Annotated in this window: 129 protein-coding genes, 1 tRNA gene, 1 rRNA gene, 3 pseudogenes and 1 riboswitch (1 of these 135 cut by a window edge); of the genes and pseudogenes, 38 read left to right on the forward strand and 96 right to left on the reverse strand. The window is 41.0% G+C overall.

Translation table 11 applies throughout. The annotated features are described in order from the left end of the window. Nucleotides 1-225: ribosomal RNA gene (locus N521_RS00170) — 16S ribosomal RNA — on the reverse strand; the annotation flags it as partial. A 438-nt stretch (nt 226-663) separates the two neighbouring features. After that, nucleotides 664-766, forward strand: a riboswitch (TPP riboswitch). Nucleotides 767-863: 97 nt separating this feature from the next. Here N521_RS00170 and thiT point away from each other — a divergent pair. Next, nucleotides 864-1,439, forward strand: coding sequence for an energy-coupled thiamine transporter ThiT (thiT, locus tag N521_RS00175; protein WP_035389183.1), 576 nt, complete (start codon nt 864-866; stop codon nt 1,437-1,439). Nucleotides 1,440-1,680: 241 nt separating this feature from the next. Here the strand turns inward: thiT and N521_RS00180 are convergent, their stop codons facing one another. Next, nucleotides 1,681-2,235 (reverse strand): GNAT family N-acetyltransferase, encoded by a 555-nt coding sequence (locus N521_RS00180; RefSeq protein ID WP_035389185.1) that lies wholly within the window; start codon nt 2,233-2,235, stop codon nt 1,681-1,683. 149 nt (nt 2,236-2,384) lie between these two features. Between N521_RS00180 and N521_RS00185 the strand changes: the two genes are divergently transcribed. Genes N521_RS00185 through ftsW form a run of 3 tightly spaced genes read left to right on the forward strand, consistent with a single transcriptional unit; the run spans nt 2,385 to nt 5,352 of the window. Next, entirely contained in the window at nt 2,385-3,044 is a 660-nt protein-coding gene (locus tag N521_RS00185; RefSeq protein WP_051632354.1) for a DUF1232 domain-containing protein, read from the forward strand. A 14-nt stretch (nt 3,045-3,058) separates the two neighbouring features. After that, the gene (gene rodA / locus N521_RS00190) at nt 3,059-4,213 is read left to right on the forward strand and encodes a rod shape-determining protein RodA (protein ID WP_017359008.1); all 1,155 of its coding nucleotides are present in this window, start codon (nt 3,059-3,061) and stop codon (nt 4,211-4,213) included. A gap of 5 nt (nt 4,214-4,218) precedes the next feature. Further along, on the forward strand, nt 4,219-5,352 hold the full coding sequence (gene ftsW, locus N521_RS00195; RefSeq protein ID WP_080688200.1) for a putative lipid II flippase FtsW: 1,134 nt from the start codon (nt 4,219-4,221) through the stop codon (nt 5,350-5,352). Between the two features lie 31 nt (nt 5,353-5,383). On the opposite strand, the gene N521_RS00200 is transcribed toward ftsW, so the two are convergent. Together N521_RS00200 and N521_RS00205 are read right to left on the reverse strand one after the other, a co-directional pair. Continuing rightward, nucleotides 5,384-6,931: a flotillin family protein gene (locus tag N521_RS00200; RefSeq protein ID WP_007500611.1), complete on the reverse strand. Its 1,548-nt coding sequence runs from the start codon at nt 6,929-6,931 to the stop codon at nt 5,384-5,386. A gap of 11 nt (nt 6,932-6,942) precedes the next feature. Further along, nucleotides 6,943-7,473 (reverse strand): NfeD family membrane protein, encoded by a 531-nt coding sequence (locus N521_RS00205; protein ID WP_017359006.1) that lies wholly within the window; start codon nt 7,471-7,473, stop codon nt 6,943-6,945. Between the two features lie 205 nt (nt 7,474-7,678). On the opposite strand from N521_RS00205, the gene N521_RS00210 reads away from it, so the two are divergent. Further along, complete coding sequence (locus N521_RS00210) at nt 7,679-8,158, forward strand: DinB family protein (protein WP_035389190.1); 480 nt, start codon at nt 7,679-7,681, stop codon at nt 8,156-8,158. 40 nt (nt 8,159-8,198) lie between these two features. Here N521_RS00210 and N521_RS00215 read toward each other — a convergent pair whose 3' ends face one another. Together N521_RS00215 and betB are read right to left on the reverse strand one after the other, a co-directional pair. Then, the gene (locus tag N521_RS00215; RefSeq protein ID WP_008344050.1) at nt 8,199-9,407 is read right to left on the reverse strand and encodes an iron-containing alcohol dehydrogenase; all 1,209 of its coding nucleotides are present in this window, start codon (nt 9,405-9,407) and stop codon (nt 8,199-8,201) included. Nucleotides 9,408-9,434: 27 nt separating this feature from the next. Beyond that, entirely contained in the window at nt 9,435-10,904 is a 1,470-nt protein-coding gene (gene betB / locus N521_RS00220) for a betaine-aldehyde dehydrogenase (RefSeq protein ID WP_008344052.1), read from the reverse strand. 206 nt (nt 10,905-11,110) lie between these two features. Between betB and cudC the strand changes: the two genes are divergently transcribed. Together cudC and N521_RS00230 are read left to right on the forward strand one after the other, a co-directional pair. Continuing rightward, nucleotides 11,111-11,668, forward strand: a complete 558-nt coding sequence (gene cudC / locus N521_RS00225) for a choline uptake/conversion transcriptional regulator CudC (protein ID WP_035389194.1) — start codon at nt 11,111-11,113, stop codon at nt 11,666-11,668. A 72-nt stretch (nt 11,669-11,740) separates the two neighbouring features. Further along, nucleotides 11,741-11,813 (forward strand) — tRNA-Ala (locus N521_RS00230). Nucleotides 11,814-11,872: 59 nt separating this feature from the next. Here N521_RS00230 and N521_RS00235 read toward each other — a convergent pair. The 21 genes from N521_RS00235 to N521_RS00325 form a co-directional block, all read right to left on the reverse strand. Beyond that, nucleotides 11,873-12,319 carry a hypothetical protein gene (locus N521_RS00235; protein WP_017359003.1) on the reverse strand — a complete coding sequence of 149 codons (447 nt, stop codon included), beginning with the start codon at nt 12,317-12,319 and terminating at the stop codon, nt 11,873-11,875. A 102-nt stretch (nt 12,320-12,421) separates the two neighbouring features. Then, complete coding sequence (locus tag N521_RS00240) at nt 12,422-13,240, reverse strand: peptidoglycan recognition protein family protein (RefSeq protein WP_035389196.1); 819 nt, start codon at nt 13,238-13,240, stop codon at nt 12,422-12,424. Between the two features lie 19 nt (nt 13,241-13,259). Beyond that, nucleotides 13,260-13,523, reverse strand: coding sequence for a phage holin (locus tag N521_RS00245; protein ID WP_019743388.1), 264 nt, complete (start codon nt 13,521-13,523; stop codon nt 13,260-13,262). A 12-nt stretch (nt 13,524-13,535) separates the two neighbouring features. After that, nucleotides 13,536-13,748 carry a BhlA/UviB family holin-like peptide gene (locus N521_RS00250; RefSeq protein ID WP_008344062.1) on the reverse strand — a complete coding sequence of 71 codons (213 nt, stop codon included), beginning with the start codon at nt 13,746-13,748 and terminating at the stop codon, nt 13,536-13,538. Between the two features lie 56 nt (nt 13,749-13,804). Further along, on the reverse strand, nt 13,805-13,951 hold the full coding sequence (locus N521_RS18960) for an XkdX family protein (RefSeq protein ID WP_008344064.1): 147 nt from the start codon (nt 13,949-13,951) through the stop codon (nt 13,805-13,807). Further along, a complete protein-coding gene (locus N521_RS00255) occupies nt 13,952-14,299 on the reverse strand; it encodes a hypothetical protein (RefSeq protein ID WP_008344067.1) in 348 nt (115 codons plus the stop codon). 2 nt (nt 14,300-14,301) lie between these two features. Next, entirely contained in the window at nt 14,302-15,720 is a 1,419-nt protein-coding gene (locus N521_RS00260) for a hypothetical protein (RefSeq protein WP_008344069.1), read from the reverse strand. A 33-nt stretch (nt 15,721-15,753) separates the two neighbouring features. Continuing rightward, entirely contained in the window at nt 15,754-16,884 is a 1,131-nt protein-coding gene (locus tag N521_RS00265; RefSeq protein WP_008344072.1) for a pyocin knob domain-containing protein, read from the reverse strand. 7 nt (nt 16,885-16,891) lie between these two features. Continuing rightward, complete coding sequence (locus N521_RS00270; protein WP_017359001.1) at nt 16,892-17,065, reverse strand: phage portal protein; 174 nt, start codon at nt 17,063-17,065, stop codon at nt 16,892-16,894. Further along, complete coding sequence (locus N521_RS00275) at nt 17,062-17,391, reverse strand: XkdW family protein (protein ID WP_008344076.1); 330 nt, start codon at nt 17,389-17,391, stop codon at nt 17,062-17,064. Before N521_RS00275 ends, N521_RS00270 begins: the two co-directional genes overlap by 4 nt. Before the next feature lie 10 nt (nt 17,392-17,401). Then, nucleotides 17,402-18,280, reverse strand: a complete 879-nt coding sequence (locus N521_RS00280; protein ID WP_008344078.1) for a hypothetical protein — start codon at nt 18,278-18,280, stop codon at nt 17,402-17,404. Between the two features lie 15 nt (nt 18,281-18,295). Then, nucleotides 18,296-18,679, reverse strand: coding sequence for a phage tail-collar fiber domain-containing protein (locus N521_RS00285; protein WP_008344081.1), 384 nt, complete (start codon nt 18,677-18,679; stop codon nt 18,296-18,298). Between the two features lie 11 nt (nt 18,680-18,690). Further along, a complete protein-coding gene (locus N521_RS00290) occupies nt 18,691-19,614 on the reverse strand; it encodes a YmfQ family protein (protein ID WP_035389201.1) in 924 nt (307 codons plus the stop codon). Next, nucleotides 19,601-20,647, reverse strand: coding sequence for a baseplate J/gp47 family protein (locus tag N521_RS00295; protein WP_008344084.1), 1,047 nt, complete (start codon nt 20,645-20,647; stop codon nt 19,601-19,603). The genes N521_RS00290 and N521_RS00295 overlap by 14 nt, the downstream gene beginning before the upstream one ends. Beyond that, entirely contained in the window at nt 20,640-21,062 is a 423-nt protein-coding gene (locus tag N521_RS00300; RefSeq protein ID WP_008344087.1) for a DUF2634 domain-containing protein, read from the reverse strand. The genes N521_RS00295 and N521_RS00300 overlap by 8 nt, the downstream gene beginning before the upstream one ends. A gap of 14 nt (nt 21,063-21,076) precedes the next feature. Then, nucleotides 21,077-21,343, reverse strand: a complete 267-nt coding sequence (locus tag N521_RS00305) for a DUF2577 family protein (RefSeq protein ID WP_017358996.1) — start codon at nt 21,341-21,343, stop codon at nt 21,077-21,079. Further along, nucleotides 21,340-22,350 (reverse strand): XkdQ/YqbQ family protein, encoded by a 1,011-nt coding sequence (locus N521_RS00310; RefSeq protein WP_008344092.1) that lies wholly within the window; start codon nt 22,348-22,350, stop codon nt 21,340-21,342. Before N521_RS00310 ends, N521_RS00305 begins: the two co-directional genes overlap by 4 nt. An 11-nt stretch (nt 22,351-22,361) precedes the next feature. Continuing rightward, nucleotides 22,362-23,030 carry a LysM peptidoglycan-binding domain-containing protein gene (locus tag N521_RS00315; protein ID WP_008344093.1) on the reverse strand — a complete coding sequence of 223 codons (669 nt, stop codon included), beginning with the start codon at nt 23,028-23,030 and terminating at the stop codon, nt 22,362-22,364. Continuing rightward, nucleotides 23,023-27,057 (reverse strand): transglycosylase SLT domain-containing protein, encoded by a 4,035-nt coding sequence (locus N521_RS00320; protein WP_442852759.1) that lies wholly within the window; start codon nt 27,055-27,057, stop codon nt 23,023-23,025. Before N521_RS00320 ends, N521_RS00315 begins: the two co-directional genes overlap by 8 nt. Before the next feature lies 1 nt (nt 27,058). Further along, a complete protein-coding gene (locus tag N521_RS19515) occupies nt 27,059-27,196 on the reverse strand; it encodes a hypothetical protein (protein ID WP_008344097.1) in 138 nt (45 codons plus the stop codon). 41 nt (nt 27,197-27,237) lie between these two features. Next, complete coding sequence (locus tag N521_RS00325) at nt 27,238-27,678, reverse strand: phage tail assembly chaperone (RefSeq protein WP_008344099.1); 441 nt, start codon at nt 27,676-27,678, stop codon at nt 27,238-27,240. Between the two features lie 183 nt (nt 27,679-27,861). On the opposite strand from N521_RS00325, the gene N521_RS19750 reads away from it, so the two are divergent. Then, entirely contained in the window at nt 27,862-27,918 is a 57-nt protein-coding gene (locus N521_RS19750) for a putative holin-like toxin (RefSeq protein WP_229200408.1), read from the forward strand. Nucleotides 27,919-28,194: 276 nt separating this feature from the next. On the opposite strand, the gene N521_RS00335 is transcribed toward N521_RS19750, so the two are convergent. The 18 genes from N521_RS00335 to N521_RS00415 all read right to left on the reverse strand — a co-directional run bounded on the left by N521_RS00335 (nt 28,195) and on the right by N521_RS00415 (nt 39,465). Next, nucleotides 28,195-28,638 carry a phage tail tube protein gene (locus N521_RS00335; protein WP_003213309.1) on the reverse strand — a complete coding sequence of 148 codons (444 nt, stop codon included), beginning with the start codon at nt 28,636-28,638 and terminating at the stop codon, nt 28,195-28,197. Between the two features lies 1 nt (nt 28,639). Further along, entirely contained in the window at nt 28,640-29,986 is a 1,347-nt protein-coding gene (locus tag N521_RS00340; RefSeq protein WP_017367936.1) for a phage tail sheath family protein, read from the reverse strand. Nucleotides 29,987-29,989: 3 nt separating this feature from the next. After that, nucleotides 29,990-30,202, reverse strand: coding sequence for a YqzN/YkzM domain-containing protein (locus N521_RS00345; RefSeq protein WP_008344108.1), 213 nt, complete (start codon nt 30,200-30,202; stop codon nt 29,990-29,992). Continuing rightward, nucleotides 30,189-30,644 (reverse strand): phage tail terminator family protein, encoded by a 456-nt coding sequence (locus N521_RS00350; RefSeq protein WP_017358989.1) that lies wholly within the window; start codon nt 30,642-30,644, stop codon nt 30,189-30,191. Before N521_RS00350 ends, N521_RS00345 begins: the two co-directional genes overlap by 14 nt. Before the next feature lie 4 nt (nt 30,645-30,648). Then, the gene (locus N521_RS00355; protein ID WP_017358988.1) at nt 30,649-31,146 is read right to left on the reverse strand and encodes an HK97 gp10 family phage protein; all 498 of its coding nucleotides are present in this window, start codon (nt 31,144-31,146) and stop codon (nt 30,649-30,651) included. Next, nucleotides 31,143-31,499 carry a YqbH/XkdH family protein gene (locus tag N521_RS00360; protein WP_017358987.1) on the reverse strand — a complete coding sequence of 119 codons (357 nt, stop codon included), beginning with the start codon at nt 31,497-31,499 and terminating at the stop codon, nt 31,143-31,145. The genes N521_RS00355 and N521_RS00360 overlap by 4 nt, the downstream gene beginning before the upstream one ends. Beyond that, nucleotides 31,496-31,879: a protein YqbG gene (gene yqbG, locus N521_RS00365; protein WP_007500574.1), complete on the reverse strand. Its 384-nt coding sequence runs from the start codon at nt 31,877-31,879 to the stop codon at nt 31,496-31,498. The genes N521_RS00360 and yqbG overlap by 4 nt, the downstream gene beginning before the upstream one ends. Nucleotides 31,880-31,892: 13 nt before the next feature. Further along, nucleotides 31,893-32,816, reverse strand: coding sequence for a phage major capsid protein (locus tag N521_RS00370; RefSeq protein ID WP_035389210.1), 924 nt, complete (start codon nt 32,814-32,816; stop codon nt 31,893-31,895). 22 nt (nt 32,817-32,838) lie between these two features. Continuing rightward, a complete protein-coding gene (locus N521_RS00375) occupies nt 32,839-33,930 on the reverse strand; it encodes an XkdF-like putative serine protease domain-containing protein (RefSeq protein WP_035389213.1) in 1,092 nt (363 codons plus the stop codon). 35 nt (nt 33,931-33,965) lie between these two features. Continuing rightward, nucleotides 33,966-35,423: a phage portal protein gene (locus N521_RS00380; protein WP_035389215.1), complete on the reverse strand. Its 1,458-nt coding sequence runs from the start codon at nt 35,421-35,423 to the stop codon at nt 33,966-33,968. Continuing rightward, entirely contained in the window at nt 35,420-36,721 is a 1,302-nt protein-coding gene (locus N521_RS00385; RefSeq protein WP_160758062.1) for a PBSX family phage terminase large subunit, read from the reverse strand. Before N521_RS00385 ends, N521_RS00380 begins: the two co-directional genes overlap by 4 nt. A gap of 8 nt (nt 36,722-36,729) precedes the next feature. After that, nucleotides 36,730-37,377 carry a phage terminase small subunit gene (gene terS / locus N521_RS00390; RefSeq protein WP_008344125.1) on the reverse strand — a complete coding sequence of 216 codons (648 nt, stop codon included), beginning with the start codon at nt 37,375-37,377 and terminating at the stop codon, nt 36,730-36,732. A 152-nt stretch (nt 37,378-37,529) separates the two neighbouring features. Continuing rightward, the gene (locus N521_RS00395; protein ID WP_024719695.1) at nt 37,530-38,048 is read right to left on the reverse strand and encodes a sigma-70 family RNA polymerase sigma factor; all 519 of its coding nucleotides are present in this window, start codon (nt 38,046-38,048) and stop codon (nt 37,530-37,532) included. 124 nt (nt 38,049-38,172) lie between these two features. Next, the gene (locus N521_RS00400) at nt 38,173-38,358 is read right to left on the reverse strand and encodes an XtrA/YqaO family protein (protein ID WP_370648332.1); all 186 of its coding nucleotides are present in this window, start codon (nt 38,356-38,358) and stop codon (nt 38,173-38,175) included. Nucleotides 38,359-38,375: 17 nt separating this feature from the next. After that, a complete protein-coding gene (locus N521_RS00405; protein ID WP_017358980.1) occupies nt 38,376-38,780 on the reverse strand; it encodes a RusA family crossover junction endodeoxyribonuclease in 405 nt (134 codons plus the stop codon). Between the two features lie 102 nt (nt 38,781-38,882). Then, on the reverse strand, nt 38,883-39,077 hold the full coding sequence (locus N521_RS00410) for a hypothetical protein (protein ID WP_223255589.1): 195 nt from the start codon (nt 39,075-39,077) through the stop codon (nt 38,883-38,885). Continuing rightward, nucleotides 39,055-39,207: a hypothetical protein gene (locus N521_RS19590; protein WP_008344135.1), complete on the reverse strand. Its 153-nt coding sequence runs from the start codon at nt 39,205-39,207 to the stop codon at nt 39,055-39,057. The genes N521_RS00410 and N521_RS19590 overlap by 23 nt, the downstream gene beginning before the upstream one ends. 18 nt (nt 39,208-39,225) lie before the next feature. Next, on the reverse strand, nt 39,226-39,465 hold the full coding sequence (locus tag N521_RS00415; RefSeq protein ID WP_035389219.1) for a helix-turn-helix transcriptional regulator: 240 nt from the start codon (nt 39,463-39,465) through the stop codon (nt 39,226-39,228). A 160-nt stretch (nt 39,466-39,625) separates the two neighbouring features. Between N521_RS00415 and N521_RS00420 the strand changes: the two genes are divergently transcribed. From N521_RS00420 to bioB, 3 genes are all read left to right on the forward strand, one after another. Next, nucleotides 39,626-40,003, forward strand: coding sequence for a helix-turn-helix domain-containing protein (locus N521_RS00420; protein WP_007500560.1), 378 nt, complete (start codon nt 39,626-39,628; stop codon nt 40,001-40,003). Between the two features lie 243 nt (nt 40,004-40,246). Further along, complete coding sequence (locus N521_RS00425; protein ID WP_003213146.1) at nt 40,247-40,597, forward strand: hypothetical protein; 351 nt, start codon at nt 40,247-40,249, stop codon at nt 40,595-40,597. 148 nt (nt 40,598-40,745) lie between these two features. Beyond that, a complete protein-coding gene (gene bioB / locus N521_RS00430) occupies nt 40,746-41,741 on the forward strand; it encodes a biotin synthase BioB (RefSeq protein WP_035389221.1) in 996 nt (331 codons plus the stop codon). Between the two features lie 41 nt (nt 41,742-41,782). Here the strand turns inward: bioB and N521_RS00435 are convergent, their stop codons facing one another. The 4 genes from N521_RS00435 to N521_RS00450 form a co-directional block, all read right to left on the reverse strand. Then, a complete protein-coding gene (locus N521_RS00435; RefSeq protein ID WP_007500557.1) occupies nt 41,783-42,256 on the reverse strand; it encodes a hypothetical protein in 474 nt (157 codons plus the stop codon). 171 nt (nt 42,257-42,427) lie between these two features. Beyond that, a complete protein-coding gene (locus N521_RS00440) occupies nt 42,428-43,261 on the reverse strand; it encodes an undecaprenyl-diphosphate phosphatase (protein ID WP_035390159.1) in 834 nt (277 codons plus the stop codon). A 127-nt stretch (nt 43,262-43,388) separates the two neighbouring features. Then, the gene (locus tag N521_RS00445) at nt 43,389-44,531 is read right to left on the reverse strand and encodes an AI-2E family transporter (RefSeq protein ID WP_007500555.1); all 1,143 of its coding nucleotides are present in this window, start codon (nt 44,529-44,531) and stop codon (nt 43,389-43,391) included. Between the two features lie 65 nt (nt 44,532-44,596). Beyond that, on the reverse strand, nt 44,597-44,989 hold the full coding sequence (locus N521_RS00450; RefSeq protein WP_035389224.1) for a DoxX family protein: 393 nt from the start codon (nt 44,987-44,989) through the stop codon (nt 44,597-44,599). A 200-nt stretch (nt 44,990-45,189) separates the two neighbouring features. Between N521_RS00450 and N521_RS00455 the strand changes: the two genes are divergently transcribed. Next, the gene (locus tag N521_RS00455; protein WP_035389226.1) at nt 45,190-46,179 is read left to right on the forward strand and encodes a Gfo/Idh/MocA family protein; all 990 of its coding nucleotides are present in this window, start codon (nt 45,190-45,192) and stop codon (nt 46,177-46,179) included. Between the two features lie 55 nt (nt 46,180-46,234). On the opposite strand, the gene N521_RS00460 is transcribed toward N521_RS00455, so the two are convergent. The 8 genes and pseudogenes from N521_RS00460 to N521_RS19980 form a co-directional block, all read right to left on the reverse strand. Further along, nucleotides 46,235-46,759 (reverse strand): type 1 glutamine amidotransferase domain-containing protein, encoded by a 525-nt coding sequence (locus N521_RS00460; RefSeq protein ID WP_035389228.1) that lies wholly within the window; start codon nt 46,757-46,759, stop codon nt 46,235-46,237. 90 nt (nt 46,760-46,849) lie between these two features. After that, on the reverse strand, nt 46,850-48,838 hold the full coding sequence (gene tlpB, locus N521_RS00465; RefSeq protein ID WP_007500550.1) for a methyl-accepting chemotaxis protein: 1,989 nt from the start codon (nt 48,836-48,838) through the stop codon (nt 46,850-46,852). A gap of 165 nt (nt 48,839-49,003) precedes the next feature. Continuing rightward, nucleotides 49,004-49,951, reverse strand: a complete 948-nt coding sequence (locus N521_RS19955) for a methyl-accepting chemotaxis protein (protein WP_370539194.1) — start codon at nt 49,949-49,951, stop codon at nt 49,004-49,006. After that, nucleotides 49,943-50,980 (reverse strand): annotated as a pseudogene (locus tag N521_RS19960) (HAMP domain-containing protein); the annotation flags it as partial. The gene N521_RS19955 and the pseudogene N521_RS19960, both read right to left, overlap by 9 nt. A 176-nt stretch (nt 50,981-51,156) precedes the next feature. Next, complete coding sequence (locus N521_RS19965) at nt 51,157-52,107, reverse strand: methyl-accepting chemotaxis protein (protein ID WP_370529239.1); 951 nt, start codon at nt 52,105-52,107, stop codon at nt 51,157-51,159. Continuing rightward, nucleotides 52,102-53,145, reverse strand: a pseudogene (locus N521_RS19970) (HAMP domain-containing protein); the annotation flags it as partial. The gene N521_RS19965 and the pseudogene N521_RS19970, both read right to left, overlap by 6 nt. A gap of 126 nt (nt 53,146-53,271) precedes the next feature. Then, nucleotides 53,272-54,222 carry a methyl-accepting chemotaxis protein gene (locus tag N521_RS19975; RefSeq protein WP_370529240.1) on the reverse strand — a complete coding sequence of 317 codons (951 nt, stop codon included), beginning with the start codon at nt 54,220-54,222 and terminating at the stop codon, nt 53,272-53,274. Next, nucleotides 54,214-55,263 (reverse strand): annotated as a pseudogene (locus tag N521_RS19980) (cache domain-containing protein); the annotation flags it as partial. The gene N521_RS19975 and the pseudogene N521_RS19980, both read right to left, overlap by 9 nt. 156 nt (nt 55,264-55,419) lie before the next feature. Here N521_RS19980 and N521_RS00485 point away from each other — a divergent pair. Beyond that, on the forward strand, nt 55,420-56,160 hold the full coding sequence (locus N521_RS00485; protein ID WP_008345763.1) for a protein-glutamine gamma-glutamyltransferase: 741 nt from the start codon (nt 55,420-55,422) through the stop codon (nt 56,158-56,160). A gap of 21 nt (nt 56,161-56,181) precedes the next feature. Here the strand turns inward: N521_RS00485 and N521_RS00490 are convergent, their stop codons facing one another. The 6 genes from N521_RS00490 to N521_RS00515 form a co-directional block, all read right to left on the reverse strand. Then, entirely contained in the window at nt 56,182-56,430 is a 249-nt protein-coding gene (locus tag N521_RS00490; protein ID WP_035389233.1) for a hypothetical protein, read from the reverse strand. A 24-nt stretch (nt 56,431-56,454) separates the two neighbouring features. Further along, a complete protein-coding gene (locus N521_RS00495) occupies nt 56,455-57,486 on the reverse strand; it encodes a nitronate monooxygenase (protein WP_035389235.1) in 1,032 nt (343 codons plus the stop codon). Between the two features lie 14 nt (nt 57,487-57,500). Then, nucleotides 57,501-57,902: a secondary thiamine-phosphate synthase enzyme YjbQ gene (locus N521_RS00500; RefSeq protein WP_025207889.1), complete on the reverse strand. Its 402-nt coding sequence runs from the start codon at nt 57,900-57,902 to the stop codon at nt 57,501-57,503. Nucleotides 57,903-58,038: 136 nt separating this feature from the next. After that, the gene (locus N521_RS00505; protein ID WP_007500537.1) at nt 58,039-59,331 is read right to left on the reverse strand and encodes a hemolysin family protein; all 1,293 of its coding nucleotides are present in this window, start codon (nt 59,329-59,331) and stop codon (nt 58,039-58,041) included. A 48-nt stretch (nt 59,332-59,379) separates the two neighbouring features. Further along, the gene (locus N521_RS00510) at nt 59,380-60,054 is read right to left on the reverse strand and encodes a zinc metallopeptidase (protein WP_024719711.1); all 675 of its coding nucleotides are present in this window, start codon (nt 60,052-60,054) and stop codon (nt 59,380-59,382) included. Nucleotides 60,055-60,135: 81 nt separating this feature from the next. Then, nucleotides 60,136-60,360, reverse strand: a complete 225-nt coding sequence (locus N521_RS00515) for a YuzI family membrane protein (protein ID WP_008345775.1) — start codon at nt 60,358-60,360, stop codon at nt 60,136-60,138. Between the two features lie 126 nt (nt 60,361-60,486). Between N521_RS00515 and N521_RS00520 the strand changes: the two genes are divergently transcribed. Continuing rightward, nucleotides 60,487-61,473: a potassium channel family protein gene (locus N521_RS00520; protein WP_035389236.1), complete on the forward strand. Its 987-nt coding sequence runs from the start codon at nt 60,487-60,489 to the stop codon at nt 61,471-61,473. Here N521_RS00520 and N521_RS00525 read toward each other — a convergent pair. The 5 genes from N521_RS00525 to N521_RS00545 all read right to left on the reverse strand — a co-directional run bounded on the left by N521_RS00525 (nt 61,470) and on the right by N521_RS00545 (nt 66,374). Continuing rightward, nucleotides 61,470-61,871, reverse strand: coding sequence for a YugN-like family protein (locus tag N521_RS00525; RefSeq protein ID WP_008345780.1), 402 nt, complete (start codon nt 61,869-61,871; stop codon nt 61,470-61,472). The genes N521_RS00520 and N521_RS00525 overlap by 4 nt on opposite strands. A 29-nt stretch (nt 61,872-61,900) precedes the next feature. Next, nucleotides 61,901-62,119 carry a spore germination protein gene (locus tag N521_RS00530; RefSeq protein ID WP_008345782.1) on the reverse strand — a complete coding sequence of 73 codons (219 nt, stop codon included), beginning with the start codon at nt 62,117-62,119 and terminating at the stop codon, nt 61,901-61,903. A 317-nt stretch (nt 62,120-62,436) separates the two neighbouring features. Further along, nucleotides 62,437-63,792 (reverse strand): glucose-6-phosphate isomerase, encoded by a 1,356-nt coding sequence (locus N521_RS00535; RefSeq protein WP_024719715.1) that lies wholly within the window; start codon nt 63,790-63,792, stop codon nt 62,437-62,439. Between the two features lie 126 nt (nt 63,793-63,918). After that, on the reverse strand, nt 63,919-65,091 hold the full coding sequence (locus tag N521_RS00540; RefSeq protein WP_035389237.1) for an iron-containing alcohol dehydrogenase: 1,173 nt from the start codon (nt 65,089-65,091) through the stop codon (nt 63,919-63,921). 119 nt (nt 65,092-65,210) lie between these two features. Continuing rightward, on the reverse strand, nt 65,211-66,374 hold the full coding sequence (locus N521_RS00545) for an iron-containing alcohol dehydrogenase (protein WP_017358962.1): 1,164 nt from the start codon (nt 66,372-66,374) through the stop codon (nt 65,211-65,213). Nucleotides 66,375-66,518: 144 nt separating this feature from the next. Between N521_RS00545 and N521_RS00550 the strand changes: the two genes are divergently transcribed. Then, nucleotides 66,519-66,755 carry a DUF378 domain-containing protein gene (locus N521_RS00550; RefSeq protein WP_008345792.1) on the forward strand — a complete coding sequence of 79 codons (237 nt, stop codon included), beginning with the start codon at nt 66,519-66,521 and terminating at the stop codon, nt 66,753-66,755. A gap of 67 nt (nt 66,756-66,822) precedes the next feature. Here the strand turns inward: N521_RS00550 and yugI are convergent, their stop codons facing one another. The 3 genes from yugI to N521_RS00565 form a co-directional block, all read right to left on the reverse strand. Beyond that, nucleotides 66,823-67,215 (reverse strand): S1 domain-containing post-transcriptional regulator GSP13, encoded by a 393-nt coding sequence (gene yugI, locus N521_RS00555; RefSeq protein ID WP_008345795.1) that lies wholly within the window; start codon nt 67,213-67,215, stop codon nt 66,823-66,825. Between the two features lie 199 nt (nt 67,216-67,414). After that, nucleotides 67,415-68,608, reverse strand: a complete 1,194-nt coding sequence (locus N521_RS00560; protein ID WP_035389238.1) for an aminotransferase — start codon at nt 68,606-68,608, stop codon at nt 67,415-67,417. Further along, nucleotides 68,609-69,109 (reverse strand): Lrp/AsnC family transcriptional regulator, encoded by a 501-nt coding sequence (locus N521_RS00565; protein ID WP_007500517.1) that lies wholly within the window; start codon nt 69,107-69,109, stop codon nt 68,609-68,611. It abuts the gene before it with no gap. Between the two features lie 178 nt (nt 69,110-69,287). Here N521_RS00565 and N521_RS00570 point away from each other — a divergent pair, with 178 nt between their 5' ends. Beyond that, nucleotides 69,288-70,112, forward strand: coding sequence for an alpha/beta fold hydrolase (locus N521_RS00570; protein ID WP_017358960.1), 825 nt, complete (start codon nt 69,288-69,290; stop codon nt 70,110-70,112). Here the strand turns inward: N521_RS00570 and N521_RS00575 are convergent. Beyond that, a complete protein-coding gene (locus N521_RS00575) occupies nt 70,109-70,369 on the reverse strand; it encodes a DUF1871 family protein (protein ID WP_025207895.1) in 261 nt (86 codons plus the stop codon). The genes N521_RS00570 and N521_RS00575 overlap by 4 nt on opposite strands. An 83-nt stretch (nt 70,370-70,452) precedes the next feature. Here N521_RS00575 and N521_RS00580 point away from each other — a divergent pair, with 83 nt between their 5' ends. Continuing rightward, nucleotides 70,453-71,628, forward strand: a complete 1,176-nt coding sequence (locus tag N521_RS00580; protein ID WP_035389241.1) for a MalY/PatB family protein — start codon at nt 70,453-70,455, stop codon at nt 71,626-71,628. A 133-nt stretch (nt 71,629-71,761) separates the two neighbouring features. Beyond that, a complete protein-coding gene (locus tag N521_RS00585) occupies nt 71,762-73,054 on the forward strand; it encodes a sensor histidine kinase (protein ID WP_035389243.1) in 1,293 nt (430 codons plus the stop codon). On the opposite strand, the gene N521_RS19595 is transcribed toward N521_RS00585, so the two are convergent. Continuing rightward, complete coding sequence (locus N521_RS19595) at nt 73,055-73,231, reverse strand: hypothetical protein (RefSeq protein ID WP_008345810.1); 177 nt, start codon at nt 73,229-73,231, stop codon at nt 73,055-73,057. It abuts the gene before it with no gap. A 93-nt stretch (nt 73,232-73,324) separates the two neighbouring features. Here N521_RS19595 and N521_RS00590 point away from each other — a divergent pair, with 93 nt between their 5' ends. Further along, entirely contained in the window at nt 73,325-73,717 is a 393-nt protein-coding gene (locus N521_RS00590) for a kinase-associated lipoprotein KapB (protein ID WP_025207897.1), read from the forward strand. Here the strand turns inward: N521_RS00590 and kapD are convergent. Further along, nucleotides 73,714-74,331: a 3'-5' exonuclease KapD gene (gene kapD / locus N521_RS00595; protein ID WP_025207898.1), complete on the reverse strand. Its 618-nt coding sequence runs from the start codon at nt 74,329-74,331 to the stop codon at nt 73,714-73,716. The genes N521_RS00590 and kapD overlap by 4 nt on opposite strands. 218 nt (nt 74,332-74,549) lie before the next feature. Here kapD and N521_RS00600 point away from each other — a divergent pair, with 218 nt between their 5' ends. The 3 genes from N521_RS00600 (at nt 74,550) to N521_RS00610 (ending at nt 78,167) form a co-directional block, all read left to right on the forward strand. Beyond that, on the forward strand, nt 74,550-75,728 hold the full coding sequence (locus N521_RS00600) for an MFS transporter (protein ID WP_220482436.1): 1,179 nt from the start codon (nt 74,550-74,552) through the stop codon (nt 75,726-75,728). Between the two features lie 108 nt (nt 75,729-75,836). Further along, nucleotides 75,837-77,738 (forward strand): transglycosylase domain-containing protein, encoded by a 1,902-nt coding sequence (locus N521_RS00605; protein ID WP_035389245.1) that lies wholly within the window; start codon nt 75,837-75,839, stop codon nt 77,736-77,738. Nucleotides 77,739-77,756: 18 nt separating this feature from the next. Then, nucleotides 77,757-78,167: a thiol-disulfide oxidoreductase DCC family protein gene (locus N521_RS00610; RefSeq protein ID WP_035389247.1), complete on the forward strand. Its 411-nt coding sequence runs from the start codon at nt 77,757-77,759 to the stop codon at nt 78,165-78,167. A gap of 43 nt (nt 78,168-78,210) precedes the next feature. Here the strand turns inward: N521_RS00610 and N521_RS00615 are convergent, their stop codons facing one another. Next, nucleotides 78,211-78,768, reverse strand: a complete 558-nt coding sequence (locus N521_RS00615) for a YufK family protein (RefSeq protein WP_017367952.1) — start codon at nt 78,766-78,768, stop codon at nt 78,211-78,213. Between the two features lie 185 nt (nt 78,769-78,953). On the opposite strand from N521_RS00615, the gene malK reads away from it, so the two are divergent. From malK to N521_RS00650, 7 genes are all read left to right on the forward strand, one after another. Beyond that, nucleotides 78,954-80,555 carry a malate sensor histidine kinase MalK gene (malK, locus tag N521_RS00620; RefSeq protein ID WP_008345824.1) on the forward strand — a complete coding sequence of 534 codons (1,602 nt, stop codon included), beginning with the start codon at nt 78,954-78,956 and terminating at the stop codon, nt 80,553-80,555. Then, nucleotides 80,548-81,255, forward strand: a complete 708-nt coding sequence (locus N521_RS00625; protein WP_035389249.1) for a response regulator — start codon at nt 80,548-80,550, stop codon at nt 81,253-81,255. Before malK ends, N521_RS00625 begins: the two co-directional genes overlap by 8 nt. 395 nt (nt 81,256-81,650) lie before the next feature. Next, nucleotides 81,651-82,733, forward strand: a complete 1,083-nt coding sequence (locus N521_RS00630; RefSeq protein WP_035389251.1) for a BMP family lipoprotein — start codon at nt 81,651-81,653, stop codon at nt 82,731-82,733. Between the two features lie 159 nt (nt 82,734-82,892). Continuing rightward, nucleotides 82,893-84,428, forward strand: coding sequence for an ABC transporter ATP-binding protein (locus tag N521_RS00635; protein WP_024719725.1), 1,536 nt, complete (start codon nt 82,893-82,895; stop codon nt 84,426-84,428). After that, nucleotides 84,421-85,467 carry an ABC transporter permease gene (locus tag N521_RS00640; protein ID WP_024719726.1) on the forward strand — a complete coding sequence of 349 codons (1,047 nt, stop codon included), beginning with the start codon at nt 84,421-84,423 and terminating at the stop codon, nt 85,465-85,467. Before N521_RS00635 ends, N521_RS00640 begins: the two co-directional genes overlap by 8 nt. Next, nucleotides 85,468-86,427, forward strand: a complete 960-nt coding sequence (locus N521_RS00645) for an ABC transporter permease (RefSeq protein ID WP_008345835.1) — start codon at nt 85,468-85,470, stop codon at nt 86,425-86,427. A gap of 179 nt (nt 86,428-86,606) precedes the next feature. Continuing rightward, nucleotides 86,607-87,944 (forward strand): 2-hydroxycarboxylate transporter family protein, encoded by a 1,338-nt coding sequence (locus N521_RS00650; RefSeq protein ID WP_008345838.1) that lies wholly within the window; start codon nt 86,607-86,609, stop codon nt 87,942-87,944. Between the two features lie 71 nt (nt 87,945-88,015). Here N521_RS00650 and N521_RS00655 read toward each other — a convergent pair whose 3' ends face one another. After that, a complete protein-coding gene (locus N521_RS00655) occupies nt 88,016-88,225 on the reverse strand; it encodes a hypothetical protein (RefSeq protein WP_035389253.1) in 210 nt (69 codons plus the stop codon). A 219-nt stretch (nt 88,226-88,444) separates the two neighbouring features. On the opposite strand from N521_RS00655, the gene N521_RS00660 reads away from it, so the two are divergent. The 7 genes from N521_RS00660 to mnhG are packed head-to-tail and all read left to right on the forward strand — an operon-like array spanning nt 88,445 to nt 94,221. Further along, a complete protein-coding gene (locus N521_RS00660; RefSeq protein WP_035389255.1) occupies nt 88,445-90,856 on the forward strand; it encodes a Na+/H+ antiporter subunit A in 2,412 nt (803 codons plus the stop codon). Further along, nucleotides 90,853-91,284 carry a Na(+)/H(+) antiporter subunit B gene (locus N521_RS00665; RefSeq protein WP_008345843.1) on the forward strand — a complete coding sequence of 144 codons (432 nt, stop codon included), beginning with the start codon at nt 90,853-90,855 and terminating at the stop codon, nt 91,282-91,284. The genes N521_RS00660 and N521_RS00665 overlap by 4 nt, the downstream gene beginning before the upstream one ends. Further along, nucleotides 91,284-91,625 (forward strand): Na(+)/H(+) antiporter subunit C, encoded by a 342-nt coding sequence (locus tag N521_RS00670; protein WP_003213576.1) that lies wholly within the window; start codon nt 91,284-91,286, stop codon nt 91,623-91,625. Before N521_RS00665 ends, N521_RS00670 begins: the two co-directional genes overlap by 1 nt. After that, nucleotides 91,618-93,096 carry a Na+/H+ antiporter subunit D gene (locus tag N521_RS00675; protein ID WP_019744043.1) on the forward strand — a complete coding sequence of 493 codons (1,479 nt, stop codon included), beginning with the start codon at nt 91,618-91,620 and terminating at the stop codon, nt 93,094-93,096. Before N521_RS00670 ends, N521_RS00675 begins: the two co-directional genes overlap by 8 nt. Before the next feature lie 6 nt (nt 93,097-93,102). Continuing rightward, nucleotides 93,103-93,582, forward strand: coding sequence for a Na+/H+ antiporter subunit E (locus tag N521_RS00680; RefSeq protein WP_008345848.1), 480 nt, complete (start codon nt 93,103-93,105; stop codon nt 93,580-93,582). Next, nucleotides 93,582-93,863, forward strand: a complete 282-nt coding sequence (locus N521_RS00685; RefSeq protein WP_035389259.1) for a Na(+)/H(+) antiporter subunit F1 — start codon at nt 93,582-93,584, stop codon at nt 93,861-93,863. The genes N521_RS00680 and N521_RS00685 overlap by 1 nt, the downstream gene beginning before the upstream one ends. After that, a complete protein-coding gene (gene mnhG / locus N521_RS00690) occupies nt 93,847-94,221 on the forward strand; it encodes a monovalent cation/H(+) antiporter subunit G (RefSeq protein WP_003213369.1) in 375 nt (124 codons plus the stop codon). Before N521_RS00685 ends, mnhG begins: the two co-directional genes overlap by 17 nt. Nucleotides 94,222-94,311: 90 nt before the next feature. Here mnhG and N521_RS00695 read toward each other — a convergent pair whose 3' ends face one another. From N521_RS00695 to degQ, 6 genes are all read right to left on the reverse strand, one after another. After that, the gene (locus tag N521_RS00695) at nt 94,312-94,701 is read right to left on the reverse strand and encodes a hotdog fold thioesterase (RefSeq protein ID WP_008345855.1); all 390 of its coding nucleotides are present in this window, start codon (nt 94,699-94,701) and stop codon (nt 94,312-94,314) included. A gap of 23 nt (nt 94,702-94,724) precedes the next feature. Then, nucleotides 94,725-95,366, reverse strand: a complete 642-nt coding sequence (locus N521_RS00700; protein ID WP_007500477.1) for a two-component system response regulator ComA — start codon at nt 95,364-95,366, stop codon at nt 94,725-94,727. Nucleotides 95,367-95,446: 80 nt separating this feature from the next. Further along, a complete protein-coding gene (locus N521_RS00705) occupies nt 95,447-97,753 on the reverse strand; it encodes a sensor histidine kinase (RefSeq protein ID WP_035389261.1) in 2,307 nt (768 codons plus the stop codon). Between the two features lie 13 nt (nt 97,754-97,766). Beyond that, nucleotides 97,767-97,937, reverse strand: coding sequence for a competence pheromone ComX (gene comX, locus N521_RS00710; RefSeq protein ID WP_017358941.1), 171 nt, complete (start codon nt 97,935-97,937; stop codon nt 97,767-97,769). Then, nucleotides 97,915-98,838 carry a polyprenyl synthetase family protein gene (locus N521_RS00715; protein ID WP_035389264.1) on the reverse strand — a complete coding sequence of 308 codons (924 nt, stop codon included), beginning with the start codon at nt 98,836-98,838 and terminating at the stop codon, nt 97,915-97,917. Before N521_RS00715 ends, comX begins: the two co-directional genes overlap by 23 nt. A gap of 151 nt (nt 98,839-98,989) precedes the next feature. After that, a complete protein-coding gene (gene degQ / locus N521_RS00720; protein ID WP_003213123.1) occupies nt 98,990-99,130 on the reverse strand; it encodes a degradation enzyme regulation protein DegQ in 141 nt (46 codons plus the stop codon). Between the two features lie 505 nt (nt 99,131-99,635). On the opposite strand from degQ, the gene N521_RS00725 reads away from it, so the two are divergent. Further along, complete coding sequence (locus tag N521_RS00725; RefSeq protein WP_019744042.1) at nt 99,636-99,989, forward strand: YuzC family spore coat inner layer protein; 354 nt, start codon at nt 99,636-99,638, stop codon at nt 99,987-99,989. Between the two features lie 36 nt (nt 99,990-100,025). On the opposite strand, the gene N521_RS00730 is transcribed toward N521_RS00725, so the two are convergent. From N521_RS00730 to N521_RS00770, 9 genes are all read right to left on the reverse strand, one after another. Further along, complete coding sequence (locus tag N521_RS00730; RefSeq protein ID WP_035389266.1) at nt 100,026-101,252, reverse strand: EAL and HDOD domain-containing protein; 1,227 nt, start codon at nt 101,250-101,252, stop codon at nt 100,026-100,028. 140 nt (nt 101,253-101,392) lie between these two features. Continuing rightward, the gene (locus tag N521_RS00735) at nt 101,393-102,862 is read right to left on the reverse strand and encodes a nicotinate phosphoribosyltransferase (protein ID WP_025207908.1); all 1,470 of its coding nucleotides are present in this window, start codon (nt 102,860-102,862) and stop codon (nt 101,393-101,395) included. A 17-nt stretch (nt 102,863-102,879) separates the two neighbouring features. Continuing rightward, the gene (locus N521_RS00740; RefSeq protein WP_035389268.1) at nt 102,880-103,431 is read right to left on the reverse strand and encodes a cysteine hydrolase family protein; all 552 of its coding nucleotides are present in this window, start codon (nt 103,429-103,431) and stop codon (nt 102,880-102,882) included. Between the two features lie 60 nt (nt 103,432-103,491). Continuing rightward, the gene (locus N521_RS00745) at nt 103,492-103,899 is read right to left on the reverse strand and encodes a YueI family protein (RefSeq protein WP_035389270.1); all 408 of its coding nucleotides are present in this window, start codon (nt 103,897-103,899) and stop codon (nt 103,492-103,494) included. Between the two features lie 27 nt (nt 103,900-103,926). Further along, nucleotides 103,927-104,175: a YueH family protein gene (locus tag N521_RS00750; RefSeq protein WP_008345876.1), complete on the reverse strand. Its 249-nt coding sequence runs from the start codon at nt 104,173-104,175 to the stop codon at nt 103,927-103,929. A gap of 94 nt (nt 104,176-104,269) precedes the next feature. After that, on the reverse strand, nt 104,270-104,491 hold the full coding sequence (locus N521_RS00755; RefSeq protein ID WP_008345878.1) for a spore germination protein: 222 nt from the start codon (nt 104,489-104,491) through the stop codon (nt 104,270-104,272). Between the two features lie 101 nt (nt 104,492-104,592). Beyond that, on the reverse strand, nt 104,593-104,814 hold the full coding sequence (locus N521_RS00760) for a spore germination protein (protein ID WP_008345880.1): 222 nt from the start codon (nt 104,812-104,814) through the stop codon (nt 104,593-104,595). 68 nt (nt 104,815-104,882) lie between these two features. Continuing rightward, complete coding sequence (locus N521_RS00765; RefSeq protein ID WP_008345881.1) at nt 104,883-105,986, reverse strand: AI-2E family transporter; 1,104 nt, start codon at nt 105,984-105,986, stop codon at nt 104,883-104,885. 184 nt (nt 105,987-106,170) lie between these two features. Beyond that, complete coding sequence (locus N521_RS00770; RefSeq protein ID WP_003213721.1) at nt 106,171-106,407, reverse strand: YuzF family protein; 237 nt, start codon at nt 106,405-106,407, stop codon at nt 106,171-106,173. Nucleotides 106,408-106,587: 180 nt separating this feature from the next. Here N521_RS00770 and N521_RS00775 point away from each other — a divergent pair, with 180 nt between their 5' ends. Further along, on the forward strand, nt 106,588-108,072 hold the full coding sequence (locus tag N521_RS00775) for an esterase/lipase family protein (RefSeq protein ID WP_035389272.1): 1,485 nt from the start codon (nt 106,588-106,590) through the stop codon (nt 108,070-108,072). Here N521_RS00775 and N521_RS00780 read toward each other — a convergent pair. From N521_RS00780 to essC, 5 genes are all read right to left on the reverse strand, one after another. Continuing rightward, nucleotides 108,069-108,602, reverse strand: coding sequence for an HD domain-containing protein (locus N521_RS00780; protein ID WP_017358935.1), 534 nt, complete (start codon nt 108,600-108,602; stop codon nt 108,069-108,071). The two genes, N521_RS00775 and N521_RS00780, sit on opposite strands and share 4 nt — an antisense overlap. A 144-nt stretch (nt 108,603-108,746) precedes the next feature. Then, nucleotides 108,747-109,490: a (S)-benzoin forming benzil reductase gene (locus N521_RS00785; RefSeq protein ID WP_035390161.1), complete on the reverse strand. Its 744-nt coding sequence runs from the start codon at nt 109,488-109,490 to the stop codon at nt 108,747-108,749. Between the two features lie 97 nt (nt 109,491-109,587). Next, nucleotides 109,588-110,085: a type VII secretion protein EssA gene (gene essA, locus N521_RS00790; protein WP_035389274.1), complete on the reverse strand. Its 498-nt coding sequence runs from the start codon at nt 110,083-110,085 to the stop codon at nt 109,588-109,590. Continuing rightward, a complete protein-coding gene (gene esaA / locus N521_RS00795) occupies nt 110,066-112,963 on the reverse strand; it encodes a type VII secretion protein EsaA (RefSeq protein ID WP_035389276.1) in 2,898 nt (965 codons plus the stop codon). The genes essA and esaA overlap by 20 nt, the downstream gene beginning before the upstream one ends. Then, nucleotides 112,960-115,096, reverse strand: partial view of a type VII secretion protein EssC gene (essC, locus tag N521_RS00800; protein ID WP_035389278.1) — the final stretch only. It continues 2,339 nt past the right edge of the window; only the last 2,137 of its 4,476 coding nucleotides appear in the window; its start codon lies beyond the right edge, outside the window; the stop codon is at nt 112,960-112,962. Before essC ends, esaA begins: the two co-directional genes overlap by 4 nt.

Below are 115,096 nucleotides of genomic sequence, written 5' to 3' on the forward strand. Positions count from 1 at the left end.
GACAGCCGAAACCGTCTTTCATCCTTGAACCATGCGGTTCAAGGAACTATCCGGTATTAGCTCCGGTTTCCCGGAGTTATCCCAGTCTTACAGGCAGGTTACCCACGTGTTACTCACCCGTCCGCCGCTAACATCCGGGAGCAAGCTCCCTTCTGTCCGCTCGACTTGCATGTATTAGGCACGCCGCCAGCGTTCGTCCTGAGCCAGGATCAAACTCTCCGAGGTATGCAGGATGCATATCACACATGCGTTGCTACACGATGTAGCGAACTTAGCATGTGATCATTTCCTGCCTCGTCAGCGTTTGACTGACTACCTATGAAGTATCATAGGATTTTTTTATAAAAACTCGAATTAACAGGTACGTTTTGTCTTGTTTAGTTTTCAAAGATCATCTTCATTTTCGCTCAGAGGCGACTTTATTAATATAACATTCTATCAAGATGAAGTCAACAACTTTTTTCTTGAATGTTATTTCTCAACCGCGCTGTTTCAGCGGCGAATACAAATATAACACCTTTTAAAAGAAGAAACAAGTATTTTTTCTAAATAATTTATTTTTCTTGATCTCTTCCTATATATTCGTACAAAAAGGGCTTAACTCCGTAATTCACTATTGTTGATCCTGTAGGTCTTTAGTATATTTATAATAGATTGAAATTAAATAACCGCAGGGGGAGCTTTGTGCTGAGAGTGAACAATTCGTTGTTCTGACCCTTTGAACCTGTCAGTTAATACTGAAGTAGGAATGTGGAATCACTTGCATACATGCATTGTATTCAAGCCGATATGTTTTTCTATGAATCACATACTCATCCTGACATGGTCTCTCCTTGCACAATTCGTGAAAAGGGGATTTTTTTATGCAGCAATCAAATCAATTAGTACGACTGATGGAGATCGCCATCATGACTTCTCTTGCACTTGTTTTAGATTATTTATCAGGTCTCTTTTTAAGAATGCCGAACGGCGGGTCAATTGCACTGATCATGATTCCTGTCATTCTCATGTCCATTAGATGGGGCGTGTCTGCTGGATTTATCATCGGTGTGTTAATCGCAGGACTGCAGCTGATGAACAATCCTATTATCGCCACACCTGTACAAGGATTTCTCGATTACTTTGTCGCATCTGTTGTGATTTGTTTAAGCGGGCTATTCTCAGGACCAATTAAAAAAGCCATTCAGGATAAAAAGCGAAAGAAACAATTCTTCTATATTATCCTAGCTGTATTTGTCGCCAGTTTCTTTAGACTGCTGACGTTCTTTATTTCAGGCGTAGTTTTCTTTTCTCATTATGCACCAAAAGGAACACCAGGATGGGTGTATTCATTAGTTTATAACAGCACATATATGGTTCCTTCATTTATCATTTGTAGTATTGTTCTTTGTTTACTCATCCCTAGTGCGTCTCGTTTGGTTTTCCCTCAACAAAAATAACCCAGCTGTTTCAGCGGGTTATTTTTTTTATGCATAATTTGCTGCTCTATTGAATCTATTAATAGTAGAAGATTTCATGCTGGAGGTACGACAATGAATCCTTACTCCATTATGCTGTGCTGTTACATCCTCAGTCTCGCCTACTTTTTGGCAAGTTTCTATGAGGCATTAAAAATAGCAGGTGTGAAAGGGAAAGTAGAGGCTTCTCCTTTTATATCTTATATTTTACTCGCCACCCTTTTTACTTTTTTCTCTCATTATTATTGGAAGCTGACGATATAATTTGTTGAACATGATCACTTAGTACAGACAGTTCCCATCCATACCCTATTTCCTCATGGTTCTCACCAGCCAGCTCGAACTGGCTGGTGACGGCAAAACTGGGTTGAAGCTTTTGATAAAATTGCTTTGCTGAATTTTGCTCAAATACCCAGAGCAGCATATTATGATAGCCTTTCTCTATTAAATAATCCACACCTTTTGCAATCAAAGCCATACCCGCTCCTGATTTCTGTTTTCTCTGCAACAAATAGATGGCATAAAGCTCACCATCATATATTGAATATCTCTCATCACGCTGTTTTCCGAAGGAAGCAAAACCAAATACTCCGTCAGCATCCTCTGCGACAAACGTGCCTTCAAGCGACCTGCTTCTCCAGCTCTCTTCCCGCTCCTCTACATTTAAAGCATCTAAATACTCTTGTGAAATAATGCCGTGATAAGTCGTTTGCCAGCTCTTCACATGAATTTCGGCAATTTTAGGAATATCATTATGTACTGCATGTCTAACCTTCATCTGCACACCCCTTTTAGCCATTTTCTACTCTATGTTTCATATGATAAGTTGCTATTTTATAAAATTCAATCCCTAATGGATATTCGTTGACATTTTGTCAACATCTCTATATATTGGGTACGACTTCTTCTATTAAAGAGTTGAACTTTATGAAAAGGGTGAAGAAAGAGATGGAATTTAAAACAACTGAGCTTCGGCAGTTTTTAAAAGAACAACTGCAAATACGTTCTCTTTCATTAAGAGAACTGAGCACACAAACAGAAATTGATAAAGCGACACTGTCTAGAATCATGAACGGAAAAAGAAAACCGACTTTGAACCATTTACAGCGGCTTTCAGATGCTCTACACATTTCTTTAGATCATCTATTGATCACGGCTGGATTTTCAATTAAAAACGAAAGAATTCACGGTGATACGTTTATTCAAGCGGTAGGAGAGATTGAGCGAACGCTGAAAGATCATGATGTCTATGACGGAACGTTCAGCGAGAATGAATTGAAACAGAAGTTAAATGAATATGAGACCTATAGTCAATCAGACGAGGGAAAAGAAACGATCTCAGCAAAGTTTGAAAAAAAGATAGACACGATAAGCGGTGTTGGGCCATTTCTTGATCAATTGAAAAGCATGTACTGCTCGTTCATGAGCGGACGGGGTACTTCTCGAGAATTGATGTTGATGGGAGGCGCATTACTTTACTTCATTATGCCCGTTGATTTAATACCAGATTATATTTTTCCGATCGGCTATATTGATGACGCTGCAGCGGTGCAGGTCGTATTAAACCAGCTGACAAATAGGCCATAGCAGGTGACGGAGACATGAAAAAACAGAACAGCATTGACTTCGCATTATTATTCACTGTCATTTGCTTCTTTGTGATCAGCCTACTAGCTGTGTATAGCGGATCGGGACAGTATGAAACGCAAGATATGTTTTATTTCGTCAAAAGACAAGTTTTCTGGTATATCGTCGGCTTTGGCCTTATGGCGGCAGTTGCTTACTTTGATTATGAACTGCTTGAGCGGTTATCTTTTCGATTATTTGCAGGTGGTCTCTTCCTCATCATTCTCGTTCATTTTTTTGGCACGAATCAAAATGGCTCCCAAAGATGGATCAACTTGGGGCCCATGAAAGTGCAACCATCAGAATTTATGAAAATTTTTGTCATTCTTCTGTTAGCGGCTATTTTAAATCGATACAAACATCAGCGCTTTTCGTTTAAAGAAAGCATGATTCCTACAATGAACATCATATGCTGGACCGCTGTTCCTTTTTTCCTGATTTTAATTCAGCCAGATTTGGGGACGGCACTTGTGATCTTGTCTATCGCTTTTACACTGATGCTTGTGTCAGGCATTTCAAGTAAGATGATCGCTGCATTAATCGCTTCTTTTCTCGCGCTTCTTGCATTTTTGACCTACTTGCACAATGAACATTTTGAGCACTTTACAAAAGTGATTAAACCTCATCAGCTTGATCGCATTTATGGATGGCTCTCTCCTGATGAATTTGATTCGACATATGGGTATCAACTGAAACAAGCAATGCTTGGCATTGGGTCAGGACAATTATCAGGAAGCGGGTATACAAAAGGAAATCAAGTACAAGGGGGAAATATCCCTGAAGCCCATACAGATTTTATATTTGCAGTCATTGGCGAGGAATTTGGTTTTATCGGCGCCTCCCTATTGATCTGTTTATATCTTATGATGGTCTATCGAATGATTCATGTGGCTATGCATGCGAATACCCTTTATGGGCTTTATATATGTGCTGGGGTGGTTGGGCTGATCGTCTTTCAAGTCTTCCAAAACGTTGGGATGACAGTAGGGCTAATGCCTGTGACTGGTCTTGCCCTTCCTTTTATCAGTTATGGGGGCAGTGCGCTTTTAACCAATATGATCGCCATTGGCCTTGTGTTTAGTGTCAATCTGAGGTCCTCATCCTACATGTTTGGACGTAACTGGGATTGAAGGTGATGTCATCGATTCTTTCTCACCTAAAAAAAATCGACCACATTCTTGCTGGGACGATTGTTTGTCTTTGTTTCTTTGGATTGCTGATGGTGTACAGTGCGGGTTATCCTTTAGGCGAAATAAAATATGGACAGGGCAGCTACTTTTTCATGAAACAGTGGCAATGGCTTTTGATTGGGTTCTTCTTTTTCATCGCTGCGGCCCTGGTTCCATATCAAGCTTACCGTAAATGGATTCGGTGGCTTGTGATGCTGTCACTGTTATGTCTTATCCTTGTCCTGCTTCCAGGAATCGGTGTTGTCAAAAACAATTCACAACGATGGATTCAATTAGGCTCTCTGATCATCCAGCCGTCTGAGGCTGTGAAATTAGTGATGATCATCTATTTCGCCTATGTATATGCAAGGAAACAAGCGTACATCACATCCTTTAAAAAAGGAGTACTGCCCCCACTTCTTCTTTTAAGTCTAGCTTTTTTATTGATTTTAAGACAGCCAGATTTAGGTACAGCAGTTTCTATTTTATTGAGCTGCGGTATCGTCTTATTATGTGCTGGACTTAAAACACTCCACCTCATTCTACTAGGTTCGACGGCTGCGGCAGGAATCACTTTTTTTGCTGTGACCGCTCCTTATCGTTTGAAACGAATCACTTCTTTTCGTGATCCTTTCATGTATGAGGATGGAGATGGTTATCAGCTGATCCATTCTTATCTCGCCATGAATTCAGGAGGGCTTACCGGGAATGGTTTAGGCGGAAGCATTCAAAAACTAGGGTTTCTTCCTGAAGCCCATACAGATTTTATTATGGCCATCATTAGTGAAGAGCTGGGAATCATGGGGCTGTTGTTTGTGATGGGTGCCTACCTACTCATCATGTATCGCGCCGTTCGAATCGTTCAAGGTTTACAAGATCCATTTGGAAAACTATTAACGATCGGGCTTACTTTTCAAATTATGATTCAAGCAGCCTTTAATCTCGGAGCTGTCTTTGGGCTTCTCCCCATTACAGGCATTCCTCTTCCCTTTATTAGCTACGGCGGATCTTCATTGGTGTTCATGATGATATCTGCAGGCATTCTTGTGAATCTCTCTTCATCTATCAAAAGACACCGGCATGTGCCCCAAGTAAAATAGACACCCTCTATCAGAAGGTGTCTTTTGATTTTTATTCTTCTATTTGACGATCAGCGATTTCTTTTTTTCTTGGCTGTTTGATTTCATTCGTCAGTTCTTGGATGCTTTGTTTCACATTGCCTTTGCCAGAGAAATTCTCAATAATTTCTTTAACATCAATTCCAGAAGAAGCTTTCAGACTTTCTTGAAGACTGGACATAAGGTTTGTCGCATAGCTGGTCACTTTGTTGGCACCGCTGCCTTCCCCGTTACCACCTGTATCAACAACTGTAATTTTATCAATGTTAGAAAGTGGAGCAGATACTTGTTTCGCATATTCAGGTAGCATTTTCACAATCATATCAAGAATCGCCGCTTGACCATACTGTTCGAATGCTTCTGCAATTTTCTCTTTCGCTTCTGCTTCCGCAAGTCCTTTCAACCTAATGACTTCTGCTTCTGTTTCCCCTTTTGCACGATCGGCTTCCGCTTTGGCAAGCCCGTCAATCCGAACTTTCTCTGCTTCTGCTTTTGCCATTGCTTCAATGCTGTATTTCTTCGCATCTGCTTCTGCAAGACGCTTCGCTTTTTCCGCCGCAGCCGACTGCTCAACAGCATAACGGTCCGCATCTGCTTTCTTTTTCACTTCAGAATCGTATTGACGCTCACGACGCTGGATCTCTTTTTCTTCTAATTCAATTTGCTTCTGACGTTCAATGATTTTGACTTGCATTTCTTGTTCAGTTACGTGCTGACGATTACGAGCTGTTTCAAGATCGTACGCTTGGTCAGCGCTTGCTTTTGCTGTATCTTGTTCACGTCTGAATTCTGCTCTTTTCAGCTCATTGATTTTTTCTGCTTCAGCGATTTCAGTGGCACGCTCAAGCTCAGATTTTTTCGCATCTTTATCTGCTTCTGCACGTTTGATACGTGTTTCTTTATCTGCTTCTGCTGTCGCAATATCTGCATCGCGTTTCACTTGAGCAATTCTAGGTTTACCTAGTGATTCTAAATAGCCATTTTTATCACGGACATCTTTGATTGTAAACGATACAATGACAAGACCCATTTTCGCTAGATCTTGAGAAGCGACACGCTGTACTTCTTGAGAAAATTTCTCTCTGTTTTTATAAATCTCTTCAACTGTCATTGACCCTAAAATGGAGCGAAGGTGTCCTTCTAGTACTTCTCTTGCTTCATTTTCACGATCTTCTTTTGTTTTCCCTAAAAACTGCTCTGCAGCAGTGGCGATTTCTTCAATTGATCCGCCAATTTTAATGATGGCCGTTCCATCCGCCATGACCGGTACACCCTGCTCAGTATAGACTTCAGGCGTTGAAACATCTAGCTTGCTAGATAGTAAGCTGAGCGGCTCTGCTTGTTGAAAAACAGGGAGTACAAAGGTACCTCCACCTCTTACAATCTTAATCTTGTTTCCACCTTCATCCACGTGGACATTTTTACTTCCGAGGTAACTTCCTGTGACGATTAATGCTTCATCTGGACCAGCAGTCCGGTATTTCGAAACAAATACACCAATAAGTGCAATGAGAATCACAAGCACAATTCCAATAATAATTAATATGGTTGTTCCTGGCATAGCATTCCCTCCTAGATTTCTTCATTTGGTATAACAGATAACACGCCTTTGTTCACTTCGACGACCAGCACCCGGGTTCCATATGGAATCTCCTCTTCGTCGAAACTGACGGCAGGCTTTGAGATTTTTCCGCTGTTACTAATTAACAGCACTTCTCCAAACCCATCTTTTGGTACAGATACAATGATCTCCCCAGTTCTTCCTTTTAGGTCGGCCTCCGTATATGAAAGAGATTCTTCAGCAGAGGAAAGCGGGACTAAGACAAATACATTTAAACAAGTAACGAGAACCACTGCGAGGATGGCAGATAATACGGCGCCAAGTCCACTTCCTACAATTGCTGTTTTTTCAGAGATAAATCCTCCAGCCGAGAAAAAGGTAAGAAATGCGAGGATCAATGTTGGTTGAAGGAACGGGACAGGAATCGCTTCAAACAATCCATCAAATACATCGCCAAAAAAGACGAAAACAAGCGTCAGGATTCCTGATACCATCAATATGTATAAGTACAGCGTCTGAAGAGGCAGCCCAAACACATCCATCTTCCTCACCCTTTCTTTATGAAATGAGCAGCCTTTCATTCATTTAGACTATGCTCACATCCAAGTGTATTCCTTCTAACAGGTAATACGAACCACTTTTGTAAAGGTTTCATTTTTCATCACAATTCATTAAAGGATTTCTCGGATAGCTAAAGAATGATTGTCTTGTACCAGTATGATAAAATTTGATCTTGAGGTGAGAGAAATGAGTTTATTACATGAAGCAAGACAAGAATTGTGGCAGGAGCTGCAAGGATTGAGCGAAGAACAATTAAATCAAAAATTATCTGATGATACTTGGAGTATTCAAGAGGTGGCAGATCATTTAAAGAAGATGGACCTAGTTGCAGCAAAACATCTAGCTGCCGAGGGGAAAAAAGCACCGATTAAAGAATATGAGCCAAAGCCGGTGGAAATGGCAGAGGATCGTTCAAGAAAAGCCACTGCGCCTAGTATTGTTGAGCCAGAGCGCAAGCATGTGACACCTACACATTTAAAAGATGAGCTTGATACAGCTCGTGAGAAATTAAATCAAATTTTATCAACGTTTACAGAGGAAGATTTCAAACGCGTGATTGCACATCCTGTGTTTGAAGAACTTTCATTAAAACAATACCTTGATTTTATCGGCGCACATGAAAAGCGCCATATTCATCAAATTAAAGAAATTAAAGAACAGCTATAAGATGTAAAAAAGACTCCCTTTTGGGAGCCTTTTTTCATTGTTACACTGTTTTAGGTGTTAAATCAAAGCAGCGAGCGTAAATCCAGTTGTATGCTTTTTCGTTGAGGTCTCTTGGGTTTCCAACTGTTTGCGGATCTTTCATTGCTTCTTTAGATAAACGGTCGATCATATCTTTTGGTACACCTTGTTCTTCTAATGAAGGAACTTCTAGGTCTTCCACTAAATCATACATCCAATTCACTGCTGCTTTTGCAGCTTCCTCTGTTGTCATTCTGCTTGTATCAATTCCGAATGCTTGCGCAATTCGAGCGAACTTCTCTGGGTACCCTTTCCAGTTATATTCCATGACAGGTCCCATCATTGCCGCTACACATTGGCCATGTGCGACAGGAATAATCCCCCCAAGCGTTTGACTCATCGCATGGGCTGCACCAGCTGATTCACTTCCATAGGAAAGTCCTGCAAGCATCGCAGCTTGTGCCATTCCATATCTTGCTTCTAAATCCTCTCCATCAGCAAAGGCACGGCGAATATAATGAGCAGCATATTCAATGGCCATGAGCGCTACCGCATCTGTAATTGGCTGAGCAAACTTCATCGTATAGCATTCGATCGCGTGCGCAAGCGCATCGATACCCGTCATAGCCGTCACATGCGGCGGCATAGATACATGAAGCTCAGGGTCAATCACTGTTAGGTGAGCTGCAATGAGTGGGCCACCTGTGTTGAATTTGAATTCCCTTTCTTCGTCAGTAATCACTGCCCACTGCGTGACCTCTGAACCTGTACCAGCCGTTGTCGGAATTGTGGTTAACGGAGGGATTCTATTTTCAAGCGGTTTTTTCCCCTCAGCCGCTTCGTAATCAAGAACTGATCCTTCATGAGTCGCTTCCACACCAATAGCCTTCGCTGTATCCATTGAGCTTCCGCCGCCTACTGCAACTAAACCATTACAGCCTTCTTTTTCATATAACGCAGATCCTTCATTCACTAAACGGACTGGCGGGTTTGGTTCTACTTTATTAAATAGAACCACATCAACTTGCGCTTCTTTTAATGAAGCAATCACTGGATCCACAACACCCGCTTGATAAATACCAGGATCTGTGACAAGCAATACCTTTGAAACGCCGTATGCTTTCACTTCTTCCCCAACATGTTTCACTGCCCCAATGCCATGCTTGATAACAGTCGGAATTTCAAACGTATGGAATTTTTGCATGCTTTCAATTTTCATATTTAAAGTCATATAGAATCTCCTCCAGATAAGTGATATTTATTTAAACCAATGAACCGCTTCTGGTTTTGTATTTCGATATAAATGTTTTAGTTCCGTATATTCTTCAAGGCCCGTACGTCCTAATTCACGTCCAAGACCTGATTGTTTATACCCGCCCCACGGTGCTTGGGCAAAATAAGGATGGAAGTCGTTGATCCATACCGTGCCTAATCTTAATTGACGAGCCACTCGTTCGGCTTTGCCGATATCAGAAGACCACACCGCTCCTGCTAAACCATAAATCGTGTCATTTGCCAGCTCGATGACTTCTTCCTCTGATCGGAAGGATTCGACAGTGAGGACTGGTCCAAACACTTCTTCCTGTACAATTCGCATGTCTGATGTACAGCCTGAGAAAATCGTCGGCAAGTAGAAGAACCCTTTTTGAAGCTCCTCTGCTTCAGGTCGTTTCCCACCTGTTTCTAATGTTGCGCCTTCGTCTAAACCGATGCTGACGTATTTTTCTACTTTTTCTCGATGCTCAGCTGAGATGAGCGGTCCGCTCTGGGTTCCTTCATCAAAGCCGTTGCCTAGCTTGATTTTTTTCGTACGCTTCACCAGTTCTTCTAAAAATTCATCATGAATAGATTCTTCCACTAACAAGCGTGAACCTGCTGAACACACTTGCCCTGCATGGAAAAACACAGCATTCATTGCCTGGTCAACCGCTACGTCTAAATCAGCATCTTGAAAGACGATATTCGGGTTTTTCCCGCCGAGCTCAAGGGCGATTTTCTTCACATTCCCGCTGGCTCCCTGCATGATTTTCTTACCTGTTTCAATACCGCCTGTGAATGAAATTAAATCGACTTGGTCATTGACAGCCAGCTCATCTCCAACAGTTGCTCCAGGTCCAAGTACTAAGTTGGCAACGCCTGCTGGAACACCCGCTTCTTCCATAAGTTTGAAAACTTTGATCGTGGTTAATGGTGTAATTTCACTTGGCTTTAGTACGATTGTATTTCCAGCTGCAAGTGCAGGAGCGATTTTCCAGCTCGCTTGAAGCAATGGATAGTTCCAAGGAGTGATTTGACCGCATACACCGACAGGTTCTCGGACTAATTCACTTTTTGAGTTTGGAATAGGCGATGCAATGATTTCCCCGCCATCCTTATCAGCAAGCCCCGCATAATATTGGAACACGTTCGCAATATCGTCCATATCCGCTTTGCTTTCTTCTAATGTTTTGCCGGTATCAAGTGATTCTAATTTGGCTAATTCATCTAGGTCTCGCCTAATCAATTCAGCAATTTTAAACACAATATTTCCTCTTTCAAGTCCAGGCATGTTTGCCCAATCACCTTGATCGAAGGTTTTTCTCGCTGCCTTAATGGCTAACTGCGCGTCATTTCTTGATCCTTCACTGACTGTCGCGATCACTTCTTGATTAAATGGATTGATGATATCTCTTGTGTCGCCACTCTTAGCGCCAACCCATTGTCCATCGATAAATAGTGTTTGACTCATAGAAGGAACCTCCTCTGATTCTCTTTGGTAAATTTGTTAAATAAAAATTTAACGTTTTGAACATAATTAACTTAACATGTTCAAATTTTTCTGTCAAAGGGGGATATGCTTCTTTTATTTTGACATTTTGCATTCTTTCGTTAACATATAGTCCATAAAGATTTTTTTGAACGTATTGAATTCACTTAATAGAAAGCAGGGACAAGATGAAAAAGCAGGAACAGCCACAAGCAGAAGAACGCATTTTAGCTGCTAAAGATCTCGTCATTGATTCCATCGCTGAAACAATGGATCTCTATGGCATTACTAGAAGTGCGGGTATTCTATATGGGACGATGTATTTAAATGAGGAAATGACGCTGGATGAAATGCGTGAAGAGCTGCAAATGAGTAAGCCTAGTATGAGTACGGGTGTGAAAAAACTGCAAGACATGAATATTGTCAAAAAGACCTTCCACCGCGGCCGAAGAAAACACAGCTTTGTTGCTGAGAAAGACTTTTTTAAGTTTTTCATGAACTTCTTCCCGCAAAAATGGGAACGAGAGGTCGAGGTTAATCTAGCAGCGATTGAAGAAGCGCAAGAACGCCTTCAAGATGTAGCTCGTGATGATCAGGCGGAGGAACATGAAAGAGAGGAAGCAAAACAGCTCATTGAACAGCTTGAAAGCTCAAAAGCCTATTATGACTGGCTTAGACGATTAGCCCACTCGGTTCATTCGGGAGACATCTTTGACTATATTCCGATTGATCAGAAAGAAAAATAGCCGGGGTGTTTGTGTTTTACAGCTTGAATTTTACAGGAGGATTGATTATAATAAGTTATGTCGTAATACTTCGGGGCATTAGCTCAGCTGGGAGAGCGCTACGCTGGCAGCGTAGAGGTCAGCGGTTCGATCCCGCTATGCTCCATTATCAAAAGCCTATCCAATGATGGATAGGCTTTTTCATTTGATTTTACTCATAAAAGCTTATTTGTCTGGTTCTTGAATTTGATAACCAAAGACTCCTTTTATCTCAACATCCCCACAGCCTTCTTTTTTAGTCAGTTTAATACCATGGGGTCTATAAATGTAGCGCCCACTTGATAAAATTCGGTCTGTTGCACTTAGATCATATTGGTTACCTGTATACTCTTTGACTGATGACGGAAAATCCGTTCCTGATAAGGATGTTCTGTAGAGTGTCACCTCAAGAGTACAACCCTCTGCATTTAGTATAGAAAATTGGTAGCCATAAGTAGATGGATATTGTTCAGGATTATTTTGACCTCCTGGTACCCACAGATCTTTTTCCTGTTCCGTCATGATGAAATCAACTTCTACTTCTCGATAAATGGTCTTAGCTGCAACCTTTTCCATATTAAAATGGAACATGACAATGAAACAAAGAGACATCATTACACATATCCGCTTCATACAACCCCTCCATTCATTTTTACCATTATACAACAAATAACACCAAAAATGGTTTTATTTTACTTTTTTATAATAAATAAGAGTTGATCCATTCCATATGTGTTAACTTTCTATGATCTTTCTTAATGTTTCTTTGGTCTTTGGACCATATATGCCATCTGGGGTTAACCCATGCATCATTTGAAATCGAGACACTGCATTCGCAGTCTTGGGTCCGTAGTACCCATCGATTCCATTATTGATCGCTCCCTTATCAGGATAAAAATAAATCGATGCTAAGGCTTGTTGTACGGCTTTTACAGCTGACCCTTTTGTAAGAGGCTTCGTCACTTTTAAAATACCTGCGGGCAAACTGTATGTTTTTTTGACCTTGTTGGTTTTAGATGTTGATCTCGTTGATATGGTTTTGATAGATGTTTCTTTCACAGGTTTAGCTGTTGTCATTTGACTTGATGCTGATGCAATACCCGCCTTGAAGCCATCCCAACGATTTAACAGCTTACGCGGACACTCTTTCCCGCTCCAATGCTTATGCGGCACCACGTTTGATAAAGGAATTCCTAAATCCCCCATCAGTTTTCGAATGAGCCATTGGGCGTTTTCAACGGCTTGTTCAAAGTCACCGCCTGCATTTTCACAAATTTCAATTCCAATTGATTTCATATTGCCGGTTCCCCTGCCATCTCCTGCGTGCCAGCCATTTTCGTTTAAAGGTAAATGCTGATAAATGACCTGATCATCGACCGTGTAGTGCCAGCTAACCCCGGTACTTGCCCGAGCAACAAATGCTGCATGATTTGCCGCATCAGCCCCCCGTCCAGTGTTCGATGTATTATGCACCGTAATATAGAGCGGCTTCATCCTGTTTCCTGGTCTGTTGCGATTTTGTTTTGGGATGAGTGCTTGAATGATCTTCACCATATTGTTTCTCCTTCAAAAATTATTTTGTTAACCCTCTTTGTTTCAGGGCATCTTTTTGCAATTGACCTTTATAGGTCACATAATTATTTTTAAACCAAGCGATCACGGCAGTGACCATAGTGAAAATTGTGGAACCTGCCACATATAGTGCCTCTCCTGCGGTTTGCACTTGCTCCTCGCTAATCGGCAGCACTGTTTGTCCAAACATGACAAGCGTTTGGTTGATAAGCGCAATAAAAAGAAGCACTGTGCGAATCACAGTGCCTTTGTCGAATGTTTTCATGATGTTTTCCTCCTATTTTAAATTCCGTTCAATTTTATCGAGCTTGTCGATCACGACGTCATACTTCTCACTAAACTTTGCTAACACATCATTTTGCGCTTCGATTTGTTCATTGAGTTTGTTTTCTCTTTCCTTTGTTGTGTTTAATACGTAAAACAGCACCCAACAGAACAACACCGCAAACGGTCCTTGTGTCATTAAATATTGAGTCAAATCCATTTCCACTACACTCACCTACTCCCTCACTTTGCACATTCTAAAAGAAGGCAAAATAAAAACGCCTATTCAGCGTTAGTTGCATATTCTTCGTTTGTTATTTCTTTGTATTGTTCCGGCGTAATCTTCTCGAAACGAACAAATTTTGCTACATCTTCATTTTCATAACACTTCCATTGATAGAACAATGAAATACTACGGAACCAATCCAATTACATAACCCCCTTTTCAGTCAGCAGCATGACAAGTTCTGATGTTGTTTTTGATTGTTCTTTTGCTCTCTTTTCTGACTCGGCCAGCTGCTCAAGCAAATCGGCGTTTTGCTGTTTTAATAGATCCATATCTGATGTTGGCAGCGGCTTTACCTGAAAGTGATCAATGTATTCTAGAGTTGCCGACTCATACCATGCCCTTTTCTCTTCATTGTATTTACCTTTATACAAACCATCTTGAGGTCTTACATCTGTATGCCCTTTTAGGATGTCTTCGCCTTCTTCAATTTCTATTTCTTCTCCCGGGATGTAATTGAATTTATCATCGTATTTATATATCCATTTCAATTTTATCCCTCCTGTGCCGATATGAATTTAAAGCCGAAAGTAATAAATTCATTTGTATTTGTCGTATTGGAAACGCTTTGTATATACACATTACCATCAGTATTAATATGTGTCCTGTGTGTTTGCGGTGTTGAAGCAGCACCAATACTTGATGCTACCCCTATAAAATGCATCCCCTGTATAGGACGATAACCACTTGGCAATGTGAAAGCAGGTACTTCAAAACCTATAGTACCTCCTGTCATAGCTCCAATTAACTCCACCTCTCCAAATGGATTCTTATAAAATTGCACTTTTTGAGTGCCATATTGTTTCCATCCGTTTAATAGAGTGGTTGGGGACTTCCATTCTATTTTCTCTGTGTCGGTTAACAAACGTTTCCAGCCAGTAAAAACACCATCAGTATGCACTGTTCCAAACCAATGCATATTGTCATAACTTCTAATGATATGAAGAGTCTTACGTTTACCGGCTGCTTCTAGAATATCTACATTAAACCACGAGGCATCGGTCGTCGTTGGCATATTCACTGCATTCGTTCCAGAGACATAATAAAAACCAGAGGGCAAGGTGAGTATATCTGTGCCAGTTGGAATAAGCATTCTAGTTCCATTTGCATTTAATAATGGATGATCGTTCAGCCTCTTCCACCCGCTCCATTCTTGCTGAGTGCCCGTGACATCAGTCGTTGATCGATTGATGTACATATCACCTGTATTATTTGCCCCTATAATCCAGCCATAGGTATTTTCACTAAAAACAGATAAGGCTCTCATAGAACTTCTTGTTGGCAGATCAGGGTGTGCTTCATGGATATACCACGAATGGACGCCTGGTAATTTTGTGAGCTTATCTAAAATACTAGGATCATTTGCATTAATTCTTTCGTAAGCCCTTCCGTCATCAGCAGTAATTTTAGATAATTGTCCTGCATCCCATTTATTTCTTTCATTTTGAGTAGGTAATTGAAGCCAGTTGATTCCGACATCATTCACATGATAGGAAAAACAAAATGCGTTGCCCGATGTATCAATTGCAATTCCTACACCGATGTTATTTTGACCTACTAACTGAAAGCCTCTTAAAGCCGCATTCCCGATTGCGGGAGAATCGACTACTCCAGAACCTCCTGGCGCATAAAATGAACAGGCACCTAAAGATTTAATTCCATTATAAATACTCCCGCCAGCAGGGATATTAACCAACTGGGCCCCGTTATCATTCGTCATTTTATAGAGCTGGGATTGATTCCATTTCTGCTTTTCTGTTTCAGCTGCATGAGATGTTGTGTCATTTTTGTGTTGATTGATTTGGTCCAATAGTCCAGCATCATTTTCAAGAATTACTTTAACCATGTTATTAAACAGTTCCGCATGGGCTTTGTCACTGGTTTTGAAAATACGAGGTGTCTTTATCTCCATCAGATTCTCCTTTCACCTTTCAGTTTTATTACATTATCTTGTACTGAACTTAAAACCAAATGTAATAAACTCAGTGGGATTGGCATTATTTGAAGAAGACTGCACACATACATTTCCATTCTTATCTATTAATGTACGATGAAATTGAGGTACTCCTGGTGTCCCTATACTTGAAGCAACTCCTATAAAATGCATCGCTTGCTGCGGCCGATATGGTGCAGGCAAGTTAAACACTGGATTATTTCCTAAAATCCCACCTTTTATCGCACCTACGATCTCGACTTCCCCTAAGAGATTCTTTCGATATTTAACTGGTAAATTAACAGGATCATATTCTTGCCAGTTGCCTTTAATTTCTTTAGGTGTTTCCCAAGCACCATCTAATAAATCGGAAAGCGTTATTTGCTTCTCCCAAGGTGTCCATGATTCTGCATTGTGTTTAAGAACTCTAAAGTAGGTGTTCTTCCCATAAACAGATTCATAAGCTATTTGAACTAATGTATTGCCATAACTCATGACCAATAAAAACACTCGATTCAAGGAAGAAGAGGGACCGTTTACTCCTGTATTATATATGAGATACATCCCTGTCTCAGTAAGGGTATTGTAGTCTGTCTCGCTAGAAAATCCATGATAAAAGGGCTTTCCATTATCTTGAGTGATTTTTACTAATTGACCGTTATCCCACCTGTTTCTATCGCTTTCTGTAGGCAGCTTTGTCCAAGTAATCGATGTATGACCGGTCTGATAATAAAAGGAATAAGCAATCCCAGAACTATCCACCGCAAAGCCAGTGCCGATATTTTCTTGTCCTACTGTCTGCAGTCCCCTGATTGAAACATTCGATGAAGCCGGGGAATCCTCCACACCAGCAGCTGCATAAAATGTACAAGTTCCTTTATCTTTTATCGCATCAAATATTCTTCCGTCAGTTGACACATTGATCAGCTGTCTTCCACTATCTGCTGTGATTTTATAGCTCTGTGAATCATTCCATTTTTTCTTTTCTATTTCAGATGCGTGTACTTTCGCATCATTTGTATGTTTTAAGAACTGCTCTATTAATCTATGATCATTTTCAAGAAGTACTTTGACCATGTCATTAAACAAATCAGCATGTGCTTTATCATTTACTTCAAAAGGCTTTGGTTCTTTTACTTCCATTCAATTTTCACTCCCTTTCTTTGATGCTTGGTGCCATTTCTTTCAGCTGCTCTAGAGTAAGAATTCTTTGCTCATATCCTTCATTTAAATCTTCCATTGAACAATCACCTAGTTCGACTGCTTGTTTGACCAATTCAGGGGTCACCCATTTAAAATATAATGCCATTACCCAATAATTCATGATTCACTATCTCCTTTAAATAAAAGGATCTCATTTTTTAGCTTCTTTAGTTCGCTTGTTAAATGATCACATTGATGTTCAAGCTGTTTTCTCATTAGCTTTTCTTTAGCTACTTCTTGTGCTAGATAATCTAGCGGCAGAGGTGGTTGATATCTTGGATTGATTTGACATTCCTCCCACCATTCTTTCAATTCTTCTACCGTTGGCTCGGGCACATCTAGATGCCACTCGTTTATATACGAACCGTCTCCGTCATTTCTAAGTTCAAAATCTTTTTGCGGGTCTGCATCGGGGTATTTATACTTAATGGCTTCATATAAAATCATCAGAATCCTCCTATACTCTCGGGAAATTTCGTCCGCCTATTTCTGTAATGTCGAAATAGTTGTACCAGCCTGAATTTTCCGACACATATCGACTAACGTCTCCGTCATACCCTACATATAGGTACATTTCTAAATAGTCTCCCTTATTCGCTGGCACATTGGCAGCACCATAAAGCCCGGTACTTAAGCTCAATGTATCAGATGGGCTTGCAGGGCTTTGTCTATGGTGAGCAATATTTTTATATCTTTTTCCATTCAAATAGATCGATAATTCAAAGTTCGCGTATCGTTGAAAGCTTTCAATATAAACACCTGCATTCACTGAATACATTCCGTTTTCAGGGCAGATGAACCGATTATTTTTGATATCAAAATTGTTATGACTGTCTTTAATTTTTCGATTAAAAAGGACTTTTTGATACTCTCCTTTGGTTAATAACTGCTTTCCAGTTGTACCTATATTGGCATGACAAAACCCTGAGATTTTGTGCCATTCAGTCCAGCCAGACCCCGTCCACCAGTGACGACACCACGTACCTGTACTATCAAAATAGCTGCCTGCTTCGTTTCCAGTTCCATAGTAATATTGAATAAATCGAAAGTTACTATATTTTTCATTTTTCACAAAGCCAAATCTCGTAGGATAACCGGTATCATTCGCTTGTCCAATATCCATAAACGTAATACCTATTGGATATTCCTCGCCGCTGACTGATGCATCTTGAATGGCTTGATCGCCTGTTAATTTGAATAAACTTTCATTCGTGATCCCTGCTATTTGTTGACTGAGCGCATTGTCATTCTCCACAAGTGTGTTGACCATCCGGTTAAATAAGTTGGCATGGGCTTTGTCAGAGGTTTCAAACGGTAAAGGTGATTTTATGTCCACTTCTTTTCCCCTCCATTAATAAATATCATCAATCTCAAAAACAAATTCGATGTCGCCGTCTTTTTGTTTGTCTGTCATGGTTCGGATGGCGGTGAATTTGCCCGCTTCGTCGACAAGGGCTAGTTCATTGATGACTTCGCCTGCGAGTTCTCCTTCAGCGATGGTGCAGGTGTAGCGGATTTTTGCCGGTTCCATGAAGGTAAACGAGTCAATATTTTTTTGAATCAGTTCTTTTTTGAGTGCTTGTTCGGTTCCGTCAAGAGAGATTGGTTTTCCATCCTTTGTTCCTCCACTTCCGAACGCCATTTTGACGACTTTTGTGAGTTTTGTTCCTTCTGCTCGTGCCTTTGCCATTTGTTGACGTGCATATAGTGTGGTTACGGTTAATTGATCAGCCATTGTGATCCTCCTTATAGGTCTATTTTTTTAGAAGTTGCTGCTAGCATTTTTGATCCATCAAGCGGAATGGATCCATCGAGAATCCAATAATGCTCCTTGATCAGTAAACTGCCGTCTTGTTCATTTTGAACATGTACCGGTAAGCGGAACATCATCCTCTTTTTCATTTGATGTGAAAGCTGGTTCTTTGCGCGCAAAGTCAGCGTAGCTGCTTGCTTCGTTTCATGCGATGCTCCAGTCATGACATAATTCAGACGATATGCTGTTTCTTTCTCTTGTTGAAGCAGCATTCTCATCTTTAATGAATGCCGAAAGCGAGCAGGGACCTCCGTAGTACCTCGTATCCCGCTGAGATAGAACGTTCCATTTAATACGAATTCACCATTGAGTAAAATTGGAATATGATCGAAAAAGCCCACTCTGCTTCGCAGTGTGAGCCGCTGGTGATGATCATTTGTTTCATGAACATCGGTATGATGAATGGCGGTGAACGTATACGCCAAATGTGCTGGCTTTAACGTTTCGAGTATTTCGACGATATATCTTGTGTTTTGCAGGTCATCCAGGTTGACACGCAATGCAAAATGATAACGATTGGTTGTAAGTCGGATGATCGCACTCGGATTTTTAAGAAATCGATTCACAGATTTCTCTAATGACAGATACGTAATTGGTGGAATGTTCGACATCATATTAAGTAATCGCGCTCTGCGCAGCTCAATCGAATCATCTGACTCTCGCTGCACCTTGAGCATTCTTTCCCACCGATTCAATCCCCACGTCGCTGTTAAAGGGAAAAATTGATCCGTTACATCAAAAATGGATTCATCCAATTGTTCAAACTCTGGCGCCTCCGTTTTTAGTAAATGATCCACATCATAAATCTCTGTGAAATAAGGCGGCAAGTAGTTTTTCATTTCATCAAGTTTGCTCAATAACCTTCACCTGCCTCAGACGTGGTATCTCAATGTCCTGTAATACTAAGTTTTTTGACTCCCCATTCAATAAGACGTTTGCATAATCGGACACACTCTCTGAATGGTACAAAATATCATTTAAAGCGGACATTCGAATCGTACTTTTTTCAAATGCGATTGATTTTAACAGTGCTTTGACCTTTTCTTCTATTTCTTTTTGCGCACCCTCAAGTGTCCAGTCCATCTGAAGTTCGACGGACACTTCTACGTCAATATCCAGCCACTTGGCGCTTTCCACAGTTGCTTTTGAGCCAATAGGAGCTTGCCCTTCTCCTTCTCCCGGTACAGGATCGATATACTCCTGGACCCTTTTGACAAGAAGCTCAGAGGCTACATCTAGATTGCCGTCTGTGATGACAATTTTGACCGTTCCCTCTCCATTCCATAGCGGGAACACTTTCGCTCTGCCGACACCAACCACTTCCTCGGCCCACTTTTTGTAATGTGCTCTGTTGGCACTGACAGCCTCTCGCCTTGCGCGTATTAAATACCGATCGTATAATGACGCATCATCTTCTTCCTCTTGCCCTGGTATCACCAATTCCTTCATGATCATCGACTCTAGACCTGGAATGGTATCAAGCGATAGCAGCGGCTGACCTGTTAATTGCCCATTGCCGGCTGTACCAGTTGTCTCGCATTCTAGTGTACCGTCCTTTGAAAATTGAAAATAAACGTCTTCAATAAAGAATCTTGATCCTGCTGGAATGTTTACGTTCTCTGGTTGAATGGTTACGGACCACACCGCTTTGGTGGCTGGCTTTCGTTCAATCCCTACTTCTGCCGCTCGGCGATCTAAAAATTCCCCCTGTGCTGTATCAGCAAAGACAAGCTCAAACACTTGATCAAGCCAAATATACGACTGAGCCAGTTCAGCAGCAGCAGGCGCCAAGGCATTCCAAATGACGCTGTTTTCTCTTTTATCTATGTCATCTGGCAGCCTGTCCAGCATTCTTTCCATCAACGCCTCATACGTTTGCTCCTCAAACATCTCCCTCCATCACCTCCTCTATTTCTAATGTGCCTTCATCTGTGACAATGGTTAGTTTGACTTGAAAGGCATCATTTTGCTTCGTGACCTCTATCTCTTCAATATGATCAATCCGCTCATCAACGACCAATGCTTCTTCAAGCAATCTTGGAATCTCCATTTCTTTGTATTCATCAGTTGCTTCAGTATCAGTCAATAGCTCCTGAATTTCAGTGCCAATATCGTGACTGTAAATGGGATGTGCATAGCGCTCTGTTCGCAATGTCATATAAATAAATTGACGGATCGATTCAATGCCTGTAATGGCTTCATTTGTCAGCCTGCCATTTTCAAAATCTATGCGATACGTCGTCGAGGTTTCTACCTCTTCATCTTCCTCTGTTTCCTCGATTTCTTCCTCTGGTGAAAGTGCCACGTTCATCACCTCCCTTACAATTTGTCGATGATGTAAAAGGACTGCCCTCCTGCCATTGCAAGTACCATAATGCTGTCTCCCCTTTTCAACTCATCATCCTCACCCTTATTTAAGCGTTTAGGCCAAATAAGCAGTTCTTCCGGAATGATCAGCTTACTATTTTCATTTAATCGGATGTGAAGAGGCGAAGCCATTGTGACCTCTCCAATCACCAGATCAATTGGAGAAGCTGCGTCTACTGCATTGACAGCGAGTCGTTTAATTGCTTCACTTAATCTCATGCTTGATCACCCTTTGGCATGGAATTTTTCTCAACGACGTCAATTGTCATGGTGTGCTTCACTCCATTGAATTCATGCTTGTCTTGATCGATCCAGTAGGTTTTTTTGATGTTGATTTCAGGGATTTTCAAATAGATTGGCAGACCGCTTTGCAGTTCAGGGATTCCGAGTGCTTGTATGCTTTTCACTTCTTGTTTGACGCCTTTTTTCTCAGCTAGGCGTACTTTCGCTCTTTTTTGAAGCTGCGGCTGGTTGATTTGACCTGTGACCGTCTCCACATGCTGTAAAATGCCGTACTTACTCTGACCCGCTTTATCCTGTTCGATCACCACAATATCTGATTTGCTACCTTTTTTCTTATTCTTCCCCTGTTCGTCTACAGACGTGCGCATCTTCACACGTGTTGCTGTCTCTTCAATGGAGGTGCTGTACTGATAACCGATGAGGTTGACGCCTGATTCAATGACCCACACGTCCTCTGGATCGGGCCAAGCTCTCAGCCCCATCTTGCCTTTAGCAGAAAAAATTTGATAATTTCTACCGGTTTGCCGCTTCGTTTCCTTCAATGCTTTTAAAATGATGTCATATAAACTCGTGTCATTTTTAAAAACGAGAGACTTCATGACATGTCCTGTATTTGCGATGGATGTCATAGGAATTTGAAAGTCTGCCCCGATCCGCCTCAAAATTTGATCTGCCCGTTGATTTGAAAAAACATATACATCTTGGTTTTTCACTAAATATTGGAGCATATCGTATGCGGTAAAGGTCAGCTTTCCTTCAACAGGCGTCCTAGAAAACACGATGCCTCTGAACAGCTCTTTTCCTTTCCATTTAAAAAGAACCGTGTCTCCTTCTGAGACACGGTAATATGTTTGACTGCCTTGCTTTGTGATAATATTCGCCTGAATAGAGCGAGGGGCCTGATACCTTTGCCCCTGAAGTGTCACACTCTCTGTGACAAGCTCATACATCGTGCCGCTTCTGATGGCAAAAAGCTCAATCAATGTCAGCCCCCCTATTGTGGTATTTTCAATTTTTGCCCTGGAAAAATCCAATATCCCGGCTGTTTAATATTGAGTTTACTTCGTTTGATCATCGCTGCTTTATTGGCATTCCAAATACGCCGCCATTTTGTACTATCGCCATAAAAACGGCCTGAAATGGCCCACAGAGTATCTCCCTTTTTGACAGTGTACAATTTTGGTGGTGTTTTTGAGGGTCTTTTCTTTTTGGTTTGTTTTGCTTTTTTCTTTCGTTTGATTTTCCTAGGCGATGCGGTTTTATATTCCTTTAACTCGATCGTAAATTCACGATCCCCTATGTCATAAGACCCTTCCTTGTGTGTGAAGCTCTCAATGCTGCACGTCATATTGATTTTAGTCCCTGTCACAATCAGTCGCACAGACTTCTTTGAACGCATCATTCGTTCAATTTTCGCTATTGCATTCTCTGGTGATGGAATGCTTTTATATTCAGCAATTGGCGAATATTTCTTAGGAAATAATGAGGTGAATGATACTTGTTTAGCCGATGGTACATCAATAAAAGTCAGTTCTCCAAAGGAGGAGACCTTCACTGTTTCATTTTGTACATTATTTGTGATCTCAAGTTCGGATGGAAGCACAGGGAATCGCAACTTCTCCTTGCCTTGGGAAATCCACAATTGATACACTGATTTACCCATCGATCACGACCCCTTTCGTTCCTATCTGAAGCTCTACTTCCAATTCGTCTACAAGCATTTGTCTAATTTTTTCGACAAGCGATTGCTGATCCTGTCCATTATGGAAATGCTGATCACCATTAAACTGGATGGTGATTTGTTTATTACCAGACGTTGTTGTATTCCCAGCTGACTGTGCTGAGGTAACTTGCTGCATCTGTGATTCTGGTAAAGGAGCAGATGCATTTGATGGATCATAGACTTGCATCCCAAGTGCCTTTGCTGCCTGCGTCAATAAATATCTCCCGCGAATGCCTCTTTCTTCTGGAATAATCCACTCGCGTTTGTTTCCTTCACCGACTCTAGCTACCTGCTCCTGAGTAATCAATCCGCCATTGGCGTAGCCTTTATAAGGACCGCCTCTTCTCATACTCCGTAATCCCGGTGTATTGAAGACTGTTCCATATCTGCCCTTAATGTAGTTAATGGCTGCTACGGCATTATGAATTGGGTTCCAAATATCATTCATGCCCTTGCCTTTATTAGAATGAAAGGTCGGCCCAATGGTTTGCATTAACCCTTTAGAAGGCGTTCCCTTCTTGGCGTTGGAATCCCACAAGTTGATGGCTTTCGGGTTACCATTTGATTCGTGCTGAGCGATTGTCATAAGACCTGGAAGCCAGCTCATCGATGTGCCAGTCGCCATCAGAGCTGCCATGAGCCATTGCTGAACACTAAGACCTGAAGCACCCATACCGCTGAACGCTCCGATTAATGAACCCGCTTGATTTTCAGCAAACTTTTTCACATCAACTGAATCGAGCCCTTTGACGACACCAATCGATGCGAATTTCCCTAGACTCATCATGACACGCGAAGGAGAATGAATGTCTAGTTCTTCTCTAAACGCCTGTTCCACTTTCTTCGCCATTTCTTTGGCAGCTTGTGTGACTTCACTTGCTTTTGAACGCATGCCGCTATTGAAGGCATCGATCATTCCTGAACCCCATCCTGGTGATTCTTGTTTGGCTTGCAGGAATGGTTGTTTGACGTGTTGGTCTACGTATTGGCTTGTGCCAATTGATGTGGCATTTTGACCTGTTGCAAAGCCACTAACAGTTCCAGAACCCCAAGTTGGTGATGCTGTCATCACTTGTTGGTATGGTGCTTTTACACGACTTTGCAAAAAGCTATCAGTTCCTGTTGGTGTCATTTGCTGGCCAGTAGCAAATGCCGATACCGTTTGTTGTCCGTACTTTCCTGAATCTGATGTCATTTGATTAAATGGCTGCTGAATGTTTTTTTGCTTCCATTGATCAAGTGAAACCACTTTTTGATTCAGCCCTTGTTCAAAATCATGATTAAATTGCTCACCTATGCTGGCAGATTGGATGTTTCCATTCATTGAAACCGTTCCACCAATTGAACCGGCAGAAGCAGTTGGAGCTGCTGGAGCATTTGGCGTTATTGGAGCTGGAGAGCTAGAAACTGGACTTGCTGCTCCGCTGCTGCTTGGCACAACAGACATTCCAAGATGAGAAGCAGCTTGTGCAAGCAACATCTTCCCACGGCCCCGGTTATTTTGAGTTGGAATGACAAATTCGTTACCCGCTTCACCAATCCATGATAAGGTAGGCTGGGTGATATAGCCGCCTGTGGCTTTTTTATCAGGATCTCCAAATAAATGTTTTACTACAAAATTAATGCCATCGCCCGCTTTGTCAAAAATCTTTTTAACCCAGTTAAATGCTTTAGAAAAACCATCACTTATGGCACCTGCCACTTTTACGATCGGTGTCTGAATATTATCTTTAAACCATTTGGATAATCCATCCCATATATCTGTCACCACTTTATACGCTTCTTCAAACTTCTTCCCAATGCTATCTTTGATGGTTCCAACCGTTTCTACAAGCGGATTCCATACATTGTTCATAAACCAAGAGGATACTGCTCCAAAAATTGATTGAATGGTTTTCCACGCATTTGATAATGCTGTCCAAATCCCCGTAGCGACTGTGACAACTGTGCTGCTTAGCGGTGTCCACACATTCTCAATAAACCAGCCTGCTACTGCACTGAATGTTTCTTGTATCCACGTCCATGCATTGACTAGACTTGACCAGATCGTGGTTGCTACCGTAACGACTGTGTCGCTTAGCGGTGTCCAAACGTTTTCAATAAACCAGCCCGCAACTGCACTGAATGTTTCTTGTATCCATGTCCATGCATTGACTAGATTTGACCAGATCGTGGTTGCTACCGTAATAACTGTATCGCTTAACGGTGTCCACACATTTTCGATAAACCAGCCCGCAACTGCACTGAATGTTTCTTGTATCCATGTCCATGCATTGACTAGACTTGACCAGATTGTGGTTGCTACTGTGCCAACCGTGCTGCTTAATGGTGTCCACACATTTTGTATAAACCAGTCCGCAACTGTAGACCACACTTCAACAATTTGATCTTTGATTTCAATGGCCTTTTGGCCAATCTTCTCAAATCCACCGCCATCAAACCATTTTCCAATTGTTTCACCGATAGATTCTCCACCCATACTTCCAGCGATGCCGCCTACTAAGCCGCCTATGGCTGTACCTACCCCTGGAACTACACTGCCAATAGCAGCACCTGCTGCAGCACCTGCCATTCCACCGGCGATTCCTCCTCCAGTCGCACCGATCTTTTCACCAGCATTCTCTTTTTTCATACCAATTAGATTTGTTGCACTAAGTACACTGCCTAGAATAGGTACTTTCTTTAATAATTTACCGCTCCCTTTACCGATATTTTTCAACGCATCCCCTAATTTACTTGGAGGTCTTCTATTCATTTCGGTTCTTGTTGTGGCATTTGGATTTCTAGGTTGTCTTGGTGATTGACCATTTCTATTTTTAGTTTTAGTAGATCCTCCCCTGCTTAAACCTCTTGCACAACAGGGACAACAACTATTGCGAAACAAACCTTTACCACCTCGCGGCTTAGATTTCTTATTGGGAGCTGAATTTGATGGTGTGGATGTTGGCGCTGTTGTTGGTGCCGTTGTTGGCGCTGTTGTTGGCGCTGTTGTTGGCGCTGTTGTTGGCGCTGTTGTTGGCGCTGGAGTGCTACTTCCATTCGATTGATCACCTGCACCAAAGAGACGATCAAATACATTGGTCACCAATTCATCTAGTTTTTTTTCAGGATTAAATTTAATCTTCTCTTTTATTCTTCCGATCACATCTTGCTTGTACTCTTCCAGTTTATTTTCAACCCAAGGAAGTGCCTTTTCGTCCCAAAACTTTCTAGGACTTAATTTTTCTTTCACCTTGTCTGCAACATCACCTGCATATTTTTGAATTTCATTTAACCCTTTATTAGCAAGGCTCTGGAGCCAATCCTGTTTAGGTTCATCCGTTTTAACTGGCGGACTAACAGCCTCAGGTTCTTTTTTTATATTTTGTTCTTTCACAACTGACTCTGCCTGATCTCGTTTTTTCAACTTACTCTTTGCATTGTCTTGAACAGATACTCTGATTTCGTGTTTAGCCATTGTCAAGCTTTTGAGTGTCTTTTTGATTCGTTGAATGGCAGTGGTGGCTTGGTCAACCATGTTTAATCTCATATAGTACGTTCTGTTCATGAGCTGAAGGATTGATTTTTTGATTGATGACATTTTTCCTGACAACTGATCATTCAGTTTGAACGTCAACAGGATTGGACTTGTTCCGGATTGTTTCAATCGATCTATACTGGATTTAATGACATCTAGTCCTTTTGCTTGAATCGATATGACCATCTGTTTCGGTATCATGTTCAGCTGGTTTGCTAATGATCTGAGATCACGATAGATCCCCTGATCTAGCTTCATGGACAATACAGAAAACCTTCTCATCGATAAATTGAATTTCCTTAGCTTCTTTTCATCCATTTCCAGGCTTATTTTCATCGGTTTTCTAAATGGTTTGAGCTGCTTCTCAAACGTTTGAAATCGTTTTTGAATGCGCAACAGCTTCTTTGATACTTTGTCTTCTAATTCAAATCGTGCAGTGAGCTTCGCCAGTTTATTTCCCTCCTTTCTTTGCTTCTTTTTCTAGCATATCGAGCTTGTAGCTGATGAGTCCGAATAAGAATGCCTTAAATTGTCTTGGTGCTTCGTATAAATCGAGAAGTTCTGATGGGGAATAGTGAAGCTCATGCATGGCGTAATATAAAAACACTGCTTCCTTATCCCCATCTTTTATTAGTTTTTTGCTGCGTCTTCTAAATCTTCAATTTCGTCTTCAAATCCGTTGATTTCAATGGCTTTGTTTAACCAGTTTGCGTATTCACCACCGACAGATAAAACACGTTTTGCAACTTCAACTGGATCTTGTGTGCTGTAGGCTTCTCTTAATTCCTTTGAGCGGAAATCTGGATAAATCGTCGATTCAATGGCAATCCGTGCGTAGAAGCGCTGGCTGTCTAAGTCTTTCACACGGCCTCTGCCTTTGACATTTTTGAACGTGGTGTTTTCTTTTTCCAGTTCATCAATACGTTCCGTGGTAATCGCTTTGAAGACAAAAGGAATGACATTCCCTTTTTTATCAACAAAACGCTTAGAAATTGGCACTTTGACCTCTTCCGCTTCTACTGTTTGTCCTGGCATAAAAAATGAAAGATCAAATGTTTGTTTTTCGCTCATGTTTAAAAACTCCCTTTTGTTTGTTTTTTGAATACAAAAAAGCACATCCATTTTTGAATGTGCTTTCCAATCTTTTCATGTATAATATAACTCGTACAATTGAACGGCTTGCTCAAGGGTGTCTGGCTCATCCCCGATAGGAAGGGGGTGATGCTCATGTCAACGTTCCAAGCGATTTCCCTAATGCTTTTATTCGGGATGTTTATCCTTGCTTTGTTGACGTATATAAACAAAAAATAGACTCCCCTTGAGCTTTGGTAGGTGAAAGGGAAAGTCTATCCTTAAAACTATCTAATTGATAAGCCAGCCCCTTGAAGGGCCTCATTGTACATTGCCGGGATGTTAGCGCATCCTGGCTTCTTTTTATTGTATGCAAATCGCTTTGCATGTAAACATCATTTTGTGTGTCATTGAATGCAATGTGCATTACAAATGCATTCATTTTTCATTACATTTGCATTATAGCATATTTGGTTTTTATTTAGCTAATTAATTAGCTAATTTCCTCCGCATTTCTTAGAAAGAATTCTTCAGCTTTTCAGGCAGATCAAAGTCTTCAAATGTAAATGGAACTTCTTCTTCAAGTGCCTCTGAATCAACATCTAGTCCAGCAATTTTAGCTGAATCAAAGTTGACATCGAATAATGTCACACGCTCTGTGCCTCGGCCTGATGATTTATCATCAATTACCGCTTGAAGAGTGAAATAAGGATCTTCCCCTTTTTTCACATAGTTGAGCATAAGTTGAACGAAACGTGACGTAACTTTATAGAATGTTGCCGTTCCTGTTCCGTTTGCCCCTGTTGTTTTATGACCAGTCATTCGGCGGCCCATCACATTCACTTCTGATTTATTTTTCTCCACGTTTGCTTCAAACGTTTTGATAAAGGCAAGCTCCTCACCTTCTAAGAAAAGACGACCTTCTTTACCTGAGATTGTATTTTGCGCTTTAAAAGCCATCTTACTTCACCTCCACATTGAAATAGAATTTTTCTGCTGCGTCTACTGGCTGTACTGCTAAATCGATGATAAATCCATCACGATCTTCATTGAGGCCAATGACGATATCTGTTTCTGAGTTAAAGCCTGTAATGCCGCTTCCATCTTGAAGTTGTGTGAGATACTGTGTAATCAGTGTTTTCACAAGCTGCACACCGTCGTCTGATGCTGGAATGTCATTGCCATTGGCTTTGCGTAATTTAATCAAATTTTTCAGTTCAAATGTTAAATCATTGTTGATTGCATCTAGCACACGGATGATTTTGTTTTTCGCCATTTGCTGGTTCTTTTCAACCGTGAAGCTTGTCAAAGAGTTAATATCTTTTTCAACGCTCACCGTGCGGTCTCTTGCATCGAAAGTGAAAAGAAACTCTCCTTGTGATAAACGGTATTCTACTTGATCATTATCAAGACGCTCTAATGTATCGACTGCGCCTTCGTATTCAACAAAGGTCAGTGACTGATTAAAATTCGCTCCTGCACTTGCTCCTGCGACCCAAGCTGTTGTTTGAGCAGGCGTCAGTTCTGTTCCGTCTTCTAAAACAACACCGCTTGTGACATTGATGATTCCTTCTTGATCAGCTGCATAGTTAGCCACAACGCCTTGCACCTTACGTCCTTGCTTATCACGTAAACGCTCAATAAATGACGCGAATGTTGCTTTTAATTGCTCACTATTATCGACTGGGAGTGCAATGACATCAAAGTATTCCGTTTCAGCTGCTTCTAGGAAAGCTGTATAATCTGCGACACTTGCCACACCGTTTTTCCCGCCGCTTAAAGCCGCTCCTGCAGTAATGACCGCTTCGCCTTCACCAGAAAATTGAACGTATTTGTTTTTCACAAGATCTTTGACATCTTTGACCACCTGTTTATCGACAATATCTGTTCCAAGATAGGTGATGACGTCACGCTTTGTGCTGTCGAGTACATTTTCTGCCACTTGAATGGTAATCTCATTTCCTTTTTGACCACCATAATTGGCTGTGACCACAAAGTTTTCTGCGATTTCCGCTTTGGCTGGCTCTCCTTCGTTTAGACGGTAAAGCAAGACCGTTTGCGCTTTTTTCTTCGCTTCACGGAAAAGAAGAAGTGACTTATCATCAATGTTGAGCCCGACCTTTTTATTTAAGTCTTCCATATCGGAAACGGAAATAAAGGTTTTTGGTTCTCCCCAGCTCATGACAAGAGGAAGTGCAACTGTTCCTCGCTCGCCTAAAGTAATTCGCTGCTCTGCTGTTGTTTTAAAATTAAAGTAAATGCCAGGACGCTTTTTCTCTGTACCTGGTGTAAAAGTGCCTCCGTTCATCCTTTAAACCTCCTTGGACAAAAAAGCATCGATGTGCTTCTTTGCTTCTGTTTTTGTAATTGGTTGATGTTTGATATAAAAAAGAGCACCTTCAAGGATTTCTGGTTTTACCCCAAAAAGATCCTTGCTGTGCTCTTTTAAGGCTTCAAATGAAAAGCCAAATTCTTTTTCTTCGCCCGCTGTTTGATCGAGCTGTGTTTTTTTAGTCTTGCTCACGTTTGATCACCCCATCTGAAAAATTGATATCTTCTAGGCTTGGCTGTTTATCTCGGTTGTACCAATAGCTGCTATCCCACGTCAGGACAATCGCTGCTACACCTTGATCTATGATTCTTGTTTCCACTCTTTTTATGCGGACATAATCATCAAGCACCTCTCCATCTTCACTGATCATCTGAATGATTTGACGATCAGCAAGCAATGCATCGACGATTGTTTCCGCCGCATCATGCGCTTTTTCTGTATCCATATGAAACACTTTCACTTGCAGCGAATAAGATTTCATAAAAGTAGACACTGTATCTGGACCACTAATGACAGTCACTGGCGGCACATAAACAGATGGCACTTGGAAACGCTCTGGCAGAAGACGATCATACATTTTCACAGGAAAGCGTGTGTATATATAATGCATGATTGCCCCGACTTCTTGATTCATTCCATCACCTCCCAAAATGTCGATCGATCCAGCTTTGAAGCTTTCGATCTAGCGAGTGTTCAAACATTTGTTCATAGAGCATGACGGCATGATCCCAGTACCCATTTCCTTCAATCCATTGAGATGAAAGCATCATGCCAGTACTGGCGTTCGGATCATATTCAAAGCGGCTGCCGTTCCATCTGCCAGGCACCCATCTTCGTTCTCCATTTGAAGAAATGGCATGTCCATCGTTCACGTAAGAGGCATAATCAAGCTGTGTCCCCACTTCTAGCGTGAGCCCGCCTCGGGAAGTGAGAAAGTAATTCTCCTTGTCACCTTTTTGAAAGGAATTGAGGAGACGGCCTGTATCAACAGCCTTTTCTTTGATGATTTCATCTTGAATGATGTCTAAAAACTGTAAGCCCATTTCCTGTAACCACTCTTGATATTGCGCCGTTAAGCCGATACTATTTGCCTGTTGGAGCTGGGATAGCAGCCGGTCAAGTCCATCAATTTTCATAAGTTTTCCTTTCTGACGGCCATCACTTCCATGTGATGATTTTTCACTCTTTTTGGCTGCTGCAACTTGAGTGAGATGCCGTTCCACACCATTTTGTCATGCAAGCGAATGTCGCTTGCTAAAGGGAAATGGACGAGATAGGACTGATAGATAACTGTATTCGGTTCTTCTTGCACGAGTGACTGGCTTTTTTCTACAACATAGCAAGCCACATCTCTCATACTTGGTGTATCAGGATAAGTGAGGTCCGTTTGCAGATCCCCTGCTGGTATACCAAATTTGCCACGGACTGCCCCCTCATTCTCTAAGTGAAAAAGATCACAGCGATCCGTTAATAGAGAATCATAGCTCATAATGATCTCACCTTTAAATTGGCGCTGCCGCCAGTTAATGACGGTTCAATATAATCAACAAGAAGGGCATACACATAAGGTCTGCCTTTCACTTTGTCCGCTGCCTTTGCATATGAATAATCACCCATTTTTTCTGAAGTCAAGCCTTTCATCATGGATTCATCATCATTCAGCATGGCAAAATACTGGGCCATTTTTAATAAGGCGATCCTTGCTTTTTCAGGAATGGGCTGATATTTTTCATGCGTAAAATCGTGCCCGACCATTTGAAATACCGCTGCTTCTGCTTCAATAATATCTGCCGCTAGTCTCTCTACAGAACGATTTTTCACGCGATCAAATACAGAATAGGCTTGTAGTTCCTCAGCAGAAATGATCATAGCCTGCTGTCACCTACTCTTTCACTTTCATGACTTTGGCTACAGCATCCTCTTCCTCAAATTTGCTGTCGAGCTTCGCTGTCAGAACAATGATAAACTTACGGCTGCGAATATCTTTTTCTACTTCAATGCGAATATTGCGAGAAAACCCTACGATAATGTTTTTCGGATGTGTCAGTAAAATATCTGATACATCTGTTCCTGCTTCATCATATGGCTGCATATTGGCAAGACCTTTGACCGGAACACCGAATGCAGAAGAAAGGCCGCCTTGAATCGCCGCATCTCCGAGACCTGTCTGACGGTTTGCTACTTGGTCTTTCCACTCGACCTCTAAACTTGGGGATGTATAAAAACGGAAATCCTGAGGTACACGTAAATATTTTGACGGCATCGCTTTATAGCCTTGTTTGAACATTTGACGGCTAATTTCCGCTCCATTCGCATCGACAATATGAGAAACTGCCTGTTTTCGTACGCCATCCATTTGAGCTAAAAATGGATCTTGTGATGTTGTATCACCGTTGACGATCAGTTCTTCAATATCGACTGCCGCTCGTTCCGCCAGCATTTGCATAATGGTTTGCTGAATCCCGTCTTTTTCAATGTTGTTTTCAATGCTGTCGTACGTCATATGAATCTCAGCAATGACTTCTTTTGCATTGAGCTGAACAGTGCTTGTCGCTGGGACAACACGGTCTTTTGCATCAAGCGCTTTGCCTTCTTCTGCTGGGCGTAAAATGCGCTGACCGAAGCCGATTTTTTCGATTTTTTGTGAATCACTTTCCATTGGAATGATACGTGCATCATTTAAAACGGTTGGTGTATTTTGCATCATTCTAATGAATGTGTTGGATTGGGCTGCGTTCATGAGACCGCCTGTTTTTAAGCTGGCAAGTGTCATTTCAGCCTTGCGAATCAACTCTTGATTTCTCACACTTTTTCCTCCTTATTTAGGCTTATAGTAAGCCATCCCATATGGGCTTTGTCATATCATTTTGTGTATCGTGATTTGTTTGTTTAGAAATGCCCCGCGCTTTTTCAAGCATGTGTATCCGCTCTGAAATAGGCAGTAGCTGTTGCTGAAGCACATCCTGAATCGCTGCTTTTTCTCTGCCTGCTGATTTCTCTAAGGAAGAGAGCTGATGGCGAATTGGCGCAACCACTTGCTCCAGCACTTTTTGTACAGGTTCTTCTTCACCTGTTTGATCTGTCCCTTGTTTATCCGCTTGTTGTAAAACGTTGTCGATGGCCATTTTTGCTTTTTCTAGTTCGCGTACTTGATCAGTCGTTAATCCGGCATCTTGCTTTTGAACGGATGCTGGTCTTTCGCCAATCGTTTGGAGGACATCATTTGTTTTCAACACATCCTGCACAATTGGAATCAATTGTTCAAGTGCCGCTCTTACGCTAGATTCATCACCATCACTTGACTGCAACGTTTCCAGCAGATGATCTAAAACGCTCCAAAATTGTTGTGGCATATTTGCACCTTCCTCTTTCAAAAAGAAATTTTTCAGCAAAGAAAAAAGCCCTCTCTCGTTCGTTTCTTGAGATAGGAGCTGATCGTGTTCCTCTATTGCGATGATGTCTGCTGTTCCAGCCATTGAGTAGCCTGTAATGTGGCCTTGCTGAATTTGGTCCCAAATATCTTGTGATGCCTTTGTCACAAGTACCCAAGATCCTTTTTGAATCAGCTCCCCGCCTACTTCAAAATCCGCTGGGGCAATGTATGATTCGACGACTTCGCCAACACCGTCTTGAAAATCATGCTGTTTATCAATGTGACGGGCATCTTTCATAAAACCGTGTGCTGCTCTTTCAATTTCTTTGGCCGACATAAAGTCTTGATGTGCATCAGGTGTATTTGGTTCATACACGACGCCATATACGAGACGATGGGCATCCTCTGCCTTTGTCAGGACACTGACTTCTTTTTGAAAGTCAGGCTGCTTTTTCTTTGCTTTCATCAAGAAAAATTTCTTTTGGTTGGCGGCCCTGTCTACATAGGAAACATGCGTAATTTTTGCGTTTTTTAATTCCCTTGGCATATGTTCACCCCCTTTCAAAAAAAGCTCACGTCCTTCTATTTCTCTAGCCGGTTTGGCTCAGATGGAGACAGCCCATCAGCTGTTTTTATGCGGCTTTCTAAAGGTCGGTGGTAGAATTCTTCCGGCCATTCCTCTAACGTCTTGCCAAGAATACGCCCCGCAAGATCTCGTAAATCATTTGGCGATACTGCCCCAGCCTGAATAAATGGTGTCAGAACCTTCGCTATCTCTAATGGATCTCTAAAGTCAGGGCCATTTAATAGAAAGCGGACATGCCATATATCTAAATCCGGGAGAAAAAGAGTATTGAGTTTCCCTGTAATAAGATGCCGCTCTGGCTGAAATACTTGCTCCTCCGTTGTTTTACGCGCGGTATCTGCTGTGGCCTTGTTATAATCTTGTGACTCTCCTGTGTAAATAGGCGGCAGACGAAAAGCGGAGCGGATTTTGTTTCTCGTCTTTTCATCGTATTCTAAAAAGAGCGCATCCTCTTGCAGGATTTCCGCCAAGGATTTAAAGTTCACTTTGACATTTGATACATCTTCTTCACCTGTTAATCCTTTTTCTGTCGGAAGCCCTTCTACTTCAAGCAATAAAAACTTATGCGCATGGTCAGAGCCTTCAATATCATCCATATAATCTTGTAGCTGCTGATAAGAAGTCTCTGACAGCATGCCGTTTTCGACAATGATGGCACCAGGTACATGCCGTCCTTGCTTAAAATAAAGATAATTCAGCTCTTCTGCTTTTCGTGCGCCATACATATTGACGATGTTGCCAATCCAGCGGGGAATCCCATACGTCCCACTGCCAATTTTAAAATGAATGACTTCTGTTGCTTGAAGCGGTTCTGGTGTAGCATCATCGTACTTGCCTGTTTCACAATTTAATATGCGCGGATCACCATACTCCTTGAAAAAGACTTTCTTCTCATTGATGACCTGCACATATTTTCGGAATCGTTTCTTGCGATTCATCGTCTTTAATTCGCCGTTTTCTGTGTAGCGGAATTCGACGTCGACTGGCTCACTTAGCTTGCAAATGCGGATATGGAGTGCATCCAAATACTCGATTCCTGCCGGCTTTCCTTGTCCATCCCGCAGCACCTCTAAAAAGCCATTTCCTGTTTTCTCCCGGTCTTCTAGGACATAACCAAGAATTACGTCAGCAGACTCATCATAGTTCATGTATTTCGTAAACTCTTCGAGTCTTGTCCATTCCTTCTCGGCTGTCTTCTTTTTGACCGGTTTCACATCTTCCGCATTAAAATCAAAGGCGTATTCCACCCCAAATCCAAAACCTAAAATGTTTGTTCGATACGCATCTATACATTGCTGAAGAATCGTTGAGTATTCTGCCATGCTTTTTAATTCATTGATATGGTAGGGCGGGGGGACAATGTCATCTTTTTCGTATGAAAATTCATCCTCATACATTTGTTTTGTATGATCAGACATGTTGGCCTTCATAATCGTTGCTTTTAATTGTTTCATTGTATGGACCTCCTCTCTCGGTTTGGACGGACACGCTCTGAAGCAGTCTGTTTCAAATCGGTCACCTCATAATCATCTAGCGCATACCAAATGGCGGATAATGTGTGTGGATCGATTTGAAATTCATCTTCCTCTAAGCGGCCGTTCTTATCTGCCTTATAGGTTAGTGATTGAAGTTCATAGATGGTATAAGGGCAAGCATCAGAACAAATGATTTTCTTAAATCGTTTGATTTTCTTTGTATATTGCAAACGTGAGCCTTGGAACTTATGTGCAGCGACCATTTGAAATCCGCGCTGCCGAAAATAGTGAATCGTTTTAGGTTCTGCTGCGTCTGCCTTAATGAGTTCCTTTGATTCAACAAATTCTTTCAGATCAACAGCTGTTTCATCATCCGTTTTCCCGCGGTCGTAATATTCCCAATAAATATATAAGTACTTTTTTTCATGATCGACAGCTAACCGAATGAGCGCATTGTAGGATTCGACAAATCCAAAATCCATCCCCGCCCGTTTCAGCGGTCTTTCAATCTGCCCGATCGCTTCTAATACGTCAGCATGCTGTCTGACCTCAAATTGCGGAAACACTTTTGTGCCATTGATACCGAAGTATCCCTTCCTTGCAATTCGATAAAGATCTGGATCGTATTCTTTCAGCTCATCCAGCTGCTTGACATAGCTTTTAGGAAGAAATAGATTGTCTTCTGCTGTTGAGTGGTGATAGTACGTATCTTTTATCACGATGGTTCGCTGTTTGTATAAGGTTTCGTCATCAAGGACAAAACGTTTCAGCTGCTCATCTCGAAAGAAATGTCTGTACGTCCAATTATCCTGACCAACGGGATTCGTCGATAACATCATATAAAGAGGTAAAACCGGATGTCTCAGCCTTCCAAGCAGTTCTTTAAACCCTTCATAAGAAACCTCGGAACACTCCTCAATCCAAATAATTGAGATGTTGTTGATCGACTTCAATTTCTCAGGCTTGTCCAGTCCTTTAAATAAAATGCTGCTCCCATTGCGAAAAGTGAGAGCAAGCGGTGAACTGCGGCACTTTACTAGATGATCGATGCCAAGATCGCTGACGATTTCTTGTAAAAGAGAATAGGTCGACTCCCGGTGCGTATCATACACTTCTCGAATGACAAGTGCTGTCCGTTTTTCCTCAAGCAGCTTTAAGATCAGCTTTAAAGCAATGTGATAGCTTTTGGATGAGCCATAGCCGCCTACTAAAAACTGAAACTTTTGATTCCAATCGAACAAAAAGTGTTCAAAGTGAGGATTGACTTCTTTTTCAATCAACGGCGTCATGAATCGTCCTCTTTTCTTTTGATCATGATATGAAGATCTTCTTCTTTTTCCTCACGAACTGCTTTTTTTGTTTTTTCGATTGTTAGCTCAATTTGCTTCAGCCTTAATCTTCGTTCATCTTTCGCATGAGCGAGCTCTTCAAACTGTTTAATCAGCCGTCTTAGCTCTCCCATTGCACGAGATTGGGCATTTAAAAAAGTAGCATGCCGATCCCATGAAAATTGAAACGAAAATTCCTCTGCCGTGATCTCTGGCTCTGGATGAATGCCTTCACCTGTTTCTTCCTCTAATGAAGAAGGCAAGTACGTCGCCTTTTTCAGTTCTTTGATCATGTCATCTTGATCTGCTACATGCATGATGCGCTGCGCTCGAATAATGGCTGCGTATTGAATTTGAATTTGATCCCAGATGATATCAAGAGATGTGCGCCCATCCATTTTTTCCATGATTTCAATCGTTTCATCTGAAAGAAATTGATGAAAAATCGAGTGCGCCTGCTTTGACGGTGTTTTTTGTCTTTGCCAGCCGTATCGTCTTTTCCATGATTTGACGGTATGGATGGAGACGTTGTAATGATCCGCTAGCTGCTGGTACGTCATCCCTTTCATATAATCCTGCTTAGCCTCTATCCGTTTATCTTTCATTTACATTCACCTGCCGCCTCCTTTTAGTTCGAATGATTCCCTGAAGAGAAATCATTTGTGCCGGGCTAGCAAACATTCGTTTGGTCTTTCTAACTATAGATGGCAACTGTAAGACAAGCTTTTGAAGATTGATGTGATGAAAGAAAAAACGCCTATTCAGCAGCTCTGAATAGGCGTTCTTGTACTTTTTTGGACATTTTGGTCCGAGCTCTTTCCATATGTTTTTGGACTGTTCCTTTTTTTACATCTAGCATGATCGCAATCTCGCTAAATGACAGACCCTGCGTTGTGTGCATAAAAAATACGTCTTTCTCTCGATCTGTCAAAACGGATAAGGCTTCGTCAATTCGCCTTTTGTCCCGCTCACTTACCTCTCTTTCTTTCTCTTGAATGAGGGTGTATTCATGTGATAAAGCCTCTAATACCTCTTGATTAGCAAGAATGGTGCGCTGGTACACAGACCGTCTATCTAATCCTCTGCGTGCGCCTGGCTCTCTACCGATTTGAAGCCATTCCACCACGTATTCTAAATCACTGACCATACTGGCGATCATTTTTTGATCATGTTTGTCCTGATCTGACATCTGTTTCTCTTCTTTGTCTTTCAATTGTTCATATCGTTTTCTGGCATCTTTTAAACTTCTTTTATATTCGATCAGTAAATCTTGCATCTGTGCTCTCTCCCTTTTTTAAGAAAATAAAAAACGGACACCAATCAGCCCCTTTTTATAGGGTCTTGATCAGTGTCCGCAGGCTTTCCGTCTTGGACTTATTCAGTTGTTCTTGTTCATCAGACTAGCTGATTTTAAAACCAATCTCATGATCGACTCTTGCAAAATGCCCTTTTGCTGTTTGAATAATCGTTTTTCCATGCTCAGGTACATCCATCATATAAGCCGTTCCTACGTTTCCATCTAACACAATGACTTGAATCTTTCCTTTTTCCATTTCACCGACAAATGTCTGGTTTTCTTGAATCATGAGTTGTTTTGGCTCGTTCATATGCTTGTCTCCTTATTTGGTGGTGAGGATCTCATATCATCACCCATCGTATTTAAAATGATTTCCATTCGAGGACGCATGCTATAAAACTGTGAAACTCTTAATTCTACAATCTGTAAAGAGGCGTCATCGGTAACGGCATGAAGTGCTTCTTGTATATACTGCAAATTTGGTTGAAGAATGCAGATGTGTACCGGGCGTATCAAGCCTTTTTCTGCAGATGTACGCGTGTCTTGGCTGTTCGCTAGATCAATGGGCATATTGTAAAATGAGCGAATGTCGAGTGATAATGCGCCTTTTATTTTGCTTGTGCATTGCGCTTTAGCGGCTGTTTGAATTCTGTTTATCAATGTCTCTTTTGTACATAAATGTTCTTTTTCAATGATAAAATGAAGGACCATGCTACGATCTCCCGTCATCCTTCGCCCACTGCCGAATGTCTTGTTCGTTTTGACCCGCATTGAGCAAACATTTCAGGAATGTCATGATTTGCTTCAATCGATTCATGTCGCATTCATCCTTTCCTTCTTATTGTCATCAACGTCTTTTTCTGCCATGAGGGTCATGTATGTGCGTTTTTCTTCTGCCGTGGGGAAAGCAAACATCGGCTCTTTTTGATGAAAAGTGATCCAGCCGCCAGCTTGTACTAGGCAATGCTGTGCTTCTTTTCGGGCATCAAATGTCATCTGATGTCTCATCATCATCAAATCCTTTCTCACGGTTCTCGTCCTCTAATCGATAACCATTTCGGGACATTTCATATGGCCAGTAACGTTTTGGATAGCCGAAATCATTCATTTGTGTCACCATCGGATGTTCGATATTCATTCTGTTTGTCTCCCCTTTTTAAGAACGGTCTTCCTTACGACTATTACTCTTTTTGTGTAACTTTTGACCAAAAAAAAGCTCTTGAACACCGATATTTAGCAAATCTGCAATATGCTTGGCTATTTCTAAGCTGGGCTTTGTTCGGCCCCTTTCTATATTTGCATAGCCACTCGTGTACTTATATCCAAGTTTTTTCGCCATATACGTTTGTGTTTTTCCTTGTAATATTCGTTCTTCTCGTAAATTTTCAAGTTTCATGTTTCCACCTCTTACTCATTATGTGTAAGTTATATTTATTATGATAATATACACAAAACGAGTAAGTCAATCAAATTTTTATTCTTTTTGTGTATTTATTTATCTTTTCCGTGTAATTCATGATAAAATTTACACATAATATGAAAAAAAGGTGTTTCCGATGGATAATTTGACTGGAAAGATTCTAACTGAATTAAGAGAGAAACATGGATGGAGTAAGTCTACCGTTGCCAAAAAACTCGGATTAAAGGCGATGTCAACCTATGCTAACTGGGAATATGGATTGAGAAAGCCAGATGGTGAAATGATTGTGAAAATCGCCGAGTTATACGGGGTCTCAACAGATTATCTTCTCACAGGTAAAGACAAAAACGCCTCTGATGACGATCTTGCAGATGATCCTGATTTGCAAATTGCGTTTAAAGCTGCCTCCGATTTTTCTGAAGAAGCACGAAGACAAACCATCGACTTTATTAACTACATTAGAGAGAAAGAGAAACAAAAAGGCCGTCAGCCAAAACAGACAGACGACAAATAAAAGATCTCTTTTTATAAAGCATCACATAGCTGGGTAGATACCCAGCTTTTTTTATGTCTCTTTTTCCTCCTAAAAAAGAATGACATATGAATAAAAAATCATGTGTTTTTTGGGTAAAATCGTCTTCCCCTACATAATATGTGACAATTTTCACCAAAAATACTCATTTTTCCACTTATTTTGATTGACATATAATTCTATTATTATTAATATATGTATATACCAAAAAAAGGAGTGTTACCGATGAAAAAATTAATGAAAGCTTGTACATTGTCTTTAGCTGCTTTAGGTGCTCTTACGTTCTTCCAAACTGAAGGTGCTCATGCAGCTGCACAGCCTAAAGAACCAGTTATAGCAAAAGCTCCTATTATGAATAAAGTGATTACAGTGAACCGCACACTTACTGTAGGTTCTTCAATTGCTGTCTCACTTCCAGCTAGCCAAATTTCTGTATCAGGCGCAACGTATGCCATTCAATTAGACCAAACTGCTCCAAATTTCACTTGGATCCGTGCTGTACAACGCGGTTCTGTTACAGTGTCTTACTATAATTCACTAGGTGAGCTTGTTATTAACTATATTACTGTTCGTTAAGCGATTTTTTTCATATGAAAAGGCGATGACTACATGTTCATCGCCTTTTTGTGTTTTTACTTTTAAGCTGCTTACCAGTGCTTGCCAATCTCTATCCATTATGTTAACTTTTAATAAAAATAAGTTTACATATTGAGAGGGGCTTATGATGGGAAAAATAACGTCTTTGTCTTGGGAAACGATCGTGAAGAAAGCCATCAATCATGAACCAATTACGATGGAAGAAGGTCTAAATATTCTTGAAGCAGACGACGCAGAGTTGCTGCCTATTATGCATGCTGCTTATCAGGTGAGATTTCATTTTTTTCAAAAAAAGGTGAAATTAAATATGATCTTTAACGCCAAAAGCGGATATTGTCCTGAAAACTGCGGGTATTGTTCACAATCGGTGATTTCAACAACTCTGCTTGAGAGATATACAATGCTTGACCAAAAAACCATTGTGGCCGGTGCGCGTGAGGCGTTAAAAAGAAAAGCGGGGACTTATTGTATTGTAGCAAGCGGGAGAGCACCTTCGCACCGTGAATTAGATGAAGTCACCGCAGCAGTAAAGGAAATTACCGAGACGATGCCTTTGAAGGTGTGTGCATGCCTTGGGTTATTAAATGAAGAAAAAGCAAAGCGGCTGAAGGAAGCGGGTGTTCATCGGTATAATCATAATCTCAATACACATCAAGATCATCATGCTCAAATTACAACGACTCATACTTATGATGACCGCGTATCGACCATTGATCAGGTCAAACAGTCAGGGATGTCACCATGTTCAGGGGTTATTATTGGGATGGGCGAAACCAATCAACAAATTGTCGAAATGGCTTTTGCGCTTAGAGCCCTTGATGCGGATTCGATTCCCGTCAACTTTCTCCATGCAATTGAAGGAACGCCTCTTGAACATCAAGAACGCACACATCCGATCAAAGCGTTGAAGGTTTTGGCACTGATGCGATTTATCAACCCGGCTAAGGAAATTCGAGTATCTGGGGGAAGAGAGTTTAATTTACGAACGCTTCAGCCTCTCGCATTATATGCAGCGAACTCTATTTTTGTAGGCGATTATTTAACGACAAAAGGACAGCAAGTTCAAACCGATCATCACATCATTGAAGATTTAGGTTTTGAAATAGAAGAATGTGCGCTTTAAAAAAAGTCTGCCGATGGATCGGCAGACTTTTGACGTTGAGGTTAGAATCTTTTATGGAAATCGACAGTACCGCTTCCTTCTTCGCGGTCAAAGCTGCCAACAAAAGTCCAGTTAATATAGCCCCCGTCACCATTGTTGACAAACGTACCATCTTCAAATACCCAAATACCAAACGTAATGCCGTCATATTCAACACTATCATAATAAACAACATTGTTCAGTCCGCTAAAATCATGATCTTGGCTTAAGTTTTGAACAACTACGTTGTAATTTTGACCTGCTTCATAGAATGCACTGTATGCCGCATTTTTTACAAATCCATCACGATTTTGAGATGATTTTACTGCTTGTTCAATTTTATCGGCAATGGCTACTGGATCAATCGAGACACTTCCATCGACACCTGTTGTCGTAGCAGCTTCAGCCTTTTGACCAAAAGTCGTAAGAGATAAAGGGACAGCAACCATTGACGTAGCAATCATAGAGCTAACAAAAAATTTACTTGTTTTCCTCATTATTTCTAACTCCTCCTTTAATTGGTATGTTTATGTACTACCCTTTTCTTTGTCACTTAAACACTAATTTAAGAAAAAACTTCTTTTTCTACCAATTAAGAGGCCATTTTTACTGTTTAAAAAGGCAAAACAACAAAAAAACTACTCTTTTAAAAGAGTAGTTTTCCATCATTACATAAACATGATGAATAAAATCAGACCTAGGATAATTCGGTAGATCGCAAAAGGCACAAGTTTGATTTTATTAATCAGTTTTAGGAAGAATCGAACAACAAAGAGAGCCACAATAAACGCACTCACAAAGCCCACAATAAAGAATGGAAGCATGTCTGTTGTTAAATATTCGGCATTTTTAACAAGTGTTAAGAGGCTTGCTCCCGCCATAATCGGCATGGCCATAATAAACGTAAAGTCAGCCGCCGCTCGGTGATTCAGTCCAAGAATAACACCACCTGCTATTGTAGAACCTGAACGCGAGAAGCCTGGCCATAGTGCTAAACATTGAAATAGCCCGATATACAGCGCTTGTCTGTACGTCATATTATCCACAGAGCTTGTTTCTGTTTTACGTTTATTGATCCAATCAGCGACAAGCATCAGCACAGCCCCCAAAATCAAACCGACAGCGACCGTTCTCACATCAAACAAATATTTATCAATATAATCTTCAAATAAGAATCCTAAAATGACGGCTGGGACGAGTCCAACAGCAATTTGAGCAATGGTCAGCTTATGTCCGCTGCGCTTTTGTTCTTCTGTGATATTTTTCTTTAAGCCTAACAAGTTCAAAATACGATCTTTGAACACGATCATGACAGCTAAAATAGAACCTAACTGAATCACGACTTTAAATGTGTTTGCAGCCTCTGGCGTAATGATGTCTTTTGATTTTAGCCAAAGATCATCAACAATGATCATATGCCCTGTAGACGAGACAGGTGCATACTCTGTTAATCCTTCGACAATTCCTAAAACCAGTGCCACGAATAAATCCCATAGATTCATGATTTTCTTTCCTTTCAATTCTGATCTTTTGAACTGGCCAAACATCTATGTCCACATAAAGACAAGCTTTCTTTTTCGAAAGCTCGTCTTTATGATACTATATTTTTTTCTAAAAAAGATTATGACATCAAACCTTTTCTTCTTTATACAAATTGGATCGCATTTTGAACCAATCAAACAGGTGGGTCGTGATCACTTTCAGAACGGCATACGTCGGAATCGCGACAATGATGCCGACTACGCTGAACAATTTACCTGCTGTTAATAGAACAAAAATAATCGTAATCGGATGGATATGAAGGTTTTTCCCCATGACCTGAGGAGAAATGAATTTCCCTTCAATAAGTTGAACCACTGTCCAGACAATGATGAGTTTTAAAAGCATCACTGGTGATGTCACAAGCGCAATCACAATCGCTGGTGTAATCGCAATGGTTGGACCAAGGTATGGCACTACACTTGTACATGCCGCAATAATTGCCAGCAGCAGCGCATAGTCAAGTCCAATAATCATATAGCCAATTAAAAGAAGAATACCGATACAGAAGCTGACAATGATCTGCCCGCGTATATAAGAACTTAGACGATGGTTCATTTCGTGAAGCACGATATGAGTATGGTCTCTAAACTTATTCGGGATAAATTTCAAGAAATAGTCAGGCAGTTTTTTGCCGTCTTTTAATAGATAAAACAGAATGAACGGAACCGTCACGATCGAGATGATAATTTCAGTAAGCGCCCCTAAGAAAGTGCCGACTCCGGTAAAAGTACTTTCCAAAATCTTCGTCGCTTGACTTGACGCTTTACTCACCAATTCAGAGACGTTAAAGTTCATCGTTTTCTGCACTTGACTAATAAAGTTGCTTCCAGTTAATTGTCTAATCTGTTCTTCTACCGTATCAACGTATTTTGGCAGATTATGAAACAGACTCATCGTTTGTGCTTGTAAAAAAGGAATAATAGATACAATGGTCACTGTAATGATCCCAATAATGACGATATATAAAAGCAAAATCGAAAAGATCCGTTTGACCTTAAATCTCTCTAATAAATTCACAATTGGATTTAATAAATAATACACAACCCCCGTTAAAATAATCGGTAAGGCAATGGTTTTGATGAGTACAATGAGCGGTGTGAAAATAAAAGATGCTTTCATGAAAACAAGGATATTCAACCCTATTAATAGCAGGATGAGTAAAAAGAGAACAAACTTGTTATCAAGAAAAAATTTTCTAAATCGACTGCTCCACATTTGCATAGAATTCATATCTTTCCTCCAAACACGGGCTATTTTATGAGTAAATTGTACACTACTTGATCATCATTTTGTGATCATTGTTTTAGCTTTTTTTCACGTTTCGCAATGGCCATGGCCCATCTAATCAAAATCGGTTGTCCGATTAATCTCATCCATAACAAGGCTTGTTCTGTGCTCTCTTGCCCTGGAAATGGAATCCCTTCTCTCGCAGCAAATAGGTTCGCAGGGAAAATGAGCACCAGATAGACAGCGATCATTTTTGCTGCCACAATCCTTACGTTTGGAAGAAGCAGTAATACGGCCAACAGCCATTCCAAGCATGCGGTGGCATAAATGATGCCATAGGGAAATGGCCATCCAGACATCATGTGGGCAAAGCCGCTTGGCTCTATCACATGAAAAACACCGGCTGCTATAAATAAAAGCGCGAATGCATATGTACTTCCTATATGTAGGATGCGCTTCATGTTCGTTTCCTCCTCCCTCCTTCTCAAGTATTACCCGAATGAAGGAGGAAACTATCCACTTTTCGTACATTTATATTCTTTATGTAAGACGCATCAGCTAAGGTAAAGGTTTCATCCGCTTTTCAATAAAAAAGAAGATTCTTTCATACAAACGCTTTCAAAGCATGTATAATCAGAGAAAAGCAGAAGGAGGGAATGTGATGATTCGATTTGCTGTCATCGGAACGAATTGGATTACAGATCGATTCTTACAGGCTGGTGAAGGAGTGGCGGATTTTACATGTACGGCCGTCTATTCTCGGTCTGCTGAAAAAGGACAGGCATTTGCAAACAAGTATGGCATTGATACCGTCTTTACTAATTTACAGCAAATGGCGGCAAGTGATGCGTTTGATGCTGTGTATATCGCAAGTCCAAACGCCCTTCACAAAGAGCAAGCGATGCTGATGATGGCGCATCAAAAACATGTATTATGTGAAAAACCATTGGCCTCTCACCGGAAAGAGGCTGAAGAAATGATTGCTGCTGCGAAAAAATATCAGGTGTGCTTAATGGAAGCGATGAAGACCACATTTCTGCCGAATTTTCTTCAAATCAAACAGCATCTTGATCAACTAGGCCCCATTCGGCAAGTGATCGCTCATTACTGTAAATATTCCTCAAGATACGATGCCTACCGAAACGGTGAGATTCCAAATGCTTTTAAGCCGGAATTATCCAATGGCTCCTTAATGGACATCGGCGTGTATCTTGTCTTTCCCATCATTTATTTATTCGGGCTGCCACATCAAATCACCGCGAGAGGCTATACACTTTCTTCTGGAGTTGATGGGAGCGGTTCATTACTTTTACAATATGAAGGGCATCAAGCACTGCTTTTTCATTCAAAAATCTCAACGTCTCATGTATCTGCTGAAATTCAAGGGGAGGATGCCACAATGGTGATTGATCAATTTCACCGTCCTTCTCGTATCACCATCCATGATCGAAATGGACAGCAAACCGATATTTCTCTCAAAGATGATCAACCTGCTATGTATTATGAAATCGATCACTTCATTCAATGCATCAAGCAAAAAAAGGGACAGTCTCCAATCAATACATTTGCCTTATCCGTTCAAACCATGTCCGTCATGGACGAGGCGAGAAGACAAATGGGCATTATCTATCCAGCCGACAGACAAATGTAATGAGGCATTGAATGAACAAAGGGTGTTTTACAGCCCTTTGTTTGTTCGTGTGAAACTAGTTTTCCGCTAATACATCGGCAAATGCTTTCACATATGGCGGAAGGTCCGGCGGGCGTCTGCTAGATACAATATGACCATCTGTCACAACGGCTTCATCAAACCATTCTGCTCCAGCATTCGTCATATCATCTTTAATACCAGGTGTACTCGTTACTTTTTTACCTTTCAGGATACCAGCTGAAATGAGCACCCAGCCGGCATGACAGATTTGTCCGATCGGTTTGCCCTTTGCATCAAACGTACGAACGATGTCTAATACTTCTGGATATCGGCGAAGTTTATCGGGCGCCCATCCCCCAGGAACGAGAACCGCATCATAATCATCTGCTTGAATGGAATAGAAGTCTGCATCTGATACAGCTGGCACTCCGTACTTCCCGATATATTCATGATCTGCTTTTTCGCCTACGAGATGGACAGTTGCCCCCTCTTCTCTTAATCGCAAAACGGGATACCATAGCTCTAAATCTTCAAAATCATCACTGACTAACGCAATGACCTTCTTATTTGATAAACGCATAACATCTCTCCTTTTCTTCGGATTTCCTCTATTGTACGAGATCATCTCTTAAAAAGAAAAGCGGTTCCCCTTGAGGAGAACCACTTTCCATTATTCACTGATCTTGAATTTTTTAATTAAGTCACGCAATTCTTCCGCCATTTGGGAAAGCGTCGTCGAAGAAGAACTAATCTCTTCCATTGATGCCAGCTGTTCTTCTGCTGATGCTGCGATATCTTGAATACTTGCTGAACTCTCTCTCGATACATCTGCAATTTCATTCACTGCTTTAGAAATTTGCTCAGATCCTTTTGAAAGCTCACGAACTGTCGTATTCATTTCATTGATTCTTGTCGCAATTTCTGCCGTTTGCTGATTGATTTGTGAGAAGCTTTCTTTTGTTTGGTCTGTAATTGATAGACCATTTTTTACTTCTTCATTCACAGATTTGAACATATTTTGAGACGTTTCAATTTCAGAAACAATTTCTTTGACGAGTTTTTCAATCTCTTTTGCAGAATCTGATGATTGAACTGCCAGTTTACGGACTTCTTCTGCTACGACCGAGAAGCCTCTGCCTGACTCACCCGCACGTGCTGCTTCAATGGCTGCATTTAGAGCCAGTAAATTCGTTTGATCTGCTATACCGTTAATGACACCTAAAATGTTGGTGATATCTTTTGATTTATGCTCTAATCCGTTGATCACACTTTCAGCTTCTTTCACTGAATGATCAATCGTTTTCATTTGACCAACTGTCTGTTCAACAAGCTGTCCGCCTGTTTCTGCGACTGTTTTTGATTGAACCGATGATTCTGTAATGACATCAGATGTTTGTGCAACTTCATTTAGCCCTTCGTTCATTTGTTTCAAGTGGGCTGCACTTTGTTCCACCATTTCACTTTGATTTTCGTTTCCATTCGAGAATGTTTCAATGGATGATGTAATATGTTCGGTTGCTTTTGTCGTTTGACCTGCACTTGCCGTCAGTTCTTCAGACGATGACGCCACGTTTTCAACAGATGTCTGTACAGCTTGGATGACGTCTCTGAGTGACTCACTCATTTCATTAAAACTTGTACCGAGCTGACCAATTTCATCCTTTGATTTAACATCAATTTTTTCTGTTAAATCTCCTTCGCTAATCTTCTTAGAAGAGGAGACAAGCATGGAAAGTGGTTTTGTAATAGAACGGATGATAAAGAAGATGAGAATCCCGCCAATGATGAGCGCACCAGCTAATATAATAGCCGCCATGTTGAAGACTGGCTGCGCCGCTTCTTCTACTTCATTGACAAACATTGTACCGGCAATTTTCCAACCAGTCGCTTTGTTTGTTGTGAATTCCATTTGCTTTTCTTTTCCTTCAAACATATAACTCATTGAACCTTTGTCTTGCGTATAAAGCTTGTCTACCCAATCACCTGTTAATTTTGTTCCTGCTTTTTTCGTTGGATGTGCCACGTATGTCCGATCTGGGCTTCCGATAAAAGCATGACCTTCTTTACCAATATTGATACTATTAGACTCTTTTACTAGATTCGCAATGTCCAGGTTCATGGCAATAACACCAGAACCGTCCTCTAGTTTTTTAGAAATCGTCACAACAAGTGTACCAGTTGATGCGGTTGGGTATGGAGCGGAAACAGACAGCTCACCGTTTTTCGCCCAGCCATCTTTGTACCAATCCCGCTCAGTTGCGACATAATCAGCAGGCATTTTTTGATTTGGATATCTTGAGAACACTTTTCCATCACTTGAAGCAACAAAGATGCCTTCTGTGTCATCATTCATGCTCATGAATTGCTCAAAGCGCCCTTGAATATCAGTCGTTCCTTTTTGCCCCAGCTTTTTCTTCGTAATCCATTTGCTAAAGAAATCGGCTGCGTCTGTTTTTACTTTCACAACCTTCGTAATGTTTTTGTCCAGCTGTTCTACATTTTCCTTTGCACTTTGCATGATTTGATCATTTAAAGAGGTGCTCGCCGTATGATATGAAGAGAATGCCAATACGATAATTGGGCATAAAAGAATAAATAAGAAAGAGAAAACGAGCTTTTTTGATATAGATGGTTTTTTGAAATACTGTATGAAATTCATAAAAAAGAAAACTCCTTTTAGTAAGATAGTATATATATCGGAAGTACTACTAGGTTCTTTACTTTTTTAATTTATTAAAGTCTAGATAAGTCCAAAATACCCAAATTATGTGCAAAGAACGGAAAAACACCTGACGTCAAAACGTCAGGTGTTCCTCTATGGCTCTTATATTTTAAATTGTTTGATGAGCTCTCTCAGTTCTTCTGCCATTTGAGATAAAGTGGCGGAAGATGAGCTGATCTCTTCCATTGATGCCAGTTGTTCTTCTGCTGAAGCCGCAATATCTTGGAAACCTGCGGAACTTTCACGTGAAAGCTCTTTGATTTGATTGACTGCTTGTGAAATATCGTTTGAGCCATGAGAAAGTTCTTGGGCTGACCCGTTCATTTGTTTCATTTGTTCTGTCATTTCTGATGTCTTATGGGTGATTTTCTCAAAACTCACTTTCGTTTCATCTGTAATGTTTAATCCAGATTGAACCTCACCTGCTACTTGTCTAAACATCTTCTGCGACTTTTCAATTTCATCTACGATTTCGTTCGTTAGGCTTTCAATTTCTTTTGAAGAGCTGCCTGATTGCTCTGCAAGCTTGCGGACTTCTTCAGCGACCACAGAGAAGCCTCTTCCTGCCTCACCTGCACGTGCTGCTTCTATCGCTGCATTTAAAGCGAGGAGGTTCGTCTGATCTGCAATGCCGTTGATGACTCCAAGAATGCTTGTAATGTCCTTAGATTTCTGTTCTAGCCCTGCAATCACAAGTTCCGCTTCTTTCACTGCTTGTTCAATCGTTTGCATTTGACCTGCTGTTTTTTGAACGAGCTCTCCACCAGCCTGAGCGGTTTTGCTAGACTCAATAGATGATTCCATCATGTGAGAAGTCGTGTTGACCATATGTGATAAGCTTCGATCCATGTCGTTTAACTGGACAGAGCTTTTTTCGATCATCTCATTTTGATGTTCATTGCTGTTTGAGAACTGTTCAATAGATGAGGTAATATGCTCAGTCGCTTGGGCTGTCTGTCCTGCACTAGCTGTTAATTCTTCAGATGAGGCAGCAACATTTTCAATTGAATTCTGGACGGCTTGAATGACTTGTTTCAGCTTTGCCGACATATCGTTAAAGCTCTGTGCAAGCTTGCCGATTTCATCGTGTGTGCGCACCTCGATATGCTGGGTGAGATCCCCCTGACTGATTTTCTCAGCCGATTCAGAGAGCTCTATGAGTGGTTTTCGGATCGATTTAATAATAAAATAAATCGCGATTCCACCGATGACAATCGCAGCAGCTAGGATGATCATGGTTAAGTCAAGCACTGGCTGTGCGGCTTCCTTCACTTCGTTGACATACATTGTTCCCGCAAGCTTCCAGCCTGTCGCTTCATTTGTGTCATAAAACATTTGCTTCGGCTGTCCGTTGAATTCATATTCGAAACTGCCTTTTTTATTGTGATACATCTTTTCGATGAAATCGCCTGTCAGTTTCGTCCCGGCCTTTTCCGTTTTGTGAGCAATGTAACGTTGGTCTGAGGTAGCGACAAACGCATAACCTTCTTGACCAATTTTGATGCTGTTTGTATCTTTCACAATTGTGTTCAATCGTACATTTATACCGATAACACCAGAACCATCTGCTAACTGTTCTGATATTGTGATGAGCAGGTCATCTGATGACTTGTCTGTAAAAGGATCTGAAATGATGAGTTTGTCATCTCCCATTGATTGTTGAAACCAAGAATCATTTTTTGCGCTTTTGGCACTACCTTTATGAATCTCGGAATATTCAGTTAGTTTACCATTCTGATCTGCAACAAATACTTCTACGACATCGTCGTCTGTTTCCGATAGTTGCTCTAATTTCACCTTAAGTAAATCCTTATTTTTAGAGGCCAGTTCCTTTTTTTTCACCGATTTAGATAAATATGAAACAATATCAATTTTAGGCTGTACATCTTTATTGATCAGTTCATTTAATTGATTCACACCATTTGCAGCGCTAGACATAATCTCATCATTGAGAGACTTAGACGCCACTTCATAGGAAAATGCGGCCAACACAAGAATGGGCACTAGGAGAATCGCTAAGAATGCAGTAATTAATTTCTTTGACATCGTAAAGTGCTTAAAAAAGTTGATTTTTTTCATGACTCTACTCCTTTTGGTTTATGATTTGGGATCATCCCCCTCTATTCTTAGGTAATACGGATTATTTTTCAAGGTGTAATGCTCAAAAACCCACCAAAATAAGCATATTTACCTATTTCTTTCGTTATATTCAGTTCAAAAAAGAACCCCCTAGCTGGAGGTTCTTTTCATTTTGTTTATTCGACTTTAAATTTGCTAATCAAATCACGTAATTCTTCTGCCATTGAAGAAAGGGTGGCAGAGGATGAGCTGATCTCTTCCATTGATGCCAGCTGTTCTTCAGCTGAAGCGGCAATGTCTTGAATATTGGCGGAGCTTTCACGTGATACGTCTGCAATCTCACGGACAGCCTCAGAAACATGTGCAGATCCTTTTGACAGCTGGACAACTGTTCGATTCATTGTTTGGAGCTGATCTGAGATTTCTTTGGTCATGTCGAAAATATTGTGGAAGCTGACTTTCGTTTGTTCAGTAAAGCTTAAGCCTGATTGAACTTCTTGATTTACTGCTGTGAATACTTCTTGTGATACATCAATATCTTGAACGATTTCTTTGATTAAGTTTTCAATTTCTTTCGCTGAGTTGGCAGATTGAACAGCAAGTTTTCTTACTTCTTCTGCTACAACGGAGAAGCCTCGACCAGATTCGCCAGCTCTTGCTGCCTCAATCGCTGCATTCAGCGCAAGTAAATTCGTTTGATCTGCGATGCCATTAATAACACCAAGAATCTGGGTAATATCTTTTGATTTGCTTTCCAGCGCACTGATGACATTCTCTGCTTTTTTCACTGATTGATCAATCACGTTCATTTGAGAAGCGGTTTTTTCCACTAGCTGTCCGCCTTCTCCTGCAATCTCTGTTGATTTGATAGATGAAGCGGTAATCGATTCAGCCGACTCATTCATGTGCTGAAGGCCTCTGTTCATTTCTTCTAACTCTTCTGAGCTTGATTCCACTTTATCATTCTGGCTTTCGTTACCAGTAGAGAATTGTTCAATGGCTAATGTAATATGCTCTGTTGCTTTACTTGTTTGTCCTGCGCTTGCGGTCAGTTCTTCTGATGAAGAAGCGACATTTTCAACAGAGGTTTGGACGGCGCCAATGAGGGATCTTAATGAGTCAATCATCGTATTAAAGCCTTTACCAACTTGTCCTATTTCATCATCTGATTGAATCTGAAGTTTATCACGTAAATCACCATCGCTGACCTTTTTCGAGAAACGGGCAAGATTGGATAATCTACTTGAAATAGAGCGGACAATAAAGAAGATGAGGGTTCCTGCTACGATCAGTGTCACACTGAACACAATAATGGCTGTATTGAAAACGGGTTTAGCTGCATCCTCTACTTCTGATACGAGCATCGTTCCGCCGATTTTCCAGCCGGTTAGTTCATTGGTGACATACGCCACCTTTTTATCTGTTCCATTGAGTGTATAGCTGCCGTTTCCTTGTTTGTTTTTAAAAATAATGTTCGCCAAATTCTCATTGACTTTGCTTCCTGGCTTTTGGGTTGGATCTGCTAGCACGGTTTTATCCTTCTCCATGATGAAAGCATATCCTTTTTGACCTATTTTAATTTCTTTTAGCTTTTGAATGAGGCTGTCAATTTCCATATCAAGACCAATCACCCCTGAGCCATCTTTCGTTTTTTGGGCAATGGTGATGACCATTTTACCTGTAGATGCTGCGACGTATGGCTTCGTGATGACTTGTTTACCATCAGCACTCATGGCCTCTTGATACCATGGACGCTCTCTTGGATCATAGCCTTCAGGCATTTTTTGAACTGGGTATTGCATGAACAAGCCCTTTTCTGAACCTGCATAAATGGCTGAGACATCTTTTTCATTAATTTTTCCGTATTGCTGCAATTCTTTAATGGTAGCTTTTCTATTTTTTTCTTGAAGATTAACCGCTTTGAGATCATCTGTAAACAGAGTCACAGCCTCTGCCTTGTTCCCAATATTCTCATCGATTAAGGTATCAAATGCATTGACCTGACTCATCGCACTGCCCATAATCTGTTTGTCTAACTCTGTTTTTGATGTAAAAAATGCACTGATTGTGAGTGCGACGGTTGGCAGTATGAGGACTACCAAAAAGGCAATAACTAATTTTTTAGAAATGGATGGTTTTTTGAACCATTGGATCATTTTTCCCATTTTCTCTTTCCCCCTTTACTTCTCTAAAGTTATTATCGGATGAAAGGTTTATTTTTAGAGGGCTGGAAATGACGTTTAAAAATAAAAAAAATACCCAGACAATTCTGGATATTTTTTCATCGTTTTTTAATCAATTTTAAATTGACTTGTCAGCTCTTTTAGCTCCTCAGCCATATTGGCAAGTGTGACAGAAGAGGACGAAATTTCTTCCATAGATGCCAATTGTTCTTCAGCAGATGCCGCAATATCTTGAATGTTCGCCGCACTTTCTCTTGAAACTTGACGCATTTCCTGCATAGCTTGTGACACAAGTTTTGATCCGCTTGATAGGTCAACCGCTGTATCATTTAATTGAGTGAGCTTTTTCGACATACCTTCTGCCGCCTCATAGATGTTTTGGAAGCTTTCTTTTGCTTCTTCTGTCATCCCAAGTCCTGCATTTACTTCTCGGTTAACAGCTTTGAACATCTCTTGAGATTTGGAAATTTCCAACACAATTTCTTGGATCAGCTTTTCAATTTCTTTCGCTGAATCTGCGGATTGGACCGCTAGTTTTCTGACTTCCTCTGCTACGACAGAGAAGCCGCGCCCTGATTCACCTGCTCTTGCTGCTTCAATGGCTGCATTGAGTGCAAGTAAATTCGTTTGATCTGCGATGCCATTAATGACATTTAAAATGCTCGTAATATCTTTAGACTTGTATTCTAATTCTTTCATGACTTGTTCTGCTTCTTGTACAGATGTGTCGATATGTTTCATTTGATTCGCTGTGCTTTCAACGATACGTCCGCCTTGTCCAGCCGCTTCTGTCGATTGAATGGAGACAGCAGTCACTTCTGATGAAGTTTGTGACATACCTTGTAATCCTTCATTCATTGCGACAAGCTGATTCGTGCTAGATTCGACTTTCTCATTTTGTGCTTCATTCCCATTTGAGAATTGTTCAATCGACATGGTGATATGCTCTGTCGCCTGACTTGTTTGGCTGGCACTAGCAGTCAGCTCTTCTGAAGCTGAAGCCACATTGTCGACAGATTGCTGGACCGCTCGAATAACTTCACGCAAAGATTCACTCATCTTACTAAAGCTTCTTGTGAGGTCTCCTATTTCATCCTTCGATTTGGTTTCGAGGGTTTCCGTTAGATCCCCTTCACTCACCTTTTCTGAGAAATCAACAAGCCTTCTAAGTCCAATTGTGATGGAGCGAACGATAAAGAAGATAGCGATACCGCCAAGGATAAAAGAAGAAATTAAAAGAATAATGGCAGAATTCCAAACTGGCTGTGCTGCTTCTTCTGTTTCTGATACAAACATCGTTCCAGCAATTTTCCAACCTGTTAAATCATTTGTCACAAAAACGAGGCGTTTTTGCTCTCCTTTATTCTCATAAGTTGATGTTCCTTCTTTGCCGCTGTAAAGGATTGATGAAATATTTTCTGTAACTGCAGAGCCTGATTTTTCTTCTGGGTGAGCTACAATCTGTTTGTTTTTATTTGCAATAATTGGATATCCTTCTCGTCCAATTTTAATATCTTTGATTTTATCGACGATATCTTGAACATCAATATCAATCCCAATGGCTCCCGACCCGTCCTTCAGACGCTGAGCGATTGTGACAACCATGCCGTTTGTTGTGGCAGAGATGTATGGATTGGTGACCACAGGTTCGCCTTTTTCGTCCTGCATCGCCGCTTTATACCAATCACGAGTTGTTGGATCATAGCCTTTTGGCATGTCCACTTTAGGGAACTGAATAAAATCACGATTTTTACTTGCTGCATAAAATCCAACTACATCATCTTCATTGATTTTACTGTATATCTCAAAATGCTCATACAGTTCGTCCTGGTTTTTCTTTTTAAAGTCTGCAGCACTGGATGTTTCGGTAAACAGTTTGACTGCGTTCTCCTTATTCAAGAGCTTTTGCTCGATCATGTCATTCAGCTCATTGACTCTTGCGTTGGCTCCGTACATGATTTCATGATCTAATTCTTCTTTGGCAATCTGATATGAAATCGTACTGAGTGTAATGATAGGCAAGACGAGAACAAGTGTGAATGAAATAATCAGCCTTTTAGAAATCGATGGTTTTTTCAACCATTTTATGATACTTTTCATGTTTTTCCTCCTTTTAAACGTTATGTTTTATATCGGACAGCTTCATATTATTTTCATGTTTTTCAAATAAAAAGGATGCCTTTTTGTTTATTTTCACAAATTGATTCCTTGCCCAAGCATCCCGCATACGCTAATACAAAAGGGGGCGCTTTTCATATGATTATCCTTTCAGGACAGCCAGTGACAAATGAGCAGCTGGCATCGTTTCAGCTAGAAGGACAAAAGCGGATCATTTTGATGCAATTACAAGCCTCAAATGATACGTTCCGTTATAGGCAGGCATCTGATTTGTTATTTGAGGTGACTTTACGATCGAATATCATGAATGCGGCAAGAGATTTGAACAAGAGCGGTGCCTCATTTGCTATCTTTCAAAGGTCCCGTGCGAATGACGCCTATTGGCGTGTATCAGAGGCCGGAGCGTTAGAACTGCGCTATCAAGTCGAGCCATCTACGGGGATTAAAGACATCTTTGAAAATGGCTCAAAATATGCCTTTGAATGTGCCACAGCGATTGTCATTGTGTTTTATATGGGAGTCCTGCAAACGGTAGGAGACGAGAAGTTCAATCGAAGACTTAGAAGTTTAACACTGTATGACTGGCACTATGATACATTGTCCATTTATACAGAGCGCGGAAATGATTTTATTTATGGGGATTGCCTATATTTCGAGAATCCAGAGTTTAGCTATCAACAGTCTCAATGGCGCGGAGAAAATGTGATTTACTTAGGGGAAGATCAATATTATGGGCATGGGCTTGGGATCCTTACAGCTGCAGAGATTATCGATAAATTAAATGCCAGAAGACGGCCAGGGGCGGTTCAGTCCGCTTATTTACTGCCGCAGACTACTAGGATGGATGTTATTTATCTGAGGCAAATGTTTGGCAGCTAAAAAAGGCCTCTTGTCTATAGGTTATGACAAGGGGCCTTTGTATGCCTTGCGTTTGCGGTAATCATGGAGCGTGCCAAGCATTTTGTTTGCTAGGATTTCCATTTCTTCTAGATCGTTTCTTGTGACTGGAGGGTCGTGCTGATTCCATTTCACATAACGAACGAAATAGTAATGACGAATGGGGGTAAGGACGGCAGGGGAGTGCGGAAAATCATCAAATAGAAATTCAATTTGTCCTTTTTTTCGATATGAATGTTTTAAGATTTCCATCCTGTCACACCACCCATTATCAAATTATATCTGCGTGAGTTCATGCATGATCTCTTCAACGGTTAAAATGGAATGAATACGGCCAACCCCCTGACCTGCCCAAAGAGCCATTTGTTCTCGGTTTCCTGCAGCAGCTGCCGCTTTTCGCATCGGTGTTGTCCATACATGCTGTATGGGATAGGGAAGAACCCGGTCTTCATTTCGTCTTTCTTCCTCCATCCACTGATTGACAATACCTCTGGCTTTTTTTCCAGAGAAAAGCCGTGTCATCGCTGTTTCACTGCCTTCTGCCTGTAACAGCGCCTTTTTGTACACATCTGCCGCAGCACTTTCTTGACTCGCTAAAAATCGTGTCCCTATTTGAACCGCATCTGCTCCAAGTGCTAGTGCTGCTTTCATAGTGGTCCGGTCTGTGATACCTCCAGCGGCGATCAATGGGATATGACAGACGGATCTGACATCACTGATCAGGCAGAAAAGTCCCTGCAGAGCATCTCCCTTTGAAGGTAAGAAGGTGCCTCGGTGCCCTCCTGCTTCACTTCCCTGCAGGACAACGACATCCATTCCTTTTTCTTCTAAAAGTAGTGCTTCTTCTTTTGTTGTAGCTGTTCCGATGAGAAAGATCCCCTTTTGTTTCAGGTGATGAATTGTTTGTTCGTTTGGACAGGCAAATGTAAACGACACAGCTGGGACTTCTTCTTCTTGAAGAATGTTGATTTTTTGTTCATAGTCCTCCCATAATTCTTCTTCGCTAGGGATCATCTGTGCTTCTGGAATAACAGGTAGCCGATCTGTCCAAAATGATACATCTTCTGTTTTCGTTTCTGAAATGGGTTCAGGGACAAACACATTCACTTGAAATGGACGAGATGTCAGCTGTTTGACCTGTCTGATTTGCTGCCTCATCTTTTCAGGCTGTACATAACCACTTGCTAAACTGCCGAGACCGCCATATTGTGAAACAGCGGCGACAAGCTGCGGCGTCACCGCTCCTCCTGCCATTGGTGCTTGAATGATGCCATGTTCAATTTGAAGTAACGCTGTGAATTCTCCCATCTTCTCCCCCGTCCTTACTCGTTAGATGACACCTGTACATAAAAGTGACGATGTCTCGGTCCGTCAAACTCACAAAAATAGATTCCCTGCCACGTTCCAAGCACAAGATCACCATGATGGACAAGAACATGCTGAGATGCTCCCATATAACTAGCTTTCATATGCGCTGCTGTATTGCCTTCCATATGACGATCTTTTGAATGTTCCCATGGAAAGACTTCATCAAGCCGGCGCAGCATATCTCGTTTGACGTCTGGGTCGGCATTTTCATTAATGGTGATTCCAGCCGTCGTATGTGGACAATAGACCATAACCGTTCCGTTTTGAATCCCAGTTTCCCGGACATATTGCTGAACTTCATGGGTAATGTCTATCATGTCATCGTGTTTGTCTGTTTGTACGTTGATTTTTTTCATTTCACTGGCTCCTTTTGATCATGTCTATAAAACCATACCCTTTTTATGTGAAACCAATCACTGCCGGTTGGCAGAAATAAATCTTCTTATCTAAAGTTTACCAAGCAAAAAAACCTCGTCAATAGCTCCGAGGTTTTTAGGAAAAGTGAACCTTTTTTACTTCTATGGTTCGAATATGATGATCTTCTGCATCGACAATTTTAAATTCACAGCCTTCTGCTTCAATGATATCTCCAATGTCAAAATCAATTTTATGCGTCATCATCCAGCCAGCAATTGTATCAACATCATCATTTTCAATCGCTAAATCCAATAAATCATTTACTTCATCGATCAAGGCTTTTCCATCCATGACATAGTGGAAGTCACCTTTTTTCACAATATGCGGGGTTTCATCTTGATCATATTCGTCCCGAATCTCGCCCACAATTTCTTCTAATATGTCTTCAACTGTGACGAGACCTGCTGTTCCGCCGTATTCATCTACAAGCACCGACATATGAATCCGTTCCTTTTGCATCAAAATCAGCAATTCTTGAACCGGTGTACTTTCAATGACACGAATGACAGGGCGCATTAAGTCTTCAATGGACACCTCTTGATTGAGAAAACTTGCTTTAAATACGTCTTTGCTATTGATCACACCAATGACATGATCTTTGTCTTCTTTAATGACAGGATAACGTGTATACCTTTCGTTCAGCATATAATGCGTCACGTCTTCCAGGCTCTGTTCAATTTCAATGGCAGAGATTTCTGTGCGCGGGATCATGATCTCTCTCGCCACTCGGTTATCAAATTCAAATATTTTATTGACATATTTGTATTCAGATTGGTTGATCTCGCCCTTTTCGTAGCTTTCAGACAGGATAAGACGCAATTCTTCCTCACTGATCGCCACTTCATGTTCTTTGACAGAATGAAAACCAAATAATTTCACAATGCCTCGTGCAGCACCATTTAATGCTTTAATAAACGGGTACATGACTTTATAGAAAAAAATAAGAGGTTTTGCCGTGACAAGACTGACGGCTTCTGCCTTTTGAATGGCAATCGTTTTGGGAGCAAGTTCCCCAACGACAACATGCAAAAACGTAATGATCACAAAGGCAATGATAAACGATATGATGTCTGTCAAAGCGGAATGAAGCCCTGCCTTTTCAAAAAGCGGATGCAGGAAATGTTCCACTGTCGGCTCCCCTAACCACCCTAAGCCTAATGCCGTGATGGTAATGCCAAGCTGACAGGCAGATAAATATTCATCAAGGTTGGTTGTCAGTTTCTGAACATGAATGGCTCTCTTATCACCGCTTTCAATCAGCTGATTGATTTTTGAGCCTCTAATTTTCACAATCGCAAATTCAGTGACAACAAAAAATGCTGTCGCAGCAATGAGTAATAGGACTAAAAATACGTTTAAAATATACAAAAAAACCCTTACCTAACACGGGTAAGGGCTCACCTCCTCTGGCGTCAATTAATCATTACGGCCATTTAGGAAGATCATTACAAAACGGAGCAATTCAAACAGGGAGACAAGGGCCGCTGCTACGTACGTAAGAGCTGCGGCATTTAACACCTTGTTCACGCCTCTTTCTTCACTGCTTCTAATGATTCCTTCTGAAACAATGATATTCTTTGCACGAGAACTTGCGTTAAACTCAACAGGCAATGTCACTAGCTGAAAGAACACAGCAGCTGAGAACAGAACGATCCCAAGCCCGATTAAGTTAAGGCTGCCGAGCAATAATCCACCTAGGAAAAGAAGCGGGGCAACACCAGATGCAAAGTTCACGACAGGGAAGATCTTATGTCTCAAGACAAGCGCACCATAGGATTCCTGATGCTGCAAGGCATGTCCAACCTCGTGTGATGCGACTGAAATGGCCGAAATGGAATGGCCATAATACACTGGTTCAGATAAACGAACCACACGCTGCGTCGGGTCGTAATGATCAGTCAAAGTTCCTCTTACCGGTTCAACGGGTACATCATATAACCCGTTGCGATCTAAAATATATCGAGCGGTTTCAGCACCTGTTTTCATACTGGCAGCTTCAACCTTTGAATACTTTTCAAAATTATTCTTTACTTTAAATTGTGCCCAAAAAGACAATCCCAATGCGGCAAATGTTAAAAAATAAAAAAACAGCATGCTCATCAGCTTCCTTTTTATTTTATATATTTATTTACAATTTTAATGACTTTTATGTAACGTGTACAGCAAAAAGCACTAGGTCTTTTTAAGGGGAATCACTACACCAATGAAAAAGAAGAACATTCCGATGCATGCTGTATAAAATGTCACCGTTCCATATAGGTCTTGAAAAAAGCGAAGCCACGAGAAATCATTCATGAAATGGTTCACCGCATTTAAATCAAACACGAGTAAAATCACCGCAGATGATAAAAAGTGTGCGCCGATAAAAAGAAGTACGGTCTTTTGAACAAACGACATTCGCATTCCCTCCTTCTTCTCTCTTATTTTAAGATATGGGTTCTGTTTCAATACATGACGATGATGAAAAATTGTTTCCTAATCGGGCATACTGACATTAGCAGTCTCCCTGAAAGGACGAGTTCGATGAAATCAAACCGTATCTTCATTTCCTGGCTAAGATGGCCTCTTTATGTTCGCATTGCGATCATCATCTGTTTCTTGCTTCTCTTTTTTGGACAATTAATCGTCATACTTGAACCAAAGCAGTATCATACGATCTTTGATGGGATCTGGTGGGCTCTCATTACAGTCGCGACGGTAGGCTATGGTGATTTTGTGCCGCAAACCATGCCCGGACAAATCGCAGGTATGGCGCTGATTCTGATCGGGGCAAGCTTTGTCACGGCTTATTTTGCCACACTCGCTGCCGCTGTGTTCAGTAAGCAGCACCATTATGTAGAAGGAAAGGTCGCTTTTAAGGGGAAAGGACATGTCATTATCGTTGGCTGGAATGAGAAAACGAACAAACTGCTTCAATCGTTTCAAACCATTGATCCCGCCATGCCGATTGTACTCATTGATGATTCCTTAAAGGAAGGACCTCTTTTAGAGAATGTCCATTTTATTAAAGGCCATGGTACAGAGGATGCCACACTTCGCAGAGCAAATATTATGAGTGCTGATACATTGATGATTACCGCCGACCAGCATGAAAATGAAGTGACGGCTGATATGCAGAGTGTCTTAACCTTGCTTGCGGCAAAAGGATTAAATCCTTCGTTATATTGTTTAATTGAAATTTTAACCGATCGCTATGTGAAAAATGCTGAGCGGGCTGGAGCCAATCAAGTCATCCACACTTCTGATGCAGTGAATCATCTATTGGTGGAGCATTTTCTTTTAAAAGAACAGCTCATGGCGTTAAAAATAAAAAGAAACATGACCCTCCATAAACAGATCACCATCATTCCAGTACCGGCTTCATTAGCTGGAGAGACATTCTTAACGGCACTTCATCACTTTCTAGAGCACCATGTCATCATTGTAGGTGTACAAAAAAAAGAAGGACCCATGATGAATCCTCCTTTTGGATATGAGCTTCATCCAGAGGATGAGCTGATCAGCTTTTAAAGCAGTGCATCTTCTAATTCTTTGACGAGTGAAAAGCCAATTTCGGCATAAGCCTTTGACACATCTCCGTCTTTCTCTTTCGGTTCTTGGAATTGGTTAAAAGATGCCCCGACATTTCCAACCATCGCATGGTCATCTAATTTATCTTGATAGACATGCTTTAAGAGAAATGGATGTCCCATTTTCACCACAACGCCTGGCTGATCCAGCTGTCCTTTCTCGGCTGTAAACGGAACTCTGAGAAAGGTATAGCCGTCACGGTTGTCAATTTTATAATCAAAATATCCATGATCATAATCCCAATTCCCATTAATGACATATCCGAGCGGCTTCATGTTTTCTTCTAAATGGTACAGTGAAAAGCTTTCACCAGTTAGCCTAGATGGTACATGAATCATACAGAACCCTCCTTTTTGTATAGGGTTCGTTAAAGAGAGGAATTCATACATTTGCCTTTTGTGATTTGCACATTGTTTGTAAAAGCAGCATCAAATAAGGCTTGGCTGGATGATGCATTTGTCTCGTTCGCACTGCCCGCTCCTGATGTTTCTTTCGTAGCACTCATTGGACAAATCCGCCCAACATTCCCAAAGTTAACGATGGCCTGCCCTGAAATGTCATGGATATAAATATGATTTGTTCTCATCGCTTCATCAACCTCCTCCATTGATTATTCTATGTACAAAGCTTAGGGAGGCTTGCACTGACACCATGAGAACATAAAAAAAGGCACACCTTATGCAAAGATGTGCCTTAGCGTGTAGACAAACCCCCGGATTCGCCCGCAGTCCTGCGCACTGGTGCTCACGAATGTCAAATTCGCTCCGCTCCAGTACTCGTCCTTCCTAGACTTCAAAGGTTTTCTATCACGCTAAAAAGAAGACAAAGGGCTAAAATACAGTTCATTTTAGCCCTTTGTCAACATTCTGAGGCACACTTTATGCAAAGATGTGCCTTTTATTCTTATGATTGTTTGAGACGGCTCTCAAGTTCTGCCTTTTTCTCTTCGAAGCCCGGTTTTCCTAATAAAGCAAACATGTTCACTTTATACGCTTCTACTCCAGGCTGGTCGAATGGATTGACGCCTAGTAAATACCCAGACATCGCACATGCTTTTTCGAAGAAGTACACGAGATATCCGAATGTATAAGCATCCATTTCAGGAATCGTCACAATCAGGTTCGGTACTTTTCCATCCGTATGAGCAAGCATTGTGCCTTCAAATGCTTTTTTATTGACGAAATCAACCGTTTTTCCTGCAAGATAGTTTAACCCATCAAGGTCTTGTTCTTCTGCTTCGATGACAAGTTCATGTCGTGGTTTATCTACATTCACGATGGTTTCAAACAAGTCTCTTCTTCCTTCTTGTACATATTGTCCAAGTGAATGAAGATCCGTTGAGAAGTTGGCAGATGAAGGATAGATTCCTTTTTCATCTTTCCCTTCACTTTCGCCGAATAACTGCTTCCACCACTCCGCAAAGTACTGTAATCCTGGCTCATAGTTAATCAGCATTTCAATTGTCCGTCCTTTATTGTAAAGAACATTACGGACAACCGCATATTGATAAGCCGCATTTTCTGAGAGCTCAGATGAAGCGAAGTCTTCACTTGCTTTCGCAGCACCTTCCATCATTTGATCAATGTCTGCACCGCTTACAGCGATTGGCAATAGACCAACTGCTGTTAAGACGGAATAGCGTCCGCCGACGTCATCAGGGATGATAAATGATTCATAGCCTTCTTCAGTTGCTAAGGTTTTGAGTGCCCCGCGTGCCTTGTCAGTTGTCGCATAGATGCGTTTTTTCGCTTCTTCAGCACCATATTTTTCGATAAGGAGCTTTTTAAAGATACGGAACGCAATGGCTGGCTCTGTTGTTGTACCAGATTTTGAAATCACATTAATGGAGAAATCGGCATCTTCTAGCAGATCCATTACATCTGTTAAATAAGAAGAACTGATGTTGTTTCCAATAAAGATGATTTGTGGTGTTTTGCGTTTGCCTTTTGGCAAACTATTATAGAAAGAATGGTTTAAAAACTCAATGGCCGCACGTGCGCCAAGATAAGAACCACCAATTCCAACAACGAGTAATACATCAGAATCAGATTTAATCTTTTCTGCACTTTTCTTAATGCGGGCAAATTCTTCGCGATCATATTGCTTCGGTAAGTCAACCCAGCCTAAATAATCACTGCCAGTACCCGTTTGTTCATGAATATTATGATGGGCCACCTTCACAAAATCTTTTAAATATGTAAGCTCATGTTCTTGAAAGAAAGGTAACGCTTTCGAGTAGTCAAATTGAATATGTGTCATCGCTTGTAAGCCCTCCATTACGTTAGTTCTGTCCCTTTCACTTTAGCGGAACTAGCTATTGAAATCAAGTGATCGTCATTGATGCAGCAAAAAGCCGCTCCTCATGAAGAGAAGCGGCCATCCAAATTATAGAGAAGCTTTCAAAATCGCTAAAATGTCATCACGGTTTAGTTTCATAAAGTTACCAAAACCACCATATTCCATTTCTTTTGCTGCGATGTCAGCAATTTTGTCCAGTTGATCTTCACCAATATCATAATCCGCTAAACGGCTCGGTGCACCGAGGCTTGTCCAGAAGGCTGAAAGCTTATCGATTCCTTCTAATGCGATGTCACGATCCGATTTTCCTTCTGTCTCAATGTCAAACATGTTCAACATGAGGTTTTTAAAACGTTCGATATTATGATCAAGTGTATGACGCATCCAGTTTGGGAAGAGGATCGCAAGTCCACCTGCATGCGGAATGTCATAAACAGCTGATACTGCATGCTCAATCGTATGAGATGCCCAATCGCCAAAATAGCCCATTTGCAGCGTGCCATTTAAAGCAATCGTTCCTGCATAAAGGATGGTTTCACGGTGCTCATAGTTTTGTAAGTCTTCAAGTAGCTTTGGTGCTGTCTCGATGACTGTTTGAAGAACAGCAAAACACATCCGATCTTGTAGAGGCGTGTTTTTGACATTATGGAAGTATTGTTCAAATACATGGCTCATCATATCAACCATGCCATACACCGTTTGATTCTCTGGCACAGAATATGTGTGCTCAGGATCTAAAATTGAAAAAGCAGGGTGCGTGACTGAACTGCCCCACACGTACTTTTCATTTGTTTCCCAGTTCGTGATCACAGAATCCGGGTTCATTTCTGAGCCTGTCGCTGCAAGTGTCAATACTGTGCCAAATGGCAGTGCTTTTTGAGCGGTCGTTTTCTTTGAAATAATATCCCAAACATTCCCGTCATATTCAGCTCCAGCTGCAATGGCTTTTGTACAGTCGATGACACTTCCCCCACCAACTGCTAATAAGAAATCAATGCTCTCATTTTGGCAAATGTCGATCCCTTTTTGCACTGTAGTGAGACGAGGGTTCGGTTCAACTCCTGACAGTTCAAATACGTCAGCCTCTGCTTCATTTAAAGCGCTGATTACTTTATCATAAAGACCATTTTTCTTAATACTGCCTCCACCATATACAAGAAGCACTCGTTTTCCATAACGAGCGAGTTCGCTTTTTAGCCCGTCTAGTTGTCCTTTTCCAAACATCAATTTCGTTGGATTATAGTAAATAAAGTTCTCCATCTGTTCTACATCTCCTTAAAACATTTATATCCAAAAACATGAAAGACTACTGTAACATATGTACATGCAGAACTCAAAAAAGATAACTGCTTAAAAGCAGCTATCTTTTCCATGTTCGATTATAAAGAAGCGTTTAAAATAGCTAGAACATCTTCTTTGTTCAGCTTTTTAAATTGGCCAAATTCACCACGTGCCATTGCACGGTCTGCAATCAGATCAATTTTCTCATCGTTGATGTCATAGTCAGCTAAACGGTTTGGTGCTCCTAGACTTGTCCAGAAAGCAGAAAGTTTTTCGATTCCTTCTAAGCCAACTTCTTCGTCTGTTTTGCCCGCAGGGTCTACATCGAATACACGCACTGCTAATTGCTTGAAGCGACCTGGGTTTTCTTGAATGACATGTTTCATCCAGTTCGGGAACAAGATCGCAAGTCCGCCTGCATGAGGGATGTCATACACCGCAGATACCGCATGCTCAATATTGTGAGATGCCCAGTCTCCGCGTGCGCCCATTGAAAGCATTCCATTCAGTGCAATGGTGCCTGTGAATAAAATCGTTTCACGAAGCTCATAGTTTTCCAAATCATTGATCAGCTTCGGTGCTGTTTCAATGACCGTACGAAGAAGTCCTTCACACATACGATCTTGGTAAGGTGTATTCTCCGTGTGATGGAAATATTGTTCAAACACGTGAGACATCATGTCAACCATGCCATAAATCGTATGGTTTTTTGGCACAGTAAATGTATTGACTGGGTCAAGAATAGAGAATTTAGGGAAGACAGCTGGACTGCCCCATCCGTATTTCTCATTTGTTTCCCAGTTTGTGATGACGGAGCCAGAGTTCATTTCAGAACCTGTCGCGGCAAGTGTTAATACTGTACCAAATGGGATGGCTTCCATTGGGACATGCTTACGAGTGACGATATCCCAAGCATCTCCATCATATTTCGCACCAGCTGCGATCGCTTTTGTTGCGTCAATGACACTACCGCCGCCGACTGCCAAAATAAAATCAATTTGGTTCTCTTTGCAAAGCTCAACCCCTTTTCTAACTGTTGTTAAGCGCGGGTTTGGCTCAACACCAGCAAGCTCAGTGATTGCAGCTCCTGATTCTTTTAAGATGCTGACAACTTGGTCATAAAGGCCATTTCGTTTAATGCTGCCTCCACCATATACAAGCAATACGTTTTTTCCGTAGTGTTTTAGTTCATCTGAAAGGGCTGATACTTCTCCCTTTCCAAAAATTAATTTCGTTGGGTTCCAATAAGTAAATCGATCCATGTGATCTCCTCCTCGCGCTACATTATGCGCCTCTTTCATTCCAAAAGTAAAGTAATTTGCTTTCATCCATTTTCTTACGCATAGTTTGGCTAAAAATCTGCAAAATATAAATGTATTGATACTGTAGCGAAAGGAGGAATCACGATGAGTGCTATTCAACGTATTGCCCTCGTGCTCACGATTATCGGTGCTATTAACTGGGGACTAATCGGCTTTTTTCAATTTGACTTAGTAGCAGCGATCTTTGGCGGTCAAGGTGCTGCATTATCACGTATTATTTATGGTCTTGTTGGAATTGCAGGTCTTGTCAATCTTGGTCTGTTGTTCAAACCTAGTGAAGAAGCTGTCCGCCGTGACGAGCCGAATCCAGAGGTTCGCTAATGAAAAAGACATAAAAAAAGACTGCCTATGTGGCAGCCTAAGGCACCGTTTGAAGCGGTGCTTTTTTTTATTTCTTGATAAGGTCTTTACGGTTAGATTGCTCAATCCACTCTTCAAGTTTATCTTTTAGTGTATTGAAACCTTGTGGTGCAGCAGCTTCTTCTTTCACTTGCTGTGGTCTTTGTTTCTTTGGTTTGCTTTCTTTTCTTTCAGGTGCTTCTTGCGTTGCACGGATAGAAAGGCTGATTTTACCAGCATTTTCATCAACAGAAAGAACTTTCACTTGTACTTCGTCACCAATTGAAAGGTGCTCGTTGATGTCTTTTACAAAACCGTGAGTTACTTCAGAAATGTGCACAAGTCCTTGAGTTTCTTCATCTAATGCAACAAACGCACCATACGCTTGTAATCCTGTTACTTTACCAGTGTAAACACTGCCTACTTCAAACTTTGTCGCCATGATAACAACTCCTAAATAAATGTTTTAATATTCGTTTATACGCAATTAAAAACTATATCACAGAACGCTCTTTTACGCAAAATATTTTTTAATTGGGTTTAGATCCGTTCAAAAGGGGGAATACCTGAAAACAAGAATGCTTTCTAGTATTCCCCCCTAATTTGAGAGGCATGAGTCCAGTTGGATTGATGCCTTTTTTTTATTTTAAGATAGCAGGTGCCTCTTCTTGCACTTGTCTATTCTGCAAAAAACGCTGGATTCTTGAAAGTGATTCTTGCAAGTGATCGAGTGATGACGCATATGAACAACGAATATGCCCTTCACCACTTGGGCCGAATACATTTCCAGGGACAACTGCTACTTTCTCGCTAAGCAGCAGCTCCTCGGCAAATTGTTCTGAAGTCATGCCTGTGCTTTTAATGGACGGGAAAGCGTAAAACGCTCCGTTTGGCTGATGGCAAGTGAGTCCAAGTTCATTGAGAGAGCCGACAAACAAATTACGGCGTCTTCTGTAGCTTTTCTTCATTTTCTCCACATCTTCAAGTCCATTTTTTAATGCTTCTTCTGCGGCATATTGTGCCATAGCCGGTGCACACATCATAGAATATTGATGTATTTTCAGCATGGCATCACGGAGGACTGGCGGTGCTGCCACATAGCCTAAGCGCCAGCCTGTCATAGCGAATCCTTTTGAAAAACCTGAAATCAAAATCGTTCTTTCCTTCATATCTTGAATTGCCGCCACACTCGTAAAAGCTTCATCGTACGTCAGCTCTGCATAAATCTCATCTGTGATGATTAAAAGATCATGCTCCTTTGCAAACTGAGCAATATCTTCAAGCTCTTCTTTCGAGTAAACAGACCCTGTTGGGTTTGATGGAGAGCATAGCAAGATGGCTTTTGTTTTCGGCGTCAGCTTCGTACGAAGATCAGCAGAATCGGCTTTAAAATCTTTTTCAGCCGATGTACTTAAATAAACCGGTACACCGCCCGCAAGTGTCGTCAGAGCCCCATATGCGACGAAACAAGGCTCAGGGATGATTACTTCGTCCCCGTTGTTTAAAATGGCGCGAAAGGCCAAATCAAGCGCCTGGCTACCGCCAACGGTAATAATGAGTTCTTCTTCAGGACTGTATTCAATGTGAAACCGCTTATATAAATAATGGCTCAATTCTTTTCGCAAAGAGAGCAGCCCAGCATTTGCTGTATAAGAGGTCAGTCCTTGCTCTAAAGACATAATACTGGCTTCTCTCACATTCCAAGCTGTCACGAAATCCGGTTCGCCGACCCCGAGGGAGATAACCCCTTCCATTGTGGCTGCCAAATCAAAGAATTTCCGAATACCTGACGGCTGAATGCTTTGTACCGTTTCAGATAAATAAGACTTTTTCATTTAAGGAGACACCACGATTCTTTTGTCATCGTCCCCTGTTTCAAAGACTTTCCCATCATGCTTATATCTTTTCAAAATAAAGTGGGTAGTGGTTGAAACAACAGAATCAAGTGTCGATAATTTTTCAGATACGAAGCGGGCGATATCAGACATGGATCTTCCTCTGATCACAACAGATAAATCATACACGCCTGACATTAAATACACGGACTCCACTTCTTGGAACCTGTAAATGCGTTCAGCAATTTCATCAAAACCGACGCCTCTTTTTGGGGTCACTTTCACATCAATCATCGCTGTAACGCCTTCGTGTCCGTCTACTTTTCGCCAGTCAATCATGGTCGAATAATCAATAATGACTTTTTGATCTTCGAGCTTTTGAATAATGGCTTCTGCTTCTTCTGATGTCACACCTGCCATTTTTGCAATTGTATTTAAATCGGCGCGGCTGTTTTCATCTAAAATCTCTAATATTTCAGTTTCTTTTTCGGTTAGTTTCATTGATTTCACACCTCTGATTGTAAAAAGCTAGTTTTAAAAAATCTTCTGAACATTATAGCACGTTTTTCCCATTATGCTAAGCAGGGAAAAGATTCTAATCGTAGCTTAAAATCCACTTTTTAGGGTACAATACAGTCACCTAACAGAGAGTGAGTATCAAATATCGGAGTTGATGAGTGTGGACATTGTACAGCCATCCTATATGAAAAGTAAATTCGGTTTAGATATCTATTACGAACACTATCCAAATGAAGGTAAGAAGACATTAATTTTGATTCACGGCCTTTTCTCATCTACCTTCAGCTATCGAAAGCTCATCCCGCTTCTGAAACAAGACTTCAATTTAATTGCGATTGATCTGCCTCCATTCGGGCAGTCCGAAAAATCGAATACGTTCATTTACAGCTATCGCAACATGGCAAAAATCATCATTGAACTAGCTGGTTATTTGCAGATTCAGCATGCGATCCTCGTGGGGCATTCCATGGGGGGACAAATTGCTTTATATGCTGCATCTGAGCGTCCCGACCTATTTGAAAAAGCTGTTCTTTTATGCAGTTCAGGGTATATGAATAAGTCCAAAAAGTCGCTTGTTTACAGCACATATATTCCTTATTTTTATCTCTATTTAAAAAGAAAGTTGTTCAAGCAAGGTATTATGAAAAATTTAACCGCTGTTGTGCATGATCATTCGATTATTGATCAAGAGATGGTCGACGGATATTTAAAGCCTTTTTCAGATGACCAAATTTTCAGAGGTATTTTTCGTTTGATTCGGCACAGGGAAGGCGATTTAGCGTCAGATGTCTTAAAGAAAATGGAGACACCTGTCCTGCTGATTTGGGGGGAGGAAGACCGGATCGTTCCTATTCAAATTGGCGAAAGACTGCACAAGGATCTGCCGCATTCAACCTTTCACGCATTAAAAAAAACCGGGCACCTCATCCCTGAGGAAAATCCGGTCTTTGTGTCTGATCAAATTGGTCATTTCAGCCTGTCTTAAAACGAGCAGGAGCTACTTTCTCTTATGATAAAAAGCTGATTTGCGATATGCTGGCAGCTTTCCATCGGAAGAAGCTGATCAAATGAGTGATGGTAAATGGCTTGAATGTCTTTCGCGAAAGATAACGGGTCTTCTGCGTCGTATAAGGCACTGATGACGTCAGCAGGCTCCGTTTCGTAAAAGTCCTCTCCATACTGAAAAGGGTCCCATGCCTTAATGATTTGAATCATCTCTTCTACAGCTTGACTATCTTTCATGGGGATCACCGCTTATAATAAATTTTGTGATGTTTATTTTAGCACAACCAAGAATGGTTGAAAAACGGCTAGAGGTGGGTTTCATGAATTTCGACGAACAGATCATACGTAAAGGTTCAAAATCAGTCAAATGGGATCAAGCAGAGTCTTTGTTCCTGACAACAGATGCGCTACCAATGTGGGTAGCAGATATGGATTTTAAAGCGCCGCAAGTCGTACTTGATGCTTTAAAAGAACGATTAGATCACGGCGTATTCGGCTATGCATTTCAGGATCAGGATACGCAGCAAGCAGTAGCTGACTGGGTCAAAAGAAGACACGGTTGGACGATACAAACAGATGCCGTCACCTTCACACCAGGTATCGTGACAGCACTTAGTTTTGCGGTACAAGCCTTTACAGCTCCGAATGATGAAGTGGTCATTCAGTCACCGGTGTATACGCCCTTCTATCAAATGATTGAAAGAAACGGACGTATCGTCTCAACCAACCCTTTAAAAATAGAAAACAACCGTTACATGATGGATTTTGATGATTTAGAAAAGAAATTAAGCAGGCCAGAAGCAAAGCTGATGTTTCTTTGTCATCCGCATAATCCTTCAGGGAGAGCTTGGTCAAAAGAGGAATTAAAGCGTGTAGGAGATCTATGTGTACAGTACGGTGTCACCGTCGTGTCAGATGAAATTCATTCCGATCTGATGCTATACGGACAGCCGCATGTGCCTTTTGCCAGCCTTTCTGATGAGATAGCTAACATCACGGTAACGTGTATTGCACCGAGTAAAACATTTAATTTAGCTGGTCTTCAGGCATCTGCCATTATCATTTCTGATGAAGAAAAAAGAACCCTTTTCACCAATGAAGTGCAAAGAAATGGATTGTCTAAACTGAATGCCTTTGCGATTCCTGCCATGGAGGCGGCCTATCGCCACGGAGATGAGTGGCTTGATTCACTTGTTCTTTATCTCGAAAATAATATGAAGATCGCAATGGATTATATTGATGAATATCTGCCGAGCATGCGTTATATGAAACCAGATGCTTCTTATCTATTGTGGCTGGATATTCGTAATTATGAGCTCACTCAAGCAGAATTGAAACGTAATCTGCTGAAAAAGGGCAAGGTCATACTAGAGCTCGGAAACGTATATGGGCACGAAGGAGACGGCTTTATTCGAATGAATCTAGGCTGTCCTGCTGGAACAGTGAAAGAAGGTCTGAAGCGCCTTCATCAAGCATTCACTCAATCATCCGAATAAAACCATTTCTATCAAAAGAACATCCTAACGGGTGTTCTTTTTAAAGAAAAAAACCCTCCTATTATCATATCTACTTTGTACATGAAATGATATAATGAGAGGAATTACAATTATTTACGAGGAGAGCATTTAAATGGAAATGTTCAAGGATTTTCTGCTCCATGTATCTTTTATTCTATTTCCAATCTTTTTATATCATGCACTATGGCTAAGCCGGACCCCTGCTCATTTCCCTAAAACGAATAAACTGCTCATCACCATATTTGCATCCATTTCATCAGCACTATGTATTATGTATCCAGTTGGTTCGATTTTAGATTTGCAGACTGGGCTTCAATCGATTCCCCTTGTACTGGCTATTTTATACGGGGGATATACCGCCGGAATCGTCGCTATCTTGGTTAGTTCAACCGTAAAGTTCGTGATGTATGGCTCTTTTTTATGGGTTGGATTGATTGTTGTACCGATTTACTTTTTCATTCCTTTCCTGCTTTACCGGAAATGGCGCCAATATTCTAAGCAGAGAAAGCTGTTATACGGAGTCATGATTGCGTTATTAAAAGGGATGTTTATTTACATTGGACTGCTTGTGGTCAGCTTAATAGAGTACAGCCCTGCATTCATTATGCAACAAAAGCTGCTCGAATTATTTTTCTCAACTCTTTACTACATATTCTTCCTTGTGCTGAGTATTTATTCCATTGAGTTTGTGAAAGAGAATGCGCAAATGAGAACACAGCTTGTCCAATCAGAGAAACTGACGATTGTGAGTGAACTTGCAGCAAGCGTCGCCCATGAAGTCCGCAATCCACTGACGGTGGTGAGAGGATTTATCCAACTGCTCTTTTCAAGTGACAATACGAAAGAGCCGTCAACCAATAAAGATTATAAAAATCTCGTTTTATCTGAACTTGACCGTGCGCAGGATATTATTACGAGCTATCTTGATATTGCGAAACAAAATTATTATCAAATTGAGTCTCTCAATTTATCTAAATTACTTGAAGAATGTGCATCGCTGATGACATCCTATGCGAATTTTAAGTCGGTCACGATTCATCAATCGATTGAACCAGACTTATACATCCAAGGTGATGAAACGAAAATCAAACAAGTCATGATCAATTTAATCAAAAATGCAATCGAAGCAGCGCCCGAACACGAAGGTAAAATCGAACTGTTTGCTTCAAAAGAAAATCATCGAATCTGCCTTTATTTTGTTGATAACGGTGTAGGCATGTCAGAAAGCCAAATGAAAAAGCTTGGTGAACCCTATTACACATTGAAAAATAAAGGAACAGGGCTTGGGTTGACAGTGACATTTTCCATCATTGAAAATCATCATGGAACGATTCGTTTCAAAAGCTCATTGCAGTCTGGTACAACAGTCACCGTGAAGTTTCCTGAAGATACAAGAAGAAAATGATCAATCCATTTTTTTTGTCCTTTTTTCATCGATCTGCTCCTGCTTCTTAGAAGCACGAACGATCAGACGAAAGCAAATAAATGCAGCAGCAAAGAAAAGCACCGTCGTGATTGCCGCAGGGATATACTCCCTTTTATCTTCAGGAAAATACAGTAGAAAGAATATGATGAACGACATGTTCCGCTCTTCCCCCTTTTGCTCGTTTACTTCACTATATTGGCTAAAAGAAAGGAAATACCTTCTTATGCGAAGGAAATGGAGGAATTTCATATGACAGACATTCAGATTGGACAAATCGTGAAAGGTTTTTACAAAACAGGTGTTTACATTGGGGAAGTGACAGCCATTAAACCATCTACTTATCTCGTTCAAGTAAAAGCGGTTTTAACACACCCCACTCAAGGTGACCTGCATCATCCAAAAGAAGCGGACGTACCTTTTTTTCAGGAAAGACGGGCTTTGGCCTTTAGGGAACAGACGAACATCCCTCATCATATGGTCAAGCCTTATGATGGCGACATACCTGATTATCAAGTATCACTGAAAGACGCCGTAGATAAATTAAAAAATGGGCTCAGTGCGGATGATTCCAAGTGGGCTGAAAAATCAAGAGCGTGCCTCTCTTCTCTTGAAAAAGATTATTTTCCAGAAGACGCCCGCTAATCTGCCGAATCAAAAAAGTGAGAGAAGTCAATGAGTTCACCAATTTTGGTTGTTTGCGGATTTTCCACATAGGATCGATCTTTTTCAAAAAGGGTGAACAGCTGATAAGTGGTCATGGCATCATCAAGTGCTTTATGATGCTTACCAGCTCCTTCACTGCCGTACTCCTTAGCTGCTTTCCGAAGTCCTGTGAGTGTTCTATCCCCAAAAAAGGTTTTATATTCAAAAGCCAGATCCCTTTGATTCCCCTTAAAAGGAAAACCAATATGATTGAGCATACAGTTTTGCTTCAGTACCTTCATGTCCATATTTCCCCATGTGATAATCTCACAGTCTTCTCCCCCATCGAGTGACACGAGCTTCTCGATAAACGTCTCAAAAGAAATCCCGCTTTCTACATCCTGCTGCGTAATGCCAAGGAACGATTTACAGCGCTTTGTCAGCTTCGGGAACTTTTTCGGTTTGACATAGCTTGAGAATGTGTCTATGATCGTTTCATTTGATGCTTTAACGACACCGGCTTCAATGATTTCCGGGAAAAAATTTTGCGGATGATATTTCCCATCAGGCATCGTAAATTCAAAATCGACCACAAGCAGCGTCTTCTGTTCCATCAGTCTCACCCCACTTTCTCGTCTGTTTTCCATCCTGCTACTATTATATTAAGACGGACTTTGAAATCACTTCATTTTCGTGAAAATAATGCAGATTCACTATGCCCAACCTATTCATCAGATGAAAGATCGTTTATTTTCCTTTATAATTATTAAGGAACACGAAATAAATAAAGAAGGTGGTCTTTATCACAAACAGGAAGAAAAACTTGTACATCATGTGGTTTGTGAACTTTTTTGTATCTGCCAGCATTACAATGATCGTCCCTTTTTTATCACTTTACATAGAGTCTCTTGATAGCAGTTATTCGAATGAATTTGTTCAAAGATGGAGCGGCTATGTCTTTGGGGTTACGTTTTTAACAGCCTTTCTCATTTCTCCAATTTGGGGACGGATTGGTGACCGGCATGGCTATAAAAAGATTTTGCTCATTAACGGCATTGGGATTGCAACAAGCATTTTATTAATGGGGCTTGTTCAAACCGTTTATCAACTATTTGCGTTAAGGCTTTTCATGGGGCTTGTGACAGGCTTTATTTCGACTTCGATGGCACTGATTTCTGCACAGACCGAAAAGGCAACAGCCGGTAAGACCCTTGGTACGATGCAGATGAGTAATGTCGCCGGAGGATTATTCGGTCCATTAATGGGTGGATTTATGGCAGACAGTGTCGGATTCATTTATACATTTTTCTTAACAGCTGCTGTCATATATGTGTCAGCGATTGTCATTATCTTCGGTGTGAAAGAACAGCCGATCCGTTCAAAAGAAGCAAAACGGGTTTCTTACTCACGGAAGGACGTCCTTGTCCATATTTTCAAACAGCCTTTACTTGTCGTCACCATGCTGCTCACATTTATTACGCAAGTCGGGAACTTTAGTATTCAGCCGCTTTTAGCCTTGTACATTCATGATTTACACGGCCCAGTCAATCTTGCCTTTTATGCAGGGCTGGCGTTTTCTGCAACGGGGCTTGGCAATTTGCTGTTTACACGGAAATGGGGAGACCTTGGAGATCGTATTGGTCACGATAAGGTGCTGCTTGCCCTTCTCATCCTCTCCTCCATTTTATTCATCCCGCAAGCGATGGCAGATTCCTACGGGATGTTAGTGATCTTCCGTTTCTTATACGGGATGGCACTAGGCGGCATCATTCCTTGTACGACGGCCTATATTCGCATCAAAGCGCCTGCCTCTATGCAAGGGGAAGTGCTTGGTTACAATGTCAGCTTCCGCTTTCTTGGAAATGTCGTCGGACCCGTCATAGGCGGCATTGTGGCGAGTCATTACGGAATTCCAGCTGTCTTTTATGTCACCGCCGGCATTTTCCTTTTCGGGGCATTATTTTTATGGGCGGTCCGCTCACAATCAAAGACAAAAGAGAGGAGTGTCTGATCCATTATCAGATACTCTTTTCTTCTGTCTAAATGCCTTGTTTACTAGACTTCACGTCTATTCTTTTCTAAAAATAACCTTCTCGTAATCGCAAAAGAATGGTACGATATGGCTAGAAATCCGAAGAAAGTGAGTGACCTCATGTTTCGTGCAATCATTGGTTGGTTATTACTTGCTGCCCTCATCCCATTATTTGTTCTGACTTTTTATCTATCAAAGGAAGAAGCCGCAAGTGTAAAACCTGTTAACGAAGTGCTTGATCAAAAAATCAAGCTGGAAAAGGTAGACTTTTCCCAAAACAGTTATATGTATGATCGAGATGGTTCTCTTATCTCTGAGATCGTATCAAACGATGAGAACCGTGTTTTCGTGAAGTACGATAAAATTCCTGATTCCGTCAAGGAGCTGTTCCTCCGATCAGAGGACCGCAACTTTTATGACCATAAAGGCATTGACTTTATGGGCGTGATTCGTGCCCTTGCCGCAAATGTGAAAAACCATGGCATTAGCCAAGGCGCTAGCACCATCACACAACAGTTATCCCGTAATTTATATTTAAGTCATGAACGTTCATTCAGCCGAAAGTTTACAGAACTGCTCTATTCCTATGAGCTCGAGCGAAAATTTACAAAAGAGGAAATTCTCGAAAGCTATTTAAATACGATTTATTTCAGTAACGGGGTTTACGGTGTCGGTTCTGCGGCTAATTACTATTTTGATAAGCCGCTTAGTTCTTTGACGCTTGCACAGATGGCATTTATTTCTGCGATTCCTAACAACCCTACGCTGTATGACCCATTGAAACAATTCAAACATACAAAGAAACGCCAGGAACGGCTGCTTGGTATTTTAGAAAAAGATGGTGTCATTACTAAGAAGCAATTCAAAAAAGCAGTGAAAGAAAAAATCAGCTTGTCCTTAAGTGAAAAGAAAAATCTTTATCCTGACTATGTGACATATGCCAATGAAGAATTTACCGATCTGGTGTCTGATCAGGAAGGCTTTACAAAACGATTGAAAAAAGCCAAAACAGCTGGCTCAAAAAAAGCAATTCAAAAAGAATTATCAGAAAAGGTCAGTGCATTGCTTCAAGATGGTGTGAAGATTTATACAGCACTAGACCCTTCCTTACAACAAAGAGCGGTTTATCAGCTCAATGCACAATTGCCTTATCAAGGTGTGGAAGGCGGTTCAGCAGTCATTAACCACCAAACCCACCAAATCGTCGCACTTGCTGGCGGGAAGAATTATAAAAAGTTTGATTTCAACTACGCCTATCAAGCGCAAAGACAACCTGGTTCCGCAATTAAGCCGCTGTTAGATTATGGCCCTTATATTGATCAAACCGGTGCCACGGCTTCAAGTAAAATCAGTGCCGCCAAGTTTTGCAGCAGCGGATACTGCCCGCAAAACTATAGTCATAAAACATATGGAACTGTGACACTTGAAACAGCCTTTAAGAACTCTTACAATACACCAGCGATTCGTATGCTTGATACAGTCGGTGTCAAAAAAGGCTTCAGCTATTTAGAAAAGTTCTCATTCGAACATATTGTCGCAGATGATTACCGCCTCCCTTCTGCACTTGGAGGATTTACAAAAGGCTTCTCGCCGCTAGAAATAACCGATGCCTATACCGTGTTTGGCAATCAAGGTGCCTATACGCGAAATCACTCCATTACAAAGGTCACAGACTTAAACGGCAAAACCCTTTACAAGTGGAAAGAGTCGCCGAAGCAAATCTACTCTCAGCGTACAAATGAAACAATGCGCAAGCTGCTTGCCTCTGTTGTGAAAAGTGGAACAGGGAAAAAGGCGAATTTCAATTCTCCTTACATTGGGGGAAAAACAGGGACATCCAATGACTACAAAGACATTTGGTTTGTTGGCCTGACAGATCAATACACAATGGGTGTATGGGTAGGAAGAGATAGAGGAACCGTTGAATCGATTTATAGTTCAAGCCCGCACTTACGTATTTGGAAACAAACTATGCAATACGCTAGATAAACAGGAGGTTTGATTGCGATGCATTCAACACAACCCTCTCACTTCATTTTATTTGACGGTGTCTGCAACGTGTGCAGTGGTGCTGTTCAGTTTATCATCAAGCGCGACCCGAATGAGCGGATGATGTTTGCTTCTTTACAATCAGATACAGGGCAGCGTGTTTTAAAAGAAAACGGCTTGCCTTTAGATGAGTTCAATTCATTCATTTATATTGAAAATGGGACCCTTTATATGAAGTCAACAGGCATCTTAAAAGCCGCACGGCATTTAAAAGGGATATACAGATGGAGCTATTTACTCCTCGCGATCCCTCGTCCAATCCGTGACTGGTTTTATCAGCTCATTGCAAAGAATCGCTATAAATGGTTTGGTCAAAAAACATCCTGTATGATGCCTACACCTGAAATTCAGAAGCGGTTTCTTCCATAAAAAAAGCATCCTCCATCATCGGAGGATGCTTTCTTTCGTCTGATTAAGCTGGCAGACTCGCCATCACACTGTTATAAAGCTTAATAAATAAGTACAAAATGCCGATCAAAAACGTGGCCCAAAACAGCAGATTAAACATCATAAACCCAATTAAATTCAGCATGGAAAGTGATTGATAAATGCGTACCACAACCCAGATAAAATAGACGAGACTTGCTAAAACAAAAAGCCCAACAAGCAAAATGAGCTGCTGCGTCAATAGAAATGCAAGTAAGCTGGCAAACAAATAGACAACCGATGCAATCCGAATTTTCTTTAAGTTCTCCCCTTCAGGGTCCTTTGCAAAAAAGAGCAGCGCCAACTCTAACACCGTATCTGCAATGAGTTTTAAAGCAGATAAAATCATAAAATAAACAAGTGCAAATGCGGCAAATAAAGCAAGACGAATGCCCTGTTCAGAGAAAAATTCCAGCATTCCTTTTAAAATTCCTGCTTGGGTCAAGAAGTCAGTCGTGATACCTACTGTAAAAATAGAAAAGGCAGAGCTGAATAGCAAAATCGAAATCAGCGGAAAATATCCAGTCAAATATGTATTTTTCATAAATAGATCCTTTCTCATAAGCTCATTTTTATTATGGCTCACTTAAAACGGATTGACAAGATGCTTTCCAAGTAAACTGGAATCTAAATCAAATTTGTGATTTTGCACGTACATTCCTTCACAAACTTACATTTTCCCGTTAAAGTATTACTATTACGAAAAAATTGCGCGTTAGGGGTATACTCGTGAAAAAAACTTTAAGACTGCAAACACGGCTGACGATCTTTGTCTGTATTGTTGTCCTGATTTCCCTCTGTATCACATTCTTTACGATCTGGTCAGAAACAGCCAAAAATATTCATCAGCAGGAACGTGATATCGCCCTCTCCACTGCCAAAATGGTCGCAGAGGCTCCGATCACAGCAAAATCATTGGAAAAAGATCAATCATATACAGCACTACGGAAATATACAACCAATGTGCAGCGTATCACCAAAACCGAATTCGTTGTCGTCATGGATATGAACGGTATCCGCAAAACACATCCGAATCCGCAAAAGATTGGGAAGCGATTTGCTGGCGGTGATGAAAAACCGGCATTACAGGGTAAAGAACATATTAGTACCGCATCTGGAACACTTGGCAAGTCCATGCGTGCCTTTGTTCCTGTTTATAACCAAGATGGCAAGCAGCTCGGGGCTGTGGCAGTTGGGATTACATTAAAGGAAATTGATTTAATTATTCATCAAAGCCTGCTCCCCCTCTACTTTGTCACATCGCTTAGCCTTTTATCTGGCATTATCGGCGCACTCATTGTGGCACGTAAAGTAAAGAAGATTATGTTTGGACTAGAGCCAGATGAAATTGCCACCTTATTAAAAGAACGAAGCGCTATGCTAGAGTCAACAAAAGAAGGCATTCTTGCCGTCGATCAGCACGGTAAAATCAAGCTGGCAAATGCAGAAGCTAAACGTCTTTTTCATAATATGGGCATTATGGTTGACCCTAGAGAACAAGATGTACAGGCCCTTCTTCCTTCAAGCGGCTTAAAGCAAGTAATCGAAACACGGAAACCGCTGCTTGATCGCGATGTCAGAATGAACGGACTGGAGCTGGTCTTTAATGAGGTGCCGATTACGGTAAAAGGAGAAATTGTCGGAGCGATCGCAACCTTCCGTGACAAAACAGAAGTCAAACATCTGGCTGAGCAGCTGAGCGGGGTGAAGATGTATGCCAATGCACTTCGTGCCCAGTCACACGAATTTATGAACAAGCTCCATGTCATTTTAGGATTGGTCCAGCTGAAGAACTATGATGACCTTGGCACCTATATTAAAGATATTGCGATTTATCAGCAGACAGAAACAAATGAAATCATCAACCATGTGAAAAACTCAGTCTTAGCCGGGTTTTTACTAGGAAAACAAAGCTACATCAGAGAACAAGGCGCAGCTTTAGAAGTCAATTGCAGTACACAGGTACCAAACTCGGAGGACCCAGCAGTCACACATGACCTTATTACGGTCATCGGTAATCTGTTAAATAACGCACTCGATGCCGTTTCCCATACAGAGAACAAAAATATTTCCATCTCATTCAGATATGTCCAAGAGCAGCTTCATATTGAAATTACAGACACAGGTGTCGGTCTGACAAAAGAAGAACAGGACATTATGTTTGATCAAGGCTTTTCAACAAAAGGAGAAGACAGAGGTTTTGGCCTTTACTTTGTTGACCAAAGCATCAAAAAACTGAACGGACATATGATCGTCACAAGCGAAAAAGGAGAAGGAACGACCTTTAGTCTCCGTATTCCATATAAACAAAAGGAGGATTCACATGATTAATGTGTTGATCGTAGAAGATGACCCAATGGTCGGGGAGCTGAATAAACGCTACTTGACCCAAATAGAAGGATTTGAATTAAAAGGGATTGCCACCTCATTTCAAAAGGCACTAGACATCTTAAAATCAGAAATCATTCACCTTGTATTGCTTGATATTTATATGCCTGGACAAAATGGGCTCGCCCTATTATCAGAAATTCGTGAGCAAAAGCATTCCGTTGACGTCATCGTCATTTCAGCTGCAAATGAAGTGGATGTCGTACAGCAAACGATGCGAAACGGAGCTGTCGACTATTTAATCAAACCTTTTGAGTTTGAACGCTTCCAATCAGCACTGGCAGAATATAAAAGAAAACATGCCCTATACCAAACGATGAACAGCATCTCTCAAAATGATTTAGACGCGAAGCTGTTTCATAAAAAAGCAGAGGCGGAAAAAGTCCTGCTGCCAAAAGGCTTAACGAAGAGCACACTCAAACTCATCTGGACAAGCATTCAATCATTCGGTCAGCAGGCTTTCACGACCGAAGACCTAGCCAATCATACTGAAATCTCCCAAGTTTCGATTAGAAAATATTTGAAATTTCTTGAGGATATCGAAGTGGTTGATGTAGAGATGGCATACGGGACAATCGGCCGCCCTGTTTTCCAATATAAACTGAATACAAGCAACATGAATTTGATTCAGCAATATCTTTAATTTGGCACATCTGACCTTTCACAAAGGCCAGATGTTTTTTTATGGCATACGATGTCACAAACCCCTTGATATCAGTGATTCCACTGTAGTAGAGCACATCATAAAAGCGGCATTATATCATATTTCAGCACATAAAAAGACATCGAATTTAGCCTTTTAACATTTTTTTAAAAATAAAACAAATTTCTATTTATTTATTCGATGGGAAATGATAAATTATGATTGATTAGTTCAACGAGATATAAGTCTGATGTCTTACATCTTCTCTCCTGTTTCCATCAATTTTAAAAGAATGCAGGATAAAATACCCTTTTCACAAGGATAGGAGAAGGCAAGAGTCGGTCTTTTTTCGCGAGACTTTTCTGAAACTTTTAAATTTTATAGGGGGTTATGTTTTGAAGAAGCGCAAAATTGGACTTGCATTGTCCTTAGTCGTAGCAGCAGGAACCATCCTTGGAGCATGCGGCAACTCTGGCTCAAACAGCGGTGAAAACAAAAAAGATAAAGATCAATTCACTGTTGCAATGGTAACTGATGTCGGTGGTGTCGATGACAAATCGTTTAACCAATCTGCTTGGGAAGGTTTACAAGCATTTGGGAAAGACAACAATTTAACAAAAGGTAAAAACGGCTTTGATTACTTACAATCTAAATCAGACGCTGACTATACAACAAACTTAAACACACTTGCTCGTGAGAAATTTGATTTGATTTACGGAATTGGTTTCTTAATGCAAGATTCTATTACTGAAATTGCGAATCAACGTAAGAAAAACCACTTTGCCATCGTTGATGCAGTTGTAAAAAAAGACAACGTAGCAAGCATTACATTTAACGAAAACGAAGGTTCATTCCTTGTAGGTGTTGCAGCGGCTCTTTCTACAAAATCAAACAAAATTGGTTTTGTTGGCGGCGTTGATTCTGAATTAATCAGAAAATTCGAAGTTGGTTTCCGTGCAGGCGTTGAAGCAGCTAATCCAAAAGCAAAAGTTGAAGTGAAATATGCTGGTGCATTCGATAAAGCAGACATCGGTAAAGCAACAGCTGAAAGTATGTACAAATCTGGCGTTGACGTCATTTACCACGCAGCAGGCGGAACTGGAACTGGTGTCTTCACAGAAGCGAAAAACCTGAAAAAAGCTGATCCTGACCGCAAAGTGTGGGTCATTGGTGTCGATAAAGACCAGTATGACGAAGGTAAAGTACCTGGAACAAAACAAAGTGTCACTCTTACTTCTATGATTAAGAAAGTAGACACAGCGGTACAAGACTTAACAACAAAAGCAAAAGAAGGTAAATTCCCTGGTGGCGAAGTCATCACGTACGGTCTGAAAGAAGGCGGCGTTGACATCTCTCCATCTCAAGAGAATCTTGATAAAGATGTATTGAAGAAAATCGAAGAATGGAAACAAAAAATCATCAAGGGTGAAGTGAAAATCCCTGCAACACGTGATGAACTAAAAGATTTTAAAGCTTAATTTGTGCATCGGGATAAGCGCGTCTTATCCCCTTGCCTCTCCTTTACCTCCTCTTTATTCGTAAAAGGTGGTAAAAGAAAAGCTGCAGCCTTGTTTTGCAGCTTTTCTTTTGCTAGTTTTTATCTTCATCAGCACCCTAAAAAAGGAGCGGTTAAACCTGTGGATTATGTCATTGAAATGTTGAATATACGCAAAGAATTCCCTGGCATTGTAGCAAATGATAACATTACGCTACAGCTAAAAAAGGGCGAAATTCATGCGCTGCTTGGTGAAAACGGCGCTGGAAAATCAACGCTTATGAACGTGCTTTTCGGACTTTATCAGCCTGAAAAAGGTGAAATCAAGGTACACGGAAAACCGGTTACAATCTCAAGTCCAAATGATGCAAGTGATTTAGGCATTGGAATGGTCCATCAGCATTTTATGCTAGTTGATACATTTACTGTGGCTGAAAACATCATTTTAGGAAAAGAGCCAAAGAAATTTGGAAAGATTGACAAAGAACAAGCCATTCAGCAAGTGCAGGAACTTTCTGACCGTTATGGACTGAAAATAGACCCTGCCGCTAAAGTATCTGACATCTCAGTCGGTATGCAGCAGCGAGCAGAAATCTTAAAAACACTATACCGCGGCGCTGACATCTTGATCTTCGACGAACCAACAGCCGTCTTAACACCTCAAGAAATAAAAGAACTCATACAAATTATGAAAAACTTAATCAATGAAGGCAAATCCATTATTTTAATTACCCACAAGCTAAAAGAAATTATGGATGCCTGTCATCGCGTGACCATTATCCGAAAAGGGCAAGGTATTCGTACACTTGATGTGGAACACACAAACAAAGACGAGCTTGCCAGCTTAATGGTCGGCCGCGAAGTCTCATTTAAAACAGACAAAAAAGCAGCCTCCCCTGCTGAAGAAGTCTTGCAAATTCAAGATCTCACTGTCAAAGATGCGCGAGGAATTGAAGCTGTGAAACAGCTCAATTTATCAGTGAAAGCTGGTGAGATTGTCGGAATTGCGGGTGTAGACGGAAATGGTCAATCTGAATTAATTGAAGCCATTACAGGTCTGAAAAAATCCGAATCTGGCACGATCATGCTAAACGGGAAAGCCATTCAAAATCTCCCGCCTCGTAAGGTCACAGAATCTGGTATCGGTCATATTCCTCAAGACCGTCATAAGCACGGACTTGTCCTTGACTTTTCAATTGGAGAAAATATTTCCTTACAAACGTATTATCAGCGTCCATATTCGAAGTTTGGCTTGATGAATATGAAAAATATTTATCAAAAAGCAAAACAAATCATTGCTGAATACGACGTACGGACGCCTAGTGAATATACAGAAGCACGTGCGCTCTCAGGCGGTAACCAGCAAAAAGCCATTATTGGCCGTGAAGTGGACCGAAATCCTGATTTATTAATTGCCGCACAGCCGACACGTGGACTTGATGTCGGAGCCATTGAGTTTGTTCATAAACGTCTGATTGAACAAAGGGATTCAGGCAAAGCTGTTCTGCTCATCTCCTTTGAGCTTGATGAAATTATCAATGTCAGTGATAAGATTGCTGTTATTTTCGAAGGCAGCATTATTGCCATTGTTGATCCAAAAGAAACAACAGAGCAAGAACTCGGTCTGTTAATGGCTGGAAGTACGCAACAGGAAGTGGGGAAAGAAGCAAATGTCTAATCGCTTAACAAATCTGCTGATTCCGCTTATAGCCATTGTACTTGGTCTTTTCGTTGGGGCCATCATTATGCTGGCAAGCGGTTATAGTGTCATCGAAGGTTATAGCGCCCTTTGGAATGGCGTCTTCGGTGAAACCTATTATATGGGAGAAACCATCCGACAAGTCACGCCTTATATTTTATCAGGACTTGCTGTTGCCTTTGCCTTTCGGACAGGCCTCTTTAATATCGGGGTAGAAGGTCAAATGCTGATTGGCTGGGTAGCTGCTGTATGGATCGGCACAACTGTCCATGCACCTATGTATATACATCTGCCTCTTGCACTGATCACAGCAGCAGTTGCTGGTGCATTATGGGGCTTTATTCCCGGATTTTTAAAAGCTCGTTTTTACGTACATGAAGTCATTGTCACCATCATGATGAACTACATTGCCCTTCATGTCACAAATTATTTGATTTCAAATGTCTTAACAAACAATAAAGATAAAACAGAAAAAATTGATGCAACAGCTTCCCTTCGATCTGGTTTTTTTGAGCAGATCACTGATTTCTCAAGAATGCATAATGGGATTTTTGTTGCCATTATTGCGGCTGTTGTCATGTGGGTTATTATCCAGAAAACCTCTAAAGGGTTTGAATTACGCGCAGTTGGGATGAACCAGCAGGCCTCTCATTATGCTGGAATGAACGTTCGACGCAACATCATTTATGCGATGCTCATTTCTGGTGCCTTTGCAGGTCTTGCAGGTGCGATGGAAGGACTCGGAACATTTGAATATGCTTCGATTAAAGGATCATTCACTGGCGTTGGTTTTGACGGAATCGCTGTTGCCTTATTAGGCGGAAATACAGCTATTGGTGTCGTCTTAGCGGCATTATTGCTTGGTGGATTGAAAGTCGGTGCTTTAAACATGCCGCTTGAATCTGGCGTACCGACTGAGGTCGTTGATATTGTGATTGCGATCATTATTCTTTTCGTTGCCTCAAGCTATATCATCCGTCTTGTCATTCAACAATTGAAGAAAAAGGGGGGAAAATAAGTGGGATTTCTGCAAATTCTTGAAATCATCGTCCCGGCTACACTTGTATATGCTGCACCACTTATTTTAACCGCTCTTGGAGGCGTCTTTTCAGAAAGATCAGGTGTCGTCAATATCGGTCTTGAAGGTTTGATGGTCGTCGGAGCATTTTCTAGTATTATCTTTAACTTAATGTTTGCTGATACGTTTGGTGCCTTGACCCCGTGGCTCGGTCTACTTGTTGGTATGGCCATTGGCGGCGTGTTCTCACTCATTCACGCTGTTGCCACTATTACGTTCAGAGCAGATCAAACGGTCAGTGGTGTTGCGATTAACATGCTTGCCCTTGGTGCTACGCTTTTTGTTGTCAAACTGATTTATGGAAAAGCACAAACGGATAAAATTACAGAACCTTTCTATAAAGGAGATATTCCCCTTTTAAGTGACATTCCGATCATTGGTGATATTTTCTTTAAAGATGTGTATTATACGTCCATTCTCGCATTGGTTCTTGCGGTTGTCGCTTGGTTTGTTTTATTTAAAATGCCGTTTGGCTTACGACTTCGTGCAGTCGGAGAGCATCCAATGGCAGCTGATACAATGGGAATCAAGGTATACCGAATGCGCTATATCGGCGTCTTCATTAGTGGTCTATTTGGCGGTCTTGGCGGAGCTGTGTATGCATCGACCATCGCTCTTGATTTCTCACACGCCACCATTACAGGACAAGGCTTCATTGCGTTAGCCGCCCTTGTTTTCGGGAAATGGCACCCATTTGGCGCTATGGGCGCTGCTTTATTCTTTGGATTTGCACAAAGCTTAAGCATCATTGGCTCTCTGCTTCCGCTGTTTCAAGATATCCCGAACGTGTACATGCTCATTGCACCATATGTGCTGACGATCCTAGCTCTTACTGGCTTCATTGGACGAGCAGACGCACCAAAAGCACTTGGTACTCCTTATTTAAAAGGAAAACGATAAATAAATACCATGTATGATCAATCCCCTGAAGGACAAACTATCTTCAGGGGATTTTTGTATGATAAAAACGACAAAACCCCCGTTTATTTTACTTTTATTACACTTAATTTAGTTTAATAAATAGATGAGTGTCACAGAATCTTCTACAATTGAGACAAATAGCATTTGGGGGTGTTTATGTGGCTAATACACAACAATTGAAATCGATTACAAACGATTCTGACAATAATAAAAGCGTTTTCCGAAAAATTCTTTCTTGGAAAATTGGTGTTATTGATCTACCTGTGTATATAGTACTTGCAGCGATTATTTTAACTGCCGCTTATTTTAATAAAATTCCAGCAAATATGCTTGGTGGTTTCGCTGTTATTATGATTTTGGGGATTTTCCTAGGAGATGTAGGACAACGTATTCCAATCTTAAAAGATATTGGTGGACCGGCGATTCTTTCTTTATTCGTACCATCGTTCCTGGTTTTTTTTCATGTTCTGAATCCAAACTCGTTGGAAGCGGTTACGTCTCTGATGAAAACGTCGAACTTCCTATACTTCTATATATCTGCTCTTGTAGTAGGTAGTATTCTTGGGATGCAACGAACTGTTTTAGTACAGGGCCTTATTCGTATGTTTGTTCCTCTTGTTGCAGGTACAATTACAGCTGTGGCTGCTGGAATTCTAGTGGGTCTTTTAGTTGGTTACACACCGCATCATTCGTTCTTCTTTATCATTGTACCGATTATTGCCGGTGGTGTCGGTGAAGGAATATTGCCATTATCAATTGCTTATTCACAAATTCTTGGTGTATCAGCAGAGTCATTAATTTCTCAATTGATTCCGGCTGCTGTTATTGGGAACGTCATTGCCATCATTTGTGCTGGCGCAATGAAAAAGCTTGGTGAAAAACGTCCTGAACTAAACGGGAATGGACGACTTGTTAAATCAAAAGAAGCAAATGAAATCTTTGAACAGCCTGAAATGGATACTAAAGTTGACTTCAGCTTAATGGGTGCAGGTGTGCTTGTTGCATGTACAACTTTTATCTTTGGCGGCTTATTAGAAAGTTTTGTTCATATTCCAGGTCCAATCTTAATGATTGTTCTTGCTGCATTAATCAAATACTTAAACGTGATGCCTCAGCATTTGCAAAACGGCTCACAGCAGTTCTACAAGTTTGTATCGAAAAGCTTTACATGGCCTCTAATGGTTGGTTTAGGAATTCTATACATTCCACTTGATGATGTGGCCACTGTTATTTCTATTCCTTTCGTATGTGTATGTATTGCTGTTGTTCTAGGCATGGTTGGTTCTGGTTACTTTGTTGGTAAATTCATGAACATGTATCCAGTTGAATCTGCAATTGTGACTGGCTGTCACAGTGGATTAGGCGGTACTGGTGACGTTGCAATTCTTTCAGCTTCTGGAAGAATGGGCCTTATGCCTTTCGCTCAAGTCTCTACACGTCTTGGCGGAGCAGCAACCGTTATTTGCGCAACAATCTTACTCAGAATGTTTACTTAAAAAAGAAACAAAAAGCATGTCCCTTACGAAAAGGACATGCTTTTTTTATATTTCTTTTCTCCCATACATCCTCATTCATCAGCTAATACAATTCGTAAATATTCCCGAGGCTGAAAAGGATACTGTTTCGCCTGAGGATAGGTCATATGGAGGAGTTGTTCGGAAAATAGCGGCCATTCACTCCCGGCCTGCCACCTTTTTTGATCATTTCGTTCAATCAAGAATGCTCCTCCTAAAATCGTGCAGAATATGCTTAAGCTGATGGTGATCTTTCGTTTCATTTGATCAGCTCCTTTAAGAAAAGCATGTACGAAATACAAAACAATATACAACGAGTTTCATTTTTGATAAAATATTTTTTGTGGTCAAAAGAACTCAAAATAAATTCAATTTGCCGTAAATCAGTTCAAACCAATGCACTATGTCTGTATTTACGCTATAATTTTAATTACCAGTTCTTTAGAACGTGAATTTATATTGATCAAAGGAGGTTCATTTTCTTGCAGCTTATTCACTTCGCCATCCTATCACCTTTTTTACTTGCCTTTGTCGTCCCTTTTCTCTTTAAATACGTAAGGCGTATACATACAGGATGGTTTGTTCTCATCTTGCCTATTCTTTTATTTACCTATTTCATCCAAATGCTCCAGATCACCTCGAATGGACGAACGTTGTTCTCACAAGCTGAATGGATTCCCTCTCTAGGGATGAATTTCACTGTGTATGTAGATGGTCTCAGCCTGTTATTTGCTTTACTCATCACAGGTATTGGTGCACTTGTGGTACTGTACAGTATTTTCTACTTATCAAAGGAAAAAGAACAGCTTGGCTCTTTCTATACGTATTTATTAATGTTTATGACCGCTATGCTTGGTGTTGTCCTCTCTGACAACATGGTCGTACTTTATTTGTTCTGGGAGCTAACAAGTATCTCTTCCTTCCTCTTAATTGGGTATTGGTATAAGCGTGAGCGTTCCCGTTACGGAGCAACCAAATCACTGCTTATTACTGTGTTTGGCGGATTGGCTATGCTTGGCGGCTTCATCCTCATTTACCTGATCACTGATTCATTCAGTATTCGCGAAGCAGTCAATCAGCTTCAGCTCATTATGGCATCACCTTATTTCATCCCTGCGATGGTTCTCATTTTACTAGGGGCCTTCACAAAATCAGCGCAGTTCCCATTTTATATTTGGCTGCCTGATGCTATGGAAGCACCAACCCCTGTAAGCAGTTATCTGCATTCTGCTACTATGGTCAAAGCCGGTATTTATCTGGTTGCCCGCTTTAGTCCGATTTTTGCTATATCAGAGGTGTGGTTTTGGACCATTTCGATTGTCGGACTTATCACACTATTCTGGGGATCTTTCCACGCCGTTCGGCAAAATGATTTGAAAGCCATTCTGGCCTTCTCGACAGTGAGTCAACTCGGTATGATTATGCTCATGCTAGGAGTAGGCGCAGCTGCCATTCATGAAAACAACCCTGCCTTTTTTGGCGCAGCCGTTCTTGCTGCTATTTTTCATCTCATTAACCACGCGACCTTTAAAGGTAGTCTCTTTATGGCAGCAGGGATTATCGATCACGAAACAGGTACACGTGATATTCGCAAATTAGGTGGATTAATGACCATCATGCCAATTACCTTTACAATTACGTTAATTGGTACATTCTCGATGGCTGGACTCCCGCCTTTTAATGGATTTTTAAGTAAAGAGCTATTTTTCACAAGTATGATTCGGATTTCTGACATCAGCTTTACGGATGTTTCAACATGGGGGGCTGTCTTCCCTGCTATCGCTTGGCTCGCTAGTGTGTTTACGTTCATCTACAGTATGATGATCGTCTTCAAAACATTTAGAGGCCGTCTGAATGTCGATCAATTGGAGAAAAAACCGCATGAAGCACCGATTGGTATGCTGATCCCGCCAATTATTTTAGCTGCACTTGTGGTCACGTTCTTCTTTTTCCCTAATATTCTTGCCTATTCTGTCATTGAACCTGCCATTCAAGCGATCATTCCAGAAGCCATTCAAACAGGAAGCCGCTTTGCCGTAAAAATTGAAGCGTGGCATGGATTCCAGCCAGAGCTTTACATGACAATTGGTGTAGTTGCGCTCGGTACCATTGGCTATTTAACGCTGTCAAAATGGCGCCCAATGTACAACATATTTAAGGAAAAATGGTCATTTAACGCTTTGTATGATCGTTCGCTTATAGGTGTAGAAAAAGGGGCTTACCGCCTAACAAACAGCTATATGACAGGATTCCTTCGTGACTATCTTGTCTATGTATTTGGGTTTATGATTATCGTGCTTGGCAGCGTGATGTTCTACAAGCAAGCCTTCTCATTTCAAACTGAGCACGCTGCATCAATCGGCACGTACGAAGTCATCCTTTCACTTGTGATGGTCGCAGCGACAGTCACGACTGTATTTGCTCGTTCACGCTTAACAGCTATTATTGCGCTAGGTGTTATGGGCTACACGCTGTCACTATTCTTCGTGATTTTCAGAGCACCTGACCTTGCGCTGACACAGCTCATTATTGAAACCATTTCTGTCGCGCTGTTTTTACTTTGCTTCTATCATTTGCCAAAGCTGAGTCTGAAGCAAAAAACACGAAGATTTAAATTAACAAATTTGATCATCTCATTAGGTGTTGGAGTAGTTGTCACCTGTCTTGCTTTCGCTTCAACAAGCCAGCAGTCTCTTGACACAATTTCAACGTACTTCATTGAAAACAGCTACAAACTGGCTGGCGGAGACAATATTGTCAATGTCATTCTTGTCGATTTCAGGGGCTTTGATACACTCTTTGAGATTACAGTGCTGGCCATTGCGGCACTCGGTATTTATGGATTATTGAAGGTAAAAGCACAAGGAAAACGGAAGAGAGGCGTACGGCGATGAGAAAGATTGATACGAATGATATGCTCTTACAAGTCACTACTAAAATTACAGCATTCATCATCTTGCTTTTCTCACTTCACCTATTTCTTGCAGGACATAACAATCCTGGCGGAGGATTCATTGGCGGTTTGATGAGTGCTGGTGCTGTCGTTCTTCTGCTTTTAGCCTACGACCTTAAAACAGTCAGACGCATTTTACCATTTGACTTTATATATGTGGCTGGTGTCGGTTTGCTCGTTGCCATCCTAACAGGTATGGGATCTTTTCTGTTCGGAGCACCTTTCCTATCCCATGCATTCGATTATTTCCAACTGCCGTTTCTAGGGAAAACAGAACTGGCGACAGCGGTCCTGTTTGATATCGGTGTGTATTTAGTTGTTGTTGGTGTCACCATGACCATTATTCAAACGATTGGAGAGAAGGAATAATGGAATTTCTAATGTCTATTATCGTCGGAATCATTTTTATGGCAGCGACCTATTTAATGCTTTCAAAAAGCCTTCTGCGGGTCATCGTCGGTACTGCCGTTTTAAGTCACGGCGTCCATTTGCTTCTATTAACAATGGGCGGCTTAAAAAAGGGAGCACCTCCTATTTTGAAAGAGGGGCTCACATCCTATGTAGATCCATTGCCACAAGCATTAATTTTAACAGCCATTGTCATTGCTTTTGGTGTAACATCCTTTTTGCTGGTGATGGCCTTCCGTGCCTTCCAAGAGCTGAGAACAGATGACATGGATCAAATGAGAGGAAATGATCAGCATGAATAATCTCGTGATCCTGCCTATATTAATTCCATTACTAGCTGCTACATTATTGATCTTTATGAATAAAAACACCATGCTGTCGAGAGGCTTTAGTGTGTTTGCATCTCTTTTAGCCATTATCTGTAATGTCTATTTGGTCCAAACGATTTTCACAAACGGCATACAAACCCTTTATTTGGGCGGCTGGAAAGCACCGTTTGGCATTGCCCTTGTGGCCGATCAGTTTGCTGCGCTTCTTGTGCTGACCGCTTCCATTGTTGGACTTGTCACAGTTCTTTTTTCCTTTCAAACGATTGGGAAAGAAAGAGAGCGGCTTTTCTATTATTCTGGTGTCCAATTCTTGTTAGCTGGCGTCAGTGGTGCCTTTTTAACGGGAGATATTTTCAACCTGTTTGTCTTCTTTGAATTGTTGCTGATGGCATCTTATATGCTCATTGTTCTGGGTGGTTCAAAGCCCCAGCTTCGTGAATCACTGAAATACATTGTGTTTAATATTATCTCATCGGCATTATTTATTGTTGGCGTAGCGTGTTTATATGCAGTCACAGGCACACTGAACATGGCTGATTTAAGTGTGAAAATAGCTGAATCTGGGCAAACAGGGTTAATCACCGTGATTGCCATTCTGTTCCTGATTGTATTTGGCTTAAAAGCTGGGGTCTTCCCGCTTTATTTCTGGCTGCCAGGGTCTTATCATGCACCGCCGGCAGCGATTTCAGCTTTGTTTGGCGCACTGCTGACAAAGGTCGGGCTATATGCGATTGCCAGGGTCTTTACGCTCATCTTTATACATGATACAGGTTTTACACATACAATTATGGCCTGGCTAGCCGCTCTAACGGTTATATTCGGTGTCATTGGCTCTATCGCCTATTCTGATGTGCAAAAAATTGTGATTTATAACATTGTCACAGCTGTTGGTGTCATTTTGTTTGGGATTGCGGCCAATACACCGGCATCACTTCAAGGCGCCATTTATTACCTCATTCACGATATGGTGATCAAAGGAGCTCTATTTATGCTCGCAGGGGCACTGTTTGTGTATGCTGGAACCAATCATCTGAAAAAAATGGGTGGGCTGATTCAATCCCAGCCTCTACTCGGCTGGATGTTCTTCATATCGGCTTTATCACTTGCGGGTATTCCTCCGCTAAGTGGATTTGTTGGCAAGCTGAAAATTGTTGAAGGTGGGTTTTCTGCTGGGTACATGACGTTCTCTATCCTTGTTTTACTGTCCAGTCTTCTTGTCCTTTATTCTGTTATGAGGATTTTCATGCTCGCGTTTTGGGGAGAGGAACAGGATATGCGAAGAAGAAAGCCATCCATTAGAGGAATGGTGTATCCTGGGGTACTGCTTGTTATCTTATCGCTTGCGATTGGATTAGGCACAGAATTCATTGCACCTTATATCAATCAAGCTGCGGAAATGCTATCAACACCAGAAAAATATATTCAAGCTGTGCTGAAGGAGTAGATGAACATGGCCTTTCAAATATTATTAAACGCTCTCCTCGCCTTTACATGGATGTTTATGAATGATACATACAGAGCTGCAGACTTTGTATCAGGCTTTGCACTAGGGATGATCGCCATTTTTATGCTACGGCGATTCTTCCCGCAACGTTTTTACGGCTATGCCCTTTATGCGATTTTCAAGCTCGTCATCATTTTTATCAGAGAGCTGCTTCTTGCCAATTTGAGTGTACTCAAGACGGTGTTATCTCCAAAGCTTAAGATCAAGCCTGGTATTTTCGCCTTTCGTACAGATTTAAAAACAGATTGGGAAATCACCATACTGGCTAATATGATTACATTAACACCTGGTACACTGGTCATCGATATTTCGGATGATCGTTCGATTTTATATATTCATGCGATGGATATTGAAGATGCTGAAAAAGCCATCCACGATATTCGGGTATCATTTGAAAAAGCGATTCAGGAGGTGAGCGGTAAGTAATGGAACTGATCTTGCAAATGTCACTTGGGATTCTTGCGCTGTCTACTTTGCTTTTTGTCGTACGGGTTATCAAAGGACCTTCTATTCCTGATCGCGTTAGTGCGCTTGATGCGATAGGAATCAATTTAATTGGGATGACAGCCATCGTGTCTATCTTACTGAAAACCACGACGTTCTTTGAAATTATTTTACTGCTCGGTATTCTTGCCTTTATCGGCACTGTCGCTTTTTCCAAATTCCTTGAGAAAGGGGAAGTGATTGAAAATGATCGTCATCGCTAAAGCGATCGTAATTTTCTTTATTCTGCTTGGCGCCATCCTCTGTTTAATTTCAGCCATTGGTGTCCTTCGCCTGCCGGATGTTTACACACGTATGCATGCTGCATCAAAAGCATCGACACTTGGTGTTGTTCTCATTTTAGTTGGTGTGTTCTTTCATGAATGGTTTCTTGCAGGGATCATCTCTGCGAAAATCCTGCTTGGGATTGTCTTTATCTTTCTGACCGCACCAGTCGGCGCTCATTTGATCGGAAGAGCCGCTTACAACACTGGTGTGAAAATGGACAAACGAAGTGTCCAAGATGATTATGGCGGTTTCCGTAACTTTGTCATTAAACGAAAAGAAGACTCTTATTTATAAATGAAGAACCTGACATTCAGGTCTTGTTCACTTTACCCGCATGTTCATAAAAGGGTATTAAAAAAAGCTTCCGCTGCACCGGGAGCTTTTTTATATGCGATCAATGACAGCGAGTGTACATCTTGACGTACAGATATGACGGTCTCGATCATCTTTTATATCGATTTGGAATACCATTGTACGCCGTCCTACATGTACAGGAACAGCTGTAGCTGTCACCACTCCATCACGTACAGATTTTAAATGATTGGCATTGATTTCAATACCTGAACAAACCTGCTGAGTTAAGTCCAAATGAGCAGCAGCACCCATGCTTGCCACTGTTTCTGCTAGAGCAGCTGATGCTCCTCCGTGCAGTAATCCAAATGGCTGTTTTGTTCGGTGATCGACTGGCATTGTCGCCACGCATCGTGACGTATTGCATTCCACAATCTCAATCCCCAGTGCCTCAAGCAGTGTATTTGAACCACTCACATCCATCAAGGCCCTCTCCCTTCACACGTTTACAGGACACTTTCCGATTTTGCAATTAACACCGCTTCTGTTCGAGATCCAACATTCAGCTTATTAAAGATGGAGGTCAAACTGTATTCAATCGAGCGTTTGCTCAAATGAAGCACATCGGCGATCTCTTGGTTTGTGTACCCTTTTTCCACTTCTCTTAAGATTAAGCATTCACGCTCTGTTAACAGCTCATGATCCGTCTGCTGCGCCTGTTCTGGCTTCTCTTGCTGCTGTGAAATTAATTTCTTTAAATAGGATAGCTGAATGACAACTTCTCCTTGCAATGTGCGGTGTATGTATTCAATAATTTTGTCTTTTGTCTCTGTTTTACTTATTGCACCATGCAATCCAGCTCGAATGGCCTCTTCGAAATAATCATCTACTTCATATCCTGTATAAATGATAATTTTCACTTGTTGATTCGTTTCTAGAATTTGTTTGGCAATGTCCATTCCATTGATATCCCCGAGATTTAAATCCATCAAGATCACATCATAGATGGAAAAGTCATGCGTCTTTAAAAAGGCGCCTTCTGCATCAGGACTTAAACAATCGACTGATAGCTGCTGATCTGATTCTAATATGCTTTTTGTCCCTTCCATGACAGCCGGATGATCATCAATGACCAATATCTTCTTCATGTCTTCCTCCCTTTAAATCACTCACTTCCATTTTATATAAAAGACTTGGCAGATGCCAAGTCTTATTCCTTAAGAAATCGTTACAATTCCATTTCAATTTTCACCTTGAGCCCTTTTTCAGGTGCTGTGTGAATTTGAAGCTTTCCATTTAGAGCTTTGACTCGTTCTCTTATGCCAGAAAGACCCATGCTCATCGTGTGCTGATCAAGCTGGCTTGCATCAAATCCGACTCCATCGTCCTCATAATGGAGAACAACTTGATCTTTAATACAAATGAGCATCACTAAGACTTGGCTGGCCTTAGAATGCTTCAACGCATTGGATAACAGCTCCTGCACAATCCGGTAAATATTCAGCTGTGAGTCAATATCAATGTCCAGTTCTTTATCAAAGCGGGTTGTATTCAGCCTAATATGAAATGGCGCTTCCTCTTGAATTTGCGAAGTCAGCTTCGAAATTGCCTTCACTAACCCCAAGTCATAGAGGAGCTGCGGCCGAAGTTCATGACATGTTTCTCTCGTGGTTTGAATCACCTTAGACATTTGTTCATTCCAAGAGATCAGCGAATTTTCAATAGATGTTGGGCATTGGTTGTTTTGGAAATTGGTTAAGAACATCTCGGACTGTCTCTTCAGTGAAATCAAATCCTGCAGCACAGAATCATGAAGATCCCTCGCTAAATCTGAGCGCTGCTTTTCTTCCATGGCGAACATGACTTTCTTCAGCCAGGCGGGATTGGCTTCCCGCTGTTTCAAATCCTCAAGATGCTCCATCAATTCTTCAATCTTGACGACATTTTCTAAACTGACACTTGTGTAAAATGCCAATGTTTTCAGCCATGAAATTTCATCGCGGGTCAGCTTAGGTGTCCGTAAATTAGATAAACAGCAAATCACAAACGAGTGACCGCCCCGCTCACCAATTTTCATCATAAACCCTTTATCAAGCCCGATGATTTTACCAACTTCACCTAAAATATCTTGAAATTGATCCACATACTCTTTCCATAGCTGGCTTTCTTCTATTGATTCATCAATTTCAACAATTTGTCCATCTGCCTTCACTTCAAGCACAAAGGCTTTGTTCACAACAAGTACTTCTAAGATGGTGTATTTTAAATGATACAATACTTGATGAAGTGATGACGCCTCACGAATAAGCTGTGTGAATTTAAATATACTATCCTGATAATTATGCTTCTCTGAAAAACGCTTCAATCGAAAACGGAAATCGATAATTTCTTTAAAGTAGAAAACGGTAAGCATAAGAATGTACGTGATAATCGTAAATTTCACTGTATAGAAATTTGCATTTGGCTTTTGAATAAAATCAAAAAGAACAACCACTAGTATTGTCGGTGTAATTGCTAAAAAACCGTAGTATTTAATCCTTCCCATAAAGAAATCAACATTATATAGCTTATTTGACATAAATTGATAGACTAAGAAAAAAGGAATTAAAAGAACAAACGATGCAACAACATACGGTGAAATAAAATATATACCAAAAAAATAAGGAATGATAAAAAATAGCATGAATGGACTGAATGCTGAGATTAAAATGAGTGCAAATGCTCGAAGTACATTGCTGACTTCATTGTCTTTCAATTTTTTAGCAGCCCTTATAGTGATAATAATCGAAAGGAAAGCCAGAACAAAAAATGAAAGTAAATTGACATATGCTAATAGATCTACTGGTCCTGCTTTATTTTTATAGAATAAAACTAATAAAACGTTAGTCACTGGAACTAGATACAAATAAAAAAGAACTCGACGACGAATAATTTCTGTTCCTAATTCTTTTAAATATTGATACATAAAGTGCATATATAGTGGAGGTACAATATTCATTGTAACGATTACAAGAATACGACTGATAGCCTCTCCTTTTCCAGAACCACCAGAACTTACATAACCTATAGACACCGCCAAAAGAAATAAAGCTAAAATATAAGCTGACTCTTTTTGGTTTGCTTTATTCATTTTTAAAATCATAAATATACAAAATAGACAGATGGAATAAAGAATGACTGGTATTAGATAAATAAACAGATTCGCTTGACTCAATAACCTTACATTCTCTAAATCAATTTTATCACCATGTCTATCAACGACTAAACTTTTAACATTAGCTAAAAAACCTCTTTTAACTTCTTCAACTGGTTTTTTATTCCCATTCACTTCAAGTATGATATCGCCTTTCCTAACTCCAGCTAGATAGCTATCTGTAAAATTATCGACATCCACTACCTCAAGTTGACCGTGACTATTTTCCTTAACAGCTGCTCCAACAAAAATATTAAATACGTTGATATAAGAGATGTAAATCACATAGATGAAGCTAAGGATAACTAATATAACTGTTAACTTAGAGTAAAACTTTCTCATAATATTTATCTACTCAAGCAGTTGCCCATATGATTGCTTTAATAACGTCTTCTTTCTGGAATCCGTCAACAATAATACTTGCAGTTTCTTGATCAACGTGAAGCAATGATGCGTTCCCATTAGCAATTTGATTTAATGTTGAAGGATTCTCCACTAAATAACTAACCAATTCCTGAATTTTCATCTTCTCCATCTCCATTTAAAAAAAGTATCAGTTTTTTCTTTTTTGAAGCCTCTAAATGTAGTTTCTTGAATGCTTCTTTAAACTTATTTCTGAGAAGGTTTCTCATAATAAATACATATTGTTGAGCACCAGATTTTTTTAATTTATCCTTTAATTCTTCAGAGCCGGCACTCTTATCCTTTGATTGAAAATAACTGAGCAAGTCTGAACTAGATGGATTAAACTCATTTTTCAAGTAAACTAGCGGTAATGTTTGCATTCTTTTAAAGTCAACATTATCTTTATTAAAAAGACCTAGATAGTCATTTTCAAGCTGTTCCGCCATTCCTAGGTAATAAGCATATTCTTCTACCTTCTTTTCAAAAGAACCTGTTGCCAAAACAACACCTAACACACAAGGTAACACAAACAGTGACCCTGCTTTTAATTTCATGATATTTAAACAATCCTGCTCATTCTCTGGCTCCAGTGTCATATCTATATGCTGCCCTTGCATTGACTGAATGGAATAAGAATATACATTGTTTAAAAGCTTCGCTCCATGATCAAGCTTTGAAAACACATCAAAGCTCAATGCAAAGAGAACATTCGCCGCATTAATCGCAATTCCGCTCTGACATTTCATCCAAGGATACGAATCATTATCCTGATCTTCAATATCATCTAATATATCGGCAGATAAGATGAGAAGTTCAATCCCTGCTGCCAGTTTTGTAATCGCTTGCTTGTCTTGTCCGCCAAATGCCTCATAATGTTGGTAAGCCAATTGCCCAAAAGGAAATTCATTCTTTATATCTGTAAATTCGAGAAGCAGCTTTTGTAAATCATTTTGCCTGACTGCATGTTGAATAAAATCAGACATTTTCTGCTTGATTTTTGTATTCTCTAGATAGTTTAGCATACTCGATCTTGATCCTCACCCTCTCGCCTCTTATTTTACTAAAAAGAAATAAGCAAATGTCCACTGACATCACTATTTAACAATTATATAATAATATATCCTTTTTTTGTATGTATTTGGATAAAAAAAAGACTTGATGGTTATCAAGTCTTTAAGAAATTTTCACATATTCATATTTGTCGTATTGATCAATGCTTTTGTTAATGTTATGAAGAGAAGCCGTTGTTTCTCTAATTTCGTTTTCAAGTTTCCATAATAGTTGTTTAAGTTCTTCGATTTCATACTTTTCCATCGATTCCACTCTCCTTTTTTGGAAGATCAATGTATTTGTGTATGTTGATTGGGTCATAAGTATTTGATCTGTTACTAACAGTGTAAATGCTATTGAGTATTTTTTCACCGAAAAGTATGCACAAAATGTGTGCGTGATACCGCAAAATTCAATAGGTCTTTTTTCATCATTTTCAGACTTTTCAAATGATACTTTTATCTCAATTTCAAAGGAAATACGTCATTTTTGCGACATGAACAGGCATCATTCGTCACAATTCTCATGATACAGAACATACGATCCCCTCTATTTCCTCGGTTTTTCATGTTATAGGTCAGACGACAGGCTCTACTGTAGACACCGCAATTTTTTGGCGACATTCACCGAAATTGACCGCAAAAGTACCTATTTTTATGATGAATATGCAAAGGTAGAAAGATCATTTTGATTCTTTATTCGGATTTTCTTCATACATTTAGAACAGATATCCGTCCAAATTCACTTCAATGAGAGAAGAGGTGACCATGTGTTTTACTATGTTCCTTATCCGCCTTTGCAGGTTCCCGCAATGGGGAACGCATACCCGCGAACACCTATGACTTTTCCTCCAGTAGATGCTCATGCGTTTCAAAAGGCTGCAAAGGAATCAACCCGTCTCGTGGCTGATGCATCCCTCATTACACAGCAGATTTCCGGTTCGCTTTCGTTTGGACAGCGAATCATGGAAGCTGCTGAACGTGCTGACACCGCAAGTGTGATTCGAATGCTGAAGCAGATTGGGGTGAAAAGCAATATCGATATCCGCTTTAGTCCAGAAGGCATCCGTATCTACTTATCCCTCTCTTCCAGTAGGCTTTTTCTACTTTTACAGTGGGGATAACAAAGAAAAAGGCCGCTCTAGTGGGAGCGGCTTTTCTTAAGATTCAAACATTTTATGACACCATTCAATGGCTTCTATATAACAGCCGTAGGCTTCCTGCTTAGGGAGACTTCCACCTAACATCTCATCATCCCATTCATTTCGTTCAATACGTTTGGCAATGTCTAACACAAGGAAATAGTCATTTTCATAGCCAAGCAGTGCCTCACCTACTTCATCCGAAAGAGGCAGTTCTTTCACAAGTTCAGTAATGTCCGCCCTGACAAGCGTATCAATGAGTGAAAACATACCTGTCAGCATATAAGAAGCGGGATGCTCTCGTTCAGTCCGACTAGCAATGAGTTCACACGTTTTGGCACGAATGAACGACATTTTGATGATTTCCTTTTGGCTTGAGTTGGCTTGGACATTTAGTTCTTTAAATGAAAGGATAAAGATCCATCGCCGTATTTCATTAAACCCAAGCAGGATAATCGCCTGACGAATACTCTTGATTTGATAAAGACGTCTCATGCCGCCAGAATTCAGCATTTTTAATAATTGATATGAAAGGGAAAGATCACTTTCTATAAAGTGCGTCACGGTCTGAATATTCGGCTGCTCCTTGCTCAGCTCATTCAATAGCTGATGGTATGCGTGGAAGCTAGTCGATAAGGCTCGTCCCGAAATGACGTGCGGCTCACTAAAAAAATATCCTTGAAACAAATGGAAGCCAGCTTCTAACGCTTCTTCATATTCTTTTCGCGTTTCTACCTTTTCAGCAAGGAATCGAAGTCGATACTTTTTATATGTATGTAAAATGTCTCTTCGTTCTTCACATGTTGTTTTCAGAAAATCAATTTTTAAAATATCAATGCAATAGAGGAGTTCATCGAGTAACTTGTCATGAAAATGTGTTCCGCTCAGAAAGAAATCATCGAGCGCAATCGTGTATCCCCACTTTTTTAATTGCTTACATCTCATAATAAGTGCCGGGGTAATCGGTACATTTTCTAATATTTCGATCACAAGCTGATGTGGATCAAAATAAGTGAGCAGATCAGACGAAAGCAAGCTTTCGGTGAAATTGATGTAGCATCGTTTTCCTTCTGTCAGTGTTTCGATGCCAATGTTTAAAAAACTATTGATAATGAGGTCCGTTGTCGCTTGATCACCATCTTCAGCGCTATATGTATTGGTTTCACTATCTCTATAAAGCAGCTCGTATGATACGACTTGTTCTTTTCTGTTAAAAATAGGCTGCCTTGCAACAAACACCCTCAACTGCTCCATTCCTCCTTTATGCAATGACAAACAAGATGTGCCTTCAGTATACCAAATGATTGCCCATAAGGTTCATTTTGAATCGTCCAACATGAAAAAAAAGAGACCATCTGGCTTGATGATCTCCTTTCCCGGGGTAATCAGCTTTCATAAAGCTCTTTTTTGATTTTATTTTTCACATCATGGATAAACTGCATCTTATTATCCCAGCATTTTTGACTCAAATCGACTGGGTATTCTTCTGGTTTGCTGATTCGTTTGTATTCCTCCCAGAAGAGTCCGAGACTATCCTGCACATATGCTTGAATCGTTTGGATATCTGGATTATCATACACCAGCTTCCCTTGTTCAAAAATTGGGACATGAAGGTCCTTTGCCACAAAATTTGTCACAAATTTGCTGATAAATGTATGAACTGGATGGAACATTTTCAGCTTATCTTCACTTTGAACCTCTTCTTCTTCAAGGGCAATGTAGTCTCCCTCAGAGTGATGATTCAATTGATTGATAATGCGATACACTCGTTTACGGCCTGGTGTTGTCACTTTCTCTGGGTTAGAAGAAATTTTGATCGTGTCATTCATCTGACCGTTTTCTTCAATCGATACAAGCTTATATACAGCACCAAGAGCTGGCTGATCGAATGCGGTAATCAGTTTCGTTCCAACACCCCATACATCAATTTTTGCACCTTGTGCTTTTAAGTTCATAATGGTGTGTTCATCAAGATCGCTTGATGCAATGACTTTGGCGTCATGGAATCCAGCTTCATCCAGCATCGTTCTCGCCTTTTTAGACAAGTAGGCAAGGTCTCCACTATCAAGTCTGACCCCAATAAAGTTGATTTTATCACCGAATTCTTTCGCTACCTTAATCGCATTTGGAATGCCTGATCTGACCGTATCATATGTATCCACTAAAAAGACACAGTCTGTATGTGTTTCGGCATATTTTCTAAATGCAGTATATTCGTCGCGATATGCTTGTACAAGAGCATGGGCATGGGTGCCTGATACGGGAATATTGAAGCGTTTCCCTGCACGGACATTACTTGTTGCCTGAAATCCGCCGATCAGTGCTGCTCTTGCTCCCCACATGGCTGCATCCATTTCATGCGCACGTCTTGTTCCGAATTCTAATGCTGTCTCATCTTCAATGATTCCTTTAATACGAGCCGCCTTTGTTGCAATTAGCGTCTGGAAGTTCACGATGTTGAGCAGTGCCGTTTCAATTAGCTGCGCTTCAACAAGTGTTGCCTCGATGCGCATAATAGGTTCATTCGCAAAGACAATTTCTCCTTCTTTCATTGAATGAAGTGTCCCTGTAAAAGACAATCCGCTTAAGTATTCAATGAAATCGCTTTTATAACCGAGTTCATCTTTTAAATATGCAAGGTCGCTCTCGGTGAAAGAGAAGTCCGATAAATATTCAATCGCTTTCTCTAAACCAGCAAATACAGCGAAGCCGTTGTCAAATGGAAGCTTTCTAAAGAAGAGTTCGAAGACTGCCTTCTTCTCATGAATGCCGTCTCTCCAATACGTTTCTGCCATGTTAATTTGATAAAGATCTGTATGTAGTGATAAACTGTCGTCAATAAACCGATGCTCCAACTTCCATTCTCCTTCCCTTACTTAACCACTTTCGCACCAAGCGTATGCTCAAAGTGAGAAAGTGCCCACTCGTGCCCCGCTTCATTAAAACTCGCCACAGCATTCTCATGAATCACAAGTTCAAAGCCTTTATTGTACGCATCAACAGCTGTATGAAGTACACAAATATCGGTACACACGCCGGCTAGGTGAAGTTCAGTGATGCCACGCTCGCGCAGTTTTATTTCTAATTGAGTGCCTGCAAAAGCAGAGTATCTTGTTTTTTCCATATAATAGACATGATTTAAATGTGTTGACGTGTGAAATAGTGAACTTAGTTTTCCGTAAAGTTCAATTCCTTCTGTCCCGCGAATATTATGGGGCGGAAATAACTTTGTCTCTGGATGATATGGATCTTGCTCTTCATGATGATCGACGGCAAAAACAACAAAGTGTCCTTCATCAATAAATGAGGAAGTGATCTCTGTGATCTTCGACTCAATCGCCTGTCCAGGCTTTCCGCACGTCAGTTTTCCATCGTCTGCAACAAAATCAACTGTATAATCAATACAAATCAATGCTTTGCCCATCCGCATCTCTCCCATATGCTCTTTTGAATCATTATAGCTTATTCATTTCACTAGGGAAACCTATTCAACAGATTCACGAGAAAAAGCTTTTTGAAAAAGCTCATCTTCTATATAGATGTGCTCTTGATTGATCGCAAGCGGCACCTCTATCACAAGCCCAAAAGGTGAATGTGACTCGTGATGGTTGACCACTTTAAAAGAACAACCAGCGGCATTTGCCATTTTGACATATGGAGAATAAGAAGCATATGACAATTCACCATTTAAAAGAACAGTGGCCTCTCGGTTTGCCTTCAATACTTGCTCTACCTCTTGATACGATTTATGTCTCGATACTTGTCCTTTTGTCAGAGCGAGAAGAGCACGTTCTCTTAATGAGCCGAGAAACATTCTTCGTTCATCTGGTTTTGTTTCAGCATGTCCAAATATCCCTTGCTGCAAATAAAAGTCTACGGATTCTTCTTTCATTGCTGTGTTCACTCCTGGTTTCTGAATTTACATTTCTGTGACCCAGTGCACAATTTTTTGTGCAAGTTCACGGGCTTCGTCTATTTCTACTCTTTTGTTTAAAGATTGTTCTAGTGCTTGCTCAAGCTGCGTTTTTTCGTCTTCATACGCAATAGAAATACTCCATTCCATGTCAGGTACAGCGACAAGCGTTTTATATTCTTTTTTATTTTCATGTAAATATACATTGTAGGTTGTTGGTTGCCCGCTTGTCAGATGCGCTTTTCTTATTTTCATTTGATGTGTTTTCCCCCCTTTTTCTTCTTCCTTCTTCTATCCATTGTACCATAAAAAAAGACAGCTTCTGAAAAGGAGACCCTTTCAAAGCTGGCTATGCGTTAAAGCTCTTTTGCTGGCTGATGAGGTTTGAATCCCAAACAAATGTGACGTTCGGATTGTTGAAAAATTGAACAAAGTCTCCTGCATTATAGGTGCCTGAACCACCAGCGGAATGATCCACACTTTTTGGCGAAATGGCAAACACATCGCCGAAATGTGCAGAACCGTTTCCTATGACACGGTCAATATGAATGGGTCCAACAATTGCTGGCATCTTTCCACCACCTTTACTACCCTCATCATATGCCTAGCGGAACAATACGTGTCTATCCAACATAAAAAAGACAGCTGATATGTCATATGATCAGCTGTCTTTTATGCATTAAATGATTGAGGCTGGCCAAACAGTGTAAAGTCCCAAAGCATGGTGGCATTCGGATCGCTTGTCAGGGACATATAATCACCTGAATTAAAAGCGCCCGCTCCACCGGTCGAGTGATCTACAGCCAAAGGGGCAATGGCGAGAACGTCACCAAAAGTAGCCGAGCCGTTTCCGCCTAAAGACTCAATATGGATGGGTCCAACAATCGCAGGCATCTTCCTTCTCCTCCCTATTCGCTTATGTGAGTTATGTTATGCAAAAAGGGAAAAGTTGTGCATCTGCCCTAAACGTTTAAATGCTGTTCTTTTCGAGAGCGCTGACGCAGCTGAACCAATCTGACAATATTGAGTGTGATGGCTTTCAGCAACGCATAGACAGGAACGGCAAAAATCATGCCAAGGATTCCGCCAAAACTTCCTGCCCCAATTAATAGCAAGATAATTGTTAACGGATGTGTGTTGAGACGTTTTCCAATGATCAATGGAGAAATGACGTTTCCATCGATCTGCTGAACAACAAGAATGACAATAACAGTCACAACCGCTTTTCCAGGCGAATCAAGAAAAGCAATGAGCACAGCTGGCGCCGCACCAAGATATGGCCCAAGATATGGAATGACATTTGTCACCGCAATAATGATGCCGAGAATGAGCGCATATTTCACACCAATTAATAAGTATCCGATAAAACAAGCAACTCCGACAAATAAACAAACAACGATTTGCCCTTGTATGTAAGCAGCAAGCGTATCGTTTAATTCTTTAAAAATCTTCAATCCTTCCTTACGGTAAGGCATTGGCAAAAATTGAACGAGCTTGTCCGGAAACTTATGCCCGTCTTTTAGCATGTAAAATAAAATGAATGGAACGGTAATGACAGCGAGGGCAATATTCGCAATCACGCCAAACACCGCCGACATACTGGAAGCAATATTTTCCGGTAAATCTTTTAATGTCGAAACGATCGACTGTTCAAACTTCGAAACAGACACATAATCTTGGTTCATCATCCATGTAAATGTTTTAGAATGCGAGAAGTCGTTGATAAATTTCTGCATGTCCGTGACATACCCCGGGAAGCTTTTGACAAGTCCACCCACCTGCGTGACAATGACAGGTCCAGCAGCATTGACAACAAACGTGATAAGCCCGATGAATAGGAGATAAATAATCAGAATGGCGAGCGTCCTAGGTATCTTCTTCGACAAAAATCGAACAATCGGATTAAAGATGAAAAAGAGAATACCTGCCAGTAAAATAGGAACAAACAACGTTGAAGCAAATAAAATGATCGGCTGAAATAAAAATGAAACTTTTGTTGATACATACACAATCAGTAAAACCAGTAATATTTGGAATGTCCAAAAATGAACTTTAGATTTTAACAAAGATGCTCCTCCTGTTACGTATTGACCTTATTAAAAAACTACTATTCAACCCACCTTCTGTCAACTGCTTCTTGTTTTAGAACCATATTTTTTGAAAAAAAAAGAACAATTGGTATATCATGCACTTTTTCCAGATATACATTCTGTAAGCATTGAAAAAAGCAGACACCTGTGCGTCTGCTTGCTACACTCTTTCACTGTGATCAGGCATCACCGACACGATTTGCTGGATCCGCACATAAAACACTGATTTTGCCCCCGCCTCAATCACAATATGATCCGGCATCACTTCCTTCAACTTTCCACGTACTGTATCTTTCACTGTTTGAACAATCAATCTCATACCGACTACTTTCTGCAATGTTTGATAAACATATGGATCAACTAATGAAACAAGCTGTGGACTTCCTTGTTGTGCCATGCTACCTGCCCCTTTACTTGTGTATTTACCCACAGCGTATGCAATGACCCATGTGAGTGTCACTCAGCAAACCCACAACATTATTACCGTATTTTTACATTTCGTATTTTTTTACAATTTTTAGAAGTATAATAGATTGGTGCTGCCAACATCTTAAATTATTTGAAGAGGTGAATGATCTTGAAAAAATTAATCTGTATCGTTGCTGTCATGCTCTTACTATCCTCTGCAAGTTATGCGCACGCAGGCACAATTGGAGATGCACCTGGTACACCAGGGAAGTGGTTTAAAGGAGAAGAACCGGTACAAAAAGACCTGTCAAAACCCCCACTTGTTTTTGTTCATGGCATAAACAGTTCTTCCTCCACATGGTCTGATCGAAACGATATGGCAAAACAAGCTGTTCTGAACGGATACGAAAGCGCGTTCATAGATTTGTATCCAGATCAGGACATGAAAAAGAATGGGAAACTATTAGCAGAAAAGTTAAAAGAAATCTATGAATTTTTCGGCAGAAAACTGATCGTAATCGGTCATAGTAAAGGCGGAGTGGATACGCAGGCTGCCCTCGTGTATTACAACGCTCATCCATATGTAGAGAAAGTCATCACACTTGGCTCTCCACACTATGGGACGCCGCTTGCGGATTTAGCCTATAGCAAAGGCGGAAGCTGGCTTGCGCAAATCCTTGGACAAAAGAGCGACGCGCTCTATTCTCTGCAAACCGGGATGATGGCAGCTTTTCGAAGTGAAACCGACCAGCTGGAGACGTTCCCTCATAAGTATGTAACCTATTCTGGTTCAGATTGGGGAACCTTTGGCGGAGTGCTTTATTTAGGCGGCATGTATTTAAAAAGCTTTGGTGCAAACGATGGCGCTGTGACGGTCAGCAGCACAAAGCTAGCATATGCAAACAATATTTTAACAGGAAAGTGGGATCACTTTTCGATCAAAAACGGCACAAGCATGTTCCCCGTATTTCAGGCACAGCTGCGTGCAAGTACCGCAAGCGCTGAAAGCGAAGACGAACAAGAGCAAGAACCAGTTTCTTCGGAGCTAAATACAAACGTTTATGTGAAAGGTGGAGAAAGTGAAAAGGATAAAACAGAAGCGTTCTATGTAGAGGAAGGAACGAATGGCCTATCGATTCAGTGGTTAAATGAAAGACAGGAAGCCAATCCGGAAATCGTTGCGCCAAATGGAGATGTTTTAACCAATTTGACGACATCCGAATCATCATTCCCATATGAAGGCGCCTATTCACACCATGTGCAAATCAATAAACCCGTTCCAGGAAAATGGACGATTCGATCAAATTCAGGAAAAAAGGATCCTTATTTGCTACTTGTATCCTTTGATTCACCATTGAATGAAGAAATCAAAATCGCTGCAGCGAAATCAGGAGATGCATCGACACATTCGAGCAAGCTGATTAAACGATTAAGCAAAACTGTAGAGACCACTTATTTTAAAGATGCCGAGAAGGATCATCCACTGAAAACGAGCTCTTCATCAGCCGTTCAATTGAAAAAAGAAGGTGCTTATTCCGTCACGGTTCATTACACAGGTCTCACTGCGTCAGGGACGTCGGCATTTAACCGTACTGTGATCCGCACATTGTATGTGGATCAGCACGGAACGATTCATGGAGATATTCCATATTAAACAGAGCGTTTCATGGGCTGAAGCGCCTGCTGCACCTTCTCATCCAAATCAGCAATTTTTTGGAGCGCAAGTGATTCATCTATTTGTCTGTAATGATGGTGTCCACCAGGCTCTTCGTCCATTTCATCTGCTTTCTTCACAATTTGCTGGAGTGTGTCCTTATGCAGGTCGCCCTCTGGCAAATATGAATCTGTGTGAAGCAAAATCGCAAGGGCAATCTCTTTGGCTGCTTTTGGTTCCTCGCCGAGCCGTATGAGCAGTTTATGTGCCCGCTCTGCCCCTTTAATGGCATGAATATCATTTCGTCTATATGTCTCGTAATCCCATTCTCCGCCTGCTGTATACCATTCATAGTGGCCGATGTCATGCAAGAGTGCTGCTTTCACAGCAAGATCCGGGTTAATCCCCGCCTGCATCGCCAGTTTGAATGCGTGATAAGCACAAGCAATAGCGTGGGCTTTTCCTGAACGATTTAAATATTTTTGAGCGACTGGATGGGTGTAAACATCCATTAATGTAACCTTTCTCATGGAAACCCCTCCTTATCTATATTTTTAGCATCCTAACATATTCTGAAAAGAAACTCAAATGTTCTGTCATATTTCCGATGAGTCTCAAAATTAGCTTATGCTCGATAAGCTGTCTTTGCTTGTACAATACGAAAAAAGCAGCCGTTATGACTGCTTTTTTTCATACTCACGGGCATCGTATACACAACCGCCAGCTGGGTCATCTGCTAGAAGGTCGAGTAAAATACCGGCCACTTCATCTGGGCTCTTTAGCGTACCTGTTTCATGTAATTGCTGAAACCGTTCAATTTGTTCAAAGTCCTGTTTGGAGGATTTCCGAATCTCTCCCTGCATATCCGTATCAATCGTACCGGGTGAAAAGGAAAACGTGGTGACAGGATATGCTTCGTCCTGCTGTTCCTCATGTAAAGTCCTCATAAACATATCAAGCCCTGCTTTTGAACTGCAATAGGCACTCCATCCTTTGTACGGGTTTTTAGCTGCTCCAGAAGAAAGATGCACGATGGTTTTCTTCCCCTCAAAGGATTGTGTCTCTCTCACAAACACATGACTGAGCAAAACAGGGATGACAAGGTTCAGCGTATAATGCTGATGAAGCGTATCCTCTCCGCCTTGCCCTGCACGTTTGATAGGAGTCACCATTCCTGCATTATTGACAAGCAAGACGTCATCAGCGTCTGCGAGAGTTTGCGAGGACAAGATGCCCTGAAGCCACTTTGCAGCCGATTCCTCATCAGTGAGATCAACCTGTGAATGCGTGAGGTGTGGGTGGGATAGTGGCGACTCACTTCTTGCAGCGGTATACACGTTATCCCCACGTGAAAGTAGCTGTTTGACAAGTGCTAAACCAAATCCTTTTGATCCGCCTGTGACGATTGAAATTCGAATGACAATCTCCTCCCTTGATAACACTATTTTAAATAGTGAATCGGTATCACATCAAGCAATCTGCATAAAGAAAAGCCTGCCCTTTTCAAAAGGCAGGCTATTTCTTTTCCGTCTTCACATTCACCTTTGGAATCAGAATGATCATGACAATGATGCCACAGGCGATCAAGATGCCAAAAATGATTGGCAGAAGCGCCGATCTCTGCTTTTCATGATCATCGCCAGAAGGAGTTGATACAGCCGAATCGCTGAAAGAGATATTCATCTCTTTCATCATACGAGCTGGCGTTTTAGGCGGATTTTCTTTCAGATCACTAAAAATTTGTGGCGAAAGTTGACCACCAGAGGTCTTAGGCGGGTCAGCAAAGTGAATGTCCGTTTTGACTTTAGATGTTGCTTTGCTTTGTTCGTATTTCGTTTGATCCCTCAATATACTCGAATTAATATTGAGGTTCTTTTCTTGATATTCATTCGGCTTGACATTCGTATCAGTATCTTCACCTGTAGCAGCAAAAGCAGCAGGACTGAGGAGAAAAAGGGATATGACACCAAGTGCCATCCCTTTGACGAATAGATTAAGCCTCATGAGTGACATCACGTTCCTCTATTTTGTCTTTCCATAGCTTCTTCACTAGTGGAATGACCATGAACAATATCGTTAAAATCAGTAGCCCTGTGATGCCCATACCGAAGTTGTCTCCATTTCCATATTGGATGGACAGATACACGTCTGTCACTGGATTTGTAAAATGGAAGTTTGGCATGACCAAATCAATTAACGGTGCAACAAAGAAGAATATAAGCGCCGTTGCTGCCATCCACCCGGCAATTGAACCGAAAAGGAAAGCTGTGCGAATAAAGGCAGAGCATGCCACTAGCAGCAAAATCGTAAAGATCGACCATTGAATGGCTTGGTCATCAGCTAGTTTGTAAATGTTGAGTCCAAACAGACTGATCATGAGCCCGACTAGCAGATTTAAAATACCAAACAGTGCACCTTTGACCAGCATTGGCGCTGACGCATAGTACGAGCTAAAAAAGCCAATCAACAAACTGCTGATCATCACAATAACCAAAATGACTACTGGCGGTACAGTCTGCGTTTTTTCTTCTGGCACATCGCCGCTAATTTTCAGCGGATTGGCTAAATGGTTATACACATAGTTGCTGTTGCCTTGATCGTCTAAAGTGTTGCCTAAAATACCCTTTAAATCTTGTTGAACAAGCTTCGTAGAATTGACATTCTTACTCCAGTTTTCGTTCAACGTATCTGCTTTTTCTTGAACGGTTGTGACACTTTCTTCAATATTATTCGTATAATCCGCCACCCCTTTTTGGCGGTCGGTTAACGAACTCATATTCTCAGAAAGACGAAGCACTTCCTGACCAATTGAATCCTGTGCACTCACAACAATCGAACTGCCCGCAAGGTCTGCCGTATACACCGCATCTCCTTGATCAGCCATTTGTTCAGCTACTGTGTCCGCACTTTCAGAAATGGCATTTAACTCCTGTTCCATGCTTGCCTGCTGAGTCGAAATGTATTCTGCGTAGCCATCTGAGAATTTTTGCATCTCATCAATAAAGGTAGACACATCATCATTTGACGTCAGCATTTGATTTTTGAGTGTATCCCAGTTTTCCGTTTCTTCTTTTTTGATGGAAAGGATGGACTGGATTTCATCTCCTTTTGTGTCTAGTAGTGATGAGTTGTTTGTTGGTTGATATAGATTCCCAAGCATCATCTCTAGCTGAGACAGTTGATTGGAGTATTCCATTAATTTTTTGGTGCTTGTTGAATTTGTTTTAAACTCTTGATCAAATATTTTCGTATTCACAGTGTTGCCAATCGGCGAGTTTACTCGTTTCAGCTCTTGCACTTTGTTTAAAATAGAGGATTCCTGATTTTTGATTTCATTCGGAATGACGTTATATCGATCTTGTAACCTTAGAATCATCTTTTCAAGCTTCTCTACTTTTTTCGTGAGGCTTTCAAGCTCCTTACTCATTTGACTTACTTTGTCTTTCAATTGGTCGTTATGAGCGGCCGCTTTTTCTTGAATCTTCTTTTTCACTTCTTCTAAACGATTAGACAGTGCTTTTAGGTCATCTTTTGATTGATCCGTGCCGCTGTTATCTGGCTGAACAGCATCCTGACCGTTTTCACCCTCTTTATCATCTTCATTAGTAGGAGGTGCAGTCTGATCTTCTAATTGATTAGCTAGATCGTTCATTTCTGATGAAATTTGCGAGAGTTCATTTGTTTCATCATCTAAGTTAATGCCAATCTCTTCTGGGTTCTCATTATCTTGATCTGATTGCCCGTCATCATCAGGATCAGCTGGCTGCTCGGGTGCGTTGATTAGCTCTTGCCTTTTTGCTTCTAGCTTATTCTGCAAGGCGATGATCTTACTTTTATAGGCCTCTAAGTATTGACCTTCATAATCCTTCAACAGTTCTTCTTGAGACGTCTTCACAAGTTCCTTTAATCCCGTCGATTGCTTAGGTATAGCTTCTTCCCTCGACTTTTGAACAGATTGAATTGCGCTGTCCGTTGTTTTGAGCTGACTTTGGACCCCATTGATATTGGTTTTGAGTCCGCCCATTTGATCGCTAAAGCTGCGGGCATTTTGGTTTTGAATCTCCGCAAGCTGTTTGAGTCCTTGCTGGATTTGTTTTTTGCTTGTCGATTGCGCTTTGATCAAGAGATCCTTTTGTTTGTCTTGATACTGCTGATATTGATCGACTACTTTTACGAAATCCTTCAGCTGGCTTTTCGCTTCTTCTGTTGTACTTAAACCGTCTTTATACTGTTTTTGTGAATCGGCCATCGCATTTTTTAGTTCTTCTATTTGTTTCTTCTGCTGCTGGACGGCATCAGATAGTTTGTTTGAATTTGGCTTATAGAAGTTGTACATCGTGTTTTGGAATTCGACCTCTTTGCCAACAATATGCTCAAACTCTTCTCTGACATTGCCGATTTCCTGTGATACAAAACTCCAATATAAAGTCGACATTTGTTCATTCATTTTCTTTTGAGCATTTTCTAGCTCTCTTTGTACTTTTTCTTTATTCACTGCATTGAGCTGATCTTGGATTGAGAATTGGATAGATGCCTTCTCTGGATGATCCTTATCATAGCTCAGCACATTTTTAGAGAAGTCAGATGGAATATAGAGAACTGCATCGTACTTTCTATTTTTCAGGCCATTTTCTGCCGCACTTCGATTGACGACTGTCCATGTGTAATCTGGACGCTCTGATAATGCCGCCACCACATCCTGTCCAAAACGAGCGGTATTTTCACTTTCGCTCGCCCCCATATCTTCATTGACCACGGCAATGTTACGTGTGGCATTCTTTTTCTGTTTTGCCGGATCATCCCCAATGAGATGGAAAAATAGAACCGGCAAGACGAGAATCAGTATCATGGTCGACACGATTTTGATGGAGCTTTTTTGCTGCTCTGTCATTGAACACTCTTCCTTTCTACCGCACATAAAGGAACCTGGATTTTCTTCTCTTTCCCGTTTTCAACCAAATATCCGAATCCTGGCTGAATCTCTGGTTCTTGTCTTGCATACGGAAGCGGTATGATGTTTTGCTCTGATTTTTTCATCAGTAACATGGCATGACGAACTTGTTTGATTTCGTTTGTGAGTGCATCATAGCCTTTACTGAATTCGGTATGATTTCCTGACGCGATCAGGCTAAAGCCTAAGTGTGCATATGACTTCATGAAATCAGCCAATTGATCTTGAAGACGTGGATCGATTGTCTGCTGAAAACGCGTAATGCCATCAATCACAAGCACAATTTGAGAGAACGACAACTGATCAGTCTCTCCCCGGCGCACAGCTTCGACGTACATCTCTTCACGCACCTTGAATAAACGATCTATTTCCTCTGCCCATTCTGTGATATCATCCTTTGTTTCAAGGTAATCAATGTTCTCTTCTTTTGCATAATGAGAGAGCCCCCGATCAATCGAATCAAAGACGGCCAGCTTCTCAGGTTTTGCTACTAATAGCTGATCAAGCATTAGTTTGGTCACATTTGTTTTCCCTCGCTGCGTTTGACCGATGATGAGGCAGTGTTTATTCTTCTTCAAGTCAAAGTAAACAGGTGCAACAGATTCCTCATCTAGTCCGACTGGAATGTCATACGGCTGTTTTTGTTCTTCTAAGCGACTCTCTAGCTCCCAAATGGTCAGCTTATCAGGAAGCATTGGTACAGGTTTTGGTTTTTCAGCTGATTCAAAGCGAGCATCTAGAAGCTGGATCTCTTGTTTTAAATGCTCAAACAATTCGAGATCGTTCTCTCCTTCAACTGGTAGGAACATTTGTGCAAAGTAAAGCTCTTCTTTGTTGATAATGACTCGTCCTGGAATCGGCTCTAAGCTGAATTTCGGTCTGCCAATAATGGAGTATGCCTCTCCTTGATCCATTAAATAATGGACAATCTTTGTTTTCAAGTTGTTCATAAGAGATTGACGGACTGCGTTGACACGAGTCGCTGTGATTAAGAAATAAATGCCTAACGACTGTCCATCACGGCTTAACTGAATAAATTCAGATTCGAGTTCATGCATTTCGTCTTTCACAATGTCAAAGTTGTCAATCACGATAAATATGAATGGAAGCTTTTTCTCATTCAGCGCATTGTACATTTTGATATGACTCATTTCCTGCTGTCTAAATAAACGCTTGCGATATTCAACCTCTTCACGAAGACGCTTCATCGACTTTTGAATCTTTCTCATTTGATCCATTAAGAAATAATCAGCCGTATGCGGAAGTTTGGCAAGCGGTAGCAAGGTGCCGTTACCGAAGTCATAAATATATGCATGCCATTCTTCAGGTGAATATCTTTCTGCGAAGCTCATGAGCAGTGTTGTTGCAGCAAGTGATTTGCCGTAGCCGGATGAACCGAAGATGCCAATATTTCCATCCTCCATCATTTGATAAGAAAGTGGATGCTGGCTTTGCTGATCTGGCTCATCGACAAGAGCGAAATGGAAGACGTGCTCCTCACTTGATGCATAACGTGTTTTTGGAATCCGCTCTTCAAGCGGTGGAAGCCATGGACTCGGAAGCTTTTCAATTCCAAGCTCTTGCTGCATACGTTCAATTTCATCCACAACAGCGGAAATTTCCGTCACTGTCTCTTTTTTCACAGCCGGCTCTGTACTTACCCCTGATAATGGGATCAGTCCAGTGTCCGTTACAATGGCGATGTCATCTTCTGATCCGTAGCCATCTTCCATATACGGTGCACCGCTCCAAGCCGACTGGAATAATTCATAGATTTCATTGTTCCCCACTTGTAAATATCCACGACCTGTCACGGTTATCGACGCAGCATCACTATTTTTCAAAATTTCCTTACTGTCTGATGCATCTTGCACCTTTAATGCGACTTTAAAGCGGGAGTTACTCCAAATTTGATCATCAATGACCCCGCCAGGCTTTTGAGTCGCCAAAATGAGATGGACACCGAGACTTCGTCCAATCCGCGCGGCACTAACAAGCTCTCTAATAAATTCTGGCTCTTCACTTTTTAATTCAGCAAACTCATCAGAGATTAAGAACAAATGAGGCATCGGC

Source organism: Bacillus sp. UNC125MFCrub1.1 (assembly GCF_000701305.1).
Classification (GTDB): Bacteria; Bacillota; Bacilli; order Bacillales; family Bacillaceae; genus Bacillus; species Bacillus altitudinis.

Bases quoted from the DNA above. Each gene is read 5' to 3' on its own strand.
- thiT (WP_035389183.1), top strand. From the start codon at position 864: ATGCAGCAATCAAATCAATTAGTACGACTGATGGAGATCGCCATCATG.
- N521_RS00180 (WP_035389185.1), bottom strand. From the start codon at position 2,235: ATGAAGGTTAGACATGCAGTACATAATGATATTCCTAAAATTGCCGAA.
- N521_RS00185 (WP_051632354.1), top strand. From the start codon at position 2,385: ATGAAAAGGGTGAAGAAAGAGATGGAATTTAAAACAACTGAGCTTCGG.
- rodA (WP_017359008.1), top strand. From the start codon at position 3,059: ATGAAAAAACAGAACAGCATTGACTTCGCATTATTATTCACTGTCATT.
- ftsW (WP_080688200.1), top strand. From the start codon at position 4,219: ATGTCATCGATTCTTTCTCACCTAAAAAAAATCGACCACATTCTTGCT.
- N521_RS00200 (WP_007500611.1), bottom strand. From the start codon at position 6,931: ATGCCAGGAACAACCATATTAATTATTATTGGAATTGTGCTTGTGATT.
- N521_RS00205 (WP_017359006.1), bottom strand. From the start codon at position 7,473: ATGGATGTGTTTGGGCTGCCTCTTCAGACGCTGTACTTATACATATTG.
- N521_RS00210 (WP_035389190.1), top strand. From the start codon at position 7,679: ATGAGTTTATTACATGAAGCAAGACAAGAATTGTGGCAGGAGCTGCAA.
- N521_RS00215 (WP_008344050.1), bottom strand. From the start codon at position 9,407: ATGACTTTAAATATGAAAATTGAAAGCATGCAAAAATTCCATACGTTT.
- betB (WP_008344052.1), bottom strand. From the start codon at position 10,904: ATGAGTCAAACACTATTTATCGATGGACAATGGGTTGGCGCTAAGAGT.
- cudC (WP_035389194.1), top strand. From the start codon at position 11,111: ATGAAAAAGCAGGAACAGCCACAAGCAGAAGAACGCATTTTAGCTGCT.
- N521_RS00235 (WP_017359003.1), bottom strand. From the start codon at position 12,319: ATGAAGCGGATATGTGTAATGATGTCTCTTTGTTTCATTGTCATGTTC.
- N521_RS00240 (WP_035389196.1), bottom strand. From the start codon at position 13,240: ATGGTGAAGATCATTCAAGCACTCATCCCAAAACAAAATCGCAACAGA.
- N521_RS00245 (WP_019743388.1), bottom strand. From the start codon at position 13,523: ATGAAAACATTCGACAAAGGCACTGTGATTCGCACAGTGCTTCTTTTT.
- N521_RS00260 (WP_008344069.1), bottom strand. From the start codon at position 15,720: ATGGAGATAAAGACACCTCGTATTTTCAAAACCAGTGACAAAGCCCAT.
- N521_RS00265 (WP_008344072.1), bottom strand. From the start codon at position 16,884: ATGGAAGTAAAAGAACCAAAGCCTTTTGAAGTAAATGATAAAGCACAT.
- N521_RS00270 (WP_017359001.1), bottom strand. From the start codon at position 17,065: ATGAATTATTGGGTAATGGCATTATATTTTAAATGGGTGACCCCTGAA.
- N521_RS00275 (WP_008344076.1), bottom strand. From the start codon at position 17,391: ATGATTTTATATGAAGCCATTAAGTATAAATACCCCGATGCAGACCCG.
- N521_RS00285 (WP_008344081.1), bottom strand. From the start codon at position 18,679: ATGGCTGATCAATTAACCGTAACCACACTATATGCACGTCAACAAATG.
- N521_RS00295 (WP_008344084.1), bottom strand. From the start codon at position 20,647: ATGTTTGAGGAGCAAACGTATGAGGCGTTGATGGAAAGAATGCTGGAC.
- N521_RS00305 (WP_017358996.1), bottom strand. From the start codon at position 21,343: ATGAGATTAAGTGAAGCAATTAAACGACTCGCTGTCAATGCAGTAGAC.
- N521_RS00315 (WP_008344093.1), bottom strand. From the start codon at position 23,030: ATGGGTAAATCAGTGTATCAATTGTGGATTTCCCAAGGCAAGGAGAAG.
- N521_RS19515 (WP_008344097.1), bottom strand. From the start codon at position 27,196: ATGCATGAGCTTCACTATTCCCCATCAGAACTTCTCGATTTATACGAA.
- N521_RS00325 (WP_008344099.1), bottom strand. From the start codon at position 27,678: ATGAGCGAAAAACAAACATTTGATCTTTCATTTTTTATGCCAGGACAA.
- N521_RS00335 (WP_003213309.1), bottom strand. From the start codon at position 28,638: ATGGCTTTTAAAGCGCAAAATACAATCTCAGGTAAAGAAGGTCGTCTT.
- N521_RS00340 (WP_017367936.1), bottom strand. From the start codon at position 29,986: ATGAACGGAGGCACTTTTACACCAGGTACAGAGAAAAAGCGTCCTGGC.
- N521_RS00350 (WP_017358989.1), bottom strand. From the start codon at position 30,644: ATGAATCAAGAAGTCGGGGCAATCATGCATTATATATACACACGCTTT.
- N521_RS00355 (WP_017358988.1), bottom strand. From the start codon at position 31,146: ATGAAAATTGATGGACTTGACCGGCTGCTATCCCAGCTCCAACAGGCA.
- N521_RS00360 (WP_017358987.1), bottom strand. From the start codon at position 31,499: ATGAGCTATGATTCTCTATTAACGGATCGCTGTGATCTTTTTCACTTA.
- yqbG (WP_007500574.1), bottom strand. From the start codon at position 31,879: ATGATCATTTCTGCTGAGGAACTACAAGCCTATTCTGTATTTGATCGC.
- N521_RS00375 (WP_035389213.1), bottom strand. From the start codon at position 33,930: ATGCCAAGGGAATTAAAAAACGCAAAAATTACGCATGTTTCCTATGTA.
- N521_RS00380 (WP_035389215.1), bottom strand. From the start codon at position 35,423: ATGAAACAATTAAAAGCAACGATTATGAAGGCCAACATGTCTGATCAT.
- terS (WP_008344125.1), bottom strand. From the start codon at position 37,377: ATGAAAGATAAACGGATAGAGGCTAAGCAGGATTATATGAAAGGGATG.
- N521_RS00395 (WP_024719695.1), bottom strand. From the start codon at position 38,048: ATGCAAGATTTACTGATCGAATATAAAAGAAGTTTAAAAGATGCCAGA.
- N521_RS00400 (WP_370648332.1), bottom strand. From the start codon at position 38,358: ATGATTCAAGAAAACCAGACATTTGTCGGTGAAATGGAAAAAGGAAAG.
- N521_RS00405 (WP_017358980.1), bottom strand. From the start codon at position 38,780: ATGGTCCTTCATTTTATCATTGAAAAAGAACATTTATGTACAAAAGAG.
- N521_RS00410 (WP_223255589.1), bottom strand. From the start codon at position 39,077: ATGAGACATCAGATGACATTTGATGCCCGAAAAGAAGCACAGCATTGC.
- N521_RS19590 (WP_008344135.1), bottom strand. From the start codon at position 39,207: ATGAATATCGAACATCCGATGGTGACACAAATGAATGATTTCGGCTAT.
- N521_RS00415 (WP_035389219.1), bottom strand. From the start codon at position 39,465: ATGAAACTTGAAAATTTACGAGAAGAACGAATATTACAAGGAAAAACA.
- N521_RS00420 (WP_007500560.1), top strand. From the start codon at position 39,626: ATGGATAATTTGACTGGAAAGATTCTAACTGAATTAAGAGAGAAACAT.
- N521_RS00425 (WP_003213146.1), top strand. From the start codon at position 40,247: ATGAAAAAATTAATGAAAGCTTGTACATTGTCTTTAGCTGCTTTAGGT.
- bioB (WP_035389221.1), top strand. From the start codon at position 40,746: ATGGGAAAAATAACGTCTTTGTCTTGGGAAACGATCGTGAAGAAAGCC.
- N521_RS00435 (WP_007500557.1), bottom strand. From the start codon at position 42,256: ATGAGGAAAACAAGTAAATTTTTTGTTAGCTCTATGATTGCTACGTCA.
- N521_RS00440 (WP_035390159.1), bottom strand. From the start codon at position 43,261: ATGAATCTATGGGATTTATTCGTGGCACTGGTTTTAGGAATTGTCGAA.
- N521_RS00445 (WP_007500555.1), bottom strand. From the start codon at position 44,531: ATGAATTCTATGCAAATGTGGAGCAGTCGATTTAGAAAATTTTTTCTT.
- N521_RS00450 (WP_035389224.1), bottom strand. From the start codon at position 44,989: ATGAAGCGCATCCTACATATAGGAAGTACATATGCATTCGCGCTTTTA.
- N521_RS00455 (WP_035389226.1), top strand. From the start codon at position 45,190: ATGATTCGATTTGCTGTCATCGGAACGAATTGGATTACAGATCGATTC.
- N521_RS00460 (WP_035389228.1), bottom strand. From the start codon at position 46,759: ATGCGTTTATCAAATAAGAAGGTCATTGCGTTAGTCAGTGATGATTTT.
- tlpB (WP_007500550.1), bottom strand. From the start codon at position 48,838: ATGAATTTCATACAGTATTTCAAAAAACCATCTATATCAAAAAAGCTC.
- N521_RS19955 (WP_370539194.1), bottom strand. From the start codon at position 49,951: ATGTCGGCAAAGCTGAAACAAGTCATTCAAGCCGTCCAGAATTCAATT.
- N521_RS19965 (WP_370529239.1), bottom strand. From the start codon at position 52,107: ATGATTGACTCATTAAGATCCCTCATTGGCGCCGTCCAAACCTCTGTT.
- N521_RS19975 (WP_370529240.1), bottom strand. From the start codon at position 54,222: ATGAGTGAATCTTTGCGTGAAGTTATTCGAGCGGTCCAGCAATCTGTC.
- N521_RS00485 (WP_008345763.1), top strand. From the start codon at position 55,420: ATGATTATCCTTTCAGGACAGCCAGTGACAAATGAGCAGCTGGCATCG.
- N521_RS00490 (WP_035389233.1), bottom strand. From the start codon at position 56,430: ATGGAAATCTTAAAACATTCATATCGAAAAAAAGGACAAATTGAATTT.
- N521_RS00495 (WP_035389235.1), bottom strand. From the start codon at position 57,486: ATGGGAGAATTCACAGCGTTACTTCAAATTGAACATGGCATCATTCAA.
- N521_RS00500 (WP_025207889.1), bottom strand. From the start codon at position 57,902: ATGAAAAAAATCAACGTACAAACAGACAAACACGATGACATGATAGAC.
- N521_RS00515 (WP_008345775.1), bottom strand. From the start codon at position 60,360: ATGTCGTTTGTTCAAAAGACCGTACTTCTTTTTATCGGCGCACACTTT.
- N521_RS00520 (WP_035389236.1), top strand. From the start codon at position 60,487: ATGAAATCAAACCGTATCTTCATTTCCTGGCTAAGATGGCCTCTTTAT.
- N521_RS00525 (WP_008345780.1), bottom strand. From the start codon at position 61,871: ATGATTCATGTACCATCTAGGCTAACTGGTGAAAGCTTTTCACTGTAC.
- N521_RS00530 (WP_008345782.1), bottom strand. From the start codon at position 62,119: ATGAGAACAAATCATATTTATATCCATGACATTTCAGGGCAGGCCATC.
- N521_RS00535 (WP_024719715.1), bottom strand. From the start codon at position 63,792: ATGACACATATTCAATTTGACTACTCGAAAGCGTTACCTTTCTTTCAA.
- N521_RS00540 (WP_035389237.1), bottom strand. From the start codon at position 65,091: ATGGAGAACTTTATTTACTATAATCCAACGAAATTGATGTTTGGAAAA.
- N521_RS00545 (WP_017358962.1), bottom strand. From the start codon at position 66,374: ATGGATCGATTTACTTATTGGAACCCAACGAAATTAATTTTTGGAAAG.
- N521_RS00550 (WP_008345792.1), top strand. From the start codon at position 66,519: ATGAGTGCTATTCAACGTATTGCCCTCGTGCTCACGATTATCGGTGCT.
- yugI (WP_008345795.1), bottom strand. From the start codon at position 67,215: ATGGCGACAAAGTTTGAAGTAGGCAGTGTTTACACTGGTAAAGTAACA.
- N521_RS00560 (WP_035389238.1), bottom strand. From the start codon at position 68,608: ATGAAAAAGTCTTATTTATCTGAAACGGTACAAAGCATTCAGCCGTCA.
- N521_RS00565 (WP_007500517.1), bottom strand. From the start codon at position 69,109: ATGAAACTAACCGAAAAAGAAACTGAAATATTAGAGATTTTAGATGAA.
- N521_RS00575 (WP_025207895.1), bottom strand. From the start codon at position 70,369: ATGAAAGATAGTCAAGCTGTAGAAGAGATGATTCAAATCATTAAGGCA.
- N521_RS00580 (WP_035389241.1), top strand. From the start codon at position 70,453: ATGAATTTCGACGAACAGATCATACGTAAAGGTTCAAAATCAGTCAAA.
- N521_RS00585 (WP_035389243.1), top strand. From the start codon at position 71,762: ATGGAAATGTTCAAGGATTTTCTGCTCCATGTATCTTTTATTCTATTT.
- N521_RS19595 (WP_008345810.1), bottom strand. From the start codon at position 73,231: ATGTCGTTCATCATATTCTTTCTACTGTATTTTCCTGAAGATAAAAGG.
- N521_RS00590 (WP_025207897.1), top strand. From the start codon at position 73,325: ATGACAGACATTCAGATTGGACAAATCGTGAAAGGTTTTTACAAAACA.
- kapD (WP_025207898.1), bottom strand. From the start codon at position 74,331: ATGGAACAGAAGACGCTGCTTGTGGTCGATTTTGAATTTACGATGCCT.
- N521_RS00600 (WP_220482436.1), top strand. From the start codon at position 74,550: ATGTGGTTTGTGAACTTTTTTGTATCTGCCAGCATTACAATGATCGTC.
- N521_RS00605 (WP_035389245.1), top strand. From the start codon at position 75,837: ATGGCTAGAAATCCGAAGAAAGTGAGTGACCTCATGTTTCGTGCAATC.
- N521_RS00610 (WP_035389247.1), top strand. From the start codon at position 77,757: ATGCATTCAACACAACCCTCTCACTTCATTTTATTTGACGGTGTCTGC.
- N521_RS00615 (WP_017367952.1), bottom strand. From the start codon at position 78,768: ATGAAAAATACATATTTGACTGGATATTTTCCGCTGATTTCGATTTTG.
- N521_RS00625 (WP_035389249.1), top strand. From the start codon at position 80,548: ATGATTAATGTGTTGATCGTAGAAGATGACCCAATGGTCGGGGAGCTG.
- N521_RS00640 (WP_024719726.1), top strand. From the start codon at position 84,421: ATGTCTAATCGCTTAACAAATCTGCTGATTCCGCTTATAGCCATTGTA.
- N521_RS00655 (WP_035389253.1), bottom strand. From the start codon at position 88,225: ATGAAACGAAAGATCACCATCAGCTTAAGCATATTCTGCACGATTTTA.
- N521_RS00665 (WP_008345843.1), top strand. From the start codon at position 90,853: ATGAGAAAGATTGATACGAATGATATGCTCTTACAAGTCACTACTAAA.
- N521_RS00670 (WP_003213576.1), top strand. From the start codon at position 91,284: ATGGAATTTCTAATGTCTATTATCGTCGGAATCATTTTTATGGCAGCG.
- N521_RS00675 (WP_019744043.1), top strand. From the start codon at position 91,618: ATGAATAATCTCGTGATCCTGCCTATATTAATTCCATTACTAGCTGCT.
- N521_RS00680 (WP_008345848.1), top strand. From the start codon at position 93,103: ATGGCCTTTCAAATATTATTAAACGCTCTCCTCGCCTTTACATGGATG.
- N521_RS00685 (WP_035389259.1), top strand. From the start codon at position 93,582: ATGGAACTGATCTTGCAAATGTCACTTGGGATTCTTGCGCTGTCTACT.
- mnhG (WP_003213369.1), top strand. From the start codon at position 93,847: ATGATCGTCATCGCTAAAGCGATCGTAATTTTCTTTATTCTGCTTGGC.
- N521_RS00695 (WP_008345855.1), bottom strand. From the start codon at position 94,701: ATGGATGTGAGTGGTTCAAATACACTGCTTGAGGCACTGGGGATTGAG.
- N521_RS00700 (WP_007500477.1), bottom strand. From the start codon at position 95,366: ATGAAGAAGATATTGGTCATTGATGATCATCCGGCTGTCATGGAAGGG.
- N521_RS00705 (WP_035389261.1), bottom strand. From the start codon at position 97,753: ATGAGAAAGTTTTACTCTAAGTTAACAGTTATATTAGTTATCCTTAGC.
- comX (WP_017358941.1), bottom strand. From the start codon at position 97,937: ATGAAAATTCAGGAATTGGTTAGTTATTTAGTGGAGAATCCTTCAACA.
- N521_RS00715 (WP_035389264.1), bottom strand. From the start codon at position 98,838: ATGCTAAACTATCTAGAGAATACAAAAATCAAGCAGAAAATGTCTGAT.
- degQ (WP_003213123.1), bottom strand. From the start codon at position 99,130: ATGGAAAAGTATGAAATCGAAGAACTTAAACAACTATTATGGAAACTT.
- N521_RS00740 (WP_035389268.1), bottom strand. From the start codon at position 103,431: ATGGGCAAAGCATTGATTTGTATTGATTATACAGTTGATTTTGTTGCA.
- N521_RS00745 (WP_035389270.1), bottom strand. From the start codon at position 103,899: ATGAAAGAAGAATCCGTAGACTTTTATTTGCAGCAAGGGATATTTGGA.
- N521_RS00750 (WP_008345876.1), bottom strand. From the start codon at position 104,175: ATGAAAATAAGAAAAGCGCATCTGACAAGCGGGCAACCAACAACCTAC.
- N521_RS00755 (WP_008345878.1), bottom strand. From the start codon at position 104,491: ATGCCAGCAATTGTTGGACCCATTCATATTGACCGTGTCATAGGAAAC.
- N521_RS00760 (WP_008345880.1), bottom strand. From the start codon at position 104,814: ATGCCTGCGATTGTTGGACCCATCCATATTGAGTCTTTAGGCGGAAAC.
- N521_RS00770 (WP_003213721.1), bottom strand. From the start codon at position 106,407: ATGGCACAACAAGGAAGTCCACAGCTTGTTTCATTAGTTGATCCATAT.
- N521_RS00780 (WP_017358935.1), bottom strand. From the start codon at position 108,602: ATGAGAAAGGTTACATTAATGGATGTTTACACCCATCCAGTCGCTCAA.
- essA (WP_035389274.1), bottom strand. From the start codon at position 110,085: ATGTCACTCATGAGGCTTAATCTATTCGTCAAAGGGATGGCACTTGGT.
- esaA (WP_035389276.1), bottom strand. From the start codon at position 112,963: ATGACAGAGCAGCAAAAAAGCTCCATCAAAATCGTGTCGACCATGATA.